This is a genomic window from Buttiauxella gaviniae, assembly GCF_040786275.1.
Taxonomy (GTDB): Bacteria; Pseudomonadota; Gammaproteobacteria; order Enterobacterales; family Enterobacteriaceae; genus Buttiauxella; species Buttiauxella gaviniae_A.
On record NZ_JBFMVT010000002.1, the window covers coordinates 2,303,085 to 2,418,427 of the forward strand.

At 52.7% G+C, this 115,343-nt stretch carries 97 protein-coding genes, 4 tRNA genes and 3 pseudogenes (1 of these 104 only partly in view); 66 read left to right on the forward strand and 38 right to left on the reverse strand.

What is annotated here, in order from left to right; translation table 11 throughout:
• The 4 genes from AB1E22_RS11275 to AB1E22_RS11290 form a co-directional block, all read left to right on the forward strand.
• Positions 1 to 1,042: the 3' portion of a dynamin family protein gene (locus AB1E22_RS11275; RefSeq protein WP_367595413.1), read on the forward strand. The gene continues 1,325 nt to the left of window position 1, outside the view; the window shows 1,042 of its 2,367 coding nt (coding positions 1,326-2,367); its start codon lies beyond the left edge, outside the window; its stop codon occupies positions 1,040 to 1,042.
• On the forward strand, positions 1,039 to 1,914 hold the full coding sequence (locus AB1E22_RS11280) for a diguanylate cyclase regulator RdcB family protein (protein ID WP_367595414.1): 876 nt from the start codon (positions 1,039 to 1,041) through the stop codon (positions 1,912 to 1,914). Before AB1E22_RS11275 ends, AB1E22_RS11280 begins: the two co-directional genes overlap by 4 nt.
• Positions 1,915 to 2,091: 177 nt before the next feature.
• Positions 2,092 to 3,759: a ShlB/FhaC/HecB family hemolysin secretion/activation protein gene (locus AB1E22_RS11285; RefSeq protein ID WP_437178413.1), complete on the forward strand. Its 1,668-nt coding sequence runs from the start codon at positions 2,092 to 2,094 to the stop codon at positions 3,757 to 3,759.
• Positions 3,760 to 3,770: 11 nt separating this feature from the next.
• The gene (locus tag AB1E22_RS11290) at positions 3,771 to 14,372 is read left to right on the forward strand and encodes a hemagglutinin repeat-containing protein (RefSeq protein WP_367595416.1); all 10,602 of its coding nucleotides are present in this window, start codon (positions 3,771 to 3,773) and stop codon (positions 14,370 to 14,372) included.
• A 281-nt stretch (positions 14,373 to 14,653) separates the two neighbouring features.
• Here the strand turns inward: AB1E22_RS11290 and AB1E22_RS21815 are convergent, their stop codons facing one another.
• Positions 14,654 to 14,944: a SymE family type I addiction module toxin gene (locus tag AB1E22_RS21815; protein ID WP_437178414.1), complete on the reverse strand. Its 291-nt coding sequence runs from the start codon at positions 14,942 to 14,944 to the stop codon at positions 14,654 to 14,656.
• Positions 14,945 to 15,085: 141 nt separating this feature from the next.
• Between AB1E22_RS21815 and AB1E22_RS11305 the strand changes: the two are divergent.
• From AB1E22_RS11305 to yghX, 4 genes and pseudogenes are all read left to right on the forward strand, one after another.
• Positions 15,086 to 17,215: pseudogene (locus AB1E22_RS11305) on the forward strand (hemagglutinin repeat-containing protein); the annotation flags it as partial.
• Entirely contained in the window at positions 17,212 to 17,598 is a 387-nt protein-coding gene (locus AB1E22_RS11310) for a contact-dependent growth inhibition system immunity protein (RefSeq protein WP_367595418.1), read from the forward strand. The pseudogene AB1E22_RS11305 and the gene AB1E22_RS11310, both read left to right, overlap by 4 nt.
• Positions 17,599 to 17,883: 285 nt before the next feature.
• Positions 17,884 to 18,762, forward strand: coding sequence for a DMT family transporter (locus tag AB1E22_RS11315; protein ID WP_367597365.1), 879 nt, complete (start codon positions 17,884 to 17,886; stop codon positions 18,760 to 18,762).
• A gap of 62 nt (positions 18,763 to 18,824) precedes the next feature.
• Positions 18,825 to 19,712, forward strand: a complete 888-nt coding sequence (gene yghX, locus AB1E22_RS11320; protein WP_367595419.1) for a YghX family hydrolase — start codon at positions 18,825 to 18,827, stop codon at positions 19,710 to 19,712.
• Between the two features lie 51 nt (positions 19,713 to 19,763).
• On the opposite strand, the gene yghU is transcribed toward yghX, so the two are convergent.
• Positions 19,764 to 20,630, reverse strand: a complete 867-nt coding sequence (gene yghU, locus AB1E22_RS11325; protein ID WP_367595420.1) for a glutathione-dependent disulfide-bond oxidoreductase — start codon at positions 20,628 to 20,630, stop codon at positions 19,764 to 19,766.
• 193 nt (positions 20,631 to 20,823) lie between these two features.
• On the opposite strand from yghU, the gene AB1E22_RS11330 reads away from it, so the two are divergent.
• The 7 genes from AB1E22_RS11330 to AB1E22_RS11360 all read left to right on the forward strand — a co-directional run bounded on the left by AB1E22_RS11330 (position 20,824) and on the right by AB1E22_RS11360 (position 27,483).
• Entirely contained in the window at positions 20,824 to 22,689 is a 1,866-nt protein-coding gene (locus tag AB1E22_RS11330) for a bifunctional sugar phosphate isomerase/epimerase/4-hydroxyphenylpyruvate dioxygenase family protein (protein WP_367595421.1), read from the forward strand.
• Between the two features lie 69 nt (positions 22,690 to 22,758).
• Complete coding sequence (locus tag AB1E22_RS11335; RefSeq protein ID WP_367595422.1) at positions 22,759 to 24,075, forward strand: MFS transporter; 1,317 nt, start codon at positions 22,759 to 22,761, stop codon at positions 24,073 to 24,075.
• 58 nt (positions 24,076 to 24,133) lie between these two features.
• The gene (locus AB1E22_RS11340; protein ID WP_367595423.1) at positions 24,134 to 24,970 is read left to right on the forward strand and encodes a shikimate dehydrogenase family protein; all 837 of its coding nucleotides are present in this window, start codon (positions 24,134 to 24,136) and stop codon (positions 24,968 to 24,970) included.
• 307 nt (positions 24,971 to 25,277) lie between these two features.
• Complete coding sequence (gene cspE, locus AB1E22_RS11345; RefSeq protein ID WP_034461105.1) at positions 25,278 to 25,490, forward strand: transcription antiterminator/RNA stability regulator CspE; 213 nt, start codon at positions 25,278 to 25,280, stop codon at positions 25,488 to 25,490.
• 182 nt (positions 25,491 to 25,672) lie between these two features.
• Positions 25,673 to 26,131 carry a GNAT family N-acetyltransferase gene (locus AB1E22_RS11350; protein WP_367595424.1) on the forward strand — a complete coding sequence of 153 codons (459 nt, stop codon included), beginning with the start codon at positions 25,673 to 25,675 and terminating at the stop codon, positions 26,129 to 26,131.
• A 121-nt stretch (positions 26,132 to 26,252) separates the two neighbouring features.
• Complete coding sequence (locus AB1E22_RS11355; protein WP_367595425.1) at positions 26,253 to 26,594, forward strand: DUF1971 domain-containing protein; 342 nt, start codon at positions 26,253 to 26,255, stop codon at positions 26,592 to 26,594.
• 247 nt (positions 26,595 to 26,841) lie between these two features.
• A complete protein-coding gene (locus AB1E22_RS11360; protein ID WP_367595426.1) occupies positions 26,842 to 27,483 on the forward strand; it encodes a deoxynucleoside kinase in 642 nt (213 codons plus the stop codon).
• A gap of 89 nt (positions 27,484 to 27,572) precedes the next feature.
• Here the strand turns inward: AB1E22_RS11360 and AB1E22_RS11365 are convergent.
• The 6 genes from AB1E22_RS11365 to aspA all read right to left on the reverse strand — a co-directional run bounded on the left by AB1E22_RS11365 (position 27,573) and on the right by aspA (position 33,344).
• Positions 27,573 to 27,648: transfer RNA gene (locus AB1E22_RS11365), tRNA-Phe, on the reverse strand.
• Positions 27,649 to 27,762: 114 nt separating this feature from the next.
• On the reverse strand, positions 27,763 to 28,338 hold the full coding sequence (locus tag AB1E22_RS11370; protein ID WP_367595427.1) for a transcriptional regulator: 576 nt from the start codon (positions 28,336 to 28,338) through the stop codon (positions 27,763 to 27,765).
• A gap of 46 nt (positions 28,339 to 28,384) precedes the next feature.
• The gene (locus AB1E22_RS11375) at positions 28,385 to 30,094 is read right to left on the reverse strand and encodes a protein-disulfide reductase DsbD (RefSeq protein ID WP_367595428.1); all 1,710 of its coding nucleotides are present in this window, start codon (positions 30,092 to 30,094) and stop codon (positions 28,385 to 28,387) included.
• Positions 30,070 to 30,393: a divalent cation tolerance protein CutA gene (cutA, locus tag AB1E22_RS11380; RefSeq protein ID WP_367595429.1), complete on the reverse strand. Its 324-nt coding sequence runs from the start codon at positions 30,391 to 30,393 to the stop codon at positions 30,070 to 30,072. The genes AB1E22_RS11375 and cutA overlap by 25 nt, the downstream gene beginning before the upstream one ends.
• Before the next feature lie 98 nt (positions 30,394 to 30,491).
• Entirely contained in the window at positions 30,492 to 31,793 is a 1,302-nt protein-coding gene (locus AB1E22_RS11385; protein ID WP_367595430.1) for an anaerobic C4-dicarboxylate transporter, read from the reverse strand.
• Positions 31,794 to 31,907: 114 nt separating this feature from the next.
• Positions 31,908 to 33,344 (reverse strand): aspartate ammonia-lyase, encoded by a 1,437-nt coding sequence (gene aspA, locus AB1E22_RS11390; protein ID WP_367595431.1) that lies wholly within the window; start codon positions 33,342 to 33,344, stop codon positions 31,908 to 31,910.
• A 339-nt stretch (positions 33,345 to 33,683) separates the two neighbouring features.
• Between aspA and AB1E22_RS11395 the strand changes: the two genes are divergently transcribed.
• The 4 genes from AB1E22_RS11395 to AB1E22_RS11410 all read left to right on the forward strand — a co-directional run bounded on the left by AB1E22_RS11395 (position 33,684) and on the right by AB1E22_RS11410 (position 36,795).
• Positions 33,684 to 34,169 (forward strand): FxsA family protein, encoded by a 486-nt coding sequence (locus tag AB1E22_RS11395; RefSeq protein ID WP_367595432.1) that lies wholly within the window; start codon positions 33,684 to 33,686, stop codon positions 34,167 to 34,169.
• Positions 34,170 to 34,307: 138 nt separating this feature from the next.
• The gene (locus tag AB1E22_RS11400; protein WP_034461121.1) at positions 34,308 to 34,601 is read left to right on the forward strand and encodes a co-chaperone GroES; all 294 of its coding nucleotides are present in this window, start codon (positions 34,308 to 34,310) and stop codon (positions 34,599 to 34,601) included.
• A 38-nt stretch (positions 34,602 to 34,639) separates the two neighbouring features.
• Positions 34,640 to 36,283: a chaperonin GroEL gene (gene groL, locus AB1E22_RS11405; protein WP_367595433.1), complete on the forward strand. Its 1,644-nt coding sequence runs from the start codon at positions 34,640 to 34,642 to the stop codon at positions 36,281 to 36,283.
• A 140-nt stretch (positions 36,284 to 36,423) separates the two neighbouring features.
• On the forward strand, positions 36,424 to 36,795 hold the full coding sequence (locus AB1E22_RS11410; protein ID WP_367597366.1) for a DUF4156 domain-containing protein: 372 nt from the start codon (positions 36,424 to 36,426) through the stop codon (positions 36,793 to 36,795).
• 92 nt (positions 36,796 to 36,887) lie between these two features.
• On the opposite strand, the gene epmB is transcribed toward AB1E22_RS11410, so the two are convergent.
• A complete protein-coding gene (epmB, locus tag AB1E22_RS11415) occupies positions 36,888 to 37,916 on the reverse strand; it encodes an EF-P beta-lysylation protein EpmB (RefSeq protein WP_367595434.1) in 1,029 nt (342 codons plus the stop codon).
• Between the two features lie 40 nt (positions 37,917 to 37,956).
• On the opposite strand from epmB, the gene efp reads away from it, so the two are divergent.
• From efp to ecnB, 3 genes are all read left to right on the forward strand, one after another.
• Entirely contained in the window at positions 37,957 to 38,523 is a 567-nt protein-coding gene (gene efp, locus AB1E22_RS11420) for an elongation factor P (protein ID WP_367595435.1), read from the forward strand.
• A 61-nt stretch (positions 38,524 to 38,584) separates the two neighbouring features.
• Positions 38,585 to 38,719 carry an entericidin A/B family lipoprotein gene (locus AB1E22_RS11425; protein WP_367595436.1) on the forward strand — a complete coding sequence of 45 codons (135 nt, stop codon included), beginning with the start codon at positions 38,585 to 38,587 and terminating at the stop codon, positions 38,717 to 38,719.
• 102 nt (positions 38,720 to 38,821) lie between these two features.
• On the forward strand, positions 38,822 to 38,968 hold the full coding sequence (gene ecnB / locus AB1E22_RS11430; protein WP_367595437.1) for a lipoprotein toxin entericidin B: 147 nt from the start codon (positions 38,822 to 38,824) through the stop codon (positions 38,966 to 38,968).
• Between the two features lie 49 nt (positions 38,969 to 39,017).
• Here ecnB and AB1E22_RS11435 read toward each other — a convergent pair whose 3' ends face one another.
• Positions 39,018 to 39,602 carry a response regulator transcription factor gene (locus AB1E22_RS11435; protein WP_367595438.1) on the reverse strand — a complete coding sequence of 195 codons (585 nt, stop codon included), beginning with the start codon at positions 39,600 to 39,602 and terminating at the stop codon, positions 39,018 to 39,020.
• A 270-nt stretch (positions 39,603 to 39,872) separates the two neighbouring features.
• Here AB1E22_RS11435 and sugE point away from each other — a divergent pair, with 270 nt between their 5' ends.
• Positions 39,873 to 40,190, forward strand: a complete 318-nt coding sequence (gene sugE / locus AB1E22_RS11440; protein WP_367595439.1) for a quaternary ammonium compound efflux SMR transporter SugE — start codon at positions 39,873 to 39,875, stop codon at positions 40,188 to 40,190.
• Here sugE and AB1E22_RS11445 read toward each other — a convergent pair.
• From AB1E22_RS11445 to frdA, 6 genes are all read right to left on the reverse strand, one after another.
• Positions 40,187 to 40,720 (reverse strand): lipocalin family protein, encoded by a 534-nt coding sequence (locus AB1E22_RS11445; RefSeq protein WP_367595440.1) that lies wholly within the window; start codon positions 40,718 to 40,720, stop codon positions 40,187 to 40,189. The genes sugE and AB1E22_RS11445 overlap by 4 nt on opposite strands.
• Before the next feature lie 100 nt (positions 40,721 to 40,820).
• Positions 40,821 to 41,972 (reverse strand): CMY2/MIR/ACT/EC family class C beta-lactamase, encoded by a 1,152-nt coding sequence (gene ampC, locus AB1E22_RS11450; RefSeq protein WP_367595441.1) that lies wholly within the window; start codon positions 41,970 to 41,972, stop codon positions 40,821 to 40,823.
• Positions 41,973 to 42,063: 91 nt separating this feature from the next.
• Positions 42,064 to 42,423 carry a fumarate reductase subunit FrdD gene (gene frdD / locus AB1E22_RS11455; protein ID WP_367595442.1) on the reverse strand — a complete coding sequence of 120 codons (360 nt, stop codon included), beginning with the start codon at positions 42,421 to 42,423 and terminating at the stop codon, positions 42,064 to 42,066.
• Between the two features lie 10 nt (positions 42,424 to 42,433).
• Entirely contained in the window at positions 42,434 to 42,829 is a 396-nt protein-coding gene (gene frdC / locus AB1E22_RS11460; protein ID WP_367595443.1) for a fumarate reductase subunit FrdC, read from the reverse strand.
• Positions 42,830 to 42,839: 10 nt separating this feature from the next.
• Positions 42,840 to 43,565, reverse strand: coding sequence for a succinate dehydrogenase/fumarate reductase iron-sulfur subunit (locus AB1E22_RS11465; protein WP_437178415.1), 726 nt, complete (start codon positions 43,563 to 43,565; stop codon positions 42,840 to 42,842).
• Between the two features lie 4 nt (positions 43,566 to 43,569).
• On the reverse strand, positions 43,570 to 45,363 hold the full coding sequence (gene frdA / locus AB1E22_RS11470; protein ID WP_367595445.1) for a fumarate reductase (quinol) flavoprotein subunit: 1,794 nt from the start codon (positions 45,361 to 45,363) through the stop codon (positions 43,570 to 43,572).
• Positions 45,364 to 45,693: 330 nt separating this feature from the next.
• Between frdA and epmA the strand changes: the two genes are divergently transcribed.
• Positions 45,694 to 46,671, forward strand: a complete 978-nt coding sequence (gene epmA, locus AB1E22_RS11475) for an elongation factor P--(R)-beta-lysine ligase (RefSeq protein WP_367595446.1) — start codon at positions 45,694 to 45,696, stop codon at positions 46,669 to 46,671.
• 106 nt (positions 46,672 to 46,777) lie between these two features.
• Here epmA and mscM read toward each other — a convergent pair whose 3' ends face one another.
• The 3 genes from mscM to rsgA form a co-directional block, all read right to left on the reverse strand.
• Positions 46,778 to 50,116 (reverse strand): miniconductance mechanosensitive channel MscM, encoded by a 3,339-nt coding sequence (mscM, locus tag AB1E22_RS11480; RefSeq protein WP_367595447.1) that lies wholly within the window; start codon positions 50,114 to 50,116, stop codon positions 46,778 to 46,780.
• Positions 50,117 to 50,175: 59 nt separating this feature from the next.
• Positions 50,176 to 51,141 carry an archaetidylserine decarboxylase gene (asd, locus tag AB1E22_RS11485; RefSeq protein ID WP_367595448.1) on the reverse strand — a complete coding sequence of 322 codons (966 nt, stop codon included), beginning with the start codon at positions 51,139 to 51,141 and terminating at the stop codon, positions 50,176 to 50,178.
• A gap of 79 nt (positions 51,142 to 51,220) precedes the next feature.
• The gene (gene rsgA / locus AB1E22_RS11490; protein ID WP_367595449.1) at positions 51,221 to 52,276 is read right to left on the reverse strand and encodes a small ribosomal subunit biogenesis GTPase RsgA; all 1,056 of its coding nucleotides are present in this window, start codon (positions 52,274 to 52,276) and stop codon (positions 51,221 to 51,223) included.
• 113 nt (positions 52,277 to 52,389) lie between these two features.
• Between rsgA and orn the strand changes: the two genes are divergently transcribed.
• The 4 genes from orn to AB1E22_RS11510 all read left to right on the forward strand — a co-directional run bounded on the left by orn (position 52,390) and on the right by AB1E22_RS11510 (position 53,581).
• A complete protein-coding gene (orn, locus tag AB1E22_RS11495) occupies positions 52,390 to 52,935 on the forward strand; it encodes an oligoribonuclease (protein WP_367595450.1) in 546 nt (181 codons plus the stop codon).
• Between the two features lie 226 nt (positions 52,936 to 53,161).
• A tRNA-Gly gene (locus tag AB1E22_RS11500) sits at positions 53,162 to 53,237 on the forward strand.
• Positions 53,238 to 53,393: 156 nt separating this feature from the next.
• Positions 53,394 to 53,469: transfer RNA gene (locus tag AB1E22_RS11505), tRNA-Gly, on the forward strand.
• Between the two features lie 36 nt (positions 53,470 to 53,505).
• A tRNA-Gly gene (locus AB1E22_RS11510) sits at positions 53,506 to 53,581 on the forward strand.
• A gap of 271 nt (positions 53,582 to 53,852) precedes the next feature.
• Here the strand turns inward: AB1E22_RS11510 and queG are convergent.
• Complete coding sequence (queG, locus tag AB1E22_RS11515; RefSeq protein ID WP_367595451.1) at positions 53,853 to 54,992, reverse strand: tRNA epoxyqueuosine(34) reductase QueG; 1,140 nt, start codon at positions 54,990 to 54,992, stop codon at positions 53,853 to 53,855.
• On the opposite strand from queG, the gene nnr reads away from it, so the two are divergent.
• The 15 genes from nnr to AB1E22_RS11590 all read left to right on the forward strand — a co-directional run bounded on the left by nnr (position 54,991) and on the right by AB1E22_RS11590 (position 72,590).
• Positions 54,991 to 56,517 carry a bifunctional ADP-dependent NAD(P)H-hydrate dehydratase/NAD(P)H-hydrate epimerase gene (nnr, locus tag AB1E22_RS11520; RefSeq protein ID WP_367595452.1) on the forward strand — a complete coding sequence of 509 codons (1,527 nt, stop codon included), beginning with the start codon at positions 54,991 to 54,993 and terminating at the stop codon, positions 56,515 to 56,517. The genes queG and nnr overlap by 2 nt on opposite strands.
• Positions 56,510 to 56,971: a tRNA (adenosine(37)-N6)-threonylcarbamoyltransferase complex ATPase subunit type 1 TsaE gene (tsaE, locus tag AB1E22_RS11525; RefSeq protein ID WP_367595453.1), complete on the forward strand. Its 462-nt coding sequence runs from the start codon at positions 56,510 to 56,512 to the stop codon at positions 56,969 to 56,971. The genes nnr and tsaE overlap by 8 nt, the downstream gene beginning before the upstream one ends.
• 13 nt (positions 56,972 to 56,984) lie before the next feature.
• Entirely contained in the window at positions 56,985 to 58,313 is a 1,329-nt protein-coding gene (amiB, locus tag AB1E22_RS11530; protein WP_367595454.1) for an N-acetylmuramoyl-L-alanine amidase AmiB, read from the forward strand.
• 9 nt (positions 58,314 to 58,322) lie between these two features.
• Positions 58,323 to 60,191 (forward strand): DNA mismatch repair endonuclease MutL, encoded by a 1,869-nt coding sequence (gene mutL, locus AB1E22_RS11535; protein ID WP_367595455.1) that lies wholly within the window; start codon positions 58,323 to 58,325, stop codon positions 60,189 to 60,191.
• Complete coding sequence (gene miaA, locus AB1E22_RS11540; RefSeq protein WP_367595456.1) at positions 60,184 to 61,131, forward strand: tRNA (adenosine(37)-N6)-dimethylallyltransferase MiaA; 948 nt, start codon at positions 60,184 to 60,186, stop codon at positions 61,129 to 61,131. Before mutL ends, miaA begins: the two co-directional genes overlap by 8 nt.
• Before the next feature lie 102 nt (positions 61,132 to 61,233).
• The gene (gene hfq / locus AB1E22_RS11545) at positions 61,234 to 61,542 is read left to right on the forward strand and encodes an RNA chaperone Hfq (RefSeq protein WP_034461169.1); all 309 of its coding nucleotides are present in this window, start codon (positions 61,234 to 61,236) and stop codon (positions 61,540 to 61,542) included.
• A 76-nt stretch (positions 61,543 to 61,618) separates the two neighbouring features.
• Positions 61,619 to 62,899 carry a ribosome rescue GTPase HflX gene (gene hflX, locus AB1E22_RS11550; RefSeq protein WP_367595457.1) on the forward strand — a complete coding sequence of 427 codons (1,281 nt, stop codon included), beginning with the start codon at positions 61,619 to 61,621 and terminating at the stop codon, positions 62,897 to 62,899.
• 74 nt (positions 62,900 to 62,973) lie between these two features.
• The gene (gene hflK / locus AB1E22_RS11555; RefSeq protein ID WP_367595458.1) at positions 62,974 to 64,236 is read left to right on the forward strand and encodes an FtsH protease activity modulator HflK; all 1,263 of its coding nucleotides are present in this window, start codon (positions 62,974 to 62,976) and stop codon (positions 64,234 to 64,236) included.
• A 2-nt stretch (positions 64,237 to 64,238) separates the two neighbouring features.
• Positions 64,239 to 65,243 carry a protease modulator HflC gene (hflC, locus tag AB1E22_RS11560; RefSeq protein WP_367595459.1) on the forward strand — a complete coding sequence of 335 codons (1,005 nt, stop codon included), beginning with the start codon at positions 64,239 to 64,241 and terminating at the stop codon, positions 65,241 to 65,243.
• 63 nt (positions 65,244 to 65,306) lie between these two features.
• Positions 65,307 to 65,504, forward strand: a complete 198-nt coding sequence (locus AB1E22_RS11565) for a DUF2065 domain-containing protein (RefSeq protein WP_367595461.1) — start codon at positions 65,307 to 65,309, stop codon at positions 65,502 to 65,504.
• Positions 65,505 to 65,606: 102 nt separating this feature from the next.
• A complete protein-coding gene (locus AB1E22_RS11570) occupies positions 65,607 to 66,905 on the forward strand; it encodes an adenylosuccinate synthase (protein WP_367595462.1) in 1,299 nt (432 codons plus the stop codon).
• 160 nt (positions 66,906 to 67,065) lie between these two features.
• Positions 67,066 to 67,491, forward strand: coding sequence for a nitric oxide-sensing transcriptional repressor NsrR (nsrR, locus tag AB1E22_RS11575; protein WP_367597367.1), 426 nt, complete (start codon positions 67,066 to 67,068; stop codon positions 67,489 to 67,491).
• Positions 67,492 to 67,530: 39 nt separating this feature from the next.
• The gene (gene rnr, locus AB1E22_RS11580) at positions 67,531 to 69,987 is read left to right on the forward strand and encodes a ribonuclease R (RefSeq protein ID WP_367595463.1); all 2,457 of its coding nucleotides are present in this window, start codon (positions 67,531 to 67,533) and stop codon (positions 69,985 to 69,987) included.
• A 133-nt stretch (positions 69,988 to 70,120) separates the two neighbouring features.
• Positions 70,121 to 70,852, forward strand: a complete 732-nt coding sequence (gene rlmB, locus AB1E22_RS11585) for a 23S rRNA (guanosine(2251)-2'-O)-methyltransferase RlmB (protein WP_367595464.1) — start codon at positions 70,121 to 70,123, stop codon at positions 70,850 to 70,852.
• Positions 70,853 to 70,955: 103 nt separating this feature from the next.
• Complete coding sequence (locus AB1E22_RS11590) at positions 70,956 to 72,590, forward strand: isovaleryl-CoA dehydrogenase (RefSeq protein WP_367595465.1); 1,635 nt, start codon at positions 70,956 to 70,958, stop codon at positions 72,588 to 72,590.
• A gap of 51 nt (positions 72,591 to 72,641) precedes the next feature.
• On the opposite strand, the gene AB1E22_RS11595 is transcribed toward AB1E22_RS11590, so the two are convergent.
• Together AB1E22_RS11595 and bsmA are read right to left on the reverse strand one after the other, a co-directional pair.
• Complete coding sequence (locus AB1E22_RS11595) at positions 72,642 to 72,917, reverse strand: DUF1471 domain-containing protein (protein WP_367595466.1); 276 nt, start codon at positions 72,915 to 72,917, stop codon at positions 72,642 to 72,644.
• A 153-nt stretch (positions 72,918 to 73,070) separates the two neighbouring features.
• Positions 73,071 to 73,400 (reverse strand): biofilm peroxide resistance protein BsmA, encoded by a 330-nt coding sequence (bsmA, locus tag AB1E22_RS11600; protein WP_367595467.1) that lies wholly within the window; start codon positions 73,398 to 73,400, stop codon positions 73,071 to 73,073.
• Between the two features lie 193 nt (positions 73,401 to 73,593).
• On the opposite strand from bsmA, the gene yjfP reads away from it, so the two are divergent.
• Entirely contained in the window at positions 73,594 to 74,319 is a 726-nt protein-coding gene (gene yjfP, locus AB1E22_RS11605; RefSeq protein ID WP_367595468.1) for an esterase, read from the forward strand.
• Between the two features lie 67 nt (positions 74,320 to 74,386).
• Positions 74,387 to 74,503, forward strand: a pseudogene (araD, locus tag AB1E22_RS11610) (L-ribulose-5-phosphate 4-epimerase); the annotation flags it as partial.
• A gap of 119 nt (positions 74,504 to 74,622) precedes the next feature.
• Here the strand turns inward: araD and AB1E22_RS11615 are convergent.
• Positions 74,623 to 74,898, reverse strand: coding sequence for a DUF1471 domain-containing protein (locus AB1E22_RS11615; RefSeq protein ID WP_367595469.1), 276 nt, complete (start codon positions 74,896 to 74,898; stop codon positions 74,623 to 74,625).
• Positions 74,899 to 75,256: 358 nt separating this feature from the next.
• On the opposite strand from AB1E22_RS11615, the gene rpsF reads away from it, so the two are divergent.
• From rpsF to rplI, 4 genes are read left to right on the forward strand one after another with little or no spacing between them, the layout of a single operon-like run.
• Positions 75,257 to 75,652: a 30S ribosomal protein S6 gene (gene rpsF / locus AB1E22_RS11620; protein WP_367595470.1), complete on the forward strand. Its 396-nt coding sequence runs from the start codon at positions 75,257 to 75,259 to the stop codon at positions 75,650 to 75,652.
• A 6-nt stretch (positions 75,653 to 75,658) separates the two neighbouring features.
• On the forward strand, positions 75,659 to 75,976 hold the full coding sequence (gene priB, locus AB1E22_RS11625; protein ID WP_367595471.1) for a primosomal replication protein N: 318 nt from the start codon (positions 75,659 to 75,661) through the stop codon (positions 75,974 to 75,976).
• A 4-nt stretch (positions 75,977 to 75,980) separates the two neighbouring features.
• Positions 75,981 to 76,208 carry a 30S ribosomal protein S18 gene (rpsR, locus tag AB1E22_RS11630; RefSeq protein ID WP_000135199.1) on the forward strand — a complete coding sequence of 76 codons (228 nt, stop codon included), beginning with the start codon at positions 75,981 to 75,983 and terminating at the stop codon, positions 76,206 to 76,208.
• 41 nt (positions 76,209 to 76,249) lie between these two features.
• Positions 76,250 to 76,702: a 50S ribosomal protein L9 gene (gene rplI, locus AB1E22_RS11635; RefSeq protein WP_120066420.1), complete on the forward strand. Its 453-nt coding sequence runs from the start codon at positions 76,250 to 76,252 to the stop codon at positions 76,700 to 76,702.
• A 191-nt stretch (positions 76,703 to 76,893) separates the two neighbouring features.
• Here rplI and AB1E22_RS11640 read toward each other — a convergent pair whose 3' ends face one another.
• Positions 76,894 to 77,496: a LysM-like peptidoglycan-binding domain-containing protein gene (locus tag AB1E22_RS11640; protein ID WP_367595473.1), complete on the reverse strand. Its 603-nt coding sequence runs from the start codon at positions 77,494 to 77,496 to the stop codon at positions 76,894 to 76,896.
• Between the two features lie 238 nt (positions 77,497 to 77,734).
• Between AB1E22_RS11640 and fklB the strand changes: the two genes are divergently transcribed.
• Entirely contained in the window at positions 77,735 to 78,355 is a 621-nt protein-coding gene (gene fklB, locus AB1E22_RS11645) for an FKBP-type peptidyl-prolyl cis-trans isomerase (RefSeq protein ID WP_367595474.1), read from the forward strand.
• Between the two features lie 292 nt (positions 78,356 to 78,647).
• Positions 78,648 to 80,060, forward strand: a complete 1,413-nt coding sequence (cycA, locus tag AB1E22_RS11650; RefSeq protein WP_367595475.1) for a D-serine/D-alanine/glycine transporter — start codon at positions 78,648 to 78,650, stop codon at positions 80,058 to 80,060.
• 50 nt (positions 80,061 to 80,110) lie between these two features.
• Here the strand turns inward: cycA and ytfE are convergent, their stop codons facing one another.
• The 4 genes from ytfE to AB1E22_RS11670 all read right to left on the reverse strand — a co-directional run bounded on the left by ytfE (position 80,111) and on the right by AB1E22_RS11670 (position 83,650).
• The gene (gene ytfE / locus AB1E22_RS11655; protein WP_367595476.1) at positions 80,111 to 80,773 is read right to left on the reverse strand and encodes an iron-sulfur cluster repair protein YtfE; all 663 of its coding nucleotides are present in this window, start codon (positions 80,771 to 80,773) and stop codon (positions 80,111 to 80,113) included.
• An 84-nt stretch (positions 80,774 to 80,857) separates the two neighbouring features.
• Positions 80,858 to 81,832 carry a DMT family transporter gene (locus tag AB1E22_RS11660; RefSeq protein ID WP_367595477.1) on the reverse strand — a complete coding sequence of 325 codons (975 nt, stop codon included), beginning with the start codon at positions 81,830 to 81,832 and terminating at the stop codon, positions 80,858 to 80,860.
• Between the two features lie 80 nt (positions 81,833 to 81,912).
• Positions 81,913 to 82,737: an AraC family transcriptional regulator gene (locus AB1E22_RS11665; protein ID WP_367595478.1), complete on the reverse strand. Its 825-nt coding sequence runs from the start codon at positions 82,735 to 82,737 to the stop codon at positions 81,913 to 81,915.
• A gap of 64 nt (positions 82,738 to 82,801) precedes the next feature.
• The gene (locus AB1E22_RS11670; protein WP_367595479.1) at positions 82,802 to 83,650 is read right to left on the reverse strand and encodes an SDR family oxidoreductase; all 849 of its coding nucleotides are present in this window, start codon (positions 83,648 to 83,650) and stop codon (positions 82,802 to 82,804) included.
• A gap of 91 nt (positions 83,651 to 83,741) precedes the next feature.
• On the opposite strand from AB1E22_RS11670, the gene AB1E22_RS11675 reads away from it, so the two are divergent.
• Positions 83,742 to 84,137 (forward strand): winged helix-turn-helix transcriptional regulator, encoded by a 396-nt coding sequence (locus AB1E22_RS11675; protein WP_437178383.1) that lies wholly within the window; start codon positions 83,742 to 83,744, stop codon positions 84,135 to 84,137.
• Between the two features lie 4 nt (positions 84,138 to 84,141).
• Here the strand turns inward: AB1E22_RS11675 and AB1E22_RS11680 are convergent, their stop codons facing one another.
• Complete coding sequence (locus AB1E22_RS11680) at positions 84,142 to 86,073, reverse strand: bifunctional 2',3'-cyclic-nucleotide 2'-phosphodiesterase/3'-nucleotidase (RefSeq protein WP_367595480.1); 1,932 nt, start codon at positions 86,071 to 86,073, stop codon at positions 84,142 to 84,144.
• A gap of 203 nt (positions 86,074 to 86,276) precedes the next feature.
• On the opposite strand from AB1E22_RS11680, the gene cysQ reads away from it, so the two are divergent.
• Positions 86,277 to 87,017, forward strand: a complete 741-nt coding sequence (gene cysQ, locus AB1E22_RS11685; protein WP_367595481.1) for a 3'(2'),5'-bisphosphate nucleotidase CysQ — start codon at positions 86,277 to 86,279, stop codon at positions 87,015 to 87,017.
• Positions 87,018 to 87,021: 4 nt separating this feature from the next.
• Here cysQ and AB1E22_RS11690 read toward each other — a convergent pair whose 3' ends face one another.
• Positions 87,022 to 87,579 carry a YtfJ family protein gene (locus AB1E22_RS11690; RefSeq protein ID WP_367595482.1) on the reverse strand — a complete coding sequence of 186 codons (558 nt, stop codon included), beginning with the start codon at positions 87,577 to 87,579 and terminating at the stop codon, positions 87,022 to 87,024.
• A gap of 338 nt (positions 87,580 to 87,917) precedes the next feature.
• On the opposite strand from AB1E22_RS11690, the gene AB1E22_RS11695 reads away from it, so the two are divergent.
• Positions 87,918 to 88,124 (forward strand): DUF1107 domain-containing protein, encoded by a 207-nt coding sequence (locus tag AB1E22_RS11695; RefSeq protein ID WP_121266826.1) that lies wholly within the window; start codon positions 87,918 to 87,920, stop codon positions 88,122 to 88,124.
• A gap of 185 nt (positions 88,125 to 88,309) precedes the next feature.
• On the opposite strand, the gene AB1E22_RS11700 is transcribed toward AB1E22_RS11695, so the two are convergent.
• The 6 genes from AB1E22_RS11700 to msrA form a co-directional block, all read right to left on the reverse strand.
• Entirely contained in the window at positions 88,310 to 89,647 is a 1,338-nt protein-coding gene (locus tag AB1E22_RS11700) for a hemolysin family protein (protein ID WP_367595484.1), read from the reverse strand.
• A gap of 255 nt (positions 89,648 to 89,902) precedes the next feature.
• On the reverse strand, positions 89,903 to 91,825 hold the full coding sequence (locus AB1E22_RS11705) for a heavy metal translocating P-type ATPase (RefSeq protein WP_367595485.1): 1,923 nt from the start codon (positions 91,823 to 91,825) through the stop codon (positions 89,903 to 89,905).
• Positions 91,822 to 92,883 carry an SPFH domain-containing protein gene (locus tag AB1E22_RS11710; RefSeq protein ID WP_367595486.1) on the reverse strand — a complete coding sequence of 354 codons (1,062 nt, stop codon included), beginning with the start codon at positions 92,881 to 92,883 and terminating at the stop codon, positions 91,822 to 91,824. Before AB1E22_RS11710 ends, AB1E22_RS11705 begins: the two co-directional genes overlap by 4 nt.
• Positions 92,876 to 93,859 carry a protease modulator HflC gene (gene hflC / locus AB1E22_RS11715; RefSeq protein ID WP_367595487.1) on the reverse strand — a complete coding sequence of 328 codons (984 nt, stop codon included), beginning with the start codon at positions 93,857 to 93,859 and terminating at the stop codon, positions 92,876 to 92,878. The genes AB1E22_RS11710 and hflC (AB1E22_RS11715) overlap by 8 nt, the downstream gene beginning before the upstream one ends.
• Positions 93,856 to 95,688, reverse strand: coding sequence for a protease modulator HflK (gene hflK, locus AB1E22_RS11720; protein WP_367595488.1), 1,833 nt, complete (start codon positions 95,686 to 95,688; stop codon positions 93,856 to 93,858). Before hflK (AB1E22_RS11720) ends, hflC (AB1E22_RS11715) begins: the two co-directional genes overlap by 4 nt.
• A gap of 333 nt (positions 95,689 to 96,021) precedes the next feature.
• A complete protein-coding gene (msrA, locus tag AB1E22_RS11725; protein WP_367595489.1) occupies positions 96,022 to 96,660 on the reverse strand; it encodes a peptide-methionine (S)-S-oxide reductase MsrA in 639 nt (212 codons plus the stop codon).
• A gap of 226 nt (positions 96,661 to 96,886) precedes the next feature.
• Here msrA and tamA point away from each other — a divergent pair, with 226 nt between their 5' ends.
• The 3 genes from tamA to AB1E22_RS11740 are packed head-to-tail and all read left to right on the forward strand — an operon-like array spanning position 96,887 to position 102,741.
• A complete protein-coding gene (tamA, locus tag AB1E22_RS11730) occupies positions 96,887 to 98,620 on the forward strand; it encodes an autotransporter assembly complex protein TamA (RefSeq protein ID WP_367595490.1) in 1,734 nt (577 codons plus the stop codon).
• Positions 98,617 to 102,393 carry an autotransporter assembly complex protein TamB gene (gene tamB / locus AB1E22_RS11735; RefSeq protein ID WP_367595491.1) on the forward strand — a complete coding sequence of 1,259 codons (3,777 nt, stop codon included), beginning with the start codon at positions 98,617 to 98,619 and terminating at the stop codon, positions 102,391 to 102,393. The genes tamA and tamB overlap by 4 nt, the downstream gene beginning before the upstream one ends.
• Before the next feature lie 3 nt (positions 102,394 to 102,396).
• Complete coding sequence (locus AB1E22_RS11740) at positions 102,397 to 102,741, forward strand: gamma-glutamylcyclotransferase family protein (RefSeq protein ID WP_367595492.1); 345 nt, start codon at positions 102,397 to 102,399, stop codon at positions 102,739 to 102,741.
• Between the two features lie 149 nt (positions 102,742 to 102,890).
• Here AB1E22_RS11740 and ppa read toward each other — a convergent pair whose 3' ends face one another.
• Positions 102,891 to 103,418, reverse strand: coding sequence for an inorganic diphosphatase (gene ppa / locus AB1E22_RS11745; protein ID WP_367595493.1), 528 nt, complete (start codon positions 103,416 to 103,418; stop codon positions 102,891 to 102,893).
• A gap of 294 nt (positions 103,419 to 103,712) precedes the next feature.
• On the opposite strand from ppa, the gene ytfQ reads away from it, so the two are divergent.
• From ytfQ to AB1E22_RS11790, 9 genes and pseudogenes are all read left to right on the forward strand, one after another.
• On the forward strand, positions 103,713 to 104,669 hold the full coding sequence (ytfQ, locus tag AB1E22_RS11750) for a galactofuranose ABC transporter, galactofuranose-binding protein YtfQ (RefSeq protein WP_064515782.1): 957 nt from the start codon (positions 103,713 to 103,715) through the stop codon (positions 104,667 to 104,669).
• 128 nt (positions 104,670 to 104,797) lie between these two features.
• Positions 104,798 to 106,297 (forward strand): galactofuranose ABC transporter, ATP-binding protein YtfR, encoded by a 1,500-nt coding sequence (gene ytfR, locus AB1E22_RS11755; RefSeq protein WP_367595494.1) that lies wholly within the window; start codon positions 104,798 to 104,800, stop codon positions 106,295 to 106,297.
• 10 nt (positions 106,298 to 106,307) lie between these two features.
• On the forward strand, positions 106,308 to 107,339 hold the full coding sequence (gene ytfT / locus AB1E22_RS11760) for a galactofuranose ABC transporter, ATP-binding protein YtfT (protein ID WP_367595495.1): 1,032 nt from the start codon (positions 106,308 to 106,310) through the stop codon (positions 107,337 to 107,339).
• Entirely contained in the window at positions 107,326 to 108,327 is a 1,002-nt protein-coding gene (yjfF, locus tag AB1E22_RS11765) for a galactofuranose ABC transporter, permease protein YjfF (RefSeq protein ID WP_367595496.1), read from the forward strand. The genes ytfT and yjfF overlap by 14 nt, the downstream gene beginning before the upstream one ends.
• An 86-nt stretch (positions 108,328 to 108,413) precedes the next feature.
• A pseudogene (locus AB1E22_RS11770) lies at positions 108,414 to 110,327 on the forward strand (PAAR domain-containing protein).
• The gene (locus AB1E22_RS11775; protein WP_367595497.1) at positions 110,324 to 111,004 is read left to right on the forward strand and encodes a DUF2931 family protein; all 681 of its coding nucleotides are present in this window, start codon (positions 110,324 to 110,326) and stop codon (positions 111,002 to 111,004) included. The pseudogene AB1E22_RS11770 and the gene AB1E22_RS11775 overlap by 4 nt, the downstream one beginning before the upstream one ends.
• Before the next feature lie 18 nt (positions 111,005 to 111,022).
• The gene (locus AB1E22_RS11780) at positions 111,023 to 111,721 is read left to right on the forward strand and encodes a DUF2931 family protein (RefSeq protein WP_367595498.1); all 699 of its coding nucleotides are present in this window, start codon (positions 111,023 to 111,025) and stop codon (positions 111,719 to 111,721) included.
• A gap of 18 nt (positions 111,722 to 111,739) precedes the next feature.
• Entirely contained in the window at positions 111,740 to 112,438 is a 699-nt protein-coding gene (locus AB1E22_RS11785; RefSeq protein WP_367595499.1) for a DUF2931 family protein, read from the forward strand.
• Between the two features lie 96 nt (positions 112,439 to 112,534).
• The gene (locus tag AB1E22_RS11790) at positions 112,535 to 114,088 is read left to right on the forward strand and encodes a methyl-accepting chemotaxis protein (RefSeq protein WP_367595500.1); all 1,554 of its coding nucleotides are present in this window, start codon (positions 112,535 to 112,537) and stop codon (positions 114,086 to 114,088) included.
• A 125-nt stretch (positions 114,089 to 114,213) separates the two neighbouring features.
• Here the strand turns inward: AB1E22_RS11790 and fbp are convergent, their stop codons facing one another.
• Positions 114,214 to 115,212: a class 1 fructose-bisphosphatase gene (fbp, locus tag AB1E22_RS11795; RefSeq protein ID WP_367595501.1), complete on the reverse strand. Its 999-nt coding sequence runs from the start codon at positions 115,210 to 115,212 to the stop codon at positions 114,214 to 114,216.
• Between the last annotated feature and the right edge of the window lie 131 nt (positions 115,213 to 115,343).

Sequence of the window (115,343 nt, forward strand, 5' to 3'; positions counted from 1 at the left end):
GGATTACCTGAATTTTCGCTGTCAGGGTTTGCATATCGCCAGCCAGCAGTTGCAGCAAAATATCGCTGCACTTGAAGGTGATATGAATCTGGCGGCAGCAAGCCAGGAGTCGGCAAACACCGTTGCGCGTAATAGCGTTAAGCAAGCCATTGCCGCGATGGGGGATTTTATCAGCCGTTATGAGCAACAAATTAACACCCACATTGAGGACTATTTTCTGCACGCGACGGTGCCTGAGAAACTCACTCGCCAGGGAATGTCGTTCGGGAACCCTCGCGGTGTCGATTTCGATACGCGCAATGAAACGCTCGCTTTTGATGACGAACCCTCGGCGCAAATTGCCCTGCATCGCATCCGCGCCTCATGCGAAATTATTCTCACCGCCGCGCAGGAGAAAATGACCGAGGAGCTCACTCACCTTTTCAGTTATCTGGAAATTGAGCTGGCGGAAACCCTGCGTAAAGCCTTAAAGCCGATTGAAACCCGCGTCGCGCAAGGGCTGACGCAGGCGGGGTTTCGCACCAACATCAGCCTGCCGGTGTTTCACGTCGGCCTATTAAACTTCAATGCGAATCAGGCCTTTAATGAGCTTATTGAAGAGCACGATATTCCGGTGGCGCAGTTACGGCGTCCGGCTGGCATGCGCGGAACGGTGGCCCGCTGGCTTAACAGCGATGAGTGGGGGTGGGAGGGTTACACGGTGATGCAAAGTCGCTATGTGATTTCTTTGCCGGACGTGCAAAACAAGCTGCGCCAGCACGTGGCGGATTTTCTGTTGCAGCTCAATCAAACCATGGCGGCGCAAATCGACATTTCAGTGAGCGAGGGGATGGCGGCCTTTTTTGCCGAGTTCTCCCAGGCGCTGGAAGCGATACGCCTGAATCTGCAACAAAGCCTGTTGGCTCGCCAGCAAAATGAAGAAGCAGTGACGGCTTTGCGCCAACAGCTTCAGCAGTGCGTACGCACCACGCGCTACATCCACGAAGACACCCGCCTGCTGCGGGATGATATTCAGACGCTTTTTACGGTAGAACAGCAATGAGCAGTGTATTACCAGGAACTCAAACTCGCGCTTTGGAATGTGTGGCGGAAAAATTTGTTGTCGATTTTGCCCGCAACAGCGGCGTCATGCGTGAACCGTGGCGCAGCCAGCAAAGCAAAGCGTATTACCAACGGCTGACCGATGAATTTATCGGCCAGAGCCAGCTACAAAAATGGGCGCTGGATGAAGCCCTTCTCGAAACCCCGGAAATCGTGCTGGCGATGCTCGGGCAGCTTTGTCAGCGCGTGGCGAAAAAACACCGCGCTATGGCAAAAGTTTATGAGAGCGTTTCAGCTATGGCGGCTGCTTCCGCCCGGGTCACGCATGATTCGGTGGAAATTCGCCAGCAACTGCAAAAGATTCAGCAGCAGCTTGCGCTGCGCGTCGGCAAACTGGAAACGCAATTGCAGGGAACCGATCTCACCCATTTGGGGATTGTGCACTGCGAGCAGGTTTTTGCGCGCTGGCAGGCCGGGCACTATGTGACGTTTTCCCCCGCCGGGCGCTGTTACGTCGCCTTGCAGGAGCTGTTCTGGGGTGCGTTTGGCGATGCGTTACGTTTCGGCAATGCGTTACAGGCCACGGAACTGGTCGAGCAGGCGCGCGCCCTGGCAATCAGCCAGCTAGCGCATGATGTCAACGCGTCCGTGCGTACGCGGCACTACTACTACGAGTGGCTGATGTTCCCTTCAACGCCGGACATGATGGAAAGTAAAGAGGCGCTGGCATGGCTGGGTGACGATTGCGACGGCGATCGGCAGCCGGTGAGCTTTGCGACGACTCAGACGCACCAGGGCGTTTCGCTCGGTATGCCGCGCATTTGCTCTGCAATGCGTTTGGGAAGTGCGATGGTCGATGAAATATTTATTTAAGCGTTACTACAATATAAATAGGTTGAGGTGTTTCTCGTAAAGTTGCCTCATATATCTTGAATATTATTAATGGGTGTGATGTCATTCGGCGCAATATAAATTTTCATTAAATAATATGTCGGCATGTAAATAATTACTGCTGACATATTCATCCATAGAATGGAACTTGTGTCTGCCATCAAATTACCCGTTTTTTCAGGGCTGGCGTTTATTCTGTCAGCCGCGCTATTTCCGGTGTTAGCGGCTCCTTTAAGCCCAGCCGACCGCAATGTTATTACGCAAGAGCAGCAAGAGTTATTACTTAAAAACCAACAGCAGCGTGACGAGCTACAGCGTAGCCTGACGCCTGTTGCACCCAGCCAACCCGCCCCAGCCAGCACCGCAGGCCCGTGTTTTAATATTCACCATGTTTATATTAATGGGGCGACGCTTATTACCCATAATAAGAGAAAAGAATTCGAATTAAGCTACGCCAATCAGTGTGTCGGTATGGATAAGATCAATCAGTTAATTAATGAAATATCGGATTGGTATATTCAGCAAGGTTATATAACCAGCCGGGCATTTATTACCGAGCAGGATTTGTCCCACGGCGAATTACAGATTGCGGTGCTTGAGGGGCGGCTGGAAAAAATTCACCTCGAAGGGGCATCGTCCCGCCAGCTTAAAATGGCGTTTCCGGGGCTTGAAGGCGGCATTCTTAACCTGCGCGACATCGAGCAGGGCATGGAGCAAATCAACCGGGTGCGCAGCCAGCCGGTGCAAATTGAAATTCTACCCAGCCAAAAGCCGGGCTACTCGGTCGTGAACCTTACGGCCACGCCAGAATTTCCCCTTAGCGCTTCAGTAAATTTCGATAACAGCGGTCAGAAAAGCACCGGCACCGGACAATTCAGCGGCTCACTCACGGGCAACAATCTGCTGGGGCTGGCAGACAGATGGCTGGTCAGCGGCGGGCGCAGCAGCGATTTTTCCTCGTCACACGACGCGCAAAACTTCCAGGCCGCCGTAAGCGTGCCCTACGGCTACAGCCTGTTTGATTACAGCTATAGCTGGAGCAATTACCTCAGCACTATCAAGAACAATGGTTTTAACTGGGCCTCAACCGGCGACAGCGTGACTCACCGTTTAACGGCTTCCCACGTCCTGTTCCGCAACGGCGACATTAAAACCGGCGCGTCAGTCGGCCTGACTCACCAGATCAGCAACAACTACCTCAACGATGCGAAGCTCGACAGCAGCAGCCGCAAACTCAGCAGCCTGCTGTTTGGCATCAATCACACGCAAAAAATCCTCGGCGGTATCGCCACGTTTAACCCGATGTTCAGCCACGGCGTGCCTTGGCTGGGGGCCGAAGACGACCACGGCAAAAACAGCTCACTGCCCAAAGCCGAATTTAAGAAGTGGAGTGGCAACGGCAGCTTCCAGCTCCCGGTCACTCAAGACATGTGGTGGCTAACCAGCGTGTATGGGCAGTGGTCACCGGACAGGCTCTACGGCAGCGAACGCCTGACCATCGGGGGTGAAAGCTCGGTACGCGGCTTCAAAGAGCAGTATCTCTCCGGCGACAACGGCGGCTACTGGCGCAACGAACTCAATTACACCCTGTTCACCCTGCCGTTTATCGGCCAGGTCAGCAGCGTTGTGGCGCTGGACGGCGGCTGGCTGCAAAAGGATGGCAAAGATCCGTGGGCCTCCGGCACCTTGTGGGGCGCGGCGGTGGGGCTGTCCAGCGCCAACCGCTATTACTCCAGCCAGTTTACCGTTGGCACGCCCGTGAAATATCCGGACTGGCTGGCACCTGACCACGTCAGCCTCTATTACCGCATCGCATTTGTGATTTAAGGGAAATGATTATGGAAAATCAACAACCGCCGGTTCACTTCGTCAAGCGCCAGCTCAGCTATCTCATCTGCATTCTGCTGGCCGGGCAGCCGGTCTTTCCGGCGTTTGCGGCACCCACGCCGGCGAACAACGCGACGCAGATGGATCAGGCCGGGAACGGCGTGCCGGTGGTGAACATCGCCACGCCGAACGGGGCGGGGATTTCCCATAACCAGTTCCAGGATTACAACGTTGGAAAAGAGGGGATAATCCTCAACAACGCCACCGGGCAGCTTAACCCGACGCAGCTTGGGGGGCTGATTCAGAACAACCCTAACCTGAAAGCAGGCCAGGAAGCGCGCGCCATCATCAACGAAGTGACGGGTGCAAACCGCTCACAGCTTCAGGGCTACACCGAAGTGGCGGGCAAAGCGGCGAACGTGATGGTCGCCAACCCCTACGGTATCACCTGTAACGGCTGCGGTTTTATCAACACCCCGAATGCGACGCTCACCACCGGCAAACCGGTGTTTGATGCGAGCGGCAATCTGCAACAACTGGACGTCACCAAAGGCAGCATCACCCTTGAAGGCCAGGGGCTGGACGGCAGCCAGACGGACGCGCTGTCGATTATTTCCCGCGCCACCGAAATTAACGCCGGTATTCATGCCAAAGATTTGAAAGTGATTGCCGGTGCCAACCGCGTCGGCGCTGACGGGCGTGTGACGGCGATAGCCGGAGAAGGTGCTGCCCCGGTTATCGCCGTGGATACCGGGGCACTCGGCTGCATGTATGCCAATCGTATTCACCTGGTTTCCAGCGACAAAGGCGTGGGCGTCAATCTCGGCAACCTGAACGCGCGGCAGGGGGATATCACGCTTGATGCGAACGGCAAACTGACGGTCAAAAATAGCCTCGCCAGCGGAAATTTAACCGCAAAAGGAGACAGTATTGCGCTCAGCGGCGAGCATAAGGCGGGCGGTGCGTTGTCTGTTTCTGGCGTGCGCGAAATTTCCATCAATGACGCCCAGCTTGCCAGCGATAGTGATATTTCCCTTAACAGCCAGGGCCAGATCAGCGTGGCGAACGGCAGTTTGACCGCCGCGAAAAACCTTTCGCTAGCTGCTCGTGATCTGGCTGTGGATCAGGCCAGCCGGGGCGATGCAGCACAAAATATTACCGCCACGCTAAGCGGAACCGGCACCACGCAAGGTCACTTCACCGCCGGGCAAAATCTGTCAGTGACGGGTAAAACGCTGACCAACAGCGGGCAACTGGCGGCAAACGGTGATGCGCAGATATCCCTCGACACCCTGACCAACAGCGGCACCCTGCAGACCGGCGGCCAGCTTGCGATTAATGCGAAACAGGCGGAGCTGAATGGCACGCAGGCGGCAAAAGGCGCGCTAAATATTTGGGCCGATTCACTCACCCACGGCGGTAAAAGCAACGCGGCAGCTATCACGCTGACGGGCAACCAGATCGCCAACTCCGGCATTCTGGTTGCACCAGCGCTTACGATTAATAGCGCCGCATTGACCAACAGCGGGTTACTTCAGGGAAACCAGGCGCTAAATCTCAGCGCCGACAGGCTGGATAACCGCTTTGGGGGCACGATCTACAGCGAACAAAATCTGGCGCTGAATATCCCTACGCTCATCAACGCCGGGCTGATTTCCAGCGACCGCGATCTCTTCCTCGGCGGGAACAGCCTGACCAACAGCGGTGAAATCAACGCCGCTAATCTTACGAGCCAAACCGCTACGCTCACCAACCAGGTCGGTGGCCTGCTGCTGGCCGACGAGCAGATGACGATCGGCGGGCAAACGCTGGATAACGCTGGGCAACTGGCGGCAAACCTACTGACGATCAATACCGACACCTTCGCTAACCGCAGTGTGATGCAGGGCGACGGCGGACTTGCCGTCACGGCGAAAAGCCTCGTAAGCCAGGGGCAAATGCTCAGTGGTGCAGAGCTGACCCTCAACGCTGACAGCCTGAACACCAGCGGGCTGATACAGGGCAAAACGCTTAACCTTGCCAGCGGCGAATGGATCAACACCGGCAATGTGCTGAGTGAACAGAACGCCACGATTAACGTGCGCCATAACCTGAGCAACCAGGGGAAAATCCTCGGTCAGCAGGGGGTGAAACTCACGGCGGGTGCGCTGGAGAACCGTGGCTGGCTGGCGGCAACCGTCGTCACTTTTCAGGGCGATCTCATCAACAGCGGCCTGATTCAGGGCAGCGATAGCCTGGTGCTCACGGGTAACAGCCTGAACAACCAGGAAACGGGTCAGTGGCTCACCGGCGGGGAGATGGCGCTTTCGGGTCAGACGCTGGCTAATCAGGGCGTAATCCAGGGAAATTCCCTGCAACTGAATACCGGGCAGTGGTCCAACAGCGGCAAAACCCAGGCGCTGGATGCCCTGACCGCCCACATCAGCGGCGCGTTCACCAACAGCGGCGCGGTATTAAGCCAGAACCAACTGACTCTGAACGCGGCAGATATCACTAACTCCGGCAGCCTGGCGGCCCAGGCGCTAAGCCTGATAACCGCCTCTCTGAACAACGACGGGCGCTTGCAGGGCAATACCTCTCTTGCGCTGGATGCCAGCAGCATCTCTAACCTCAGCCACGGGCAAATCGTTAGCGGCGGGGCGCTCAATCTCTCCCCTGGTAGCCTGGATAACACGGGCTTATTGCAGGTCAACGACGACTTCATCTTGAACGGGGAGCAGTTCTCCAACCGCGGGACGATTCTGGCGAATAACCTGCTATTTAATCTCAATGGCGCATTGACCAATGAACAAGAAGGCCAGCTCCTGGCGCGGCAGAATGCCTCGTTCACCAGCGGAACGCTGAATAACAGCGGGGTGCTGTACAGCCAGAGCTCGGTTGCCCTCCATGCCAATACTCTCAGCAACAGCGGCAAAATGATGGCGGATGACCTGACGCTTGAGGCGAATACGTTCACCAACAGCGGGCTGTGGCAGGGCATTAGCAACCTCAGTGCGACGGGCGAGGTGCTGAATATTTCAGCCACCGGACGTGTGCTGAGCGGAGGGGCGCTAAACCTGAATGCCGGGCAACTGACTACGGCGGGCACGGTGCAGGGCGGGCAGGCGAGCGTTACCGCGGATAGTTGGCAAAACAGCGGCTCGCTGCTTGGCACCGATAGCGTGAACGTTAACGTTTCCGGCGAGCTTTCTAACACCGGTGACCTGTTAAGCCAGGGAAAAACGCAGATTGATGCGCAGACGCTGACAAACAGCGGCTCGTTGCTCAGCGAAGGCAACATGGTGCTTACCAGCGCAACGCTGGATAACCGGGGTGCGCTACAGGGTAAAAACCTGGGGCTGCGCGGGGATAAAATCACCAATACCGGCACGATGATTGGGCTGGATTCCCTGACCCTGGAAAGCCGTTTGCTGATGGCCGCCCCACTGCTGGAACTGGTGAACGGCGGGCAGATACTGACGGGCGGAACACTCGCGGTTAACGGTGGCAGCCTCACAAACAGCGGCACCTGGCAGGGGCAAAATATCCTATTGAGTGCGCAGCAGCTACAAAATAGCGGCGCGATTCAGAGTGCGGATGCGCTGACGCTCACTCTTTCTGACAGGCTGAACTCAGATAGCAACAGCAAAATCACCGCCAACGGCAACGCGACACTTCAGGCGTTAAGCCTGACCAACGGCGGGCAGTGGCTGGCAAAAAATCTTACGCTAAAAGGTGATTCGCTAAATAACGCAGGTGACATAAGCGGCGTGGACGGGCTGACCGTGACGCTTACCGGAGCTTTCACTCAGCAGGCAGATAAAACCCTGCTCACCGCCGGAAAACTCACGCTTGATGCGGCCTCGGTGGATAACCAGGGGCGTATTCAGGCGGGCGATTTGACGGTTAATACCGGGCAGTTGGTTAACGGCGGGCGCTTACAGGGGGCGAACGCGCTGGCGCTAAATCTGACGGGGCGGCTAACTAACAGCGCCACGGGCAGCATCATCAGCCAGCAATCTCTGAACATCACCACGCCGGAGTTGTTCAACTACGGCCTGATTCAGAGCGGCACCTCGGCGCGTATCAACGCCGCACAATCTGCCCGTAACGAGGGCAGAACCCTTGCCGGGGGCGAACTCGTCTTTAACACCGCATCGCTTATCAACAACGGCTGGTTACAGGCGGGCCAATTAACGCTGAACGCCGCCACGGCGGTTAACGGCGGGACGCTGCTGGCGGAACAGCAGGGAACCTTTACCGGCAACAGCCTGACCAACAGCGGCACTGCGCAGGGTAACAATCTTGCGCTGAACTACCAGCAACTGACCAACGCAGGCACGGTGCTGGGGACATCCAGCCTGAATATCAGTGCCGGGCAGGTCAATCTCCAGGCCGCAGGCAAGCTGTTCAGCGGCGGCAATTTGCTGCTTACCAGCACCGGCTTCGACCAGCTCGGCCAGGTGGTGGCGCTGGGCGATTTAACCCTGAAGCTGACCCACGCCTTTACGGGCCAAAACGTGCTGGCAGCGGGTAACACGTTGAATGTTATCAGTGACGGTGCTGTCACCAACCAGAGCGTGATGCAGGGCCAGGCGGTGAACCTGACGGCAGGCGGCGCGCTGACCAACAACGGGCAAATCACCACTGGCAACGGCAGCAGCACACTTTCTGGCAGCAGCATCTCCATGAACGCCGCTGGTACCTTGCAGGCGGGCGGCGACGTGGCGCTCAACAGCCGTAGCAATATCACCGTAAATGGATTTACCGGTACCGCCGGCAGCCTGACGCTGAATGCCGTCGGGAATATTATGAACACCGCGCTGCTGTACGCCGGGAATAATATGTCCCTGTTAGCCAACAGCATCCGAAATAACCGCGGCGATATTCTGGCGGGTAATAATCTATGGATGCAGCGTGACGCGGCGGGAAATGCCAATGCGGAAGTGGTGAATACCTCCGGAAATATTGAGACGGTTAACGGCGATATCACAATTAAGACCGGGCATTTATTGAATGAGCGGGATGGGTTGGAGGTTACGCAAACTGAAAGCAGTCTGCCGCAATATTCATGGGTAACAGATATTGAAGCTCAAATACCGCTAAGTTACTTCAAAGCAGGTGAATACGGATATGTAATAAACAGCTGGGAATCAGGAGGCGGTAGCCCTGGTCACGGTGCAGCCCCAACAACGCACTATAGTTCGACACCTGTTCCATACCTTAATCAACAAGTTAAGGAATTTTCTACTGGGATATCGACAGTCACTGTGATGGCTAATGGTGGAGCTGCTCGTATTTCTGCGGGGCATGATATCGATCTGTATGCCGGGCATTTAGATAATCAAGCCAGTCTTCTTTTAGCGAATAATAATGTCACGCTTTCTGGCAATTATCTGAATAATCAGTCGTGGTTTTCTGGCAGTGAAATCCGCTACCAGACGTATCAGTATGGGTTTGGGTTAGACGAAGTGCCCATAGTGGAATCTACAGTTTCAAAAGGGGATATTACATCTAAATACATCGTTTATAGCGCCACAGGAGAAGCGCGTTATGAACGTGGCGAAGGTGAAATTTACCGCTCCGTAATCCAGGCGGGCGGTAACGTCGTTGCTAACTTTACCAACGACATCAGCAACACCACCACTACCGCAAACACCGGGGGCATCACTCCGACGATCGCTGCCCCAACCCTCAACACTCTGAGCAATCAGACCATTGATAGTGCGGTGCAAAAACAAAACCTTGCGGGTAACGACAGCGTCGCTATCAACTCTCCGGAGTGGAACGACCAACTCCAGAACGCGTTGCAGCAAATTAATGGCGGCAGCGGGCTGGACACGTCAGGCTCGCAGCTCAGTGGGCTGGATAATGCCAACCTCGGCGACGCCACAGCACTGAATAACGCCTCCGCGCAGGGCAGCAGCCTGAATACGTACCAGCCCCACGGCGTGGATACCAGCGCGTACCCGCTCCCTTCCGGGCAGAACGGCTATTTCGTCACCTCCACCGACCCGAACAGCCCGTACCTCATCACCACCAACCCCAAACTTGATGGCCTGGGCAAACTCGATCAAAGCCTGTTTGGTGATTTGTATGCGCTGATGGGTATGACGCCGGGCGAGGCTCCGCGTGAAACTAACGCCACCTACACCGACCAGAATAAATTCCTCGGCTCGTCGTACTTCCTTGAGCGCCTGAACCTGCACCCGGAATATGACTACCGCTTCCTCGGCGATGCGGCTTTCGACACCCGCTACGTCAGCAATTTCATTCTTAATCAGACCGGCAGCCGCTATATCAACGGCATCGGCTCGGATCTGGCGCAGATGCAGTACCTGATGGATAACGCGGCGAATGCCCAGCGCTCGCTGGGGCTTCAGTTTGGTATTGCCCTGACCCACGCGCAGATTGCGGCCCTCGACCAGAGCATCCTGTGGTGGGAAGCGGCGACGGTGAACGGCCAGACGGTGATGATCCCCAAAGTGTACCTGTCGGCAAAAGACGTGACGGTTAACAATGGCAGCGTAATTTCCGGCAATAACGTGCAGCTTGCGGGCGGCAACATCACCAACAGCGGCAGCACCATCGCGGCGCAAAATGGCCTGAGCATCGATAGCGCCAACAGCATCAGCAACCTCAACGCCGGGCTGATGCAGGCGGGCGGTGACCTGCAACTGAGCGCACTGGGCGATATCAACAACATCGGCTCGCAGATCGCGGGCAAAACCGTGGCACTGGAAAGCCTCGACGGCAATATCAACAACATCACGCTCACCGAGCAGTGGCAGGCGGGCGGCACCGGAAAATGGGGCCAGTCGGTCAGCTTCACCGACACGCTGAGCGGGCCGACGGCGGGTATTGTGGCGCTGGACTCCCTGAGCTTGTTCGCGGGCAACGACATCAATATCACCGATGCGAACGTGGCGGCGGGCGGTGACCTGGTGATGCAGGCGTGGGGTGATATCGCCATAACGGCGAACCAGATAACCGACGCGGACAGCCAGTCTGGCTTCCGGGGCAAAGACGCAACCAGCAGCAGTTCGGTGACGTACAACGGCAGCACGATATCGGCAGGCGGCAGTATCGGCATGCAGGCGGGCAATGACCTGACGGTTGAAGCAAGCCAGGTGAGTGCGGGAGAAAACGCGCTGCTGATTGCGGGCAACGATCTGAACCTGAACGCGGCTGAAACCCGCGAATCTTCCGGAAAAGGCAAAAGAGAAACCCACAGTACCGACAACGCCCGGAGCACTATCACGGCAGGCGACGACCTGACGCTGGTCGCAGGCCGGGATATCAACAGCCACGCGGCGGGCCTTGCGGCAGAAGGCGATGTGGCGATGCAGGCCGGGCGTGATGTGAACCTGCTGGCCGAAGAAACCACCGAAGGCGACAGCTACCGCGCGAAGAAAAAGGTCGAAATCAACGAATCGGTGCGCCAGGACAGCACGGAAATCGCCAGTGGCGGGGAGGCGACAATTGTGGCCGGGCGCGATGTGAACTCTGCGGCGGCACAGGTGACGGCGAACGGTGACATTGGGATTGCGGCAGGGCGCGACATCAACCTCTCCACTGCGACCGAGAGCGATTACCACTTCAAGGAAGAGACGAAGACTAAAAGCGGGTTCCTGAACAAAACCACGACGCACACGATTGAGGAGGACAGCGCGACCCGGGAAGCGGGCACGCTGCTGAGTGGCGATAATGTGACGCTGGCTGCCGGAAATAATCTTCTGGTGGAAGGCTCCGCGGTGGTGGGCGACGGGGATGTGTCGCTGAATGCGGGCAATAATATCGACATTATTGCGGCGACAGATACCGACTCAACCTACCGTTTTAAAGAGCAGAAAAAGAGTGGGCTGATGGGCAATGGTGGTATTGGCGTCACCATCGGTACGAATAAATCCCGCTATGAGATGAACGATGAGGGCACCACCCAGAGTCAGAGCTTCAGCACCATCGGGTCAACGGGCGGGGATGTCACCCTTAACGCGGGCGGGCAGGCGCACATTGGCGGCGCCGATATTATCGCTGGCAAAGATCTGAGCATCACGGGCGACAGTGTGCTGATTGAGCCGGGGCGTGACCGGCGCACGCACGATGAATCTTTCGAGCAGAAGAGCAGCGGGCTGACGATAGCGTTGTCCGGGGCGGCAGGCAGTGCGGTGAACGGCGCGGTTACTGCGGCGCAGTCAGCGAATGAAGAGAGCGACGACCGGCTGGCGGCCCTGAAAATTGCCCAGGCGGCGATGAACGGCGTGCAGGCAGACCAGGCGATGCAACTGGCAGAAGCGGGTGGGGAGAATGGCTCGACCGCGTTTGGCATCAGCGCCTCCATCGGGTCGCAGTCGTCCAAATCCAGCTCGCACAGCGAGCAGAACACGGCGACCGGTAGCACCTTAACCGCCGGAGATCACGTCTCAATAACCGCAACAGGCGGAGATATCACCGCCATTGGCAGCCAGATCAAGGCCGGGCTGGATGTGACGCTGGATGCGGCAAATGACATCAACCTGATTTCCTCGCAGAACACGCAACTGCTGGAAGGGGATAACGAAAGCCACGGCGGGTCGCTGGGCATCGGGATTGGTGTTGGTAACGGCGGGGCCGGGATCAATATCTCGGCCAGCGGCAACAGCTCGAGAGGCAACGAGTCCGGCAACGGCACCACGCAGAACGAAACCACGATAGATGCGGGCAACCGTGTGACTATCCACAGCGGGGACGACACCACGATTGCCGGTGCGCAGGTGAGCGGTAACAGCGTGGTGGCGGATATCGGCGGCGACCTGACCATCAGCAGCCTGCAGGACAGCGACCGTTACGACAGCAGCCAGAACAGCATCAGCGGCGGGGCGAGCTTCTCGTTCGGCACCATGACGGGGTCGGGAGGCATCAGTTTCAGTAAAGACAAGATGCACTCGGACTATGACAGCGTAATCGAGCAGAGCGGGATATTTGCCGGAGACGGCGGGTTCGACATCACGGTGGGCGGGCATACGCAGCTTGATGGCGGGGTGATAGCCAGCACGGGAACTGCCGATAAAAACAGCCTGGATACCGGCACGCTGGGGTTCAGTGATATCGGCAATAAGGCCGAGTACGACGTCAGCCACTCAGGGGCGGGTATCAGCACGGGCGGGAGCGTAGCGGAGAACTTTATCGGCAATATGGCGAACGGCCTGCCGGTCGTCGCGGGTGGAGGCGGGAGCGCGGAAGGGACGACGAAAGCCGCCATCAGCGCAGGCAGCATCACTATCAGGGATACAGAGAACAAGCAGCAGGACGTGGCAGACCTGAGCCGGGATGTGGAGCACGCGAACGGCAGCATCAGCCCGATATTCGACAAGGAGAAAGAGCAGAAGCGGCTGGAAATCGCGCAGAGCATCGGTGAAGTTGGCAGCCAGGCGATGGATATTGCGAGGACCGAAGGGCAAATCCAGGCAATAACTGCGGGTAAAGCGGAGCTTGAGGCGAAGGGGAAAAAAGCGCCTGCAAAAGATGCGCCGCAGAACGAATGGGCTGAGTACAACAAGGCGCTGACCGAAACGACCGGCTACAGGGATGCGCAGAAAAAATGGGGTACAGGGAGCGATATCCAGCAGGGGCTTCAGGCCGCGACGGCGGCACTGCAGGGGCTGGCAGGTGGTGATATTGCTGCTGCGATAGCCGGTGGCGCGGCACCGTATCTGGCGGAGCAAATTCATAACCTCAATCTGGATGAGGGCAGTCGTGCGGTCGCGCATGTGATATTGGGTGGGGTAATGGCAGAGTTGCAGAGTAAATCAGCGGCAGCGGGCGCGGCAGGAGCAGTAACGGGCGAGCTGATAGCGCAGCAGCTTTATCCAGGCAGAAAGCCGGAAGAGCTGACGGAGCAGGAGAAGCAGAAGGTGGTGGCGCTCTCGACGTTGGCAGCAGGGCTTGCAGGTGGACTGGTGGGTGACAGTACTGCGAGTGCTATTGCGGGGGCACAGGAGGGTAAGAACTCGGTATCTAATAACCTGTTTGGAGGTAATGAGGAAAGCCAGGCAGCCTTCATCCGTCAGCATGGTATTGATATGGCGACCTGTGAAATAGCACCTTCTTCGGCAAGCTGCCAGAAGGCACAGAATGAGGCGAGTGCAGTGGCAGGCGCAATGGCAACAGCGGGGCTGGTTTATTTGCCGGGTGGCATGCAGGTGACTGCGGGAATAGGTGGCACAGCGAACGCGGGGATCCAATACGCGATTAACGGAACAGTTAACCCGACGGATGTGCTGATAGCAACCTACGTTGGTGCGTTTACAGCAAATACAGGCTTTATTGGTACTGTTGGCTGGAATGCGGCTGGCGGTGCGACATCAAATTACCTGAAAGGGGATGATCCGCTGACGGGAGCAGGCTGGGGGGCTGCGGGTTCTGCGGTTGGTTATGGAATAGGTAATAAGATTGTTTTACCTGCTCTGGACAAAGTATTTAATCCAGCTTGGAAAAATTACGCATGGGTTGATATGGGTATGGGGATTAGCAAACCTTTACCACTATCTCCTGTTCCGGGAATGGCGGGTACTGCAACATCTTCATTTGCAACAGAAAGCACGGGGCAAGGAGTTCCCAAGTCTATAGACGAGCTAAATAAAGGTAGCAAGTGATGAAAATAAGCTTGCTCCGCTGGGCTCTCACGGCTTTGATCTTGGTCATAGCGATGACGATATGTACGCTTATCATCACTTCATTGAAGTATCTGATTTTATATTTTAAAACAGGCGTATTTAATGACTCGTTAGTTCAGATACTGTACCTCAGTATGAAAATCGGCTTATTTACTGGCGTATTAATAACTATCGGTATTTGGATCATGTACCGCTTTAATATTCGATAGTGAGTTGAATCCCGGCCAAGTTGCCGGGATTTTTTATCTGTCACTTAACCGTCAAATCCACTTACCCGCAGGCAGTTTTTTAGCCGTGATCACCTCGATAAACTCAAGGATCTGCTGTTGCTTGCGTGCCGAAAGTTTGGGGATCTTCCGCAGTGTCTGCATAATCTCCGGCTCTGGCGGCGGTGGGGGTAACGGCTCTTCGGCGGTCAGCACCAGACAACCAGGCATCATACGCACCTTCAGCGGTGTACCCGTCTTAAACCCCGCATCTTCCAGCCCGCTTCCTTTAAGGGTGATGGAAGTTACTTTGTTGTGTGTCTTCCAGTCGATGATGAATTTTATTACTCGTTACGATAGTCACTAATGTTTATTTAATTGCCAGGCGATAACCTGTCGTTGTTGCAGATCCTGAATCACGGCAGGGCGGTAGCATTTCTTATCTCTTTCGCACCGATCCAAAGTTCAACTTCCTGGGCGACGTTGCTGTCAATAACCGAAACAGGTGGAGATATCACCGCCATTGGCAGCCAGATTAAGGCCGGGCTGGATGTGACGCTGGATGCGGCGAACGATATCAACCTGATTTCCTCGCAGAACACGCAACTGCTGGAAGGGGATAACGAAAGCCACGGCGGGTCGCTGGGTGTCGGGATTGGTGTTGGTAACGGCGGTGCCGGGATCAATATCTCCGCCAGCGGCAACAGCTCAAGAGGCAACGAGTCCGGCAACGGCACCACGCAGAATGAAACCACGATAGATGCGGGCAACCGCGTGACTATCCACAGCGGGGACGACACCACGATTGCCGGTGCGCAGGTGAGCGGTAACAGCGTGGTGGCGGATATCGGCGGCGACCTGACCATCAGCAGCCTGCAGGACAGTGATTATTACGACAGCAGGCAGGACAGCATCAGCGGCGGGGCCAGTTTCTCGTTTGGCACCATGACGGGGTCGGGAGGCATCAGTTTCAGTAAAGACAAGATGCACTCGGACTATGACAGCGTAATCGAGCAGAGCGGGATATTTGCCGGAGACGGTGGTTTTGATATCACAGTGGGCGGTCATACGCAGCTTGATGGCGGGGTGATAGCCAGCACGGGAACGGCTGATAAAAACAGCCTGGATACCGGCACGCTGGGGTTCAGCGATATCGGCAATAAGGCGGAGTACGACGTCAGCCACTCAGGGGCGGGTATCAGCACGGGCGGGAGCATTGCGGAGAACTTTATCGGCAATATGGCGAACGGCCTGCCGGTCGTCGCGGGTGGAGACGGGAGCGCGGAAGGGACGACGAAAGCGGCCATAAGCGCAGGCAGCATCACTATCAGGGATACAGAAAACCAGCAGCAGGACGTGGCAGACCTGAGCCGGGATGTGGAGCACGCGAACGGCAGCATCAGCCCGATATTCGACAAGGAGAAAGAGCAGAAGCGGCTGGAGATCGCGCAGAGCATCGGTGAAGTTGGCAGCCAGGCGATGGATATTGTCCGGACCCGGGGCGATATCAAAGGGCTGGAAGCGGCGAAGGATAAACATCCGGGTATGAACGCAGATGAACTGCGCAAGACGCCGGAATATCAGGCTGAAATGAAGAAGTTCGGCACCGGTAGCGATATCCAGCAGGGGCTTCAGGCCGCGACGGCGGCACTGCAGGGGCTGGCAGGTGGTGATATTGCTGCTGCGATAGCCGGTGGCGCGGCACCGTATCTGGCGGAGCAGATCAAGAAACAGGTCGGTGAAGATAACATCGTTGCGAACACCATCGCTCACGCTGTTCTGGGCGGTGTGGTGGCAGAACTTCAGGGCCGCGACGCGGGAGCCGGTGCAGCAGGAGCGGCCACGGGTGAACTTATTGCGCGGCAGCTTTACCCTGGCGTGAAGCGTGAAGACCTGACGGAAGAGCAGAAGCAGAATATCTCCGCGCTGTCGACGATGGCTGCAGCCCTGGCAGGCGGGCTGGTCGGGGATGATACCGCGGGAACGATTGCGGGCGCACAGGCTGGCAGGAATGCGGTTGAGAATAACTCGCTGAATGGATGTACTCCGACAACTTGTGCCAACGGGGTAGATATCCTTCATGACGGTGGGAGTGTTATTGGTAACTCCGGAGGTGCAGCAGGTGGTGTTGCGGGAGCGGGTATCGGTGCAATAATTGCAGAGATGTTCGGCGATGATGACACAGAAGCCCAAAGTCAGCCGAATGCAGGGAAAGATCTGACAGATGCAGATAAGGCTGAACTGGGTGGAACGGGGTCTGGAACTGGAACGCCTCCACCACCAGAAAATGATCCTAAACAGCAGAATGAAAAACCTGTAGAAAAACTTAATCAGAAGCAAGAAAGTTCTATCAAGAAGATTGATAACACTATAAAAAATGCACTGAAGGATCATGATATAACAGGAACTCTCAAAGATATGGATGGTAATCCGGTACCTAAAGAGAATGGTGGATATTGGGATCATATGCAGGAAATGCAGAATACGCTCAGAGGATTAAGAAATAATGCGGATACGTTGAAAAACGTGAATAACCCTGAAGCTCAAGCTGCATATGGTAGGGCAACCGACGCCATTAATAAAATAGAATCAGCTTTGAAAGGGCATGGGATATGAGTACTTTTCGTAAATTGATAGGAAATATCAACGTAGCAAAGGAATCAAGTCAACAATCTCCGCTTGAACTATGGTTCGAGCGCGTCATCGATATACCAATCGAAGAGTTAGCTGTCGAAGATGTTTGCCGTGCTCTTCGACAGGAACTATGTGTTGATCACTTGATGCCGAGAGTGTTGGATATTCTGACTGAGGATCCGCTGGCTGGAGAGTATTATGATGGTGAACTCATAGCTGCTTTATCGACAATAAAAAGAGAGGACCTAAAAGATCACATAAGTATCTTTATCCAAATAAAGCAGCTTATAAATCAGCTAGGTTCTTCAGATATTAATGATGAATTAAATAAAGACATATTAAAAATCAATAAAATAGTAAGATAAAAGTATCCCGGCCCAAGTCGCCGGGATTTTTTTATCTGTCACTTAACCCTCAAATCCACTTCCCCACAGCCGGTTTTTAAGCCGTGATCATCTCCATAAACTCAAGGATCTGCTGCTGCTTGCGACCTGAAAGCTTACAGATCTTCCTCAGTATAATGGATGGCGCTATCGCTATTTTTCTGTATTAACGGATAATGGCCGATTCTGAAACGACAGTTTATTTTTGGTAGGGGAAGGGGCGTGAGCAATAACGTTTCGCTGTTTACTAATAAGAAATTTGCCTGGATGGGCGCCGCATTTTGTTGCCTGTTATGGGGAAGTGCCTATCCGGCAATTAAAAACGGTTATGAAATTTTTCAGATAGCCACGGATGACCTTCCGGGAAAAATAGTTTTTGCGGGTTATCGCTTTATTATTGCGGGCCTGCTGCTGCTGGCGTTTGCCCTTTTACAAGGTAAACCGATTGCTCGCTTATCGCGCCAGCAATATTCCCAACTGGCGGTATTGGGCGTGACGCAAACCGCGCTGCAATACATCTTCTTTTATATTGGCCTGGCTTACACCACGGGTGTGAAAGGCTCGATTATGAATGCCACCGGGACCTTTTTTAGCGTCTTGCTGGCGCACTTTATCTACCAAAACGACAAGCTCAGTATCAACAAAGTGATCGGTTGTGCGCTGGGTTTTGCCGGTGTGATGGTGGTGAACTTCAACAGCCAGTTGATGGACTTTAGCTTTAGCTGGATGGGCGATGGCTTTGTAGTGCTGGCGGCGTTTATTCTCTCTGCTGCGTCGCTTTACGGGAAACGCATTTCGCAAACCATAGACCCGACGATTATGACCGGCTGGCAACTTGCCATCGGCGGCGTGGTGCTGACGGTTGGCGGTTATGCCAGCGGCGGCACGTTGGCGTTTCATGGCTGGGAATCGGTGGCGATTCTCGGTTATCTGGCGCTGCTCTCTTCCGTGGCGTTTGCGCTCTGGAGCCTGCTGCTAAAACATAACCGCGTGGGGATGATTGCCCCGTTTAACTTCCTTATCCCGGTTTCGGGCGCGGTGCTGTCGGCCATCTTCTTGCAAGAGAGCATTCTTGAGTGGCGTTATGCCCTGGCGCTGGTGCTGGTGTGCTTTGGTATCTGGCGGGTTAACGTTATTCGCAGATAGTTTACAAAATCGTCAAATGCAGGCCATTATTTATCCATCTTTTACCGATAAAGGGCCTGCCAATGACCAGACTTACCGCAAAAGATTTCCCTCCTGAATTACTCGAATACTTCGATTTTTATGTGCACGGCAAAATCAGCAAGCGTGAATTTCTCGATCTGGCGGGGAAATTTGTCGTCGGTGGCCTTTCTGCGGTAGCCCTCGGCACGTTACTGACGCCGAATTACGCCTTCGCCACGCAGGTGGAATTTACCGACCCGGATATTGTGGCTGAATATATTGAATACCCTAGCCCACAAGGACATGGGCAGGTAAAAGCCTATATGGTGCGCCCTGCCAAAGCGGCGGGTAAAGTGCCAGGCGTGGTGGTGGTGCATGAAAACCGTGGGCTAAATCCGTACATTGAAGATGTGGCGCGGCGCGTGGCGAAAGCGGGATTTATCGCGCTGGCGCCGGATGGTCTCAGTTCGGTGGGGGGTTATCCCGGCAATGACGAAAAAGGCCGCGAGCTGCAATCCCAGGTTGATCCCACCAAACTGATGAATGATTTCTTCGCCGCGATTGAGTTTTTAATGCACCACGATGCAGTCACCGGAAAAGTGGGCATAACCGGTTTTTGCTACGGCGGAGGCGTGGCGAATGCCGCTGCAGTTGCGTATCCGGAATTAGCTGCCGCCGTGCCGTTCTACGGGCGTCAGCCAAAAGTGGAAGATGTGCCGCGAATTAAAGCACCTTTGCTGCTGCATTACGGCGAGCTGGATTCTCGTATCAATGAGGGCTGGCCCGCGTATGAAGCGGCGCTGAAAGCCAATCATAAAGTGTATGAAGGGTATGTTTATCCGGGCGTGAATCATGGGTTTCACAATGATTCGACCCCGCGCTATGACAAAGCGGCTGCGGAGCTGGCGTGGTCGCGGACTATCGACTGGTTCCGCAAATATTTGGTTTAAACGCCGGGAAATGGGGAAGCAGGGCTGCGGATCCACAGCCCTGTAGGATGACTAAGACTGACGTTTGTCCTCGGTGCGCAGTTCAAAATCAGATGCATCGTGGCGCTCGTGCAACTGCTCAGACGGCTCTCCAAATGTGCGATTCACGATGCGCCCGCGTTTCACCGCAGGGCGGTTTGCCACTTCATCGGCCCAACGCACGAAGTTTTTATATGACGCGATATCAAGGAACTCTGCCGCGTCATACAACCCACCTTTTGCCAGGCTGCCGTACCATGGCCAGATGGCGATATCCGCAATCGTATATTCTTCTCCGGCGATAAAACGATGCGTCGCCAGTTGCCTGTCGAGCACATCTAACTGGCGCTTGGCTTCCATGGTAAAGCGGTTGATCGCGTACTCAATTTTCATTGGCGCATAATTGTAGAAATGGCCAAAGCCGCCGCCGAGATAGGGCGCGGAGCCTTGCAGCCAGAACAGCCAGTTTAATGCTTCGGTGCGCGCCGCAATCTCTTTTGGCAGGAAATGCCCGAACTTCTCGGCGAGATAAAGCAGAATGGCGCCCGATTCAAATACGCGAATGGGTGGCGTTACCGAATGGTCCATCAACGCCGGAATTTTCGAGTTCGGGTTGACGTCCACAAAACCGCTTGAGAACTGATCCCCTTCACCAATACGAATCAGATGCGCGTCATATTCGGCCTCGCTTACGCCTAGCGCCAGCAGTTCCTCTAGCAGAATGGTGACCTTCTGCCCGTTAGGCGTGCCAAGAGAATAAAGCTGCAACGGGTGTTTGCCGATGGGCAGCGTGCGCTCGTGCGTCGGGCCTGCAATCGGACGGTTGATGTTTGAAAAGGTGCCGCTATCGCTTTTGTTCCACGTCCAAACCTTTGGAACCTGGTAGTTATTATCTGACATGTTGTGTCTGCCTTTTGGTTGCCTGGGAGTGACTGAAAAGTGTAACCCCACTTTGTTTTGTTCGGTAATCGCCCGCTATTTTTTTTAACTTCTGAACGTGTGATCTGCAGTGACAATTAATTAACTATAAATTTGCAATATGAACCAAATGATACAACATTAACCGACTTTCCCCGACAGACCAGGAGCTATCATGCAGCGTTCTATTGCAACCGTATCTATCTCTGGCACGTTGCCTGAAAAACTGGCCGCAATCTCGGCTGCTGGTTTTGACGGCGTAGAAATCTTCGAAAACGATCTGCTTTATTACCCGGGAACGCCTGCCGACGTACGGAAAATGGCGGCCGACCTGGGGCTGACGATCACGTTGTTCCAGCCGTTTCGCGACTTTGAAGGGGCTTCACGCCCGCAGTTTGCCAGCAACCTGGAACGTGCGCGGCGTAAATTTGCGCTGATGCACGAGCTGGGATGCAACACCATGTTGCTGTGTAGCAATGTGGCACCCGATTGTTCAGGAAATATTGATTTGCAGGTCAGCGATCTCGCGCATCTTGCGGAGCTGGCGCAACAAAATGAAATCACCGTCGGGTATGAAGCCCTGGCCTGGGGCACCCATGTGAACCGTTATCGCCAGGCGTGGGAGCGTGTGAAGCAGGTTAATAGCCCGGCGCTGGGGCTGGTGCTCGACAGCTTCCATGTGCTGTCACTTGGCGATCAACTGATTAATCTTGATGATATTCCGGTCGATAAAATCACCTTCCTGCAACTGGCCGATGCACCGCTGATGAAAATGGATGTGCTGGAATGGAGCCGTCATTTCCGCTGCTTCCCCGGCCAGGGCGAATTGCCGGTGGTGGAGTTCACCCGTTTGCTGACCGAGAAAGGCTACCATGGCCCGTGGTCGCTGGAGATTTTCAACGATAGCTTCCGCGCAACGCCAAATGCGCCGACGGCCAAAGACGGTTATCGCTCGCTGCTGTGGCTTGAGGAACAGACCTGGAAAAGTAATCCGCACATTGATGCGCAACTGTTCCATAGCGCGCCGCAGGCCGCTTACCAGGGCATTGAGTTTTTAGAGTTTGCTACCGATGCCAAAGACGCGGTGGCGTTAGGCGAAGCGCTCCAGCCGCTGGGCTTTGCGCAGGCGGGCGAGCATCGTTCAAAAGATGTTTCCCTTTGGCGTAACGGCGGCGTGAATGTGATTATCAATCACCAGGCGCACAGTTGGGCGGATGAGTTTCATCGTCGTCACGGCGTTTCGCTCTGCGCGATGGCCTGGCGTGTCAAAGGCGCGGCGAATGTTTTGCAGCGGGCGCAGGATTACGGCTACCCGATCTGGCATGAAGAGCATGGCCCAGACGAGCGGGCGCTGGCGGCGATTTGCGCCCCAGACGGGAGTTTGATCTATCTGATAGAAGCTCCGGAGCAGGGCGAAAGCGATATTTATCAGACGGATTTCAACCTTTCAGATACAGCCAATAGCGGCCAGCTTCGCGGGATTGATCACCTGGCGTTAGGGCTGGTGGAAGGCAGCCGCGATAACTGGATTATGTTTTTCCGCGCGGTGTTTGGCTTTGAGTTGGATAACGAATTGAGCGTGCCGGACCCGTACGGGTTGGTCAGAAGCCAGGTGATGCATAGCCCGTGTCATTCCATCCGCCTGCCGCTGAATATGTCGCACAGTCTGGATACGCAAATTGCCCGTTCGGTGGCGAGCTATCAGGGAACTGGCCTGCAACATGCGGCGTTTGCGTGTGATGATTTACCTGCGACGGTAGAAGGTTTGCGATCTAAAGGTTTGAAAGTCCTGCCCATTCCTGCCAATTATTATGAAGATTTGCTGGCACGTTACGGGGCAAACAACGCGCTGTTACAAGGGCTTGAGCGGCTGGACATTCTGTATGAACGTGACGCCCGCCAACAGGAGTTTTTGCACGTTTATACGCCACCTTTCCGCCCCGATCGTTTCTTCTTTGAACTGGTCGAGCGGCGTGGGGATTACCAACAGTATGGCGCAACCAATGCGGCGGTTCGCCTGGCTGCAATGCAAGTCCGTTAAAATAATAATGAACCGTAAGGTTCAATTTAAACACCTGTAACCTACAAACAACAGACCGAGGAATAAACCATGGCGAGTTATGGCCAGGGCGACATCGCCGCCCCGAAAGCTGGTGTTGTAAAACGATCCCGAACCCGATTGGTTATTCTGACCCTTCTGGCGATTGGGACGATGATTAACTACCTCGACCGCACGGTGTTAGGCATTGCTGCGCCGCAACTGAGCGCAGATCTCGGTATCGGCGCGGCAACCATGGGGATTGTGTTCTCGGCGTTCGCCTGGACTTACGCGGCGATGCAAATCCCCGGAGGCATTTTTCTCGATCGTTTCGGAAACAAAGTCACTTACGCCCTGGCGCTATTTTTCTGGTCGGCGTTTACTTTATTCCACGGTTTAACGATGGGCCTAAAAACCCTGCTGCTCTGCCGCTTAGGGTTGGGGATCAGTGAAGCGCCGTGCTTCCCGGTGAACAGTCGCGTGGTGGGCAAGTGGTTCCCGCAGCATGAACGTGCGCGTGCGACGGCGGTATATACCGTGGGGGAATACATCGGCCTGGCGGCGTTTGCCCCGCTGTTGTTCTTTATTATGGAGACGTTCGGCTGGCGCGCGCTGTTTATTACGGTTGGCGTGGTGGGGATTTTATTTGTGCTGGTGTGGTGGCGTTTTTACCACGAGCCGCACGAGTCAAAAACGGCTAATCAGCTTGAGCTGGAATATATCGGCCACGATCATAAAGAGGCCGAACCTGAGCCGAAGATGAACTTTAGCTGGGCGAACGTCGGCAAACTCGTAAAGTGCCGCCAGATCCTTGGCGCGGGTATTGGTCAATTTGCAGGGAACACGACGCTGGTCTTTTTCCTGACCTGGTTCCCGACTTATCTTGCAACCGAGCGCCATATGCCATGGCTGAAAGTGGGCTTCTTCGCTATTTTGCCGTTCCTCGCCGCTGCCGTGGGCGTGATGTTTGGTGGGTGGGTGTCTGACCAAATCCTCAAACGCACCGGCTCGGTGAACATCGCCCGTAAGCTGCCTATTATTTCTGGTTTGTTGATGGCGAGCCTGATTATCTCCGCAAACTGGATGCCGACCGATGCGCTGGTCATTACGGTGATGTCGGTGGCCTTCTTCGGGCAAGGCATGGTGGGCCTGGGTTGGACGCTGATTTCTGATATGGCACCAAAAAACCTGGCGGGCCTGACCGGTGGCTTGTTTAACTTTTGCTCAAATCTGGCCTCGATTATTACGCCGCTGATTATTGGTTTTATCGTCGCCGCAACGGGTAACTTCTTCTATGCGCTGGTGTACATCGGGGGCGCGGCACTGCTGGGCGTCTTCTCGTATGTCTTTATTCTTGGCGATATCAAACGTATTGAACTGGCCGATTAATTAATGATGCGCAACGGCGTCGCTAAAAATCTGCGACGCCGTCAAAGAGGTAGATGCAATGGAAATCAGTGGCAACACCCGTTTAATCGCTCATCTGGGCTACCCGACCACCACGTTTAAAGCGCCGATGATTTATAACCCCTGGTTTGAAGAACAAGGTATTGATCTCAAAGTGGTGCCGATGGGGGTGAAAGCTGAAGATTATGCGCAACTTATTCCTTCTTTATTTCGTCTGACCAATATTATTGGGGCGCTGGTGACCATGCCGCACAAAGTCTCGACGTGTGGATTAGTCCATAGTCTTAGCCCAACCGCGCAAATTGCCGGGGCCTGCAACGCTATTCGTCTTGAGCCAGATGGCAGCCTGCGCGGCGATATGTTTGATGGCGACGGTTTTGTGCGTGGCGTGTTGCGCAAGGGAATTTCGGTGCAAGGCGCCAGTGCGCTGGTTGTGGGCAGCGGTGGGGTTGGTTCCGCTATTGCCGCGTCTCTGGCTGCCGCCAGCGTCGATACATTGGCGCTGTTTGATAGCCGGGAGGCGAGCAGTGAAGCGCTGGCAAAACGGCTGCGGCAGCATTATCCGGCGCTCAATGTGCTGACGGGTTTGCGCAACCCCAAAGCGTTTTCAATCGTGGTGAACGCAACGCCGCTCGGCATGAATCCAGGAGATGAACTGCCGGTGGATGTGAACGCGATAACGCCGGGAAGTTTCGTGGGGGAAGTGGTGATGAAGGCCGAAATCACACCTTTTTTACGTGCAGCAATGGAAAGAGACTGCCAGATACAAGCTGGAACAGATATGTTATTTGAGATGATTCCTGCTTATATGGCGTTTTTTGGCCTGCCGGAAGCGACGCCTGAAGCGCTTCGTCGGGTGGCTAAAATCGATTACTAACAAATGGTTAACCTAATTAGCGGTGGGGGTAGGGGAGTGCTCTCTACCCCCTTCAAGCGAAGCGCTAAAACTGGGCGTTTTTAGCTCCAGACCTGTGGACGGCTAAAATAATCCTTGTCATTCATCGCCTAAGCATGAGTTAATACATCCATCGGTTTGACGTACAGACCTTTAAAGCAACTCAGTAAAGCAGTCCTTCAAGAGTCATCCCTGGATACCCTTTGTCGTGTGCTCCTCTACCGCTTCATAAAATCTGTAAAGCATACCAAATCGCCGTAAGGCACACTTAAATCAAAAGGTAATATTCATGTCTAACAAAATGACTGGTCTGGTAAAATGGTTCAACGCTGATAAAGGTTTCGGCTTCATCACTCCAGACGACGGTTCTAAAGACCTGTTCGTACACTTCTCTGCTATCCAGAACGATGGCTACAAATCTCTTGATGAAGGCCAGAAAGTTTCCTTCACCATCGAGAACGGCGCTAAAGGCCCAGCAGCTGGTAACGTAACTAGCCTGTAAGGTTAGCGTTAACTAAGCTAGAATTTTAAAACCCGCTTCGGCGGGTTTTTTCGTTTTTGCCAGTCCACTCCCTGCATTAGAAATTCCCGTCATAAGTAATCGTTATTGGACGATCGTTCGGTAGTCGGCTTTGATGTTGCAAATATGTTATTAATAATTAAAGCAACCTCTGGATACTGAAAATGTTCACCATCAAAATTGACGATCTTACCCATCCCGCCGTTCAGAACTTAGTGGCCTACCATATTTCCGGCATGCTGGAGCAATCTCCGCCAGAGAGCAGCCATGCACTGGATGTACAAAAGCTTTGTGACCCTGCCGTGACATTTTGGTCTGCATGGGAAGGGGAGCAGCTAGCCGGGATTGGCGCGCTGAAAATGTTGAATACAGAGCACGGTGAGCTGAAATCAATGCGCACTGCGACGGCGTTCCTGCGCCGTGGCGTGGCGAATCAGTTTTTAGTTCACATTCTGCACGTTGCCCGTGAAAGGGGTTTACAGCGCCTGAGCTTAGAAACAGGGACACAACCGGGATTTGCAGCCTGCCATCAACTCTATCGTAAGCACGGGTTTGTGGATTGCGAGCCGTTCGCTGATTATCAACCCGACCCGAATAGCCGTTTTATGACGCTGGTGTTGTAGAGGGGAGCGGCTATCCGGCGAAATTTATACGCTCATTGATAATGAGATTTATTATCAAAAACTCTTTACAGGCATAAATCAAAGATGTATTTTAAATGCATCTTTAGAGCCGGAGTCAATTATGAGCCATCACAGAATCCCTAAAAACTGGACGATTAAACGTTCAACCCCTTTCTTTACTAAAGAGAATGTTCCTGCTGCGCTCCTGAGCCATCACAACACCGCCGCCGGTATTTTCGGCCAGCTTTGTGTGATGGAAGGGACGGTTACCTATTACGGCTTCGCGAATGCAGAGTCGACAGAGCCAGAAGTGAAAGTCGTGATTAATGCAGGTAACTTCGCGACCAGCCCGCCGCAGTACTGGCACCGTATCGAGATGACCGACGACGCACAGTTCAATATCAATTTCTGGGCCGAACCGTCGTTCTCTGGTGATGAAGTTTACAGCGCTAGAAAAGCATAAACCCGATGCTCCCTTATTCATGATAGGGGAGCCCCTCCAAATAGTGTGAAATTATCATGATGAATTTCTTCAGGAAATTTTCAGCGCGTGTCGACTACGGTGAGCAGGAACTTTGCGGAGAGCAGCCCCTGCTGAACGTTGCTGAATATCAGGAATACCTTTCGTGCGAAGTGCCATTCTGCCCGAAGATGAACCAAGATCTGCTAGCTGATTCCTCATCAGGAAATTAATTCATAGAGATATTGCCATGAAGATTGTCGCTATTGAGGCGAATATTGCCGCAGGAAAAACCACTTTGCTGGATCCTTTGGCGGCCTCGTTATCAGAAAAAACAGGCATCAACTGGCATGTTTTAAAAGAACCTGTGGATGAAGACCCTGTATTTCTTGAACTGCTTCAGGTGTTTATTGAAAACCCAAATGATGCAGACGCAAGGGTAGCCTTTCAGCTCTACATAACCGCTTGTCGGCAGACTCTTTTAAAGGGTATTCCGGATGGTAACTACGTTATCGAACGTTCGCTATTTAGCGATATTGTGTTCTGCCATGTGAATTTCCTGATCACTGAACAGCCCTCGGCCAGGTACATGTCCTATTTCTATCAGATTAAGGAGTACCTGAAGAGTTATCCGAAGATCGATCTGGTGGTCTATATCGATCGGGACGCGGAGTCCTGCTTTAACGCCTGTATGGCGCGTGGGCGGGTCGGTGAGAACAAATATAAGCTGGAATATTTTGAAGACGTAAAAGCCTTCCATGACGCCTGTCTGCCGCAAATTACCCGTCAATATGGCTCTGAGCTGCTAACGCATCGGGTTGACTCGGGTTTTGCGTGCCCTGAGGAACTGGCGAGCGCAGTGGTGGAGAAATTACGTGAAAAGTGCCTGTAGTCAAAATCAGGCTTAGGTGAGGATTCTTGCTCGTGGTATTCGGTTTTCCAAAAGCAAAAAACCCGCCATAGGCGGGTTCTTCTAAATAGTGGTGCCCGGACTCGGAATCGAACCAAGGACACGGGGATTTTCAATCCCCTGCTCTACCGACTGAGCTATCCGGGCAACGGGGCGCATTAAACCGTAAAGGCCGTTAGGCGTCAACGGCTTTGAGATAAAAAAGCGGTTAAATGCGTTTAACTGTCTGCTTTTCATTCAGAATGGTGAAAAAACACCTCATCATGTCAGAGCGCCACCTTGTCGACACTGCGCAAATCGTAGGATGTCCTCGGCCAGTCTACGGGCGGTTTCGATGTCAGCCTGGCTGCGTTTAACCAGCAAACGGCTCAGGCAGCCCTCTAACACCAGCTCCATTTGATGCGCCACCATTGTTGGGTCATCTACTTCAAGCTGCGTCAGGAGTTCGTGAGTAAATTCCCAGGCCGCCTTTTTCTGTTGGTCAGCTAACTGATGAACAGGATGTGATGCATCCGGGTAAAACGTGCAGGCCGCAATAAACAGGCAGCCCGGATAACGCTGTTTGTTCACGCATTCGCTTAACGCCTCGTAGCGCTTCAGCACTTTTTGCTCAAGCGACAGTTCGTCGTTGAGCAGTAACTGACGTCGCCAGACGTCAATCTGTTGGCTCAAATAACGCAAGGCGTCGTACAGTAACGCTTCGCTGTCGGGCCAGAAATTCCTGATCTCTTTCACCGGATGGTCCGCTTCGGCTGCAACCATCTCAAGGGTAGTGCTGGCAATTCCCTCACGTTCAAGGACGTGTAGGGCGTGCTCTAGTACGTCTTCGCGTTGCACGGTTTTCTCCTCCGTCGTTCAACGGTTTGTCCCACATTAGTGTTGTTTACTGCGCTCGATTGCGCAAATGCGTACTGAAAGCCTCGGCATCCATAAAACCGGTCACGCGTGAATTGGGCTGTTCACGTCCAGTGCTATCAAAGAACACAATGGTTGGCAGGCCTAAAACCTGTAAATGCTTTAATAGCGCCGCGTCCTGCGCGTTGTTGGCGGTGACATCCGCCTGAAGCAAAACGGTGTTCGCTAACTGTTGCTGCACCTGAACATCGCTAAAGGTGTATTTCTCAAACTCTTTGCAGGCCACACACCAGTCGGCGTAGAAATCGAGCATCACCGGTTTGCCTTTTGCATTTGCGAGAGCCCGATCAAGCTGCTCAACGTTAGCAATTTTTGTGAAATTCAGATGCGCCAGTGTGGCGGCGGTGGTCGTGCCAAACGCCCAGTCCTGCAGCGGTTTTGCGCTGATTAAAGCCGCCCCGAGGAGGATTATCTGCACTACGCGCATCCATGATTTTGTCGCGTGCAGGCTGGTGATAAACGCCCAGCTAAAGAATGCCACGCCAAGTAATCCCCATAGTCGGATACCCCACGTATCTCCCAGTATGCGTTCCAGCAGGAATACCGGTAGGGCGAGGATCACAAAACCAAAAACGATTTTGACAGTTTCCATCCATGGGCCGCTTTTCGGCAGCAGGCGGTTGCCGAAAACGGTGATCAGCATCAGCGGCAGACCCATGCCTAACGCATAGAGATAGAGCGTACCGCCGCCCAGCCACATGTTTCCGCTTTGGGCGATATACAGCAGGATGGCACTCAGCGGGGCGGTGGTGCAGGGCGAACAGATCAGTCCCGCTAATGCGCCCATCGCAAAGACCCCCCCCGCAGAACCGCCTTGTTGGCGATTACTCATCAGCGTGAGACGCGTTTGCAGAGATGACGGGAGTTGTAGGGTAAACAGTCCAAACATCGATGCGGCTAGCACGACAAACAGCGCAGACAAGCCGATAAGCACATAAGGGTGTTGCAATGCAGCCTGGAATTGCAGCCCCGCCGCGGCGACGACAAGACCCAGTGCGGTGTAGGTAAGCGCCATTCCCTGCACGTAGACAAAAGTCAGGAGCAGGGCGCGGGCGGTGGATAAACGCTGTTTACCGCCAAGCACTATGCCGGAGATCAGCGGGTACATCGGCAGCACGCACGGCGTGAAGGCGATGCCAATCCCGAGCAGGAAAGCCCAAAGCGCTGTGAAAGGCAGTTGCGTGGGGGCGGAGTTTTCTGGGCCCCTCTCCTGGGGGAGAGGGCCAGGACGCGGGCCACCTTCCTCAATCGCAGCTACCTCACTCAACGGCACAACACGTGTTTCTGGCGGATAACAGAAACCGGCTTCAGCACAGCCCTGATACGTCACGCTAATCGTCGCGCCTTTTGCGGCGCGGTTTATCGCCACCGGCAGATTAAGCTGGCCCGTGTAGATCTCGGTCTTACCGTAGAACTCGTCCTCGTGCCAGGTCCCTTTCGGCAACGCAAGCGGAGCCAGTTCGGCCTGCGTCGCGTTGACTTTGATCTGCTGGCGATACAGGTAGTAACCCGGCTTTATCTGCCAGTTTAGGCTGAGCTGGTTTTCAGATTGCTGAAAATCGAAAGCAAATGCCTGATCGACGGGAACAAACTGTGATTTGCTCTGGTTATCGAACAGGCCTGCAAAAGCGTGTGAACTAAAAAGCGCAAAAATTAGCGCAAAGATGCGTAGAGCCATGAGAGGTATTCACTATCTCCGTGGGTAACTGGCAGAACCAGTAATTCAGGGGTTTGATAAGGATGATGCGATTTCAGGCACGCCAGCAGAGCTTCCTGATGGGCGATGTCGCTCTTGAGCAGCATCTGCACCTCATACTCCTGTTCCATTTTCCCTTCCCAGTAATAGAGCGATGTTGCACCGGGTAATAAGGTGACGCAGGCCGCGAGCTTTTCAGCCAGTACAAGGGCGGCAAGTTCCTGAGCGGTGGCTTCGTCTGGGGCGGTACAAAGGATGACAACAGCCTGTGTAGTCGGCATAGCTAACCTCGTATCTTGGGAAAGAGCGGTTGACTATAGCATGGGGAAAAGAGGGGTGGTGTTAAACGGGCCGCAGGGCGACCCGTGTTTTAAAAGATTTACAGAATCAGGCCACCGACAATGAAGCCGAGGATGACGCACAGCGTAATAGCGATCACGCCAGGAATTAAGAACGCATGGTTAAACACGTATTTGCCGATGCGCGTTGAGCCGGTGTCGTCCATTTCCACCGCCGCCAATAAAGTTGGATAGGTTGGCAGGACGAACAAGGCGGAAACCGCGGCGAAAGAGGCCACTGCTGTCAGCGGGGTAACGCCCAGCAACAGCGCAGCAGGCATCAGGGCTTTGGTGGTGGCAGCCTGGGAATAAAGCAGCGTGGCGGCGAAGAACAGCACCACCGCTAACAGCCACGGATAGCTTTGCAGCAAATCACCGGCAACGGCCTGAATATCCTGGATATGGTTTTTGACGAAGGTATCGCCCAGCCACGCCACGCCCAGCACGCAGATACAAGCGCTCATCCCGGATTTAAAGGTGCTGGCATTGAGGATTTCACCGGTGTCGATTTTACAGGTGATACAAATCAGCGTCGCGATGGTCAGCATGAACACCACAATCGCTTCGTTACGCGGCAGAACGGGGTTTTGAATCAGGCCCACGGTATCGCTGATGGCGGTAGCGTAGAACATCACCGCCACAATCCCGATCAGGAACAGCAGCACCGAACGTTTAGCATGAGGTTTCAACTCAAAAACCTGGCTGCCGCGCAGTTTCACTTCGCCTTTAGCAAGACGCTCCTGATAAACCGGATCGTCTTTCAGCTCACAGCCAAGGAAGTTGCACACTACGGCGGTCAGTAATACAGCGACTAATGTCACTGGAATACAGATGCTCAATAGCGTCAGGTAGCTGACGCCCATCGGTTCGAGGATGCCTGCGAAGAAGACGACGGCTGCAGAAATTGGCGAAGCGGTAATCGCGATTTGTGAAGCGACAACGGCGATAGAGAGAGGGCGTGAGGGGCGAATGCCTTGCTCTTTCGCAACTTCAGTAATGACCGGAAGCGTTGAGAAAGCGGTGTGACCCGTTCCCGCCAGAATGGTCATAAACCAGGTAACGAGCGGGGCGAGGAATGTGATGTATTTTGGGTGACGACGCAGCAGCTTTTCAGCCAGACTCACCAGATAGTCCATACCGCCCGCCACCTGCATGGCAGCAATGGCGGCGATAACGGCCATGATGATTTCAATAACGTCGAAGGGGATAGCGCCGGGCTTAACCTGGAAAATAAGCGTTAAAACCAACACACCGAAACCGCCAGCAAAGCCAATACCTATACCGCCTAGCCGGGCCCCAAGATATATCGCTAAAAGCACGATAACGAGTTCTGCTCCAAACATAATTGCCTTCCTTGTGTTTGATTATTTGAAAATTATTTGTTGTGTAATTGTTGTTCCCACAAATGAAAAAGGCACGTCCTGTTGGACGTGCCTTTTGTGAACTACCCGAAGAAATTACTGTTCGCTTTCATCGGTATAACGCTTCGCTTTATATACCGGATGCATCAGGTTGTTGATGGAGAAAATATCGTCCAGCTCCGCTTCCGTAAGCAGTCCACGCTCCAGCACCACTTCACGCACGCTTTTACCGGTTTCCGCACAAATCTTCCCGACGATATCGCCATTGTGGTGGCCAATGAACGGGTTCAGATAAGTCACGATACCAATCGAGTTGTAGACGTAGTTTTCGCACACTTCTTTATTTGCGGTGATACCGTTAATGCATTTTTCCAGCAGGTTGTAGCAGGCGTTGGTCAGGATGTGAATGGACTCGAACATTGCCTGCCCAATCACCGGCTCCATAACGTTCAACTGCAACTGACCCGCTTCGGAAGCCATGGTGACAGTGATGTCGTTCCCGATGACTTTGAAGCAAACCTGGTTAACCACTTCTGGAATTACCGGGTTCACTTTGGCAGGCATAATGGAAGAGCCCGCTTGCAGTTCTGGCAGATTGATTTCGTTCAGGCCAGAGCGTGGGCCGGAGGAGAGCAGACGAAGGTCATTACAGATCTTCGACATTTTCACCGCCAGGCGTTTGAGCGAGCTGTGCACCATGACGTAAGCGCCGCAGTCGGAGGTCGCTTCAATCAGGTCTTCAGCCGGAACGCATGGCAGGTTGCTGACTTCCGCCAGTTTCTGCACTGCCAGTTGCTGGTAGCCTTCAGGAGTATTCAGGCGGGTACCGATGGCGGTTGCGCCGAGGTTCACTTCCAGCAGCAGTTCTGCGGTGCGCAGCAGGTTACGTGTTTCTTCGTTCAGCAGCACGTTGAATGCGTGGAATTCCTGGCCCAGCGTCATTGGGACGGCATCTTGTAACTGAGTGCGGCCCATTTTCAAGATGTTTTCGAACTCAACGGCTTTGCGCTGGAAACCTTCGCCTAACTGATTGATGGCATCAATCAGTTTCACAATAGAGGCGTACACCGCGATGCGGAAACCGGTTGGATAGGCATCGTTGGTGGACTGGCACTTGTTCACATGGTCGTTTGGATTCAGGTACTGGTACTCACCTTTCTGGTGGCCCATCAGCTCAAGCCCAATGTTGGCGAGCACTTCGTTGGTGTTCATGTTGACGGAAGTACCGGCACCGCCCTGGTAAACGTCCACCGGGAATTGATCCATGCACTTGCCGTTATTTAGCACTTCATCACAGGCCTGAATAATGGTGTTAGCGATGCTTTTCGGAATGGTTTGCAACTCCTTGTTCGCCATTGCCGCCGCTTTCTTAACCATGACCATGCCACGAACAAATTCAGGTATGTCACTGATTTTGCTGTTACTGATGTAGAAGTTTTCAATCGCTCTCAGAGTATGAACACCATAATAGGCATCCGCTGGCACTTCCCTGGTACCCAACAAATCTTCTTCGATACGAATGTTATTTAACATGTGAACCTTCTTAATTAAAGCTGCCATTGATTGATCACTGCACGCACAGGATCTCTGGTTGTGCCATGAATAGACCGACGATTATGTCCATATTCGATCGTAATGCCGTGATGATATGCTGATGATAGCGAAAAGCAGTAATCTGGATCACTTATTAACATCCTTCTTACATAACAATTATTAATATGTGATGTTGATCAATTGTTGAAAATTTCCAAAAAAATAATGCGGCGCTTAGATTGATTTTTGGCTAAGGCGTCGCCATCTCTTTGGCTGTGCTTATCGCTAACTTATTCTTGCAAGTGCCTGAGGGGGCTTGCTCAACTATAGGAGTATACGGTGCGCTGGATACCGTTAATTGCCATTTTTCTTTATGTCTACATAGAGATTTCGTTATTTATTCAGGTTGCCCACGTGATGGGTGTTTTCCTGACGCTGGTGCTGGTGATATTCACCTCAGTTATTGGTATGTCACTGGTTCGTAACCAGGGCTTTAAGAATTTTATGCTGATGCAGCAGAAAATGGCTGTGGGTGAGAGCCCTGCCGCAGAGATGATTAAAAGCGTGTCACTGATCATCGCCGGTTTGTTGTTGCTGTTACCAGGTTTCTTCACTGATTTCCTCGGCCTGCTGTTGTTATTGCCACCGGTACAGAAACATCTGACATTAAAACTGATGCCGCATCTGCGTTTTTCACGCACCCCAGGCGGTGGTTTTAGCGCAGGTACGGGCGGCGGTTCAACCTTCGATGGCGAGTATCAACGTAAAGATGATGCGCCGAAGCAGCTCGACGACCGCGATAACGACGATCGTCACAATCGTTAAAAATCGAAATTTTTTTTGTTTTCCCCCCTTGAAGGGGGGAAGGCTCATCCCCATCTCTCAGGTCACCAGCCGATAACCCATTTCGGGCCGGCGTTACCTAAATAACTGATACTGACTTTCTCAAAGGAGAGCTATCACATGAGCATTCGTCCATTACATGACCGTGTCATCGTCAAACGTAAAGAAGTTGAATCTAAATCTGCGGGCGGCATCGTTCTGACCGGCAGCGCAGCTGGTAAATCAACTCGTGGCGAAATCATCGCTGTCGGTAAAGGCCGCATCCTGGAAAACGGTAACGTGCAACCGCTGGACGTGAAAGTTGGCGATATCGTGATTTTCAACGATGGCTACGGTGTTAAGTCTGAGAAGATCGACAATGAAGAAGTGTTGATCATGGCAGAAAGCGACATTCTGGCGATTGTTGAAGCGTAATCCACTAGCAAATTAAACGAATTTAAGGGAAAAGAACAATGGCAGCTAAAGACGTAAAATTCGGTAACGACGCTCGTGTGAAAATGCTGCGTGGCGTTAACGTACTGGCAGATGCAGTGAAAGTTACCCTCGGTCCTAAAGGCCGTAACGTAGTTCTGGATAAATCTTTCGGTGCACCGACTATCACTAAAGATGGTGTTTCTGTAGCACGTGAAATCGAACTGGAAGACAAGTTTGAGAACATGGGTGCGCAGATGGTTAAAGAAGTTGCCTCTAAAGCGAACGACGCTGCGGGCGACGGTACCACTACTGCAACCGTTCTGGCTCAGTCCATCATCACCGAAGGCCTGAAAGCTGTTGCTGCGGGTATGAACCCAATGGACCTGAAACGCGGTATCGATAAAGCTGTTATCGCCGCTGTTGAAGAGCTGAAAGCGTTGTCTGTTCCTTGCTCTGACTCTAAAGCCATCGCTCAGGTTGGTACTATCTCTGCTAACTCCGACGAAACCGTGGGTACTCTGATCGCTGAAGCGATGGAGAAAGTGGGCAAAGAAGGCGTTATCACCGTTGAAGAAGGCACCGGCCTGCAAGACGAGCTGGACGTTGTAGAAGGTATGCAGTTCGACCGTGGCTACCTGTCTCCTTACTTCATCAATAAGCCAGAAACCGGTTCAATCGAGCTGGAAAGCCCGTTCATTCTGCTGGCGGACAAAAAAATCTCCAACATCCGTGAAATGCTGCCAGTTCTGGAAGCCGTTGCGAAAGCGGGCAAACCACTGCTGATCATCGCTGAAGATGTTGAAGGCGAAGCGCTGGCTACTCTGGTTGTTAACACCATGCGTGGCATCGTGAAAGTGGCTGCTGTTAAAGCACCTGGCTTCGGCGACCGTCGTAAAGCTATGCTGCAAGATATCGCAACCCTGACTGGTGGTACCGTAATCTCTGAAGAGATCGGTATGGAGCTGGAAAAAGCGACACTGGAAGATCTGGGTACTGCTAAGCGTATCGTTATCAACAAAGACACCACAACCATCATCGATGGTACAGGTGAAGAAGCTGCAATCCAGGGCCGTGTGTCTCAGATTCGTCAGCAGATCGAAGAAGCAACTTCTGATTACGACCGTGAAAAACTGCAAGAGCGCGTAGCTAAACTGGCTGGCGGCGTTGCGGTAATCAAAGTCGGTGCGGCTACCGAAGTTGAAATGAAAGAGAAAAAAGCACGCGTTGAAGATGCCCTGCACGCTACCCGTGCTGCGGTTGAAGAAGGCGTGGTTGCCGGTGGTGGTGTTGCGCTGATTCGCGTAGCAAGCAAACTGTCTGAACTGCGTGGCCAGAACGAAGACCAGAACGTGGGTATCAAAGTTGCGCTGCGCGCGATGGAAGCTCCACTGCGTCAGATCGTTCTGAACTGCGGCGAAGAGCCATCTGTTGTTGCTAACAACGTGAAAGCGGGCGACGGTAACTACGGTTACAACGCAGCAACTGAAGAATACGGCAACATGATCGACATGGGTATCCTGGATCCAACCAAAGTGACTCGTTCTGCTCTGCAGTACGCGGCATCTGTGGCTGGCCTGATGATCACCACCGAGTGCATGGTTACCGACCTGCCAAAATCTGACGCTCCTGACTTAGGCGGCGCAGGTATGGGCGGCATGGGTGGCATGGGCGGCATGATGTAATTGCCCCAACACCTGGTGTGTTCATAACACCGTGTTAAAAAAACCCTCAGGCAGAAATGCCTGAGGGTTTTTTCTTTTGGGCCGCAGTCTGGTATAAGATCTCACCGGGCGATGACGGCCCGCTACTTTTCAAGACAGCATTGATAACGGGGAACAACATGCGCATTAAAGTTTCAGCAGGAATGGCTGTAGCAGCGCTGCTGCTGGCAGGATGTAGCACCAGCAATGATCTTTCTGCCGGTGGGCAGGGCGTCCGTTTTGTTGAGGATAAGCCTGGTAATGAATGTCAGTTGTTAGGAAATGCAACCGGTGAGCAAAGTAACTGGTTTTCCGGGCAGCAAGGCAGTGAAGGCGGTTCTATGCGTGGTGCGGCAAATGCGCTGCGTAATAACGCTGCGGCAATGGGCGGCAACGTGCTTTACGGCGTGAGCAGCCCGACTCAAAACCTGCTGTCGAGCTTTGCACCGACTGCCAGCAAAATGACTGGTCAGGTTTATAAGTGCCCGAATTGATCTAGCGGCGATTTATGATGTCGGGTGGCGCAGCGCTTACCCGACCTACTAAACCCTTCATTTATAGGGTGGATAAACTTAAGCCACTCGAATTAGCTTTGCCGCAGTTGCAAATCCAGCGGCGTTTTACTCGGCTCACCGCCAATCTCACGCGCCAGTTTAGGCACCATATAGCCCGAAATTAACGTCAGCAGTTCACGCATAATCATTCTGGCTTCGTCGTCACTCACCATGAAATGCGCGGCCCCCTGCACTTTATCCAGCACATGCAGGTAATACGGCATCACACCCGCATCGAACAAAGCATTGCTCAGGTCTGCGAGCGTCTGCGCATTGTCATTCACATGGCGTAGCAGAACGCTTTGATTAAGTAGCGTGACGCCCGCCTGCCGTAAATTCTTCATGGCTGCCCTGAACTCATCCCCAATCTCATTGGCATGGTTGATATGGTTCACCAGAATGACCTGCAACCGTGATTGCGTAAGGCGTTCAACCAGCGTATCGGTGATGCGCGCCGGGATCACAATCGGCAGTCGGCTGTGAATGCGTAAGCGCTTAATATGCGGGATAGCTTCCAGTTCGCCGATCAGCCAGTCGAGCTCATGATCTTTTGCCATCAGCGGATCGCCGCCGGAGAAAATGATCTCGTCCAGTTCAGGATGCTCACTGATATAGGCGATAGCTGCCTGCCAGTTGCGTTTATTACCCTGATTATCGGAATAGGGGAAATGGCGGCGGAAGCAATAGCGGCAGTTGACCGCACAGCCGCCTTTTACCAGCAACAATGCACGATTGCGGTACTTATGCAGCAAACCGGGCACCACGCTGTGCTGTTCCTCAAGAGGGTCGGTGCTAAAGCCGGGTGCGGCAATAAATTCCTCTCTGGAGGTTAAAACCTGGCGTAAGAGTGGGTCATTCGGATTGCCTTTTTCCATACGAGCGACAAAAGCTCGCGGTACGCGCAAGGCAAAAAGCCGACGAGCATCGCGCCCCGCCAACAACTCTTTATCAGCATCCAGATCTAAAATATGCAGCAGATCGTCCGGATCGGTTATAACATCGGCAAGTTGCGTTAACCAATCTTCTCTGCGGGGGGGATTTAGGGTTACAATGTGTGCCATTTTTTGGCTAAGCTACCAATTAACAATTTCAGAGGGCCTTATGGCGACTTATTCTAGCAACGATTTCCGTGCCGGTCTTAAAATCATGTTCGAAGGCGAACCTTACGCAGTCGAATCCAGCGAGTTCGTTAAACCAGGTAAAGGCCAGGCCTTTGCTCGCGTTAAAATGCGCCGCCTGCTGACAGGCACCCGTGTAGAGAAAACCTTCAAATCTACCGACTCCGCTGAAGGCGCAGACGTTATCGATATGAACCTGACTTACCTGTACAACGACGGTGAGTTCTACCACTTCATGAACAACGAAACTTTCGAGCAGCTTGCTGCTGACGAGAAAGCAATCGGCGATAACGCTAAATGGCTGCTGGATCAGGCCGAGTGTATCGTAACCCTGTGGAATGGTCGTCCAATCGCCATTCAGCCACCAAACTTCGTAGAGCTGGAAATCGTTGAAACGGATCCAGGTCTGAAAGGTGATACTGCTGGTACCGGCGGTAAACCTGCAAAACTGTCTACTGGTGCTGTGGTTAAAGTGCCATTGTTCGTTCAGATTGGCGAAGTGATCAAAGTTGACACGCGTTCTGGCGAATACGTTTCTCGCGTTAAGTAATACGTGAAGATGGGTGGTGGAGCGCCTGGCGTTTCACCGCCGCTTGTTAAAGGCAGGGAAAATGAGCCGTCTGACTAAAATCTTATTCGTCATCACGCTGCTGACCACGTTCCTGACGGGCTGTAACGCAACCCGTGGCTTTGGCGAAGACTTACAGCATCTCGGCGGCGCAATTGAGCGCGCAGCAAACAAGTAATCTCCAACACTCCTAAAAATCTGCTTTTTCCTTCAGCCTGCCATTTTTTGTCTATGCTTTAACTGCTATACACAAACAATATGGTCAAAAAAGGAAACGGTCATGATTAAGAAAACTATTGCAGCGTTTTTCTCTCTCGTAGTGCTTTCATCGTTACTGACAGCGTGTAATACCACTAAAGGCGTGGGTGAAGATATTTCAAGTGGTGGTAATGCCATTTCTGGTGCGGCAACAAAAGCCCAGAATTAATGTGTTACTGACGGTACGGTATCACTGCCGTACCGTTATTTTCTTGCCGTTATTGATGCTGTTCTATAAATAACGAAAATCGATTATTTACACCCAGCTTCATGCGGATATTCCGCTTATAGGTATATACCGTTTTGGTACTGATGCCCATTATCCTCGCAATGAAATCATTATTGGCCTCATCGGTCCATAATTTTAATATTCGCTCTTCACGTAACGTCAATAAAGGTGATGTAGACGGACACTCCATGTTAAACGGTGGACGGGCGCTGAGTTGTTTCTGGATGGCTGTCAGAAGCTCAGGTAACGGAACCGATTTGCTATATATAAAACCCGAGCCTCGCGACAGGCAATATTGCTCAATTTTTTCGTGGCGTATGCTGTTTAATAGCATCAGGCGAATTGACGCCCCACATGCTGAGTAAATAGAAGATAGCTGTTGGATATTATGTAAAGAGTTGGCGAAACTGGTAAAGTCGGCAATAACAAGATTCGGTCGCCATTGTATTATTTTCTCGCGAGCCAAAAGTAAATTGTCAGTTTCACAAATAGAAAATGCCGAATTGCAGCTAAGCCATTTTTTGAAACCCTGCCGAGTATAATGGCAGCGGTCCACTAACAATATCTTATGCATACTTACCGTTCGCGTGACTCACTATGACAGCCTTTTCTGTATGTTTGTGAGTACGCATAATATGAAGAAAATGGGTGATATGAAGTGCGGATTTACGAGTTGATCAGTAGCCATTTCCTGGCTTAATTACCTCGACTCCGCTTGCAAGGGCAGCAAAACGAGGCTGGCATTTGTGAGCTGGATTGCTAAAATAACGCCTTCACAAGCCTTATGGGACGACCCGTAAGCGCGTCTACACTTCCGGGGACGGCCCCATAACTGGAGCTGTATATGGCCTGGTTTATTCTTTTTATCGCTGGTTTATTAGAAGTTGTCTGGGCCGTTGGCCTGAAATATACCCACGGTTTTACTCGACTGTGGCCAAGCGTCATGACGGTGGTGGCGATGGTGGTTAGCATCGTGTTGCTGTCATGGTCAATGAAAACGCTGCCTACCGGTACTGCCTATGCTGTCTGGACGGGAATTGGCGCTGTGGGGGCTGCAACGACCGGTATTTTACTCCTGGGCGAATCGGCAAGCCTGGCCCGCATCGCGAGCCTGGCATTGATTGTCATCGGTATTATTGGTCTGAAGATCAGCACTCATTAAGATGTGGGCTGTTTAATCCACAGTAGTTTTTCAACCGGGAAGCCCTGTCGTGTGGCGACGTCCAGCATGTGCTGTTTGACTTCAGGGCTGATGGTTGGGGTACGTGAAAGTATCCACAGATAATCTTTATTCGGCCCGCATACCAGTGCGTGCCGATAATCTTTATCAATCGCTATCACGTTATAGCCCCCGTAAAACGGCCCAAAGAACGAGACTTTAAGCGACGCGCGACTTGGGTCGCCCGTGAAGTAAGCCTTGCCGACACTTTGCTGCCACATCTGCCTGTCAGGGTTAAACCCTCTGTTTATCACACGAATTCCGCCGTCATCCCTGGTGCTATAGGTGGCGGTGACTTGCTCGAGCCCCTTTTCAAATCTATGGTCAAGGCGAGCAATTTCATACCACTTGCCGAGATACCGTTTAGCATCAAAATTATTCACCACCGTAGTGCCCGGCGGCGGAGTGGGGGTGCTACAGGAGACAACGGCAAACGCAACTGCAATGGTGGTTAAAATCGGCCAGATGCGCATAGCAAAATCCTTATTAGTTTTTTGCTAAGTGTAGATTGTGGCGGAAAAAATGCGTGGAATGGCTGGAAATAAAAAGGCCTGCCAGGCAGGCCTGTCTGGATTACTGCAATGTTTCGAGGATTTTGTATCCTGCTTTTACTCGTTCGGGGTTGGGGTAGCTTTTATTTGCCAGCATCACGATGCCGAGTTGTTGCTCAGGAATAAAGGCCACATAAGCCCCAAAACCGCCGGTAGAGCCGGTTTTGTGAACCCAGGATGCCTTAACCGCAGGAACGGCAGGCTCTATGGCGACTGCTTTTTGCGGGGCGAGAGCCACTTTATTATCGCTACCATTAATCAGCGTTTTGGCATCAACCGGCCAGGTGTGCATCTCCCAACCTAAGCCCTGATACATGCTGCCAATTTGCCAGTAGCGTGATTGCGCGAGTTCAATGCCTTGCTGCAACGTTTTGTCGGCGACCTGGTCAGGTTTCATATTGGCCTGCACCCAGCTCGCCATGTCTTCAATCGTGGTTTTCACACCATAAGCTTCTGCGTCCAGAATGCCAGGTGAAACGTGCACGGCCCTGCCGTTACGGTAACCCCATGCGTAATGGTTTTGTTCCGCTGCGGGCACTTTTATCCAGGTATGCGAAAGGTTCAGAGGCTGGAATACACGTCTCGACATCGCCTCTTCAAAGCTCAACCCGGACGGTTTCACTGCCAGCGCGCCGAAAAGCCCGATGCTGGCGTTGGCATACAAACGCGTAGTGCCCGGTGCCCATTGTGGCTGCCAGGTCTGGTAAAAGTGCAGCAGGGACGCCTGGCTTGTGACCTCATCTGGCACCTGCAACGGTAATCCTCCAGCAGTGTAAGTAGCCAGTTGCAGCAAAGTAATCTCTTTCCACTGCTTGCCGGTTAAAGCAGGCCAGTACTTCGTTGCCGGGTCGCTCAGTTTAATTTCACCGCGAGCAACAATATCGCCGCCGAGAACGCCGGTAAAAGTCTTACTGACAGAGCCGAGCTCAAACAGTGTCTCTTTCGTCACCGGGACATTTTGGTTGATATCCGCCTGGCCGTAAGTGAAGTAATACGGTTTCCCCTGATAGATAACGGCGACAGCCATACCCGGAATGCTTTGTTCTTTGAGTAGCGGGGCGATGACACTATCGACAGTTTGTGCGATTTGTTCTTCGTTAAGGGTTTTCGGGGCGGCAAACGTAGAGCAAGAAGCTGTAAGTATCAGCATGCAGCAAAGTGATTTTTTTATCATTGGGACTCCTCCTTAACGTGCCACTTTAGCTCTGGCCACTCCAAATAAAAAGGCCTGCACATCGGCAGGCCTTGTATGGGACGTAGCGTAATTAGAGAGTGATCACACCGATAAAGGTCACAACGCTCAGAATTGCCGCAAGACCATAGAACACCCACTTGCCGGATGGCACATGGATTTTCAGGTCGTGCATCGCATGGTGGATACGGTGCAGCCCACACCACAGCGGCAGGACAATCATCAGGAAGATGAACAGGCGGCCAATCAAACTCTGGGAAAACGCCAGCACGCGGTCATAGCCCAGCGCGTCGCCAGGGAAAAGACCCAGCGGCAGCATAATGCCCACCAGCAGGACGATAACCGGTGCGATTATCGCGCCCCACATGCCGCCTGCGCCAAACAGACCCCAGAATACCGGCTCGTCGGAGCGTTTTGGATTTGGATTAATCATGACGTCCCCCTTACCAGAACAGTGCAACAAACAGAATGATAACCGTGGCGACAGCCGTCACCGCCCACAATCCTTTAATCACTGGCTCTGGCCCCATTTTTTCATCTTTGATGATGATATTGGCGGCCTTAGGTGCCAGTTCAAACCAGGTTTTTGTATGCAGTAACGCGGCTGCAAGCGTGATCAAATTGAGGATAATCACGATGGGATTTTGTAGAAAAGCGACAAATCCCGCCCAGCTTTCCGGGCCGCTTTTCAAAGAGAAAAGGCCGCAGATAAGCAAGATACTGAACCAAACGGTTGGCACCGCGGTTCCTTCACGAATCATATAAAAACGGTAGAAGCCCAGCTTTTGCCACCAGGTTGGGGTCATCGTCCGTACATATGGCTTACGTTTCGTCGTCATTTCGCACTCCTTAGCGTGGTTTCAGGGTGGCGATCAAAAAGTCTTTCGAGCTTTCGACTTTACCCTGCTGGATGGCAGCCGCCGGATCGACGTGTTTTGGGCACACTTCGGAGCAGAAGCCCACGAAAGTACAGCTCCACACGCCGTTCTGGCCGTTTAGCTGCGCCATACGCTGTTTCTTGCCATGGTCGCGGCTATCCAGGTTATAACGGTGCGCAAGCGTGATTGCCGCCGGGCCGATGAACTCAGGATTCAAACCAAACTGCGGGCACGCGGCGTAACACAGGCCACAGTTGATACAACCTGAGAACTGATGGTATTTCGCCATCTGCGCAGGCGTTTGGGTATTTGGCCCCTGGTCTGGCGTACGCGGATTGCCGATAATGTACGGCTTAATCGCTTCCAGACTTTCGATAAAGTGAGTCATATCGACCACTAAATCGCGTTCGATAGGGAAGTTTGCCAGCGCCTCAACCTTCATGCCCTGGGTGTATTCGCGCAGGAAAGTTTTACAGGCAAGTTTTGGCACGCGGTTGACCATCATGCCGCAAGAGCCACAGATAGCCATACGGCAAGACCAGCGGTAGCTCAGATCGGGTGCCAGATTGTCTTTGATGTAACCCAGCGCATCCAGCAGCGAGGTTTGCTCATCATAAGGCACTTCGTAGATTGCATTGTGCGGCTCGCTGTCCGTTTCCGGGTTGTAGCGCACCACTTCAATCTTCAGAGTCTTCATCGCATCAGCCATTCGTCATCTCCTTCTTTTTGTCGGCTGCTTCTGATTCCGCACCGTAGACGCGTTTAGCCGGTGGCAACGTAGTGATTTTCACATCACTGTATTCCAGACGCGTGGTTCCATTGGCGTCACGGAAAGCGAGAGTATGTTTCAGGAAGTTCACATCATCACGCTCGGTACAGCCTTCGTCCAGACGCTGGTGAGCGCCACGAGACTCTTTACGTGCCATTGCGGAGTGCGCCATACATTCTGCCACGTTCAGGCCATGGCCCAGCTCAATGGTGTAGAGCAAATCGGTATTGAACACGCTGGATGTGTCAGTGATGCGAACACGTTTGAAGCGCTCTTGCAGCTCAGACAGCTTATCAATGGTTTTCTGCATTAGCTCTGGCGTGCGATAAATACCGCAGCCTTCTTCCATCGAAAGGCCCATTTCATCGCGGATCTTCGACCAGTTTTCAGAGCCTTCCTGATTAACCAGTTTCTTGAGACGAGTTTCGATATCCGCCACTTGCGCATTTAATGCAGCGTCATTGGCTGGCTGCGCTTCGTTCGCACGACGCATCGCGCTTTCACCGGCCAGGCGACCAAACACGACCAGCTCAGCAAGGGAGTTCGAACCCAGACGGTTCGCGCCATGCAGGCCTACGGAAGAACATTCGCCGACGGCAAACAGCCCTTTAATACGGCTTTCGCACTGGCTGTCCGTTTCGATACCGCCCATGGTGTAGTGCGCGGTAGGGCGCACTGGAATCGGCTCTTTAACCGGGTCCACACCGACATAGGCTTTTGCCAGCTCGCAGATAAACGGCAGGCGCTCGAGAAGTTTTTTCTCACCCAGGTGACGCAGATCGAGATAAACCACATCGCCACGCGGTGTAGGAACGGTGCGGCCTGCTCGCCATTCGTGCCAGAAGGCCTGGGACACTTTGTCTCGTGGACCGAGTTCCATATATTTGTTACGCGGCTCGCCCAGCGGGGTTTCAGGCCCCATACCGTAATCTTGCAGATAGCGATAACCGTCTTTGTTGACCAGAATACCGCCTTCACCGCGGCAGCCTTCCGTCATCAAAATGCCGGAACCAGGTAGGCCGGTTGGGTGATACTGCACAAATTCCATGTCGCGTAGCGGTACGCCGTGGCTTAACGCCATCCCCATACCATCGCCAGTCACGATGCCGCCGTTGGTGTTGTAGCGATAGACGCGGCCCGCGCCGCCGGTTGCCATGACAACCGCATTGGCACGGATCTGCACCAGCGTGCCTTCCATCATATTCATGGCGACCAAACCGCGTGCTTCGCCGTCGTCCACCAGAATGTCGAGCACGAAATGTTCATCAAAACGCTGGATTTGCGGGAACTGCAATGACGTCTGGAACAGGGTATGGAGCATATGGAAGCCGGTTTTATCTGCGGCAAACCAGGTACGCTCAATCTTCATGCCACCAAAGCGGCGAACGTTTACGGAACCGTCCGGGCGGCGGCTCCAGGGGCAGCCCCACTGCTCAAGCTGCGTCATTTCTGTTGGGCAATGGTGTACGAAATAGTCGACAACGTCCTGTTCGCACAACCAGTCGCCACCGGAAACGGTGTCATTAAAGTGGTATTCGAAACTGTCGTGATCCTGCGCAACGGCGGCAGAACCGCCTTCAGCGGCCACGGTGTGGCTACGCATAGGATAGACTTTGGAGATCAGAGCGATTTTGGCTTGTGGATTGGCTTGCGCTGCCGCGATGGCTGCTCGTAAGCCCGCTCCGCCAGCGCCAATTATGGCAAGATCGGCTTGAAAGGTTTGCACGACATTCCTCCAGATTTTTAGTTATTTCGCATAGCTAATTTAACCAAAGGTAGTTTACCGATACGGCGCCAGCTATAGCGAAAGGGTTACCCCTGCTCCTTTGTGGGTAGCGGATTATAGCCCCTGGCATTTTGAGGAAATTTGACGTGTTCGATTTTTTTGCTGTTCAGTTCAGCAATTAATTAATTTTGGTGATGAGTTACGTCACGAAATTCAGATTATTAGGGCTTATGCGAGGTAAATGGCGATGAAAATTTACTGCGCAAAATTTGTCTCCCTAATGCGATGCGGGTAGACTTCTCGGCCTTGTTTGAATACGGAGACTCCACCATGAGCGAAACGGCCACCTGGCAGCCGAGCGCATCCATCCCCAACCTGTTGAAACGCGCCGCGATCATGGCGGTTATTCGGCGTTTTTTTGCCGACCGCGGTGTACTGGAGGTGGAAACACCCTGCATGAGCCAGGCAACGGTAACGGACATCAACCTGTTCCCGTTTGAAACCCGTTTTGTTGGCCCAGGCCACGCTCAGGGCGTCAATTTGTACTTGATGACCAGCCCGGAATATCACATGAAACGCCTGCTGGCGGCGGGCATTGGCCCGGTATTCCAGCTGTGCCGCAGCTTCCGTAATGAAGAAATGGGGCGCCACCATAATCCAGAGTTCACCATGCTGGAGTGGTATCGTCCGCATTACGACATGTACCGTCTGATGAACGAAGTGGATGATTTGCTGCAACAGGTTCTGGAAACCGACGCCGCAGAAACGCTTTCCTATCAGCAGGCGTTCCAGCGCCACCTGGACATAGATCCGCTTTCTGCGGACAAAACTCAGTTGCGTGAAGTGGCGAAAAAACTTGATTTAAGCAACATTGCCGACCAGGAAGAAGACCGCGACACCTTGCTGCAACTGCTTTTCAGCATGGGCGTGGAGCCGCACATCGGCAAAGAAAAACCGACCTTTGTTTACCACTTCCCGGCAAGCCAGGCGGCACTTGCGCAAATTAGCACCGAAGATCACCGAGTGGCGGAGCGTTTCGAGGTTTATTTCCGTGGTATTGAGCTGGCGAATGGTTTCCATGAGTTAACCGATGCGCGTGAACAGCAGCAGCGTTTCGAGCAGGATAACCGTAAACGTGCCGCGCGTGGTTTACCGCAGCAGCCGATCGACGTGAATTTGTTGGAAGCGCTGAAAGCCGGTTTACCGGATTGCTCGGGTGTGGCGTTAGGCGTGGATCGTTTGATTATGCTGGCGCTGAAGGCTGAGAGTCTGGCTGATGTGTTGGCGTTTTCTGTGGATCGGGCTTAGTTCGGAAAGCTAACACGACCCCCTCCCAACCTCCCCCTTGCCAGGTGGTGGAGTTAATGCTCCCTCCCCTGGAAAGGGGAGGGCTGGGGTGGGGTCCGAACCCCGCTTACAAGCTCCCCGGTGTCCTGCCCGCTTTACCTGAAGACATTACCGTCTTACTGCTACGCTGCCCGCCCAGACTATCCAGGCGCATCTGGAACGGTGGGAACGGCAACTCAATATCGTGTTCGCGGAATCCTTGCAGAATCAACTGATGTATTTCATGGCGCAGCGGCATACGGTGGCCCATCTCCGCGGCATAAATACGCAGTTCAAAGATTTGAATCCCCGCCTGTAAATCCACCAGGAAGGCTTCTGGCGCCGGGTTATCTATCACCAGAGAACAACGTTCCGCCGCCTGCAACAAGACTTTCGTTACTTCTTCGCTGTTGGCATCCGACGGCGCTGGCACGGTTAACACCACGCGCGTAACGGAGTCTGAAAGCGACCAGTTGATAAACTGTTCGGTGATAAATGCCTTGTTCGGCACGATGATCTCTTTGCGGTCCCAGTCGCTGATGGTAGTGGCGCGCGTATTAATTTTGGTGACGCTGCCGGTGAGATCGCGGATTGTCACGGTGTCGCCAATACGAATCGGTTTTTCAAACAGAATAATCAGGCCAGAGATAAAGTTGGCGAAGATTTCCTGTAAGCCAAAACCTAAACCGACACCGAGCGCGGCTACCAGCCACTGCAATTTTGACCACTCAATCCCAATCATCGAGAAGCCGACCAGGGTACCCACGAGTAACAGAAGATATTTGGTTACGGTTGTGATCGCGTATCCCGTGCCTGGGGCTAAATCCAGGTGCTGTAACAGCGCCAGTTCGAGCAGGGCGGGGAGATTACGCACCAGTTGCATGGTGATAATCAGCACCAGAATGGCAATCAGCACCGCGCCGAGGGTAATCGGCTCCAGGCTTTCAACGCCTTGTACGGTTGAAGTCACATCCCAGAGCGTGATGTTCTCAAGGAAGCCAAACGCAGAGTGAATTTCTGACCACAGCACGATGACCGACAGTAGCGCAATCAGCATCAGGATCGAACGCACCAGACGCAGTGACTGCACGCTGATGGTATCCAGATCGATTTCCGGCTCTTCAATAGTTTCAGCCGATCCTTCCGTGCTATGGCTGTGAGCGGTTTCTTCTTCGCCGCGGGCTCGCTGGGCGAGGATTTCAGCCCGACGATGTTTAGCGCGATCGAACGCCAGGCGGCGACGCTGAATCAGCATCCAGCGGCGGAAGATGTGATAAACCACCAGCAGCAGGAACCAGATGGCGACTGATGTTTCAAGCCTCGCCAACAGCGCTTGCGATGTTGCCAGGTAGCCGACGGACGCTGCCAGAATAGCAAGCAGCGGAGCGGCGAGCAGCAGGTTCCACAGCATGGTGTTAGCGATGTTTTCGCTATTGCCTTGTTTATCGAGATACAGCGGAATCCCCGCTCGTTTTAGGCTTAATGTTACCAGCGCCATCGCGCCGCAAATCAGCATAAAGCACAGCCGCCCCAGCGAGCCGGAGAACTCCCGATCGTTGAGATTATCGAACATAATCAACGCCATAATCAGCGGTACGATCAGCCCAATACTCATCATGTAATAACGCATCGCCCGGGCAACGCGTTGCTGCGGCCAGCCAAAGTGCACGATGAACAAGCCGGTAGGACGGGCAAATGTGGCGCAAATCATTACGGCCCAGAGCAGCGGAACCGTGGCGGTGACGCCATCGCCAATTGCCACCGCGAGGGGGTAAGGCCAGGCGGATTGTAGCCCGAAGCCCAGCGTCGCCCACAGTACCGGCAGAGGTACTGCCACCAGAATCGACCAGAAAACGGTGCGCAGCGTTAAGCTGAAATGATCCTGAGTCACTTTGCCCACCTTCGCGCTCGAGCGTTCAAGGAAGGCGGTGAAATGGCGACGGGAGCTGATACTGAAGCCCACGAGTATTAACGCAGCAAACAGCGGCAGCAGTGTTTCCTTACTGGTCAGCATCATGATGGTGGCGCTGCCGAGCTGGCTGAAGGTATCCATCGACACCAGGCGACGCAAATCCTGCACGATTTCAACCGGCCACGCGATGCCGATTGGGCTGACATCGGAGGTCCAGAACAGATAACGGTGCGTCGCTTCGTTCACCTCTTTGAGGGCGTCCTCAAGCTGGCTGTTAGCCACTTTCAGCTTGGTAAGCTCGAGAATGAGGTTGTCGCCGCCTTGCAGCAGGGAATTTAGCAGCTCGCGTTGGGTTCGCAGTTGCGCATCCAGAATACGATTCTGCTCGCTGGTGAGTTCCTGCCCATCAGCCTGACGAATCTGGCGAAGCTGCTGTTGTTTGTTCAGTAGGTCTTCGTAATGCAGACGCTGTACGCGTAACTGGCCGAGTTCAGTATCCAACTGCTGCGGTTTAGGCATTTCCGGCAGGCGGGAGACTTGGGCGCGTAACGCTTCGCCCAGAACATTCGAGACACCAAGCCATTGAGACTGTTCGCGTAAAGTGTTGAGCGCCTGACGAACTTGTAACGTCTGGGTGGAAGCCTGGCGCTGCTGTGAAGCCACTAAATCCATACGTTGAGCTTGCTGATTCAACGCCTGGGATAATTCACGGTTGTTTTTAAACTGGTCAACGATACCAGCTGGCAAATTTGAGCTGCTTTCTGCCAGTAACTCGGTACTTTCCAGGGCTTTTTCAGCTTCACGTTGGCGCTGGTTATTAAGCTGGTTACGCAGCGCCTGAAGATAGGCATCCAACTGCGCGCTCTGTTTTTGGGCTAGCTCAGCCCGTAGGCGAGCGAGTTCCTGGCGGTTGCTGGCGGACAATTGCGCCAGTTCCAGTTCATCGACCAACGCTTTCAGACGCGAAGATTCGGCCTGCAAAGAGAGATTTTGCGCCTGTGTTAGCGGTGTACTAGTGGCAGGAAGTGTTCCGATCCGGCGTTCAACATCATTTAACTGGCGGCGAGCGTCGGTTTGCTGTTGCGGGAGCTGGCTGAGCGAGTCGGTGATTTCTCGGGTGCGTTCCTGCTCTTGCTGCGCCAGGCGGCTTTTATCCAGTAACTGACTGCTAACCTGCAGAATTTCTTGGTTTAACGCATCGGTGGTCATGGTTTCCGGCACTTTTGGCGGCTCATCACGCAGATTGTTAATCTGCCGACGCAAAGTGTCAGAGAGTTTAGGGAAGTTATCTATAACTTGCTGATATTGTGTGGCTCGTTCCAGGGAGACTTTGCGTTCATCAAGCGCATTGAGGGCGGCCTGAAGTGCTTCAACGGTTTCAGCACTGCCGGGTTTATCTTTTGCAGATTTGGCTTGTTCAAGTTCCTGGGAAATTTGTTTGGCGTCGGGGGCCGTAGCGGCAAAGGCACCAAAGCTTAGGCACCAGGCCATCAAGAAAGTGATTATCAGGCGCACGTCAGTACCTATAAGTGAACCAGCCCTCACAGCATTGCCGCCAGGGCTGGGAATAGCGATTAACTTTCGGGTTTGTTCTCGACCTGCGGGCTGGTTTCAAGCTCAGCAGGCACTTGCACTTCCGGAATCTCACTCACCGGTATTTCAGGTTCGCTTTTGAATTCGGTGGAGATAGCCAGCGGCTCGCCAATTTTCGTGGCTGACAGGCTTTGTAACTGTTCAGCCAGATTTACTTTGCCCGGTGCAAATAAGTTGATGACCGTCGAGCCCAGTTTAAAGCGACCCATTTCCTGGCCTTTTAACAGCGCCACAGAACCTTCGCTTTCACCCGCAGGCCACGTCCAGCGTTTGATGACGCCTTCACGCGGTGGCGTGATGGTGCCCGCCCAAACGGTTTCGATGCTACCGACGATAGTCGCGCCTACGAGAATTTGCGCCATCGGGCCAAATTCGGTATCGAACAGGCAGATAACGCGCTCATTTCGGGCAAACAAATTTGGCACGTTTTGCGCCGTTAAATGGTTTACGGAGAACAGATCGCCCGGCACATAAATCATTTCGCGCAAGATACCGTTACACGGCATGTGTACGCGGTGGTAATCACGTGGTGACAGATAAGTGGTAACGAAGCTGCCGTTACGGAACAAATCGGCCATTAAGTAGTTACCGGCGAGCAACGCTTCCAGGCTGTAGTTATGGCCTTTTGCCTGCAAGATTTTGTCTTCGTCGATTGGGCCTAACTGGCTAACCACGCCGTCTGCTGGCATAACCAACACATTCGGATCGGTATTCACCGGGCGAACATCGTCGCGCAGCGGGCGCACAAAGAATTCGTTGAAGGTGCGGTAGCTGGCGGTGTCTGGCTTCTGAGCTTCCTTCATGTCGACTTTGTAGTATTTGACGAACAAGTCGATAACCAGTTTGGTCAACCAGCCAGCTCGTTTGCTTGCACCCCAGCCTGCCAGGCGAGTCAACCACAGTTTAGGCAGGATGTATTGGAGCGAAAGTTTAAAGTTGTCTAACAAGATAGCCTCCTGGCTAAGTACCCATTTAAGCGGGCATACACAAAAAGGAGCGCGATTTTAGCGATGCCCAGCTTAATTGTCAGCGGTCAGTATCGGAAAAGGTTTTACGCGATTTTACCTCGGACATACTTTCAAGTATGCGATGGTAGTTGTCGAAACGCGTTTCCGCGATTTCCCCACGTTCAACGGCTTCACGCAGGGCGCAGCCTGGGTCGTTGGTATGGCTGCAGTCACGGTATTTGCAACGGCCTAAATAGTCGTGGAATTCAGTGAATCCATGAGTGACTTGATCCGGCTCTAAGTGCCACAAACCAAATTCACGCACTCCAGGGGAGTCAATAACATCGCCGCCGCCAGGGAAGTGATACAGACGTGAAGCAGTGGTGGTGTGTTGGCCCAGGCCTGAGTTGTCAGACACATCGTTAACCAGAATCTGAACTTCTTTAAAACCGAGAAGGTTGTTCAACAGGCTGGATTTACCTACGCCTGACTGGCCGGCAAAAATACTGACGCGCCCGACCAATGCCTCTTCAAGTTCTTTAAGGCCTTCGACTTTATGACTGGAAACCAGCAGCACGCGGTAACCAATCTTGCGGTAGATATCCATCTGTTCATTAACGAACTTCAGGCCTTCTTCGTCTAGCAGATCGGTTTTGTTCAGTACCAGAAGCGGCTCAACGTCGAGGGTTTCGCACGCGACCAGATAACGGTCGATAATGTTCAATGACAGTTCAGGTAAAATTGCGGAAACCACGATGATTTGATCGATATTCGCCGCAATCGGTTTTACGCCGTCATAGAAATCAGGGCGTGTCAGGACGGTAGTGCGCTCGTGCACGGCATCAACAATGCCTTTTATGGTTACGCCAGCCGCAGCTTCTTTCGCGGGACGCCAGACTACGTTATCGCCGGTGACCAGCGAACGAATGGTGCGGCGAATGTTGCAGCGGTGAATTTCGCCGCCGGGGGCTTCGATATCGGCATGCTGGCCGAAACGGCTAATGACGCGGCCATCGCGCGGTTCGCCAAACTGAGAGTCGTCGGGATCGGCTTTCTCCACAGTCTGTTTAAGCCGACGCTGGTGGTTTGCTGAAACCCGGCGCTGCTGTCCTTTGGAGAGTTTATTTTTGCTCAATCTTACTGGCTCCTGGTCGCCCGTAATGGGCAAAACCTCTATGATACACACTATTTTATACGAATTAACCCATCGTCAAGGGTGGGCTACGCACAAGAAGGGTGGAAAATAGCATGAGTGGAAATGAAAACAATCTGATTTGGATTGATTTAGAAATGACCGGCCTGGACCCCGAGCGGGATCGCATAATTGAAATCGCCACTCTGGTTACTGACGCCAATTTGAATATTCTCGCCGAGGGGCCAACTATCGCAGTTCATCAGTCTGATGAACAACTGGCGCTGATGGACGACTGGAATGTGCGTACCCATACAGGCAGCGGCCTGGTTGAGCGCGTTAAAGCCAGCCAAATGGATGACCGCGCGGCTGAACTTGCGACCATTGAGTTTTTGAAGCAGTGGGTTCCTGAGGGGACGTCACCTATTTGTGGCAACAGTATTGGCCAGGATCGTCGTTTCCTGTTCAAGTATATGCCAGAACTGGAAGCTTACTTCCATTACCGCTATCTGGATGTCAGCACGCTGAAAGAGTTGGCGCGCCGTTGGAAACCGGAAATTTTGCCTAACTTTAAAAAGCAGGGTACCCACCAGGCGATGGACGATATCCGCGAATCGGTGGCAGAGCTGGCATTTTACCGCGAGAATTTCATTAAACTTTAAGTTCGAAACGCCCTCATCCCCACTTTTTTCATCAGGTGAAGATAAAAAGTAAATGACGGTGGGTGAGGGAATTTTAACCGTTTTGGGTGTGAATTAATCATTTTGTCGTTTAAATCACCATTCAAACTTAATTTTTGAAAAAAATGGTTTGAGGGGCTTGCGACTAAAACGATTTCTCGTATAATGCGCCTCCCGTACCGATGCAGAATTTGCAGCGTTACACAGAGCGGGAATAGCTCAGTTGGTAGAGCACGACCTTGCCAAGGTCGGGGTCGCGAGTTCGAGTCTCGTTTCCCGCTCCAAAATTTGATTTGGCTTTTAGCCAGCACCACCAAATTCGATGGTTTTCGAGTTGCAGCAAGGCAGCAACTGAGCGAATCCTTAGAAGCTTACTTGAGTAAGTGACTAAGGTGAGCGAAAGCAGCTAACGCAGCAGCGGCTTGAAAGACGAAGAATATGCGGGAATAGCTCAGTTGGTAGAGCACGACCTTGCCAAGGTCGGGGTCGCGAGTTCGAGTCTCGTTTCCCGCTCCAAAATTTGATTGGCTTTTACAGCCACGCACCACCCAAGCGGGAATAGCTCAGTTGGTAGAGCACGACCTTGCCAAGGTCGGGGTCGCGAGTTCGAGTCTCGTTTCCCGCTCCAAATTTCTTATCTCCAGTACAAATTATCCACAACGCCAGGTCGCGTTGGCGGTGGTTTTTACGTTCCTCATAAATTCTTGTAAACAGAGTTATCCACAGCTTACGTCTATTCCCTTAGATCGCTAATTATTTCTTAAATATTACACGAATATTTTAACTGATTGATTAATAGCGTTTTTTAAATATTTAAAAATGTTAGCTCATCCGCTTGCAGAATTTTTTTCGCTGCCAGTACAACGTGTTCAAATTTTTATTCACATCCTGTGGACATATCACGCATCACGTTTTAATCCCTTTTCAATGACGCGAACCAGACGCTGCTTTTGCGGTAACTGAACGTCAACGGCATCCTCGCTTCTTCTGCTTATTTGTTGCGCAATCGCCCAGTCAATGTGTTCATCGAGAAGTGGGTGCTCACCTTTTCGCTGTTGCAACGCATTCAGAATCACTTCATCCCAGGGAGCATTGCCCATCGCCACGGCAATATTTCGCAGCCAGCGCAGATGACCGATACGGCGAATCGCTGAGCCTTCCGTTATGCGTAGGAAATAGGCTTCGTCCCAGCCAAAAAGCTCAGCCAGAGGTGGGGCATGCAGCGCACGACGCGGGCTAAAGTCATCTTCAACGGTCAATTGAGAAAAACGGTTCCACGGGCAAATGAGTTGGCAGTCGTCGCAGCCGTAGATCCGGTTGCCAATTAACGGCCTGAATTCCTCTGGGATCGCGCCTTCAAGCTCAATAGTGAGATAAGAAATGCAGCGTCTGGCATCGACGGTGTAAGGCTCAACAATCGCGCCAGTTGGGCAAATCGTCATGCACGCCACACAGCGCCCACACTTTTCCTCAAGGGGTTTATCGATGGGAAGTGGAATATCGACCAACAATTCGCCTAAGAAAAAGAATGAGCCCGCTTCCTCATTCAGGATAAGTGAGTGCTTACCTGTCCAGCCAAGCCCGGCTTTCTCGGCCAAAGGGCGCTCAAGAATCGGCGCAGAATCCACAAAAGGTCTAAAATTCAGCGTGGAGCAGTGGGACTGGATCATTTCACCCAGTTTTTTCAGCCGATTACGCAGGAGCTTGTGGTAGTCGCGGCCAAGGGCGTAGCGGCTGATATAACCAATTTTGGGATTTTTGAGCGTCGAGGCAAAACCTGCGTTAGCGGGGAGATAGTTCATCCGCACGCTAATGACCCGCAAAGTGCCTGGGAGCAATTCATGAGGCCGGGCACGCATCATGCCATGACGAGCCATCCAGTCCATCTCGCCGTGGTATTGTTTATCCAGCCACATTTGGAGCGCGGGTTCACTGGCAGTGAGATCGGTATCGGTAATTCCCACCTGCTGGAATCCGAGTTCGGTACCCCACTGTTTTATGTTTTGCGCTAATTGATTGAGATCGAGGGGCTGTGACATGACGGACCTGAGCCTAAAAATAACCGCCAAAAGTATACCACATTCAGTCTGGTCAGCAGACTGGCTACGTACAGCAGAAAAGCAGGCGGCAGATGATTTAGGGTTAACGCTGTATGAGTTGATGCAACGCGCGGGGGCTGCGGCATTTAATCTCGCGCGTGAACTCTATCCGCAAAGTCAGCATTGGTTGGTAGCCTGCGGGCACGGCAACAACGGTGGCGATGGTTATGTTGTCGCAAGGCTCGCTCAGGCAGTGGGGATTCAGGTCACCTTGCTGGCGCTTGAAAGTAATAAACCCTTACCAGAAGAGGCTGCCTGTGCGCGTGATGCGTGGCTGGATGCGGCCGGTGTGATTCATGCTCCGGAACATACCTGGCCTAATGATATCGATCTGGTGATTGACGCTGTGCTGGGGATCGGCCTTAACAACGCACCACGCGATACCGCCGCGCAATTGATTGAAAAATGTAATCAGCATGCAGCGCCTGTTATTGCGCTGGATATTCCCTCAGGCCTGCTGGCTGAAACGGGAGTAACGCCCGGCGCTGTGATCAACGCTTCTCATACCCTCACGTTTATTACTCTTAAACCGGGCTTGCTGACCGGAAAAGCGCGCGATGTGGTAGGTGAATTGCATTTTCATGCGCTCGGTCTTGAAGCCTGGTTGCAAGGGCAGACGGCGCCCATTACGCGTGTAGATAGTGCGCAGTTGGCGAGCTGGTTGCCGCCACGGAAAGCGACATCGCACAAAGGTAATAATGGGCGGCTGGTGTTAATCGGCGGCGACCACGGTACAGCGGGTGCGATTCGTATGGCGGGGGAGGCTGCCTTGCGCGCGGGTGCGGGTTTAGTCAGGGTTTTGACTCGTGCGGAGAACGTTGCGCCGCTGCTGACTGCCCGGCCTGAATTAATGGTTCAGGAGCTATCGCCACAATCTCTGGATGACTCTCTTGAATGGGCTGATGTTGTGGTCATTGGCCCCGGTCTTGGGCAGCAAGAATGGGGTAAAAAAGCCCTACAAAAAGTAGAGAACAGCCGTAAACCGATGCTATGGGATGCCGATGCGCTCAACCTTCTGGCAATCAACCCCGATAAGCGTCAGAATCGCGTTATTACCCCGCATCCCGGCGAAGCCGCCCGGCTGTTAAATTGCTCCGTATCACAAATTGAGAGTGACCGCTTACTTTCTGCTGACCGCCTTGTAAAACGTTATGGCGGAATTGTGGTCTTAAAAGGTGCCTGTACGGTGGTTGCCAGTCAAAATGGCGAATGTGCGCTTATTGATGTGGGAAATGCCGGAATGGGCAGCGGAGGGATGGGGGATGTGCTATCCGGAATCATCGGAGCATTGCTGGCACAGAAGTTAACCCCGTATGATGCAGCATGCGCTGGCTGCGTTGCTCATGGAGCCGCCGCTGATGTGCTGGCTCGACGTTTCGGTACGCGTGGCATGTTAGCGAGCGATTTATTATCGACGTTGTACCTTTTTGTTAACCCGGATTTGAATAGCAAAGAAAATGATTAATCGAGTTATCGCATTACCTGATGAAGCCGCGACCTTAGAACTGGGCGCTCGTCTGGCACAAGCTTGTGCAGGTGCAACCGTCATTCATCTGTACGGTGATCTGGGGGCCGGGAAAACGACGTTTAGCCGGGGTTTTGTGCAGGCGCTGGGCCATAAAGGGAACGTCAAAAGCCCAACGTATACGTTAGTTGAGCCGTATGATCTTGGCGATTTTAAGGTGTATCACTTTGATCTCTATCGCCTTGCCGATCCAGAAGAACTCGAATTTATGGGAATTCGTGACTATTTCACCAATGACGCAATCAGTCTGGTGGAATGGCCGCAAAAAGGTCAGGGTGTGCTCCCGGAACCGGATGTCGAAATCCACCTAAGTTACCAGGCTTTCGGTCGTGAAGCGTGCCTGAAAGCAGTTTCCTCATCTGGTGAGTCGTTACTGGCGCGTTTTGCCAAATAACAAGGATGACGGGATGATCTCTCGCGTGAAAAGTTGGTTGATGGCGGTTTGTCTGTTGGTGCTGACGGCACAGGCAGGCGCCGCGAATTTAGCGGATATTCAGGTCTCGAATGGTGATTCTCAGGCGCGGATCACCTTTAGTTTTATTGGCGATCCGGAATATGCGTTTTCCCAGGATGATAAAAAAAGCGTTGCTCTGGATATCAAACAAACCGGTGTAATCAACGGGTTACCTCTGCTTTTTAGTGGCAATAATCTGGTGAAAAGCATCCGTTCCGGGCAGCCTAAAGATAGCGACTCTTTACGCCTGGTGGTGGATCTCACCGGGCCGGGTAAAACTCGCGCCGTAAAACAGCAGAACGGGGCAAACTATACGGTAGTGTTCACAATTAACGCCGATGTACCGCCGCCACCACCGCCGCCGGTTGTGGCTAAGCGTGTAGAAGCGCCGCCAATTTCTCGCCCCTCAGAACCGGCAAAAAATCCATTTAATCCGCAAACTGTGACGGGCGTAATCAGCTCGAACACCGCGATGCATCCTGCGCGTACTAAACGCGCTGCTGTTCAGTCTGATACTGTGGTTGTGGCGATTGATGCAGGCCACGGTGGTCAGGACCCTGGTGCGATTGGCCCTGGCGGCACCAAAGAGAAAAACGTCACGATTTCCATTGCCCGTAAACTTCGCTCATTGCTTAATGACGACCCAATGTTTAAAGGTGTGCTGACCCGTGATGGCGACTATTTCATTTCTGTAATGGGCCGTTCGGACGTGGCGCGTAAGCAGAACGCTAATCTTCTGGTTTCGATTCATGCGGATGCGGCACCAAATCGTGATGCGACCGGTGCATCGGTCTGGGTGTTATCAAATCGCCGGGCGAATAGCGAAATGGCGGGCTGGCTGGAGCAGCACGAGAAACAGTCCGAGCTGCTCGGCGGTGCGGGAGATGTGCTGGCAAATAGCCAGGCCGATCCGTATCTCAGCCAGGCGGTGCTGGATTTGCAATTCGGCCATTCCCAACGCGTCGGGTATGATGTGGCAACCAAAATGTTATCTCAGTTAGGCCAGGTGGGTTCGCTGCATAAACGCCGCCCTGAGCATGCAAGCCTGGGGGTGTTACGTTCGCCGGATATTCCTTCTGTATTGGTGGAAACGGGCTTTATCAGTAACAACTCGGAAGAGCGATTGCTGGGTAGCGAGGATTATCAGGAAAAAATTGCTCAGGCCATTTATCAAGGATTGAGAGATTATTTCCAGACGCATCCGCTACAATCAGCGCCGGAAGCTGCCCAGACTGCACGTTCGCAAGGCGTGGGTCTTGATCAGGTCGCCATTACTCAATAAGGAGATTTCATGCCGATTCAGGTTCTGCCGCCGCAACTTGCCAACCAGATTGCTGCTGGCGAAGTGGTAGAGCGCCCCGCATCGGTGGTGAAAGAACTGGTTGAAAACAGTCTGGATGCAGGGGCGACGCGAATTGATATTGATATCGAACGTGGCGGCGCGAAGCTCATCCGCATTCGTGACAACGGCTGTGGTATCAAAAAAGACGAACTCGCCTTAGCGCTGGCGCGTCACGCTACCAGTAAGATTGCTACGCTTGATGACCTTGAGGCGATAATTAGCCTCGGTTTTCGAGGGGAAGCATTAGCGAGTATTAGCTCGGTCGCCCGTCTGACATTAACCTCACGCACCGCAGAACAAAGCGAGGCGTGGCAGGCCTATGCCGAAGGGCGCGAACAAGCTGTAACGGTGAAACCCGCGGCGCATCCTGTCGGTACCACGCTTGAAGTGCTGGATCTGTTTTACAACACGCCAGCCCGGCGCAAATTTATGCGCACCGAGAAAACCGAATTTAACCACATTGATGAAATCGTCAGACGCATTGCGCTGGCGCGCTTTGATGTGTCGATAAACCTCACTCATAACGGCAAAGTTATTCGCCAGTATCGTGCGGTCGCGGAAGGTGCGCCTCGTGAGCGCCGCCTTGGGGCCATTTGCGGTACGCCTTTTCTTGAACAAGCTCTGGCAATCGAATGGCAACATGGCGATCTTTCACTGCGTGGTTGGGTGGCAGAGCCCTCAGCTACCACCTCGGCGCTGGCAGAAATTCAATACTGCTATGTGAATGGGCGTATGATGCGCGACCGCCTGATAAACCACGCTATTCGCCAGGCCTGTGAAGATAAGCTCGGGGCCGATCAACAGCCCGCGTTTGTGCTCTACCTTGAAATCGATCCGCATCAGGTTGATGTAAATGTGCACCCCGCCAAACATGAAGTGCGTTTTCATCAGTCGCGGCTGGTGCATGATTTTATCTATCAGGGTGTGGTGAGCGTGTTGCAGGAGCAGGCGGAAAATCGCTTGCCGCTGGAAGAAACGGCTCCAGAGCCGCAGCAACGCTGGCAGCCGGAAAACCGTGTCGCGTCGGGGCGTAATCAGTTCTCAACGCCTGCACCGGCAACGTCGCCTCGTGAGTCATCCCCCCGCCCATCAGGCGATCATAGGGGTAGTAGCGCCGGTAAAAGTACTCCGCTATGGCCGCATGCCGCCCCCGGTTTCCAGAAAAAAGAAGGGGCGCTGTACCGCGAGCTCTTAAATACGCCTGTTTCCACGGTGAAAAATCGCGTTGAGGAACCCGAGCCTTACGTTGCGTTGGATGCTCATGCGCAAAGTTTTGGCCGTGTGCTGACGGTGCTTGCGCCAGACATAGCGCTACTTGAACGTGAGGGCAAAATCATGCTGCTTTCGCTGACCGTGGCTGAACGCTGGTTGAAAATAGCCCAGCTTGTTCCTGGGTCTGAAGGCGCTTGCGCGCAACCGCTGTTAATCCCCGTGCGATTGAAAGTCACAAAAGAAGAGCATGATGTTCTGTTACGCCATCAGGCGCTTTTGCAGGAAATGGGCATCGAATTTGCCGTGGAGTCACGTCAAATAACAATTCGCACGGTACCTTTACCTTTGCGTAAACAAAATTTACAAATCTTGATTCACGAACTGCCAGGATACTTGGCGCAACAGACAGAGGTTAGCGCCACGCAAATTGCTCAATGGTTTGCTCGTCAAATGGACGGCAGCCATGAACAATGGAACCCGTCGCAGGCAATTGCCCTGTTGGCTGACGTGGAGCGCCTTTGTCCGCAGCTGGTGAAATCACCACCTGGCGGTTTGTTACAACCTGTTGATTTACAATTGGCGATGAACGCCCTGAAACATGACTGAAGTTAAGCAAAGCCTGCCACAGGCAATTTTTCTGATGGGGCCTACGGCCTCTGGTAAGACAGCGTTAGCCATTAATTTGCGTAAAACGTTGCCGGTAGAGTTGATAAGCGTCGATTCGGCCCTTATCTATCAAGGGATGGACATCGGTACAGCGAAGCCCACGGCGCAAGAACAGGCCCAGGCACCGCATCGGTTACTCGATATTCTCGACCCGGCACAGGCTTATTCCGCCGCAGATTTCCGGCGTGATGCGCTAGCTGAAATGGCAGAGATCACCGCCGCCGGTCGTATCCCCTTGTTAGTTGGGGGAACGATGCTCTACTTCAAGGCATTGTTAGAAGGTTTATCGCCGTTGCCATCTGCCGATCCCGAGGTTCGGGACCGGATAGAAAAACAGGCCGCAGAGCAAGGATGGGAAGCGTTGCATCGCGAGTTAGCCCTGGTTGATCCGGTGGCCGCTGCACGTATTCATCCAAATGATCCGCAAAGGCTTTCCCGGGCACTGGAAGTTTTTTTCATTTCGGGTAAAACTTTAACGGAACTGACGCAAACGTCAGGAGAAGCTCTGCCTTACCAGGTGCATCAGTTCGCCATCGCCCCGGCGAGCCGTGAACTGCTCCATCAACGAATTGAGCAGCGTTTTCATCAGATGTTAGCTTCTGGATTTGAAGCTGAAGTGCGGGCTCTTTTTGCTCGCGGTGATTTGCATACGGATATGCCTTCCATTCGTTGTGTGGGTTACCGGCAGATGTGGTCTTATCTGGCGGGTGAAATTCCGCATGATGAAATGGTTTATCGTGGTATTTGCGCGACGAGACAATTGGCTAAGCGACAAATGACCTGGTTGCGAGGTTGGGAAGGGGTTCACTGGTTAGACAGTGATAATCCGTCTCAGTCTTACAACGATGTAGTACAGGTAGTTAGTGCGAAGCATCAATGAATGTGTACAATTGAATCGTTATGGTGCGCAGTATTTTACGCAGTTTTTCAGAGCCTCAGGGTTCTTGAGTTACAAACAACAAGCATATAAGGAAAAGATAGAATGGCTAAGGGGCAATCATTACAAGATCCGTTCTTGAACGCACTGCGTCGCGAACGTGTTCCAGTTTCTATTTATTTGGTGAATGGTATTAAGCTGCAAGGTCAGATTGAGTCTTTTGATCAGTTCGTGATCCTGTTGAAAAACACGGTCAGCCAGATGGTCTATAAGCACGCGATTTCAACTGTTGTTCCGTCTCGTCCGGTATCTCATCACAGCAATAACACCGGTACTAGCGGTTCTGGCAGCTACCACCATGGTGGAAGTGCGCAAGGTTCTGCGCCACAACAAGATAACGAAGACGCTGAATAAGGCGTAACGTTGTTTTTCCAAGCCGGGGAACCAGGGATGCTGGGTTCCCCGCTGGTCTTTTTGAGAGGTTATACGCTTGTTTGACCGTTATGATGCCGGTGAGCAGGCGGTGCTGGTACACATCTATTTTTCGCAAGACAAAGACATGGAAGATCTGGAGGAGTTTGAATCTCTGGTCTCTTCAGCCGGTGTCGAAGCATTGCAGGTGGTTACTGGTAGCCGTAAAGCTCCTCACCCGAAGTATTTTGTTGGTGAAGGTAAGGCAATTGAAATTGCCGATGCAGTGAAAGCCACTGGGGCATCGGTCATTTTATTTGATCATGCGTTGTCTCCAGCTCAGGAGCGTAACCTCGAAGCGCTGTGTGAATGTCGTGTCGTCGACAGAACCGGCTTGATTTTAGATATTTTTGCTCAACGTGCGCGCACCCATGAAGGTAAGTTGCAGGTTGAACTGGCTCAGTTACGTCACATGGCAACTCGCCTGGTGCGCGGCTGGACCCACCTGGAGCGTCAGGGCGGAGGGATAGGTTCACGAGGCCCTGGGGAAACTCAGCTCGAAACCGACCGCCGTTTACTACGCAATCGGATTATGCAGATCCTTGGTCGCTTAGAACGAGTCGAAAAACAGCGTGAACAAGGGCGAAGATCGCGTGCCAAGGCGGATATCCCAACCGTTTCTCTGGTGGGCTATACCAACGCCGGTAAATCCACTCTGTTTAACCAGATAACAGCGGCTGATGTTTATGCTGCGGATAAGCTGTTCGCCACACTGGATCCTACGTTGCGCCGTATTGACGTGACGGATGTGGGCGAAACAATACTGGCCGATACAGTAGGTTTTATTCGTCACCTGCCACACGATTTAGTGGCGGCGTTTAAAGCAACCTTGCAGGAAACGCGTCAGGCGACACTGTTGTTACATGTCATTGATGCGAGCGACCTCAGGATTCAGGAAAACATTGCCGCGGTGGATACCGTTCTCGAAGAGATTGAGGCTAATGAAATCCCTACGCTTTTGGTGATGAATAAGATAGATATGTTGGATGATTTCGTTCCACGTATAGATCGAGATGATGAAAATAGGCCGATACGGGTCTGGCTTTCTGCCCAGACCGGTGACGGCGTGCCACTGCTTTTCCAGGCTTTGACAGAACGTTTATCTGGTGAAATTGCACAGCATACGTTGTGCTTGCCTCCCCAGGCAGGGCGACTGAGAAGCCGTTTTTATCAGCTTCAGGCAATAGAAAAAGAGTGGATGGAGGAAGACGGCAGTGTTGGCTTACAAATTCGTATGCCTATTGTTGACTGGCGTCGCCTCTGTAAACAAGAACCGGCACTCGCTGACTACATTGTTTAGCCAGTCAAGGGAATGTCCTGAAGACTTTTTCCCCTTCGGGGGATATCACCGCACAACAAATATGGAGCATAAACATGGCGTGGAATCAGCCCGGTAATAACGGACAGGACCGCGACCCGTGGGGAAGCAGCAAACCTGGCGGCGACTCTGGGGGTAACAAAGGAGGGCGGGATCAGGGGCCACCTGATCTGGATGATATCTTCCGGAAGTTAAGCAAAAAACTCGGTGGCCTTGGCGGCGGTAAAAGCGGTGGCAGTGGTTCCGGTGGGGGTTCTTCACAACTTCCGCGTCCACACATCGGTGGCCGCATGATCGGCATCGTTGCCGCGGTCGCTGTCGTTATTTGGGCTGCAACCGGGTTCTATACCATTAAAGAAGCTGAACGTGGTGTGGTAACGCGTTTTGGTCAATTCAGCCATTTGGTTGAGCCGGGCCTGAACTGGAAACCGACATTCATTGATAGCGTCAGAGCGGTAAACGTTGAAGCAGTTCGCGAATTGGCGGCTTCCGGTGTGATGCTAACGTCCGACGAGAACGTGGTTCGCGTCGAGATGAACGTGCAGTATCGCGTTACCGATCCGCGCCGTTATCTGTTTAGCGTAACCAGCGCGGACGACAGCCTGCGTCAGGCAACCGACAGCGCATTGCGTGGTGTTATTGGTAAATACACCATGGATAAGATCCTCACCGAGGGTCGTACCATTATTCGTAATGATACTCAGCGCGAACTGGAAGAAACCATTCGTCCATACAATATGGGTATCACCCTGCTGGACGTCAACTTCCAGGCCGCTCGTCCGCCGGAAGAGGTGAAAGCGGCGTTTGATGATGCGATTTCTGCCCGTGAAAACGAACAGCAATACATCCGTGAAGCAGAAGCGTACACCAACGAAGTTCAGCCACGTGCTAACGGTCAGGCGCAGCGTATTCTCGAAGAAGCTCGTGCTTATAAAACACAGACCGTGTTAGAAGCGCAGGGTGAAGTCGCTCGATTTGCAAGGTTGTTGCCGGAATACAAAGCTGCACCGGAAATTACCCGTGAGCGTCTGTATATCGAAACCATGGAAAAAGTGCTTAGCCATACTCGTAAAGTTCTGGTTAATGACAAGGGTGGCAACCTGATGGTTCTGCCTCTGGATCAGATGCTGAAAGGTGGCTCACAGCCTGCGGCAAAGAGTGACAGCAGCGGTGCGAACAACTTGTTGCGCCTGCCTCCGTCATCCAACTCAAACGCAGGTAGCGCCAGCACACCGTCCTCTTCTAGTCAGGGCGATATCATGGACCAGCGCCGCGTGAACGCGCAGCGCACTGATAACCAGCGCGTAGGGAGTGAATAACGATGCGTAAGTCAGTCATTGCATTAATTATCATCGTGCTGGTGGTGCTGTTTACCTCGGTCTTCGTGGTACAGGAAGGCGAGCGCGGGATTACATTACGCTTCGGTAAAGTGCTGCGTGATGATGAAAACAAGCCGGTGGTCTACGAGCCAGGTCTGCATTTCAAAGTACCGTTTATCGAGTCGGTTAAAACCCTTGATGCGCGTATTCAGACTATGGACAACCAGGCCGATCGCTTTGTCACTAAAGAGAAGAAAGACCTGATCGTTGACTCCTACATCAAATGGCGTATCAGCGACTTCAGCCGCTACTACCTGGCAACCGGTGGTGGTGACGTTTCTCAGGCAGAAGTGCTGTTAAAACGTAAATTCAGTGACCGTCTGCGTTCTGAAATTGGTCGTCTGGATGTGAAAGACATCGTGACCGATTCTCGTGGCCGCCTGACGCTGGATGTGCGTGATGCGCTGAACTCCGGTTCTGCGGGCACTGACGATGAAGTGGCAACGCCTGCTGCAGATGATGCAATTGCATCAGCAGCGGCACGTGTAACTCAGGAAACCAACGGCAAAGTGCCAGTGGTGAACCCGAACAGTATGGCGGCTTTGGGTATCGAAGTGGTCGATGTGCGTATCAAGCAGATCAACCTGCCCGCTGAAGTTTCAGAAGCTATCTACAACCGTATGCGTGCGGAGCGTGAAGCAGTTGCTCGTCGCCACCGTTCACAGGGTCAGGAAGAAGCTGAGAAGCTGCGTGCAACCGCTGACTATGAAGTGACGCGTACTCTGGCAGAAGCTGAGCGCCAGGGCCGTATTAGCCGTGGTGAAGGTGATGCTGAAGCGGCCAAACTGTTTGCCGATGCATTCAGCCAGGATCCAGACTTCTACGCCTTTATTCGTAGCCTGCGTGCGTATGAAGCAAGCTTCCAGACAGGCCAGGATGTAATGGTGTTAAGCCCGGATAGCGATTTCTTCCGCTACATGAAAACACCTGCTAACAGTTCACGTTAATTTTAGTGAGTGACTCAAGAGCCGGTCTGACCGGCTCTTTTTTTATTTGTGTCAGGGATATTTATGAATTCGACTATCTGGATGGCATTAGCGTTAGTTTTAGTGCTTGAGGGACTCGGTCCGGTGCTTTATCCACGGATGTGGCGACGCATGATTGCGGCTTTAACCCAGTTACCGGATAACACGCTGCGTCGTTTTGGCGGCGGTCTAGTGGTTGCAGGCGTAGTAATCTACTACATGTTGAGTCGAACCGGTGGCTGATCAACATTGAGGTGGATGATTACCATTTTGTATACTAAAAGGGCTGATCATCGAGGAAACCGATGGTAGAATCCTTTTTTAAGCAAACGGTGATTTTGAAAAATGGGTAACAACGTCGTCGTACTGGGCACCCAATGGGGTGACGAAGGTAAAGGAAAGATCGTCGATCTTCTGACTGAACGGGCTAAATATGTTGTGCGCTACCAGGGCGGTCACAACGCAGGCCATACTCTCGTAATCAACGGTGAAAAAACCGTTCTTCATCTTATTCCATCAGGTATTCTGCGTGAAAACGTTACCAGCATCATCGGTAATGGCGTCGTGCTGTCTCCTGCTGCACTGATGAAAGAGATGAAAGAGCTGGAAGACCGTGGGATTCCGGTACGTGAGCGCCTGCTGTTATCTGAAGCATGTCCGCTGATCCTTGATTATCACATCGCGCTGGATGTGGCTCGTGAGAAAGCGCGTGGTGCTAAAGCTATCGGGACCACCGGTCGTGGTATCGGCCCTGCGTATGAAGACAAAGTGGCCCGTCGTGGCCTGCGCGTTGGCGACCTGTTCGACAAAGCCACCTTTGCCGACAAACTGAAAGAAGTTCTGGAATACCATAACTTCCAACTGGTTAACTTCTACAAAGTTGAAGCGGTTGATTACCAGAAAGTCCTGGACGATGTCATGGCTGTTGCTGACATCCTGACCAGCATGGTAGTTGATGTGTCCGATCTGCTGGATCAGGCACGTAAGCGCGGCGACTTCATCATGTTCGAAGGTGCTCAAGGCACACTGCTGGACATCGACCACGGTACCTATCCGTACGTGACCTCTTCCAACACCACCGCGGGTGGCGTGGCAACAGGTTCCGGCATCGGTCCACGTTATGTTGATTACGTTCTGGGTATCATCAAAGCGTACTCTACTCGCGTTGGCGCAGGTCCGTTCCCAACTGAACTGTTCGATGACATCGGCGAGTTCCTGTGCAAACAAGGTAACGAGTTCGGTGCGACCACCGGTCGTCGTCGTCGTACAGGCTGGTTGGATATCGTTGCTGTGCGTCGTGCAGTGCAGATCAACTCCCTGTCAGGTTTCTGCCTGACCAAGCTGGACGTACTGGACGGCTTGAAAGAAGTTAAACTGTGCGTGGGCTACCGTCTGCCAGATGGCCGTGAAGTGACTACCACTCCAATGGCTGCTGACGACTGGGAAGGCATCGAGCCAATCTACGAAACCATGCCAGGCTGGTCAGAAACCACCTTTGGCGTGAAAGAGCGTAGTGGTTTGCCACAGGCAGCACTGAACTACATCAAACGTATTGAAGAACTGACTGAAGTACCTGTAGATATTATTTCTACCGGCCCAGACCGTTCTGAAACCATGATTCTGCGCGATCCGTTCGACGCATAATTGTGTTATGGGGCGTGCTCTGCACGTCCCAATTGTTCTATCCTGCCGCTTTATCTACCTTCCCCGTTAAATAAATTAGCTGGCAACCATATGGCTGGTTTATCATCAATATATCGCCCTGATGGCGAAAAGCGTTTTCCCTCCCACCCAAGAGGTTGATGTGCAGTTAACGAGTTTTACTGATTACGGTTTACGTGCTTTGATTTACATGGCGTCTTTGCCAGAAGGAAAGATGACTAGCATTTCTGAAGTCACAGAGGTGTACGGTGTTTCACGTAATCATATGGTGAAAATCATCAATCAACTCAGCCGTGCTGGCTTTGTGACGGCAGTGCGCGGCAAAAACGGTGGCATTCGCCTCGGCAAACCGGCAGAAATAATCCGTGTCGGTGATGTGGTGCGTGAGCTGGAGCCGCTTTCTTTGGTGAACTGTAGCAGTGAGTTTTGTCATATTACCCCCGCATGTCGCCTGAAACAGGCACTGGCCCAGGCGGTGCAAAGCTTTCTAACAGAGCTCGATAAGCACACGCTGGCCGATTTGGTAGATCAAAACCAACCGCTCTACAAATTATTGCTGGTGGAGTAAATCACGATTTCCTCAGCAAATGACAACGGAGGAACCGCAATGTCAAAAGATCCTTTTCAGGAACGAGAAGCCGAAAAATACGAAAACCCGATCCCAAGCCGGGAATTTATACTCGCTCATCTCTCCAAACGTGAAAAACCAGCCAATCGTGACGAACTGGCTGAAGAACTGAATATTACCGGTGAAGAACAACTTGAAGCGCTGCGTCGCCGTTTGCGAGCCATGGAACGCGATGGACAGTTGGTCTTTACCCGCCGCCAGTGTTACGCCCTGCCAGAACGTCTTGATTTGCTAAAAGGTAAAGTGATTGGCCATCGCGATGGCTTTGGATTCTTGCGCGTCGAAGGACGTAAAGACGATCTCTACCTTTCATCCGAGCAGATGAAAATGTGTATGCACGGCGATATCGTGCTGGCGCAACCGCTCGGCGCTGACCGCAAAGGTCGTCGTGAAGCGCGTATTGTACGCGTGCTGGAGCCGAGAACCGGGCAAATCGTCGGTCGCTACTTTACTGATGCTGGCATTGGTTTTGTGGTGCCGGACGACAGCCGCCTGAGCTTTGATATTCTTATCCCGCCAGAAGAGCTGATGGGCGCGCGCATGGGCTTTGTGGTGGTGGTTGAACTCACCCAACGTCCAACTCGTCGCACCAAAGCGGTAGGTAAAATCGTTGAAGTGCTGGGCGATAACATGGGGACTGGCATGGCAGTTGATATGGCGGTGCGCACCCATGAAATCCCTTATGTCTGGCCGCCAGAAGTTGAAGCTCAGGTCGCTAAACTTAAAGAAGAAGTGCCGGAAGAGGCCAAAGTGGGCCGTGTGGATCTGCGCGACCTGCCGCTCGTCACCATTGATGGCGAAGATGCCCGTGACTTCGATGATGCCGTATTCTGTGAGAAAAAACGCGGCGGCGGCTGGCGCTTGTGGGTGGCAATTGCCGACGTAAGTTATTACGTTCGCCCACCAACGGCGCTGGACAAAGAAGCCCGCAACCGTGGCACCTCTGTTTACTTCCCGTCGCAGGTTATTCCGATGCTGCCGGAAGTACTCTCCAACGGCTTGTGCTCACTGAATCCACAGGTTGACCGTCTGTGTATGGTCTGTGAAATGACCATCTCTTCGACTGGCCGCCTGACGGGTTCGAAATTCTACGAAGCGGTGATGAGCTCCCATGCACGTCTGACCTACACCAAAGTGTGGCATATGTTGCAGGGCGATCAGGAGCTGCGTGAGCAGTACGCACCGCTGGTTAAGCACATCGAAGAGCTGCATAACCTCTATAAAGTGCTGGATGTTTCCCGTGCGCAACGCGGCGGCATCTCGTTTGAAAGCGAAGAAGCGAAGTTTATCTTCAACGCCGAGCGTCGTATTGAGCGTGTTGAACAAACCGTACGTAACGATGCGCATAAGCTCATCGAAGAGTGCATGATCCTCGCTAACATCTCAGCCGCTCGCTTTGTTGAAAAACATAATGAACCGTCGCTGTTCCGCGATCACGACAGGCCGAGCAACGATGCGATTACCGCATTCCGCACCGTGCTTGCCGAGCTGGGCCTTGAACTGCCAGGCGGGCAAAAACCAGAGCCACGCGACTATGCGGAATTGCTGAGTTCGATTGCCGATCGTCCGGATCATGAAATGCTGCAAACGATGCTGCTACGTTCCATGAAACAGGCGGTTTACGATCCAGAAAACCGGGGGCACTTTGGCCTTGCGCTGCAATCTTACGCGCACTTTACCTCGCCAATTCGTCGTTACCCGGACTTGCTGCTGCACCGTGCGATTAAGTATCTGCTGGCTAAAGAGCAGGGGCACACAGGTAATAGTACCGAGTCTGGCGGCTGGCACTATGACATGGAAGAGATGCTGCAACTTGGTCAGCACTGTTCTATGGCGGAACGCCGCGCCGATGAAGCGACACGCGATGTCGCTGACTGGCTGAAATGCGACTTTATGCAGGATCAGGTCGGTCAGACATTTAGCGGTATCATCGCAAGCGTTACCGGCTTCGGCTTCTTTGTCCGTCTGACGGATCTGTTCATCGATGGCCTGGTGCACGTTTCTTCCCTTGATAACGACTACTACCGTTTCGACCAGGTTGGGCAGCGCCTGATTGGCGAATCCGGTGGGCAGACCTATCGTCTGGGTGACCGCGTAGAAGTGCGTGTTGAAGCGGTTCATATGGACGAGCGTAAAATTGATTTTGCTCTACTTTCCAGTACCCGCGTCCCTCGCGGTGCGGGTAAAACTGAAAAAGACAGAGCGAAAAAAGGCGCTAACGGCAACGGTCCAAAACGTCGTCAGGGCGGCAAACGCGTAAACTTCGAGCCGGACAGTGCTTTCCGTAAAGAGAAAGGTGCTGCGAAGCCTAAGAAAGCGAACGTCGATAAGACTGAGAAGAAGAAGGAGAAGAAAGCAAAAACTCCTTCTGATAAAACGCGTAAAATAGCGGCTGCCACGAAGGCCAAACGCGCGGCGAAGAAGCAGCCGAGCTAGCTTTGAAAGGGTGGATGGCACGTCGTTTATCCACCCTACCACTGCTTTTCGTAGGTCGGATTAGCGTGAGCGACATCCAACATTTACGAGCAAATCAACACAGGCGCATCAGCGTCTGAAACGAGTGACATCAATGAGTGAAATGATTTACGGCATCCATGCCGTTCAGGCGCTACTGGATAACGCCCCCCAGCGTTTTCAGGAAGTGTTTATTCTTAAAGGCCGTGAAGACAAACGTCTGATGCCTTTAATTCATGCGCTGGAAGCCCAGGGCGTGCCTGTGCAAATGGCAAATCGCCAATGGCTGGATGAGAAATCTGAAGGCGCTGTGCATCAGGGCATTATTGCCCGCGTGAAGCCAGGCCGTCAGTATCAGGAAAATGATATTCCTGATCTGCTTGCCAGCATCGAGCAGCCTTTCTTGCTGATTCTGGATGGCGTTACCGATCCACACAACCTCGGTGCGTGCCTGCGAAGTGCTGATGCTGCCGGTGTTCATGCGGTTATCGTCCCGAAAGATCGCTCTGCGCAATTGAATGCGACGGCGAAGAAAGTTGCCTGTGGCGCTGCTGAAAACGTCCCGCTTATCCGTGTGACCAACCTGGCGCGTACTATGCGTGTGTTGCAGGAAGCGAATGTTTGGATCGTGGGTACCGCGGGCGAAGCGGATCACAACTTGTACCAGAGCAAAATGACTGGCCCAATGGCGCTGGTCATGGGTGCTGAAGGTGAAGGTATGCGTCGCCTGACGCGTGAGCATTGTGATGAGCTCATCAGTATCCCTATGGCCGGGACGGTTTCTTCATTGAACGTCTCCGTCGCGACCGGAATCTGCCTGTTCGAAGCTGTGCGTCAACGCAGTTAATCTTCCGTGGGGTGCTTTCGCACCCCGCTTTGTGATCCCCCTCCATGCATAACTTTCGTCACCGTCCATACTAATGGCATTGCCATAAATGGGAGGGATTACAATGCGCTGGCAAACTCATACCATTTTTAACCAACCGATACCCCTCAACAACAGTAACCTTTTTCTCTCTGATATCTCATTAACCGAGGCGGTTGCCCGTGAAGGCGCTGGCTGGGATGCAGAGCTTTTAGCGAGTATCGGCCAGCAACTGGGTTCCGCTGAATCGCTTGAACTCGGGCGGCTGGCAAATGTGAATCCACCGGAATTACTTCGCTATGACTCCAGCGGTGAAAGGCTGGATGACGTGCGTTTTTATCCGGCCTGGCATTTACTGATGCAGGGCCTGTGCGCAAACAGAGTGCACAATTTGCCCTGGCAGGAAGATGCGCGTCAGGGCTCTTTTGTTGCCCGGGCCGCCCGCTTTGTTCTGCATGCGCAGGTCGAGGCGGGAACGTTATGCCCGATAACCATGACATTCGGTGCCATTCCACTTTTGCAAAAACACCTGCCTAAAGAGTTTCAGCCATGGTTAAAGCCCTTACTCAGCGATCGTTATGACGCACATCTTTTGCCAGGTGCTCAAAAACGTGGCCTATTGATTGGCATGGGGATGACGGAGAAACAAGGGGGCTCCGATGTCCTGAGTAACACTACTCGTGCAGAGGCCATCGACAAACGGGGCCCCGGAGAGATGTATCGCTTAGTCGGCCACAAATGGTTTTTCTCCGTTCCACAAAGCGATGCACATTTGGTTCTTGCCCAGGCCAAAGGTGGGCTTTCTTGTTTCTTTCTGCCGCGATTTTTACCCGATGGTCAGCGTAATCAGGTTCGTTTCGAGCGCCTGAAGGACAAACTCGGAAACCGCTCTAACGCCAGCAGTGAAGTTGAGTTTTGTGATGCTGCGGCCTGGCTGATTGGTGAAGAAGGCGAGGGCGTGCGCTCCATACTGAAAATGGGCGGATATACTCGCTTTGACTGCGCGCTTGGCAGCCACGGCCTGATGCGCCGTGCGCTCTCGGTCGCGTTATATCACGCGCATCAAAGACAAGCCTTCGGGAAAAACCTGATTGATTTACCGCTTATGCGCCAGGTGCTTGGGCGTATGGCTTTGCAACTTGAAGGCCAGACGGCATTTCTGTTCCGTCTTGCCCGAGCCTGGGAATCACCCGGTAATCCGCATGAATTGGCCTACAGCCGCCTGTTTACTCCCGCCGCTAAATTTAGCGTCTGTAAATCGGGTATTCCGTTTGTCGCTGAGGCGATGGAAGTCCTCGGGGGAATCGGTTATTGCGAAGACAGCGAGCTGCCGCGAATCTACCGTGAAATCCCGGTGAATAGTATTTGGGAAGGCTCGGGCAATATCATGAGTCTGGATGTTATGCGCGTGCTGGTTAAACAGCCTGGCGCAATGGAAATGCTGCACGCTGAATTTGATGAAGTGAAAGGGCAAAACCGGCATTTCGACCGTAGCTGGCGGCAACTGCAACAGCGGCTACATAAACCGCAAGAGGAGTGGGGCCGTGAAATCACGCGGATGCTTGTGCTTCTTGCGACGGGCGCGCAGGTTCTGCAGCATCTTTCTCCGCCATCTGGTGAAGCATGGTGCCGAATGATGCTGGATTCGCGAGGGGAAACTATTTTACCTGATCAGGTATTGATTGATGTACTACTGCGGGCAACGGGGCGGGCGGGGTAAAAACATAAAAGCCAGCGCCATAAGAGGGGATTAAAATGGCCGCTGGCTTAATTATGCATAAATAATGGCTTGTACGCGCCAGCCTTCGGCGAGCTGGTTTTCCTGCATTTTGATGATGCGATAGTACGATGCACCATGTTCATCTGCCTTTAAGGCGATGACTTTTTCTACGTCTTGCACGCTACCGGCAATACCGTTTACGGAAATCATGCCGATTTCATTCAAACCCGTCACACAATCTGCAGCAACATCTTCCGCTGATTGCGCAGATGTTGTGATAAGCCCCACGGACAGCAGTAATGAGGTTAAGGCAAAAGATCGTTTCATAGTCAGTTCCTTTAATACTTACCCTAAATCAGTAGGGCATTCCTTCGCGTAGATGAACTCCGGGCCTGTCCGTTGACTGGAGTTCATTGTGCATAACAAACGATCAAGTGGCGCAAAGCTGTGTAAATATCAATAAATAAACACGGCGCTAAATTACTTGCGGTACAAAATAGCCTGGGCGTACCACTGACCTGGCACCACCGTCTCATCGTTTAATACGATGACGTAGTAATCCGCTTTTGCAGCAACTGCCTTCTCTTTTAACGCTGTCTCCGTATCCATTGGGGAGCCATGTTCAAGAGCTGTTACCGTCCCTATTTTGGTTAAACCCTGCGTTTGGAAACGCTGAATTTCTTGAGGGTATGCGGTTACCGGAGGTGCGGGTTGCGGTGTGCCTTGTAACACGCTACAGGCACTCAGCGTGGTCGCAAGTAACAAAGCTGATAGCAGTCGCATGATCGTTTCTCGTCTCTTAATAGCCATAGTGTAGCCCCGGTTTTTGTGTGGGAAGAGGGAATGTTCCCATTCTGTTAGCTTCCCCGCGCTTTTTAATCACTTTCGAATGAAAATCGCTAAGCAGATCTCATTGTGAAAATAATCACAGTCCGTCAATGGCTTGCCATCCCGTGAATGCTGACATACAAAGGATGTACCACCATGATACGGAGTGAACCTCATGATAGAAATGTACACCGAACAACTGGCAGGCATTGAAATTCTGCATGCTGTGCCTGCCGGGCAAAAAGACAGCACACTTCCGATGGTGTTTTTCTATCACGGTTTTACATCATCGAAATTGGTTTACAGTTACTTTGCCGTGGCTCTTGCTCAGGCTGGAATGCGTGTAATTATGCCCGACGCCGAACAGCACGGTGCCCGCTTTGATGGCGATGAAACGGCACGCCTTTATCAATTCTGGTCAATCCTGAAACAAAACATTGATGAGTTTTCAGCGCTTCGCCAGACATTATCTGAACGCTATCCCGTCGATGAACAACGCGTTGCCGTGGGCGGTGCCTCAATGGGCGGCATGACTGCATTGGGAATTATGGCGCGTTACCCGCAAGTGCGCTGTGTGACATGCCTGATGGGATCGGGATACTTCATGTCGCTTGGGCAATCACTGTTTCCGCCGCGAATGGCAGAGCTCGAGTCGCTTAAAGCGCTCGCTGATTACGACATAAGTCATCAGTTGGAAAACATCGGTAACCGGCCACTTATGCTGTGGCACGGCGAGGAAGATGATGTGGTTCCGGCGGCTGAAACGTGGCGCTTACAACAGGCTCTGATTGAGAGAGGGCTGGATAAACAAATGGTCTGCTTACGGGAACCTGGGGTAAAACACCGCATTACCCCGACAGCACTTGATGCGACCAGCCGCTTCTTTAGCGAGCATCTTTAATCACACCAGAACGACTTGCACACCCTGAGCTTCGAGCTGTCAACTAACACTGCCAGTTTGCCCACTACGCCCGGCATGGATTGCTCGCGGAATTAATCCGCTTTTACAACCCATTGATGCGTACCTGATGAATAAGCATTTCCAGCGTAAACATGGCCTGGATGCTTACTACGGACAGCGCTGATAGGTATTGAGTGCCATAAAAAAAGCCCCCGCAAGCGGGGGCAAGTCAAACGTTGGCTTTCTATGTCGTTGTGGTATTCCTGGTGTTAACGCTTTACTTCATTACCTCACTGCATACTGTTACCGATAGATCTCAGCGCTGACATGCATATTGCCGTTGCTACCTGGCTCTCTCATCAGTATCGAATGGTAGTACTTTGCGCCGTGTTGATCCGCGTCGTCATTAATCGCGACTTCGGCCTCTTGTTCGGTAGCAAAATTATGATTGATGTAAATCACCCCTAAGCTCATCACATCATCCATATTTTTTGCCTGATGACTGTTAATTTTAATAGCGGCTGCCGCATTCGAGCACAGCAAAAATGCAGCGACAAAGGCTAATGCGAGAGTTTTCATAATCCGCTCCACTACAACTTAATGTGTCGGTTATGGTCGTCGCTCCTGTTAATAAATAGTGGCGGCCTATGACAACAAGTGTAACCCCTTATAATTGGATAAAAAGCGACCATTTCTGATGATGTTGGTCAAAATTTTTAGGTGATTAGGACCAATGCCAAAGATTTCATTCAGTTAGCTTATTACTCAAAATTAGCCTTCATGCAAAAGAATTAATTTCCAGATAACCTTGAGTTTGTTGGGCTGCGCTTGTATGATTACGCGTCAATTTTTCAGCCGCCTTATAAACACGTTCCTTGCTTCCATGGGCCGCGGCTGACCCTGACAGGAGGCTGAATAATCCGTAAGGAGCAATTCGATGCGTCATTACGAAATCGTTTTTATGGTCCATCCTGACCAGAGCGAACAGGTTCCGGGTATGATCGAACGTTACACTACTGCAATCACTGCAGCAGAAGGTACGATCCACCGTCTGGAAGACTGGGGCCGCCGTCAACTGGCTTACCCGATCAACAAACTGCACAAAGCACACTACGTTCTGCTGAACGTTGAAGCTCCGCAGGAAGTGATCGATGAGCTGGAAACTAACTTCCGCTTCAACGACGCCGTTATCCGTAGCATGGTTATGCGCGTTAAAAACGCAGTAACTGAAGCTTCACCAATGGTTAAAGCTAAAGACGAACGTCGTGATCGTCGCGATGATTTCGCTAGCGAAACTGCTGATGATGCAGATGCTGGGGATTCTGAAGAGTAATTTCCAATGACGGCCAACCGCCTGGTGTTGTCTGGCACAGTGTGCAAGACGCCTCTTCGCAAGGTCAGCCCGTCAGGAATTCCTCATTGCCAGTTCGTGCTTGAGCACCGTTCTGTGCAGGAGGAAGCCGGTTTAAATCGGCAGGCCTGGTGCCGTATGCCAGTTATTATTAGCGGGCACGCTCACTCAGCCATTACTCAAAGTATAACGGTCGGCACGGTGCTCACGGTTCAAGGTTTCATTAGTTGCCATCAGGCAAAAAATGGTCTGAACAAAGTGGTATTGCATGCCGAGCAGATTGAATTGATAGATTCTGGAGACTAGCCAAATGGCACGTTATTTCCGTCGTCGCAAGTTCTGCCGTTTCACAGCGGAAGGCGTTCAAGAGATCGATTATAAAGATATCGCAACGCTGAAAAACTACATCACCGAAAGCGGTAAGATTGTCCCAAGCCGTATCACCGGTACCCGTGCAAAATATCAGCGTCAGCTGGCTCGCGCTATCAAACGCGCTCGCTACCTGTCCCTGCTGCCGTACACTGATCGTCATCAGTAATCGGTCACGGTCCATTAATACGACTTTGAGAGGATAAGGTAATGCAAGTTATTCTGCTTGATAAAGTAGCAAACCTGGGTAGCCTGGGTGATCAGGTTAACGTTAAAGCGGGTTATGCTCGTAACTTCCTGGTACCACAGGGCAAAGCTGTTCCTGCTACCAAGAAAAACGTTGAATTCTTCGAAGCACGCCGTGCAGAACTGGAAGCTAAATTGGCTGACGTTCTGGCTGCTGCTGAAGCTCGCGCTGCGAAGATCAACGCACTCGAAACTGTTACTATCGCGTCTAAAGCTGGCGACGAAGGTAAACTGTTCGGTTCCATCGGTACTCGCGACATCGCTGACGCTGTAACTGCAGCTGGCGTTGAAGTGGCTAAGAGCGAAGTTCGTTTACCGAACGGCGTTCTGCGTACCGCTGGTGAGCACGAAGTGGACTTCCAGGTTCACAGCGAAGTATTCGCTAAACTGACTGTAAACGTTGTTGCTGAAGCGTAATTTACGCTGAAGTAGTTACGTTAAAACGCCGGCCCAGTGCCGGCGTTTTGCATTTACTCGTCATACTTCAAGCTGCAGGGGCGTTGGCTGCACTCCCTCACCTCAGTCACTTACTGAAGTAAGCTCCTGAGGATTCACTCCCTTGCCGCCTACCTGCAACTCGAATTATTTAGAGTAAACAGAGTTAAAAGCTAACGCGCACGCACGAAACTGCCATCCGGCTGGCGGGTAAACAGCACCTGCTGATCGTTACCGATGTCTATTGTCAGCCCCGTCACTACACCATTCGCATTCTGACGAACCTGCACCATTTGGCCGGTTTGCAACGTACTCAGCGGTTTATTGCTGCCTTCTACCTGCGCCATTGAATAGACGTCTGCTGGCGGTAAATTATGATCGCGGAATAGCTGCGCCATAGTTTGCCCGGATTCTACGCGGTAAGAGCGCCATTGCCCTTCAATATCATTATTAGCATGTGGTACGGGGGCCTGATCCTGGGGTTGTTCTTCTTCAACGCGAGAAGGTTCAACAGGCGTGGCAGGAGCGGTATAAACCGGCGGATTAACCAGTTCGGCGCGCATCGGTGATTGCGACTCTATGGAGAGCTGCGCGTCACGAGCAACAGGGCGAGCGGATTGGTCTGCCGTTGGCCACAGGAAACAGATGATGATGACCAGGGCGGCAATAATTATCCCGCGGCGGTGCATGACCGGCAGTGGGTCCATTAGCCGGAAATGATCGGGTGCATGCCAAATCCGCGCAAGCCAAGGTTTAACAGCGAATCGCATCGGCAACCCTCCTCATTTTCATACAAGATGCTCTATACATTTACCCACTCCATTATAGAACGCTAACTATTTGATGCACTGAACAATCCCGCTTTACGTGAAGCTAAACCGTAATTTAACGCTCATTCAAACCATTGTTCCTGTTTCGTCTGCATTTGTCACCTTTGCCGCTTTTGCATTTTACCCGATGGAATGACGCTGCTATGCTGCACGCTTGCTTTTAAATACCATTCAAGGAAAACCCATGACGACCCCTTCTTTTGACAGCGTCGAAGCGCAAGCAAGTTACGGTATTGGTTTACAGGTAGGTCAACAACTGAGTGAATCTGGTCTGCAAGGCCTGCTGCCAGAAGCGTTGGTGGCGGGCCTGCGTGATGCGCTTGAAGGGAATGCTCCGGCAGTTCCGGTTGATGTGGTTCATCGCGCTCTGCGTGAAGTTCACGAACGTGCTGATGCCGTTCGCCAGGAACGCCAGAAAGAAATGGCAGTAGAAGGGCAGAAATACCTGGAAGAAAACAGCAGCAAAGAAGGCGTGAACAGCACCGAATCTGGTTTGCAATTCCGCGTTCTGACGCAAGGCACTGGCCCAATCCCGGCTCGTAAAGATCACGTTCGCGTGCACTATACCGGCAAACTGATCGATGGCACCGTGTTCGATAGCTCCGTGCAACGTGGCGAACCAGCAGAGTTCCCGGTAAGCGGTGTTATCGCAGGCTGGATTGAAGCGCTGACTCTGATGCCGGTTGGCTCGAAGTGGGAACTGACTATCCCTCATAACCTGGCTTACGGCGAGCGTGGCGCTGGCGCGTCCATCCCTCCGTACAGCACGTTGGTTTTCGAAGTTGAACTGCTGGAAATTCTGTAAGCGTTCAAACGACCCCGCTTCTGCGGGGTTTTTATTTGGTCGTTAACAATTAAAGCGTGATTTAATCTGGCAAATACCCCATTCCAAAGTGTTTGTGTGAGGTGTCTCACTATTAATTGGTGATTTTGCACTCAAAATAAACACAAAATTAACAAATCCATTCATTGTTAGTATTCATGCCGCTAATTCTTCCCTACTATCTTTGAGTTCCCCGGAACAACATCACATCCTCACTATTTTAATAAAGGCCGGTAGAGCCTCAACGCAAAAGACAGGAACAGGAAAACACAACATGGTCGATCAGATTAAAGTTGCAGACGAAGCTGACGCTCCGGCTGAACAGTCGCTACGGCGAAATTTAACCAACCGCCACATTCAGCTTATTGCCATCGGCGGGGCTATTGGTACCGGCCTGTTTATGGGCTCGGGTAAAACGATTAGCCTCGCGGGGCCGTCCATTATTTTCGTCTACATGATTATTGGCTTTATGCTGTTCTTCGTGATGCGAGCGATGGGCGAACTGCTGCTTTCAAACCTCGAATACAAATCTTTCAGCGATTTTGCAGCAGACTTGCTCGGCCCATGGGCGGGCTATTTTACCGGCTGGACATACTGGTTCTGCTGGGTCGTCACCGGTATGGCTGACGTAGTGGCGATAACCTCCTACGCGCAATTCTGGTTCCCCGGGCTTTCGGATTGGGTGGCATCGCTTGCTGTCATCGTGGTGCTGCTGGGTCTGAATCTTGCCACCGTGAAGATGTTCGGTGAGATGGAGTTCTGGTTTGCGATGATCAAAATCGTCGCCATCGTCGGTTTGATTGTTATCGGCCTGGTCATGATTCTGACGAACTTCCATTCGCCATCAGGCGTTGAAGCCTCGCTCAACAACCTGTGGAACGATGGCGGCTGGTTCCCGAAAGGCCTTAGCGGCTTCTTTGCGGGCTTCCAGATAGCGGTGTTTGCGTTTGTCGGTGTGGAGCTGGTGGGAACGACTGCCGCCGAAACGAAAGATCCGGAAAAATCCCTGCCGCGTGCAATTAACTCAATTCCTATCCGTATCATCATGTTTTATGTGTTCGCGCTGATAGTGATTATGTCGGTCACGCCGTGGCGTTCGGTCGTACCGGATAAGAGCCCATTCGTGGAATTGTTTGTGCTGGTGGGGCTGCCAGCGGCGGCGAGTATCATCAACTTTGTGGTGCTGACTTCAGCGGCTTCCTCGGCAAACAGCGGCGTATTCTCTACCAGCCGTATGCTGTTTGGCCTGGCACAGGATGGCGCGGCCCCGAAAGCGTTCGGCAAACTCTCGAAGAACGCAGTTCCAGCGAAGGGTTTAACCTTCTCCTGTATCTGCCTGTTGGGCGGCGTGGTGATGCTTTACGTTAATCCAGACGTGATTACGGCCTTCACCATGATCACCACCGTATCAGCAATTCTGTTTATGTTTGTCTGGACGATTATTCTTTGCTCGTACCTGGTGTACCGCAAGCAGCGTCCGGAGCTGCATCAGAAATCGATCTACAAAATGCCGCTCGGTAAATTGATGTGCTGGGTCTGCATGGCGTTCTTCGTGTTTGTGATTGCGTTGCTGACGCTGGAACAAGATACCCGCCAGGCGCTGATGGTGACGCCATTGTGGTTTGTGGTGTTAGGTGTGTGCTGGATGTTTATCGGTAAGAAGCGTATTGCGGCAATGCGGAAGTAATTTTTGCTCTCACCCCGGCCCTCAGTGAGAGGGCCGGGGTGAGGCTGGTTTTATTCTCCAGACAACGCGCGTGGGAACAGCACGTTATTCTCGAGACTGATGTGTTCCATCAGATCGTCAATCAGCTCATTAATCCCGTTATACATCGCTTTCCAGGTTGTGCACGCTTCAGGCGGTGGCGTCACGTTATTGGTCGTGTGTTTGATCACGTCTACCAATTCGCCCGCGTCGTCATGCTCACTTTCCATCACACTGATCGGGCCGTTCGCCTGAGAACCCATACCCTGTTTAATCATCGGGAACAGGATTTGCTCTTCTTTCATCATGTGGCTGCCCAGCTCTTGATGCAGCATGGTCAGATATTTCGCTAAACCTTTCGGTACGTTTGGTTTATCCGCATGCACACGTTCAACTTTGGTTGCCTGAAGGATCAGTTCTGGCAGCTGTTCGCGGTGGCGGTCATGATAACGCACGATGATATGGTCGATAATTTCAGCTAACGGCACGGTACGCCACTCTTTCTCGATTGGCTCTTCAGCAAGCTTTGCAAGCTCAGCTTCAATCGCGTCCAGATCCAACTCTTTACGCGTCGCGGCACGCACAAGCGTCTGCTTCCCGCCGCAGCAGTAATCGAGATCCAATTTACGGAACAGCGCAGATGCGCGTGGAATAGTTAAAGCCAGTTCACCTAAAGGTTGATCGCGGAAAGCCATGAGCCAATACCTCGTTGTCGATAATATAAGATGTATATTAAATGCATCTTTAAACCGATGCTATGACTATTTCGAGGTAAAGCACTATTGATCAACTGCGACAGGAACCTCAGCAAGCGTGTTTTTCTGCGGCTTCGTGAGGACGGCTAACACCACGCCAACGACCAGGCAAATAATGCCCAATAACGTCAGCAGCGGCGGCCAGCTATGGCGCAGCATAAAGGTATAAGCCAGCCCCGCCAGGGTTTCGAACACGATTAGCGGGCCGACGATAACGGTCGGCAAACGCTGGCTGGCAATGTTCCAGCACAGTGCTCCCAGCCATGAACAAAACAGCGCGATAGCTAACATCAGCGTTAAAAACACCTCCGGGCGCGGGCCAAACGGCAGAGTGAAATCCATGTTAGTTCGGGACATCCAAAGGCAGACGGCGATATAACCCAGCAGAGAAAAGGGCAGAATGACCAGCCCCTGCGCCGTCGCCCACATCAGCGGATTTTTATCGGGATTTTCCCGCAGCCAGCGAGCATTACGCAGCGCATACCAAGCCCAGCAAGCGACGGAGATAAAAGCCAGCCCAATGCCGCTAACATAGCGCCACCAGCTAAATTCAAACTCTCCGCTATGTAATTCGGCGGTATTCACCATCACCAGACCCAGCGCGATAATCACCAGGGCGGGTGCCAGCCGACGCCACGGCAGTTTGCCGTCCCGCTTGCTGTAAAGCAGATTGGCGAATACCGGAATCACCACCGGAAGGGTGCCGATAATCATGGTGGAAATTGGGGCACCGGTGCGTTGAATCGCACTTGCGAGGCACACGTAATAAATGAGATTACCGACGGTGGAGAGTTTAAGAGCGGTGAACCAGTCCGCACGGCACAACTGGCGCAGGCGCTGCCGCCCAAGCCAGGCGAGGGGGAGCGCAATTAAGCCCAGCGCCAGGTAGCGCCCGGTTGACTGCATCGCGGCCGGATAATCCGGAACAATCAGCGGCCCAACGAAAATCAATCCCCACATCAACCCTGCAAGCAGGGCGTACAACACACCAGTTAACATTCTCTTCGTCTTCCACTTATCTCTTTAGATCGAGTGTAGGCGTGGCGAGATTAAAAATATTGTACCAGCTTGCTGTATCGCTAACGGGCGACCTGCTTCTGGTAACGAACGGGCGTGATGCCATAGCGTTGGGAAAAGGCGCGGGTCAGGTGAGCTTGATCGGTTAATCCGCTGGCAATCGCAACCTGGGCTGCGGGCATACCGTTGGTCAGAAACTGCTTGGCTCGCCACAGGCGAATCGCCATCAGCATTTGGTGGGGTGTGACGTGGAAATGCGCTTTGAACATGCGCTGAAAGTGATACGGGCTGAGTGAAACCACGGCGGCAAGATCGTCAAGCGTAACCGGGTGCATATAGTTGTCGTGCAGATAGTCCCGAATCCGCTCAAAACGATGCGTAGATCCCTGTGGGCCGGAAGGTAAATGGCGGGCGTAGGGCCGAAAAGTATCGATGAGATTAAGTAGCAGACCTTGCTGAGCGAGGGAATCACTCTCACGCCATAGCCCGTTAATCAGTTGCGAAATGCGGCCTGCGCGCAGGGGATCGTGATTGACAACTTCACTGAACGACCAGTTTCGCGACCCGGTAACCGTTTCAAGAATTTCCGGTTCGAGATAAATCATTCGGTACTGCCAGCCCTCTTCGGTGGCGGCTTCTCCGGTATGCAGCTCGTCGGGATTCATCAGAACCAGAGAATCTCTCCCCGCGACATACTGCGCGCCACGATAGCGAAAACGCTCCGCACCCCAGGTTACCGTACCGATGCCAAACGCTTCGTGAGTGTGCGGCTCGAAGGCGTAACGCGAAATGTGGGCGTGATACAGCTCAACGCCGGGCAACTGCGGCAAATGCCGGAATTGAGCGCTGTCTTTCTCATCGTTGAACTGGTCAGGTACGCCTTGCACGTTTTCTCTCCGTCAGGACATCCCATTAGTATAGGGATGTCCATGTTTAACGGAAAGTTAACATTTAAAGCGCCGCGCGGATGCTCTCTTCAAGCGTGGTGGTTGGGCGGCCAATCAGAGTGCTTAACTGGCGGCTGTCATCAAACAGGCCACCTTTAGATGCGCCTGCGTCAGAGTTTGCCAGCAGCGCCGCCAGGCCTTCCGGCAAACCCGCACCCAGCAAGGCCGCTTTAAAATCGGCTTCTGGCAGATTCTGATACACCACGGTTTTGCCGCTCTGCTTTGTCAGCTCTTCGGTAAGCTCTGTCAGCGTCCAGCCGTGGTCGCCCGCTAGCTCATAAACTTTGCCTGCCTGGTTATCCAGCGTCATCACTTTAGCCGCAGCCGCTGCATAATCAGCACGCGTTGCAGAGGCAATTTTGCCGTTGCCTGCGCTACCAATAAACGTACCATGTTGCAGGGCTGGCGGAATGCTGGCGAGATAGTTTTCGGTGTACCAGCCGTTGCGCAGCAGCACAAACGGAATGCCTGATTCTTTGAGCATTTGTTCGGTCGCGATGTGTTCATCAGCCAGGCCCAGTGGAGAAGAATCCGCATGCAGCAGGCTGGTGTAGGCAATCAGTTTTACGCCCACTTCTTTCGCCGCCTCAATCACATTGCGATGCTGAACGGCACGTTTCCCCACTTCGCTTGAAGAGATCAGCAACAGCTTTTCTACACCCGCCAGCGCTTGCACCAGGGCGGTTTTATCTTCATAACTGGCAGCCCGAACCTGAACGCCGCGGTCAGCAAACGCCTGGATTTTCGCTGGGTTACGCACAATAGCCACCAGTTGGTCAGCTGCGACAGTTTTCAATAGATCTTCAACAACGAGTTGGCCCAGTTGGCCGGAAACACCGGTAATAGCGATCATGGTAAATCTCCTTTGGGGGTTCTGGTTAAGTTGTGTCACACTATCACTTTCACTAACTTTTAGTAAGTACGCACAAAAAGGTAAGTATGAAATGAGTGAAATTGAAACGCGTGCGCCGTCGTTAACCGAGCAGATGCGCAACGGCAATTTGTTCGCCGAACAGTGCCCATCGCGGGATGTGTTAAAACATGTCACCAGTCGCTGGGGCGTATTGATTCTTGTGGCGTTGCAGGGCGGGACGCATCGCTTCAGCGATTTGCGCCGCAAGATGGGCGGAGTAAGTGAAAAAATGCTCGCGCAAACGCTGCAATGGTTAGAAGCCGATGGTTTTGTGAATCGAAAATCGTACCCGGTTGTGCCGCCGCATGTGGAATACAGTTTGACGCCGCTGGGTGAAGAAGTAAGCGAGAAAGTCGCCGCGTTAGCCGACTGGATTGAAGGGAATTTGCCGAAGGTTATGGCGTCCCGAAATGAACGGGACGCCTGAGAGATTACTGACTCAAATCCAACTGATAAATCGCAAAGCCGATTTCATCGCTGCCGACGTTTTTCATCGGATATTGGCCTTTCTCTTTGATAAAGGCCGCCGCTTTTTCACCCGGTGAGGTTTCAAAGCGAATATCTAACGGCTGATTGCTGTGAATCGGGGCCAGGCGCCAGTTGTTATCGGCGGCAGGGTGAATCTCCTTGCTTGCGGTGATCCAGTTAGCCAGCACAGAACGGTTTTCGTCTGGTGAAGCGAAAGCAATGTGGCTATCGCCGGTCCCGGCAAATTTGCCGCCGTAAGCGCGATAGTTATTGGTCGCCACCAGGAAAGTCGCGTTTGGATCGATTGGCTTACCTTTAAACGTCAGCGCCTTAATACGCTCGGCTTTCGGGTTCACCATCTGGCACTCACCGTCATAACGCGCCGGTTGTGACACATCAATCTGGTAATCCACGCCGTCGATCACATCAAAGTTATAGGTACGGAAACCGTCCCAGTTAATCAGCGACTGCGGTTTAGTGCTGTTCACATCAATCTGATTAAACTGCCCGGCGGAACATTCCAGCCACTCTTTGACCTCTTTGCCCGTGGCTTTCACCACTACCAGCGTATTCGGGTAAAGATACAAATCGGCGGCATTACGGAAGGTTAACTGGCCTTTTTCCACTTCCACAAAACTTGCTGGATCGTTCTTACGGCCACCAACCTTAAATGGCGCGGCAGCGGAAAGCACCGGCAGATTCGCCAGATCCGGATCGCCCTGAATATATTTTTCGACGTAAGCGGTTTGGGCGTTATTCACCACCTGCACGGTGGGGTCGTCCTGCACCAGTGCCAGGTAGCTGTACATATTGTCGGAAGATTTGCCGATTGGCTTGCTGACGAACTCGCGCGTGGCGTCGTGATCGTGCTTCAGCACTTTCACAATCCCTGCATCCTCAGACACCAGCGCTTTCTTCGCAACGCTATCGTAAATAGGGCGCGCTTCCGCTTTGCTGCTGGTGACTTTCCATGCGCCGCTGTCGTTATTGAGTACCAAATCGACCACGCCAAGATGATCACCCCACATGCCCGGCATCACCGCCGGGATCCCGTTTAGGGTACCTTTTTCGAGATCGACCCCTTTGATATTGGCAAAATCTTTACCGGGGAAAACTGCATGCGCGTGGCCAAACAGAATGGCATCCACGCCCGGAACTTCGCTGAGGTAATAAACCGAGTTTTCCGCCATGGCGTGATATGGGTCGCTGGAAAGACCGGAGTGGGCGATAACCACCACTAAATCGGCCCCCTGTTTGCGCATCTCAGGCACATAATGACGGGCAGTTTCAGTAATATCCGTTACCGTGACTTTGCCTTCAAGATTGGTTTTATCCCACGTCATAATCTGTGGCGGAACAAAGCCGATGTACCCGATGCGTAGCGTCTGCGCTTTGCCATCTTTATCTTTAACGGCCGTCTCTTTAATCACGTAAGGGGTAAAGAGCGGTTTATTGGTTTTGGCATCAATAACGTTGGCATTCACATACGGGAATTTCGCGCCGGACAGCGCCATATGAAGGTAATCGAGACCGTAGTTAAATTCATGGTTACCCAGGTTGCCGACCGCATAATTCAGCGTATTCAGGGCTTTATAAACCGGATGAATATCGCCTTTTTTCAGCCCTTTTGCCGCCATGTAATCGCCAAGTGGGCTACCCTGAATCAGGTCTCCGTTATCCACCAGCACGCTGTTTACCGTCTCAGCGCGCGCGGCATTAATTAAACTTGCCGTACGTACCAGCCCGAACTTCTCCGTTGGGGTATCTTTGTAATAATCGAAATCCATCATATTGCTATGAAGATCGGTCGTTTCCAGGATACGCAGATCAACGGTTGCCGCATGAAGGCTGGTAGTAACCAGCATGGCAACAAGCGTTGCACTAAACTTAATCATAAACAAAGGTCCTTTTTAGAGATTCGCCACAGAAGGTAATGTATATAAACGTTGTTGCTTACAAAAATGTGAAGTCTGCCAGAAACTTGAACCGTTAAACCGGAATTGCTTCACAGTTAGCGCATTAAGACGCAATGAGATATAAGTAAAACAATAGGTTATTCGCGCGGTGCAGCGTGCGGCCACACAACATGAGGTGGAGAATGTTAGACAAAATTTGCCAGTTAGCACTTGAGGCGGGAGCCGCCATCATGCAGGTCTATGACGGGGAAAAACCGCTAGATGCGACCCAAAAAGCCGATGATTCACCGGTCACCGCGGCCGACCTTGCCGCGCATGGCATTATCCTGAAAGGGCTGCAGGCGCTCACGCCGGATATTCCGGTGCTTTCGGAAGAAGACCCGCAGTCCTGGGAAACGCGTCAAAGCTGGGGGCGTTACTGGCTGGTTGATCCGCTGGATGGCACCAAAGAGTTCCTGAAGCGTAACGGGGAATTCACCGTTAACATCGCACTTATCGAAAATGGCAAAGCGGTGCTGGGCGTGGTTTATGCACCTGTTCTGAACGTGATGTACAGCGCGGCAGAAGGCAAAGCCTGGAAAGAAGAAAACGGTGTGCGCAACCAGATTCACGTGCGCGATGCGCGTCCGCCGCTGGTGGTGATTAGCCGCTCGCATGGCGATGACGAACTGAAAGAATATCTACACCAGTTGGGCGAACACCAAACCACATCCATCGGTTCGTCCCTGAAATTCTGCCTGGTGGCAGAAGGCCAGGCGCAGCTTTATCCGCGCTTTGGGCCAACCAATATCTGGGATACCGCGGCAGGCCACGCCGTTGCGGCAGCGGCAGGTGCGCACGTGCATGACTGGCAGGGCAAGCCTCTCGACTATACCCCACGCGAATCATTCTTAAACCCAGGCTTCCGGGTCTCTATTTACTAAGCAACTATTTACTGAGTAATTCTTGCAGCAGGCGCATAACCTGCTGCACCTCTTCCTGCGTCAATGAGCCATCTTTGGCAAACTGAACGCGACCCTGTTTATCCAGCACGACAACCGCCGAACTGCCGGTTTCCAACTGCCAGGATTTTTGCGCCACGCCGTTACTGTCGACGATAATTTGCGACCACGGATACTGCGTTTTATTGCTCTCAAGGCTGCTGCGGACAAACATTCCGGTGCCCACTATCGCATCATCGGTATTCACGATGGTGGTTGTCTGGTAGCGATCATGCGGGAGTTTGGCTGCTTTTATCGCTTCAATCAGACCGGCATTTTTCTCTTTTGCACTGGTACGCCCGGCAATATGTTGCAGCACTCGCACTTTTCCCACCAACTGCGCACTATTCCAGTTTTTATAGCTAAACTTATCATTGTCGAGCATCAACTCACCTTTATCCGTAATGCCGATCGGTGAGACTCGCTGATTTTTCTCAAAGTTATGTGCCGATACTGCCAGGGGCAGTAACAGTAAAGCTGCTGCAAGGGTAGTGCGAAGGGACATGATGACTCCTTATCTTTTTTATGACTAAAAATTGCAGGTGATCCGACCACTTGTCGTGATGATTTAAGCATATGTGCTGAATAGCTTTCTGTCCCGCAACGACAATGCCAGTTTGCGAGTAACCGCACATATCCCCGTAATTCGAAGGCTTAAACTAAGTTCTGTTAACATTTGAAAAGAATATTCTGAGAAATTGTAATTTAACCGTAAATAAGATTGTGCAAACTAGGTGTCGGTTTGCATATGGACTATAGTTTCCAGGCACCAAATTTTTCGCCTCGTTTTGTCGGACCAAATGTGGAACCGCAGGGGCGTTAACACTGCAGGAGAGAAAAAGAATGAAAATTTTCCAACGGTACAACCCGCTTCAGGTGGCGAAGTACGTGAAAATCCTGTTCCGTGGACGGTTGTACATCAAGGACGTTGGCGCTTTTGAATTTGATAAGGGCAAGATTCTTATCCCAAAAGTGAAAGATAAGCAGCATCTATCTGTTATGTCTGAAGTAAACCGCCAGGTTTTGCGTATGCAGGCGGAAATGGCTTAAATACCCGTCATACTTCAAGCCGCAGGTGCGTTGGCGCGTTCTCTCACTCCAGTCACATAATGGATTATGATCCTGGAGATCCGTGACCCTCACCGCCTTCCTGCAACTCGAATTATTTAGGGTATTAAATCGAAGTACCAAAAACGGCACCCGAGGGTGCCGTTAGTGTTTCTGGCGTTTAAGAACTACGCCGCAGATTGTTCTTCAGCATCCGGCAGTTTTGGCGTCAGCGGCGTCGGTTTATTGTCGATACGCGTCACCAGCAACTGATCGATGCGGTAGTTATCAATATCCACCACTTCAAACTTATAGCCGGAGAACTTCACCGAATCGGTGCGTTTCGGGATTTTTCGCAGCATAAACATCATAAAACCGCCGATGGTTTCGTAATTGCCCGACTGCGGAAATTCGTCGATATCCAGCACGCGCATCACATCGTCAATCGGCGTACCGCCTTCAACCAGCCACGAGTTCTCGTCACGCGCAACGATCTGCTCTTCCATCCCCTGACCTACCAGGTCGCCCATCAGTGTGGTCATCACATCATTAAGCGTGATGATACCCACGACCAACGCGTACTCGTTCATGATCACCGCGAAATCTTCACCGGCGGTTTTGAAACTTTCCAGCGCTTCGGAAAGCGTCAGCGTGTCCGGCACAATCAGCGTATTACGCAGATGCACACCGCTGTTGAGCGCCATGCTCTGATTGCCCAGCACGCGGTTCAGCAGCTCTTTGGAATCGACGTAGCCGACGATGTGGTCGATATCGCCATTACACACCAGGAATTTTGAGTGCGGATGCTCGGCGATTTTGTTTTTCAGGCTTTGCTCATCTTCGTGCAAATCAAACCAGATGATGTTTTCGCGCGAGGTCATGGACGACGGTACGGTACGCGATTCCAGCTCAAATACGTTTTCAATCAGCTCATGTTCCTGCTTACGCAACACACCCGCCAGCGCACCGGCTTCAAACACCGCGTACACATCATCAGATGTGATGTCGTCTTTGCGCACCATCGGCAATTTGAAAATGCGGAAAATCACGTTGGCCAGGCCGTTGAAGAACCACACCAGCGGACGGAAGATAAACAGGCAGAAGCGCATCGGGTTGATGATTCGCAAAGCAACTGATTCAGGCGAAATCATACCGATGCGTTTCGGAGTGAGGTCTGCAAACAGAATGAACAGGCTGGTGACCAGGGTAAACGAAATAATAAAGCTCAATTGGTCAGCCATTTCGGGTGAGAAGAAGCGTTCCAGGAGCATCTTAAATGCCGGGGAAAACGCCGCATCACCAACGATACCGCCGAGAATGGCCACCGCGTTCAGGCCAATCTGCACCACGGTAAAGAACATGCCAGGGCTTTCCTGCATTTTCAGTACGCGTTGCGCGTTAACATTACCCTCATCAGCCAAAAGCTTGAGTTTGATTTTGCGGGACGCAGCCAGCGAGATCTCCGAAATCGAGAAGAACGCACTGACGGAAATAAGAAGAAGTATTAATAAAATACTGTTTAACATAGTTTATCCGGCTTAGAGCCAGAGCCTCGGAAGGGTAGTTGAAAATCTTAGGGTTGATACGTTTTGACTGCTGCCCCGTGGAGGTTGGGCCAGCAATTTCAACGGGTAGTATAGCGTAAGGGCGTATGGGGCTGCCAGAGGGTAGAATTTTGAAGACAAGGCGAAGTAAAAACCGCTTTTGTAGGGTGGATAAGCGCCAGCGTCATCCACCGATTTATACCGTTCTTGAAGAGATAATGTCAGGTGGCGCTGCGCTTACCTGATCGACAAAAGAGGTTTACTCTCCCCCAACTTCTCCTCAAACCTCAACAAACGCCCGGCATTACCCAGCACCAGGAGCGTGCTCAGATTATGCAAGAGTGCGGCGATTACCGCACCTGATGCTCCGAGCCAGCCAAATGCGGCGGCGATAACGATCGCCAGCGTCCAACCGAGGCCAATAAACACATTCATTTGTAACGTACGGCGGCAGCGGCGGCTTAAACGCACGCAGGTTCCCAGGCGGCGTAGATCTCCGCCAATCAACACGATATCGGCGGATGCCATGGCGATATCCGAGCCACCTGTGCCCATCGCAATCCCGACGACGCCTGCTTTGATGGCCAGTGAATCGTTGATGCCGTCACCCACCACCATTGGCCGGTAGCCTTTGTCGATTTGCGCGCTGACCTCATGCAATTTATCGGCGGGGAGCGCCCCGGCAATCACATCGTTAATACCGACCTTTTGCGCGATACGCTGCGCGACGACCTGGCGGTCGCCGGTCAATAACAATTGTTGGTTAAGCCCCAGCTCACGCAGCTCTGCCATCGCACTGGCCGCTTCGTCACGCAGACTATCGGCCAGCAAAATCCAGCCACGGAAACGGCCAGCCAGCACCAGGCCAACAATCGGCCCGTCATGGGCGGGCTCTTCCGGTAAATCTGCGACCTGCGTTTTCAATAGCTCGTACCTGCCAAGAAACGCTTCACCTGCGGCAGTCGTCGCGGAAACGCCGAGCCCTTGATGTTCATGCACATTTTCAAGCTGCGGCCATTCGCTTTGCGGGGCGATGTTAACCAGCGCGCAACTGACCGGGTGGTTACTGGTTGCCCCCAGGCTTGCCGCCAGCGCAGACAACGCTTCCTGGGATTCACCTTCTTCTGGCTGCAATTCATGGAGTTGCAGTTTTCCGTGGGTGAGTGTGCCGGTTTTATCGATGATCACCGCGTTCAGCTCAGCTAATTCTTCGAGGAAGGCCGCTCCGCGAATCAAAATACCGTGGCGGGCGGCAACCGTCAGGCCCGCAATCGATGTGGCAGGCGCGGAAAGCACCAGCGCACACGGGCAAGCGGCAACCAAAACCGCGAGCATCGCCTGGTCGTTTTGCGTTAAAAACCAGGTGCTGGCTGCAATCAGCAAGACCAGCAGGAGATAACGCGCCGCATGGCGTTCAAGCAGACGGGTGATCGGCGGGCTGGCTTGTTCCGCGCTTTGCATCAGCGCCACAACGCGCCCAAGCGTTGAAGTTTCTCCGGTATGGGTGACTTCAATCCGCAAACGGCCATCGAGATTAATGGCTCCGGCATACACGTTCATGCCGGGCTTCACTTCAACCGGCACGGACTCACCGGTGATCGGCGCGGTATCGAGACTTGCCTCGCCTTCCAGCACGCGTCCATCAGCGGGCAGACGGTCGCCCGCACGCACTTCCACGATGTCGCCCGCCACCAGCTCATGGTTGTCGATATCATGCAGATTGCCGTCCGCATCAAAACGCCGCGCCCGGCTGCGGGTCAGTTTGCTCAGAGATTCAATGGCTTCTTGCGAGCCAATCACGCTACGCTCTTCAAGAATATGCCCGACGATCATAATTAGCGGCAGCAGTGCGGCTGTCAGCAAATCGCCCGTTGCCCATGCACCAAGCAACGCCAGGGCGATCAGTTGATCGGTAATGCCGTGCAGGCTTGGGTAGCGCAGGCTGTAAAAGGCATGGCGCAAGACGGGGATGCCCACCATCAATGATGCGGCGCCCAGCAAAATATCGGCTACGGCGACCTGCTCGGGTGCCAGGCCGCGCCACAACAAACCCAGGATGAGCGTGCCGCCGGAAACTAACGCGAGGATCAACTGGCGAGCAATCTGCCGCTGTTCCTGGTGAGACAACGCGCCGCCGGGGTTAACAGAGTGAGTGGTCATGGTTTAGAAGGTTCCTTTGAGCTATTTTGCCCAGCCGCTTGCAGGATCAAATTCGCATCATCCTGCGGAGAGACGGAAATAACAGATTCGGCCTGCGAAAGTATCGCCGCAATGCGTTCACGATAGACGCGTGCTAACAGGTCGGGATCGTGAGGGCTGTTCGCCAGGCGGTTAACCATCGCCGTATCAGACTGCGCTTTCGCCACTCTTTCACGCGCCTGCGCCTGGGCGGTCTGGCGAAGTTGGTCGGCAAGCTGAGTCGATTTCTGGCGAATCAGTGAGGCGTCGGTATTCGCCGTAGCGATAGCCTGCGACGCCTGTTGGCTGGCGGTCAGAACCGCATTGAAAGCGGTGACCGTCGTTGCGGGCAACGTGGACTGCACGGTGATGCGCTCAAGAGTAATCCCCAGGTCGCTGCCGGACTGCGCAAGGCGTTGCAGATTGTGTTCGATATTGTGCTGCACATCGGCCCGCAGGCGCTCGCGCTGTTGGGCGACATTCAAATCGCTGCTCACCATTTCCGGACGCGCAACCAGAATGGTATCGAGATCACGCGAGGCGCACACTGCAATGGCTGCACGCTCAACCAGGCGGTCAAGCGCGGGCATCACATGCTCACCTTGCAACACGTAAGACATCGGCGTGACGACGCGATAAAACACGCTGATGTCCAGTTGCACCACGCCCGCGTCACCGGTAAGCAAATAACCGGAACCCGCCAGCGCATCGCTGCTGTCGTCGTCTCGCATATCCGCATGGAGCGCATCCGGGGAGCGCAGCAGGGCGGTAACGTGATGTTCAATCACCCGGTCTGGGGCAGGCACCATCACGACATCATCGATCGGTTTTGGCCACGTCAGCAATAAACCCGGCTCAACAACCCGCTGCTGCGCGCCAAAGTGGAGCACCACGGCACGGCTATCCGCAGGAATTTGACGGACGTTAGAGAACAGCCAGGCCGCTGCGGCCAGTAATGTCAGGCCGTAAAGGGCATAAAAAGCGAGGCGTATCGACTGTGTCCACGGGCCCGCAGATTTTTGGATCTGATGGTCACTCATGGGTTTTATCCAGTTTTGGCCCTTCCACCAGAAGACGGAACGGGGCCGCATCGGTACGCAACACCAGGCGAGTGCTGGAGTTCACCACGCCGCTGAGGGCATCAAGCTGGCGCAGCAGGCTGTAAAGCTGCGGTGAGCTGGCATACGCCTTGCCATAAATCTCCGCGGCCTGCGCCTGAGATTGCGCTTCGATGTCGGCGGCCTGAACCTCTGCCTGCGCTTCCACGATGCGGGCGTCGCGTTCGGCGGCGGAACGAATCTCTGCGGCGGCGCGCTTGCCTTCCGCCGTGCGTTCGGTAGCGATGGTTTCACGCTCGGCGCGCATCCGGTCCACCGTGGCGTTAAGCGTCACGGCGGGTAACGTCAGGCGCTCGGTGCCTACCTGCACTAAGCGGATGCCGTAGCTTTCCAATAAAGGCTGGCTGATTTGCGCCTGTAAATGAGCTTCAAACTGGTTTAGCTGCACCTGTTTGCTGTCGGTATTAACCAGTTGAGAAAGCGCAAAACTGCTGGCGGTGGTTTCCAGCGCGGAGCCGAGATAGGTGCGGATTTGCCGCGCGGCTTCATCAGGCTGATTTTGTACCGCACGCATAAAACGCTGCACGTGCTCCGGTGTGTTATCGACCTGCCAGACGGCAAATGACTGCACGATGATACGCAGGCCATCGCGCGTGCCAACATCCTGGAGGCCGCTCGACGTGGTGCGCAGGCGTAAATCTACCGGGGTCGACATTTCAAACGGAGCAGGCAATCGCCAGGTAAGCCCGGGATTGAGCAGCACGCGAACAGGGTTCCCAAAACGGGTGATGATCAGCGATTCGCCGGAGCGCACCTGTACCAGGCTTGCGGCTGCTGCCAGAATAACCACCAATAATCCCGCGCCCGCAATACGCTTCCATGCCTTGGTTTTTGGCGCGTCAGCGTGATGAGTGTGGTGGCAACCGCTGCTGCAACCATGATGATGTGAATGGCTCAACGGGAAGACTCCTGTGTAGGTTTAGCGGGCGCTTCGTTTAATGAGGGAAACTCGCGCAGGTCGATTGTTGGCGGCGTGTTGGCACCAATACGGTGGTCGATAATTAATAGCGGCGTGTGGCTAAGCGTCTGATGCAGTTGGTTAAACCACAGTTCATCGACAAATACCTGGCCGGATTGCGCAACCGCCTGTTTCTGTGCGGCAAAACGCACCGCCGTTGACTGTGCTTTGCTGGTCACATCGGTGGCGTTCATTTGCGCCTGATTCTGGCGCGCGGTGGCATGGGTTTGTGCGGTGGCGGCAAGCTGCGCGGCATTCCCGCGCTCGCGGGAAATCAGCGCCTGCGCAGAAATTTGCGCGGCCTGCACGCCGTGAAACGCATTCGCTGCACCTGCCGGAGGGTGAATCGCCTCAACCACGGTGGAAAGCAGTTCTACGCCGCTATTCAGACTATCGAGTTTTTGCTGCACCGCGCGGTTAATCTGGCGAGCTAATTCATTGCGCTGTTCACTCAGCAACTGCTCAAGCGTGAGCGAAGAGAACTGATGCACCAACACCTGATTTGCGGTGGTGCGAATCAGTTCGGGCAGATTAGTGCTGTGATAAGTTGCCGCTAGCGCCGCGTTATCGGTTAAGCCGATGCGCCACATAAAACGCACATCGCTATTAATAATCTGCAGGCTTTGCTGGCTATCGCTTTGGCTGGCAATAATCTGGGCCTTATCAAAGCTATGAATGGCATCCCATAAACGGTCGGCGCTGGATGGCGCGTTGCCTTCGGCACCGGCCAGCGGTTCAGCGGGGGTATCAGATTCTTCGCCCGCCGCTAACTCATGTACCTGGCCGTTTTCGATGAGTATCACCTGCCCGAAAGGCCACGGCAGCCCGTAATGTAGGCCAGATGGCAGAACCGCAACCGGCTTGCCAAAGCGTTCGTAAATCCCACGTTGAGTGGTAGAAACTTGCTGCATTCCCGTCAGCAGCCACCCGCAAATCAGCATCACCGTCAGCACCGGTAAAAACGCTCGGCGCAAAACGGTGAAAGCCCAGAGCTGGCGCAAATCAATGCCAAAATGGTGGTGCAACTCGTGCTGTAAAAAGAGCAGCGGGCGAGGGGGCCAAACGAGCTGGGCCGCCAGTTGGCTTTTGGCAAGAAACGCAGGTTCAGCGTTTTCATCCTTCGGCGGCGTAAACAGCGAAAAGAGCCCGCGCAGCAGGAACTCAATCCCCACCAGCACTACAAGAACCGCAGGAAGATTGACCAGTAATGCGAGGTTTGCGGTCGGGAAAATCAACCCAGGTAACGTCAGGAATTGCACCGCGAGCGTCAGACGGACTATCGGCGCAATGAATTTGGCTTCCGGCCAGGCTTCATTGACGATGGCTGCGAGGTGACGCTCAGCCACCAGCGTGGCAAACATCGCTAACGCAATTACGCCTACCGCAAACCAGCGCAGGTTGCCTTCATCCAGCGTAAGAAACCGCGTTCCCCAACCCGCCAGCGCAACAAACAACACGAACGCCGCCATTGAAGCGAGCCAGATTCCATCGCTCTTTAGCACAGCGTTGATGCGATTGAAATTGATGGGAATCAGCGCGGCCAATCGTTGGTAAATGGTCGGCGGTTCCGTTTCTACGGCGGCTTCTTCAGGTTTTAACGAGGGGGAAAATTGCTCTGCACGCCACTGGCAAATGCGCTGGGCATTATACAAAGAGACGGCGAGTAAAATGAGGGCCGCGCCGTTGCTGCTTAATAGTGACGACCAGCGCGATAACGGCTCGAAAATACTGACAATCAGCGCCACAACAAGCATGAGAAAAATTAGCACGCTTATTCCGAACACTAATCTTGCCGTAAGCATGGCTTGCGCTGGAGCTAAAGAGTAACGAGCCTGAGAAATTAACGGCGAGCGTTCCGCGGGTTCAGTGTGTTGAGAGGGCTGCATGGACCATTACTTTTAGGCGCACGAAGTCTGCGTCAATGGGAGTGAATTGTTATCATATAACATATCACAGCCAAGAATTATCCGTAAACGGAGCGTGGGTAACCGTTTGTACAGTTTTGGATGATAAGGAAGGTTTGTTGGGTAGATTCGCCTGAGCGGCATCCACCCTTGAGGTCGGTGATGTCGGATGTCGTTTATGCTAATCCGACAGACAATTTAGCTTTGTGGTGGCAAACACACGCCAATCCCGCCGATACCGCAGTAGCCGTACGGATTTTTGTGCAGATACTGCTGGTGGTCGTCCTCGGCGTAATAAAACGGCCCGGCGTTGGCGATTTCGGTTGTCACTTTGCGGTCATCCCCTGCGAGCGCCATCGCTTCCTGGAAACGCGCAAAGCTTGCGCGTGCGGCGGCATCTTGTTCCGGTGTCAGAGGGTAAATCGCCGAGCGGTATTGCGTCCCCACATCACCGCCCTGGCGCATGCCCTGCGCGGGGTCGTGATTTTCCCAGAACACTTGCAGCAACTGTTCGTAACTCACGACTTGCGGGTCATACACCACGCGCACGGCTTCGGTGTGACCGGTCATTCCGCTGCACACTTCACGATAGGTTGGATTGGGCGTAAAGCCCCCGGCGTAACCGGCGGCGGTGCTGTAAACACCAGGCAATCTCCAGAACATTCGTTCAACGCCCCAGAAACAACCCATCGCAAAATAAGCGATTTCCATGCCGTCTGGTACATTAGTCATTGAATGTTCGTTAACCGCGTGCAAGGTTGCGATTGGCATCGGGGTGTTGCGGCCAGGCAGCGCTTCAGACTGTGTTACGGGATGGGTTTTCTCAAATAATTTCATCAGTCATGCTCTCCCGATAGTGGCAAAATTTATCAACAACCGTCGTGCGGTTGTAACCAGGCGTGTTATTGCAGACAATAACTACGCTCAATGAGACTACAGTACATATAAGAATTATTTGGGTTATTGTGCAGTTTTCAACCCCAATTGTTGGGGTTTTGTTAAGCCTAAGTGCGGCGATAACGTTTCCTTCCAGGGGTGGGAACAAGGATATTCAGGAGAAAACGTGCCACGAATCCGTATTATTTGCTCGGCCTGTCTGTGCCTGGTGAGTGCGTGGGCCAACGCGGCCAACGTACGTTTACAGGTTGAAGGGTTAAGCGGTGAACTACAAAAAAACGTTCGCGCACAGCTTTCAACCATCCAGAGTGATGAAGTGACGCCGGACAGGCGTTTCCGCGCACGTGTGGATGACGCCATCCGTAATGGATTGAAAGCGCTCGGTTATTACGAGCCCACCATTGATTTTGACCTGCGGCCACCGCCAGCCAAGGGGCGTCAGGTTTTGATTGCCAAAGTTGATCCCGGCCCGCCGGTGCTGATTGGCGGCACCAACGTGATTTTGCGCGGCGGTGCGCGTGACGATAAAGATTACATCGCTTTATTGAGCGAACGCCCGAAGATCGGCACGATACTTAATCATCACGATTATGACGGTTTCAAAAAAGATCTCTCCAACGTGGCCATTCGCAAAGGCTACTTCGACAGTGAATTTCTTAAAAGCCAGCTCGGCGTTTCGCTTGAGCGCCGCCAGGCCTTCTGGGATATCGATTACAACAGCGGCGAGCGCTACCGTTTCGGTGCCGTGACCTTTGAAGGTTCGCAAATTCGTGAAGAATATCTGCAAAACCTCGTGCCGTTTAAGCAGGGCGATTATTACCAGTCGAAGGATCTCGCTGAGTTAAACCGCCGAATATCGGCCACAGGGTGGTTTAACTCCGTCGTAGTCGCCCCAGAATTTGATAAAGCACGCAAAACGAAAATTTTGCCATTACACGGCGTGGTTTCGCCGCGTACCGAAAACACCATCGAAACGGGCGTGGGTTACTCCACCGATGTGGGGCCACGCGTCAAAGCGACGTGGAAAAAGCCGTGGATGAACTCCTACGGCCACAGCCTGACCAGCAGCGCCAGTATTTCAGCGCCTGAACAAGTTCTTGATTTCAGCTATAAAATGCCGCTGCTGAAAAACCCGCTGGAACAATATTATTTGGTGCAGGGTGGTTTCAAACGCACCGATCTGAACGATACCAAATCCGATTCCAGCACCCTTGCGGTGTCGCGCTATTGGGATTTATCCAGCGGCTGGCAGCATGCTATCAACCTGCGCTGGAGCCTCGACCACTTTACCCAGGCAGACGTGACCAACACCACGATGCTGCTTTACCCAGGCGTAAGCCTTAACCGCACCCGTTCACGCGGCGGCCTGATGCCGACCTGGGGTGATTCACAGCGCTATTCCATTGACTGGTCTGATACCACCTGGGGCTCAGATGTCGACTTCGGCGTCTTTCAGGCGCAGCAAGTCTGGATTCGTACCTTGCAGCAAAGCCACCGCTTCGTCGTACGCGGCAATGTGGGCTGGATTGAAACCAATAACTTCGACAAAGTGCCACCCGATCTGCGCTTCTTCGCCGGTGGCGACCGCAGTATTCGCGGCTATTCCTACAAATCCATCTCTCCTGAAAACGACAAAGGCGAGCTGACCGGTGCCTCAAAAATGCTCACCGGATCGCTGGAATATCAATACAACGTTACCGGCAAATGGTGGGGGGCGGTGTTTGTGGATTCCGGGGAAGCGGTCAATGATATCAAACAGAGTAATTACAAAACTGGCGCGGGCGTAGGCGTGCGCTGGCAGTCTCCGGTTGGGCCAATTAAGCTCGATTTTGCCGTCCCGGTGGCGGATAAAGACGAGCACGGTTTACAGTTTTACATCGGTTTGGGGCCTGAACTATGAGTCACTGGAAGAAAATAAGCCTCGCGGTGTTGGTTGTTGTGCTGCTGCTAATTGGCGCGGTGGGCTTCCTGGTGGGGACCACCAGCGGGCTACACGTATTATTTAACGCCGCTAATCGCTGGGTGCCGGGGCTGGATATTGGCAGTGTAACCGGCGGCTGGCGCAATCTGACCCTCAAAGGTTTGCGCTATGAGCAGCCGGGCGTGGATGTGACCGCGGGGGAAATTAATCTTGCGGTGAAACTGGGCTGCCTGCGCGACAGCAGCCTGTGCGTAAATAATCTCTCCCTTAAAGATGTCGACGTTGTTGTTGATACCAAAAAAATGCCACCGGCGGCGCAGGTTGAGGAAGAGGATACCGGCCCGTTAAATCTCACCACGCCATACCCGATCACGCTAAGCCGCGTGGCGCTTAACAACGTCAATATCAAAATCGATAACACCACCGTTTCGGTGATGGAATTTACCTCTGGCCTGAACTGGCAAGAACGCAATCTGACGGTAACCCCGACTAATCTTGAAGGTTTGCTGATTGCGCTGCCGAAAGTCGCCAAAGTGGCGCAGGAAGAGGTGGTTGAGCCGAAAATTCAGAACCCGCAGCCGGAAGAGTTACCGCTGGGCGAAACGCTCAAACAGTTGTTTGAAAAGCCGGTCTTGCCGGAAATGACCGATGTGCATTTGCCGCTGAACCTGAATATTCAGGAGTTTCGCGGCTCGCAGCTTCGCCTGACGGGGGATACCGACCTGCTGGTCAGCAGCCTGTTGCTGAAAGTCAGCAGCATCGACGGGTCGCTCAAGCTGGACGCGCTGGACGTGGATTCCTCCCAAGGGCTGGTGAATGCGACCGGGAGCGCGGAACTGCGCGACAAATGGCCGGTGGATTTAACCCTCAATACCACGCTGAACATCGACCCGATTAAAGGCGAAAAGGTGAAGATGAAGATTGGCGGGGAGCTGCGGGACGTGCTGAAAGTCGGCATGAATCTTTCAGGCCCGGTCGATATGGAAATCACCGCGCAAACACAGCTTGCCGAAGCCGGTTTGCCGCTGAATCTCGATGTGGTCAGTAAGCAGCTTTACTGGCCGTTTACCGGCAAAAAAGAGTATCAGGCAGACAATCTGAAGCTGAAATTCAGCGGCAAAATGACGGACTACAAACTGTCGTTCCGCACTGACGTGAAGGGGGAGCAAATTCCACCGGCTACGATCACCCTCGACGGCAAAGGCAATGAGCAACAGCTTAATCTCGATAAACTCCGCGTGGCGGCGCTGCAGGGGAATACCGACCTGAAAGCGGTGCTTGACTGGAGCAAGGCGATTAGCTGGCGCGGCGAGCTGAAACTCGACGGCATCAATACTGCGAAGCAGTTCCCGGATTGGCCTGCCAAACTCGACGGCCTGGTGAAAACCAGCGGCAGTTTGTATGGCGGCACCTGGCAAGTGGATGTGCCTGAGCTAAAACTCGCCGGTAACGTCAAAAATAATAAAGTGAATGTCGAAGGGAAACTCAACGGCAACAGCTATATGCAGTGGAAAATCCCTGGTTTGCATATCGAACTGGGGCGCAATAGCGCGGATGTAAAAGGCGAGCTGGGGCAGAAAGATCTGGCGTTGGATGCCACCATCGATGCACCTAATCTCGACAATGCTTTACCCGGCCTTGGCGGTACGGCGAAAGGGACGATTAAAGTACGCGGCGATGTCAAAGCCCCGCAATTGCTCGCGGATCTCACGGCCAGCAACCTTCGCTGGCAGGAACTTTCCGTTGCGCGTGTGCTGCTCAAAGGGGACGTGAAATCCACCGATCAAATTGCTGGCAATCTGGATCTGCGCGTGGAGCGAGTTTCCCAGCCGGGCGTGAATATCAACCTGGTTACGCTTGCGGCGAAAGGCTCTGAAAAACAGCATCAGTTGCAGCTACGCATCCAGGGCGAGCCGGTTTCCGGGCAGCTTGATTTGAGCGGCAGTTTTGACCGGGCGGAAGAGCGCTGGCGCGGCAACCTGACGAATACACGCTTTGAAACGCCGGTCGGCCCGTGGTCGCTTAACCGCGCGTTGGCGCTGGATTACCGCAACAAAGAGCAGAAAATTAATATCGGTGCCCACTGCTGGACGAACCCAAATGCCGAGCTTTGCGTTCCGCAGCCGATTGATGCGGGCGCGAAAGGGCGCGCGCTGGTAAATCTGAACCGTTTTGATTTGGCGATGCTTAAACCGTTTATGCCAGCGGATACCCAGGCCGTGGGCACATTCACGGGGCGAGCGGATGTCAGTTGGGATAGCGAATCTGGCGGATTGCCGCAGGGTACCGTTACGCTGCAGGGTAACGGCGTCAAAGTGACGCAGGTCGTGAATGATAGCCCGCTGCTGGTAGCGTTCGACACCCTGAATCTGAACGCGGAACTTAAAAATAACCGGGCGCAGCTTGGCTGGCTGGTTCGCGTTGCGCAAAACGGCCAGCTTGACGGGCAGATTCAAATTACCGATCCACAAGGCCGCCGTAATCTCGCCGGCAATGTGAATATGCGTAATTTTGATTTGGCTATCGCCAACGCCGTTTTCTCTCGCGGGGAAAAAGCCGCCGGTAAACTCAACGCCAATTTGCGCCTGGCGGGCAATGCGGAAAGGCCGCAGCTCTTCGGGCAATTGCAGCTTAACGGCGTGGATATTGACGGCAACTTTATGCCGTTTGATATGCAGCCGAGCCAGCTTGCGATGAACTTTAATGGTATGAACTCTACGCTTGCGGGAACGGTGCGCACCAAACAGGGCGATATTGCCCTGAGCGGTGATGCTGACTGGACGCAAATCGACAACTGGCGCGCGCGCGTCGCGGCAAAAGGCAGCAAGGTGCGGATTACCGTGCCGCCGATGGTGCGCCTCGACGTTTCGCCAGACGTTGAATTTGTCGCCACGCCGAGCCTGTTCACACTGGATGGCAGCGTCGACATCCCCTGGGCGCGCATCGTAGTGCACGATGTGCCAGAAAGCGCGGTGGGCGTCTCCAGCGATGAAGTGATGCTGGATAAAGACCTGAAGCCTGTGAAACCGCAAACCGCAGCCATTCCGATCAACAGCAATCTTGTGATTCACGTCGGGAATAACGTGCGTCTGGATGCGTTTGGTCTGAAAGCGCGCCTGAACGGCGATTTGAAAATGGTGCAGGACCGTCAGGGATTGGGTCTGAACGGGCAAATTAATATTCCTGAAGGGCGCTTCCATGCGTACGGGCAAGACCTGATTGTGCGCAAAGGTGTGCTGCTGTTCTCGGGCCCGCCGGATCAACCGCTGTTAAATATCGAAGCGATTCGTAACCCGGAAGCGACCGAAAACGACGTCATTGCCGGTGTTCGCGTCACAGGATCCGCCGATGAGCCAAAAGCTGAGATATTTTCAGACCCGGCGATGTCGCAGCAAGAAGCCTTGTCCTACCTGCTTCGCGGCCAGGGTTTAGACAATACTGGGGACGATAGTAACGCCATGACGTCAATGCTTGTTGGTCTGGGGGTTGCACAAAGTGGTCAGGTTGTGGGTAAAATCGGCGAGACGTTTGGCGTAAGCAATCTGGCGCTTGATACCGCAGGGGTGGGGGATTCCTCACAAGTGGTGGTTAGTGGCTATGTACTGCCGGGTCTCCAGGTGAAATATGGTGTGGGTATTTTTGACTCATTGGCGACACTAACCCTGCGTTATCGCCTGATGCCTAAGCTGTATCTGGAAGCGGTGTCTGGGATCGATCAGGCACTTGATCTGCTTTATCAGTTTGAGTTTTGAGCAATGCGAATATTTGTTTACGGCAGTCTACGACGCAAGCAAGGAAACAGTCACTGGATGACCAACGCCCAGTGGCTTGGGGAGCATCATGTCGAAAATTATGCACTTTACAGCCTCGGCCATTATCCGGGAGTCGTAGCCGGTGAAGGTTCCGTGGTGGGTGAAGTGTATCGCATCGATGCTTCTACACTCTCTGAATTGGATGCTTTGCGCACCAAAGGCGGCGAGTACAAACGCCAGCTTATTCAGACTCCTTATGGCAGTGCATGGATGTACGTCTATCAACGGCCGGTCGATGGGTTAACCCGCATCGAAAGTGGAAACTGGCTGGATAAAGAAAAGTACTAGTCTCTTTGAAAACATCGTCAGGTGGCGGCTTGCCCGCCCTACGAGCTTGGTTTCGTAGGGCGGATAAGCGCAAGCGCCATCTACCGTGATTCATAAAAAAAAACACCGCCAGTTGGCGGTGTTTTCAAATACATCGGCGGTAAGAAGAATTACTTCTTAGCACGCTCGAAGGAAGCAACGATTTCAGCTTTAGCAGCTTCGGCGTTATCCCAACCTTCAACTTTAACCCATTTGCCTTTTTCGAGTGCTTTGTACTGCTCGAAGAAGTGGGAGATCTGCGCTTTTAGCAGTTCTGGCAGGTCGTTCACATCTTTGATGTGATCGTATTCTTTGCTCAGTTTGGTGTGCGGAACCGCAACCAATTTCGCATCTTCACCCGCTTCGTCAGTCATTTTCAGCACGCCAACTGGACGGCAGCGAATAACAGAACCTGGTTGCAGTGGGTATGGCGTTGGGACCAGAACGTCAACCGGGTCACCGTCTAAAGACAGGGTGTGGTTGATGTAACCGTAGTTGCACGGATAGAACATGGCAGTAGACATGAAACGGTCAACGAACAGCGCGCCGGTGTCCTTATCAATTTCATATTTGATAGGGTCAGCGTTTGCTGGGATTTCGATAACAACGTAGATGTCTTCTGGCAGATCTTTGCCCGCAGGGACGTTGAGTAAGCTCATGTCTTTTTCCTTTAAACTGGTGTCATTCAAGTGCCGGGTATTATAGCCAACTGCATTAAAAAGTCTTTTCCTCATTTCATCACTCTTTTCCGGCAGCGCGCTTTTTCAGAGCCCTCCGACAACGTAATTATCCATAAACATAGCCGTATTCTTTATAAAACTGTGTAAGCGGTTACAGGCCCGGAGATGACTTGTTTGAATTGTGATGTAACTCATTCTGTTACCCCATACGTCGACTATAGTTTTTTTCGAAGGCTAGTTTTCACCCAATAATAACCCTACGAGGATGTCCCTATGTGGAAGCGCTTACTTTTGGTCTCAGCTGTCTCCGCAGCCATGTCGTCTATGGCAATAGCAGCTCCGTTAACGGTCGGATTTTCTCAGGTAGGTTCTGAATCCGGCTGGCGTGCAGCAGAAACCTCGGTTGCGAAGAGCGAAGCCGAGAAACGCGGCATTACGTTGAAAATTGCCGATGGCCAACAAAAACAAGAAAACCAGATTAAAGCCGTACGTTCATTCATCGCTCAGGGCGTAGACGCTATCTTTATCGCGCCAATCGTCGCTACGGGCTGGGAGCCAGTATTACAAGAAGCAAAAGAGGCAAAAATCCCGGTATTCCTACTCGACCGTAATATCGATGTGAAAGACAAATCGCTGTATATGACGGTGGTGACCGCCAACAACGTGCTGGAAGGCCAGTTGATCGGCGAGTGGCTGCTTAAAGAACTCAATGGCAAGCAGTGTAACGTGGTGGAACTGCAGGGCACCGTGGGTGCGAGCGTGGCAATCGACCGTAAGAAAGGGTTTGCTGACGCCATCTCTAAAGCGTCCAACGTGAAAATTATTCGCTCCCAGTCCGGCGACTTTACCCGCAGTAAAGGGAAAGAAGTCATGGAGAGCTTCATCAAAGCCGAGAACAACGGCAAAAATATCTGCATGGTTTACGCGCACAACGATGACATGGTGATCGGTGCGATTCAGGCCATTAAAGAAGCGGGCCTCAAGCCGGGCAAAGATATTCTGACCGGTTCTATCGATGGCGTGCCGGATATCTACAAAGCAATGATCGATGGCGAAGCTAACGCAAGCGTTGAGCTGACGCCAAATATGGCAGGCCCGGCGTTCGACGCGCTTGAGAAGTTCAAGAAAGACGGCACCATGCCTGAAAAAGTGACCATTACCAAGTCCACGCTGTATCTCCCGGACACCGCGAAAGAAGAGCTCGAGAAGAAGAAATCGATGGGGTATTGATGGTTAGCATGTGCGCGTAGGGCGGATAAGCGTAGCGCCATCCGCCATCTGTGAATCATGTCAGGTGGCGAAAGCGGGTGGATGGCGCTGCCGCTTATCCACCCTACAATTTCGGTGGGAGTGCGTTAATGAACACAAACAATCAGGAAATTCTGCGCACGGAAGGCTTATCGAAACATTTCCCCGGCGTCAAAGCGCTCGACAAAGTGGACTTCAGCCTGAATCGCGGCGAAATCATGGCGCTGCTCGGTGAAAATGGTGCAGGGAAATCAACGCTTATCAAAGCCCTGACCGGCGTTTATCAGCGCGATAGCGGCAATATTTATCTCGAAGGCGAACTTATTTCGCCAAAGAACACCGCCCACGCTCAACAGCTCGGCATTGGCACCGTCTACCAGGAAGTAAACCTCCTGCCGAATATGTCGGTGGCGGATAACCTGTTTATAGGCCGCGAGCCGCGCCGCTTTGGTTTTTTACAACGCAAAGAGATGGAAAAGCGCGCCACCCGGCTAATGGAATCCTACGGTTTTTCGCTGGATGTCGCCGAGCCGCTTAACCGTTATTCCGTGGCGATGCAGCAAATTGTGGCTATTTGCCGGGCCATCGATCTCTCCGCCAAAGTGCTAATCCTCGATGAGCCTACCGCCAGCCTCGACACCAAAGAAGTCGAAATGCTTTTCACGCTGATGCGCCAGTTGCGCGATCAGGGCGTCAGCCTGATCTTCGTCACCCATTTTCTCGATCAGGTTTATGAAGTCACCGATCGGATCACCGTTCTGCGCAACGGCGCGTTTGTCGGTACGCGCAACACGAAAGATCTCCCGCAGATCGAACTGGTCAAAATGATGCTTGGGCGCGAGCTGGAAACCAACGCCCTGCACCGCGCGGGCCGTACTTTACTGAGCGATAAACCCGTTGCGGCATTTAAAGATTTTGGCAAAAAAGGGGTGATCAATCCGTTCGATCTGGAAGTGCGTCCGGGGGAGATCGTCGGCCTTGCGGGTCTACTGGGATCCGGCCGCACCGAAACCGCCGAAGTCATTTTTGGAATCAAGCCTGCCGATCAGGGCAGCGCGTGGATCAAAGGCAAACAGCAGTCTCTGCGATCGCCGCATAAAGTCTCGTCGCTTGGCATTGGTTTCTGCCCGGAAGATCGTAAAACCGACGGGATAATCGCTGCCGCGTCGGTACGCGAAAATATCATCCTCGCCTTGCAGGCCCAGCGCGGCTGGCTGCGCCCGATTCCTAAGCGCGAGCAGTATCAAATCGCCGATCGTTTTATCCGCCAGTTGGGCATCCGCACGCCAGGCCCGGATCAGCCGATTGAATTTCTCTCCGGTGGCAATCAGCAAAAAGTCCTGCTTTCACGCTGGCTGCTGACCAAGCCGCAGTTCTTGATCCTCGATGAACCTACGCGTGGGATCGACGTTGGCGCGCACGCCGAAATTATCCGCCTGATCGAAACGCTCTGTGCAGATGGCCTGGCGCTGCTGGTTATCTCATCCGAACTGGAAGAGTTAGTGGGTTACGCGGATCGCGTGGTGATCATGCGTGACAGGCAGCAGGTGGCGGAGATCCCGCTGGCTGAACTTTCCGTATCGGCAATTATGAATGCCATTGCGGCATAAGGAGTAACACGTGATGTCTCGTTCATTGCCGCAAGAGGATGTGCCGAAACCTAAGCGCACTTTCCGCTGGCCGCCGGGTATTCCGCAACTGGTCGCGCTGGTGCTGGTGCTGCTGGTGGATAGCCTGGTCGCCAACCATTTCTTTGATATTGTGGTGCAAAATGGGCGGCTGTTTGGCAGCCCGATAGACATTCTTAACCGTGCGGCACCGGTCGCATTATTGGCGATTGGGATGACGCTGGTGATTGCCACCGGCGGGATCGATCTTTCCGTCGGTGCGGTGATGGCGATTGCCGGAGCCACGGCGGCAACGCTCACCGTTGACGGGCACAGCCTGACGGTGGTGATCCTGGCATGCTTGGGCGTGGGAGTTCTGGCGGGATTGTGGAACGGGATATTGGTTGCGATCCTGAAAATTCAGCCGTTTGTCGCCACGCTGATCCTGATGGTCGCCGGGCGCGGAGTGGCGCAGTTGATCACCGCCGGGCAAATCGTCACTTTTAACTCGCCGAATCTCTCTTATCTCGGCAGCGGCTCGCTGTTTTTCTTCCCGACGCCGGTGATTATCGTGCTGGCAACGCTTGTGGTCTTCTGGCTATTTACCCGCAAAACGGCGCTTGGCCTGTTTATCGAATCGGTTGGGATAAATATTCGTGCGGCAAAAAATGCCGGGGTGAATACGCGCCTCGTTGTGATGCTGACTTACATGTTAAGCGGCCTGTGCGCGGCGATTGCCGGGATTATTGTTACCGCGGATATTCGCGGGGCCGATGCTAATAACGCCGGATTGTGGCTGGAGCTGGACGCGATTCTGGCGGTGGTGATCGGCGGCGGTTCGCTGATGGGCGGGCGTTTTAACATCGCACTTTCGGTGATTGGCGCGCTGATTATCCAGGGAATGAACACCGGTATTCTGCTTTCCGGTTTCCCACCCGAGCTTAACCAGGTGGTGAAGGCGGTGGTGGTGATGTGCGTGCTGATTGTTCAGTCACCGCGTTTTATTGCTTTGCTCAAAGGACTCCACCGCCATGATCAAACGTAACCTGCCGTTGATGATTACCCTGGCGGTATTTGTGCTGGGGTATCTGTACTGCCTGACGCAATTTCCCGGTTTTGCGTCAACGCGTGTGATTTGCAACATTCTGACGGACAACGCCTTTCTCGGCATTATTGCCGTTGGTATGACTTTTGTGATCCTCTCTGGGGGCATCGATCTTTCCGTCGGATCGGTGATCGCTTTTACCGGCGTTTTCCTTGCCAAAGCGATCGGCTTCTGGGGATTATCGCCGCTGGTCGCCTTCCCGTTGGTGCTGGCGATGGGCTGCGCGTTTGGCGCGTTTATGGGGCTGTTAATCGATGCGCTCAAAATCCCGGCCTTTATTATCACGCTTGCCGGAATGTTCTTTCTGCGCGGGGTGAGTTACCTGGTTTCGGAAGAGTCGATTCCTATTGATCACCCGATTTACGCCACGCTTTCAAACCTTGCCTGGCGCATTCCCGGCGGCGGGCGTTTAAGCGCTATGGGGCTGCTGATGCTCGCCGTGGTCGTGATCGGTATTTTCCTGGCGCACCGCACCCGTTTTGGTAACCAGGTTTACGCGATTGGCGGTAACGCAACCTCGGCAAACCTGATGGGGATTTCAACGCGCAGCACCACAGTGCGCATTTATATGCTCTCAACTGGGCTTGCAACACTCGCCGGCATTGTCTTTTCGGTCTACACCTCCGCCGGTTACGCGCTGGCGGGAATGGGCGTTGAGCTGGATGCGATTGCCTCGGTGGTGATCGGCGGTACGTTACTAAGCGGAGGCGTGGGTACCGTTCTCGGCACGCTGTTTGGCGTGGCAATTCAGGGGCTTATCCAGACGTATATCAACTTCGACGGCACGCTCAGTTCGTGGTGGACGAAAATCGCCATCGGCATTCTGCTGTTTATCTTTATTGCCCTCCAGCGCGGCCTGACGGTGCTGTGGGAAAACCGCCAAAGCTCGCCGGTGAAGCGGATTAAGGTGACGAACACAAGATCCTAAAATGTCCTGAAACGATGATTTAAGTTAAGTCAGATATGTGGTTAATATGAGCACCTTATTAACCACATAAATTAAACGGATTTAATATGGCTAAAGGATACTTTCTTCATATTGGGGATAAAACCACGTGCGGGGGAGAAATTTGCACGGGCAGCGCGACATTACATTTTCAGGGTATGGGTGCTGCACGAGCAGGAGATATTGTTACCTGCGGTAAATTTCCTGGCAAATTCGAAATTGTGGGAGGATTACCAAAGAGACGTAATGGCGGGCAACTATTAGCCGGAACATTACACAGTGTAAGTTCCTGCCCTTGCCGGGCAACATTTATTCCCTCGATTGAAAATGGTTACGAAAAGCGGGCGGTTATTCTTCAGGACACAGACGCATTATTTGGGGAGAGTACAGTTAGTGATGACGAGCCTGAACAATATGCCCAATCAGCCAGACGTCATAAACAATCACAGCATTCAGAACAACCCGCCAGCGAAGATAACGTTGCTCCACAATCCCCAACCCCCGGTAAAAAGAAACGAGAAATTACCCTGACAATTGGCGTGTTCTTTGATGGCACGGGGAATAACTCCATTAACGTGCAGAATATGTTGAAGGCTTGTTCCGGGGAACATTTCAACCTGAACAGTGCGGATGCGCAGTCTATTCTGGCTAAAAGTGCCGAAAGAAATATGGGCGTTTCCGGTATTGGTTTGGGTAGCTATATTGGGTATTACACGAATATTCACTGGTTGAATACTTTGTATAAACAAACTTTTTCTACTGAAAGTGAATATGTACAACGAGCTATGTACATCGAAGGTATTGGGACTGAGGCTGGAAAAGCTGACAGTATGATAGGTAAAGGACTCGGTATTTCCGATACAGGAGTGATAGCCAGGACCGATAAGGCTGTAGAGCAAATAGTTTCGGCTATTGGCGTCGCCAAAGACAACTTGTCGGAAAATATTGTTATTAAATTCCTTCAGTTCGATATTTTCGGCTTCAGCCGTGGGGCGGCGGCGGCCCGCCATTTCGCGAATCGCATACACGCTGAAGACAATGCGGTGATTAAGGCCATCCGTCAGGGAATGGGGGAAATAGAATATCGAGGCGCACCGTCAGGAAAAATTCGCTTTATTGGTATCTTCGATACCGTTGCGGCTATCGGCACGCCAGCAAACGGCCTCAACCCCCATAGTGCAGATACCGGGGATGTTAATATCATTTTGCGTCCGGGTATTGCGGAAAAAGTCTTCCACATCACCGCACAAAATGAGTGTCGTTTTAATTTCGCCCTTAATAGCGTTCAGCCTGCATGGCCAGAACTGGCGCTGCCCGGTGCTCATTCCGATATTGGTGGGGGGTATCTGCCTCTGGAGCAGGAAAACCTCTATTTGACACGTCCTGAGGCCGAAACCGTCCCGTTCAATCAACCCGGCCAGGAAACTCGGGTTTATCGCCAGGCAATGGCGCAACAGGCTCAACTTGCAAATACATCGGCTATTGCTCCAGTCGTGCGCACCAATAAAGTTACTGGCGAAACCTGGTACGACGACAGAATGCCACAGGATCGCTACGGTAACTTTTAGAAGCGCAGTTTTGCAGCCCTGGTTATGCGCAAGCGCATAGTGAAGAATGACTGGTCGAAGGTTGTGCTGCGGGTGATGCTGGATGCTGCGCAGGAGGCGGGAGTTTTGTTTGATCCCATTCGTGATACAAATAAGGAATTGCAACTCCCACCAGAACTTCTCCCCTATTGCAGCCAGGCACTCTCCATCGGAAAACGCGCTCGTACAGGGAAAACCATGTCCGGTTTTACCACCGATGAAATAGACCTGATAGCCAAGGAATATATTCACTGTTCGGCAAACTGGAATGCGGTCGAGGTGGATGAGAAAGGCCAAATGAGCGGTGGAACGTCAGTTGCGGAAATTATTTTCACCGATCGTCCCGATGAAGAAGGGCGACGTACGGTATACAACATGGACGGTAAAAAAGTATGAATATTAAAAAAATATTAGCTCTGTCACTCCTGCTGGCACTGGCGGGATGTCAGGCAGAAAAAACATCGCAAGACTGTTGTTCATCCCTGGCAGCGAAGGGGGACTGGACGCTGCCTTATGGGGAGTGGCAATTCGATTTCTTCACCCCGAAGCTCCTACCAGCGGTAGTTACTCACGCTCGGATAATTGATACAGCCGGATATTTGTACACTTTCAATACACTTGATAGCACCCAGGATGATCCAAATGTTGTTGGCGCATGGAATAACAATACACGAACCACTTCTTTGCACTTCAATAAAGCCAGGCAGCCGCCACAATATATGATCTTCTGCTGGGATTCGATCATTGATAAAAAAAGCTATGAAACGAGTCTGTTTTTCCCTGAATCGGTGTGGAGAAAAATGAGGATTTCCACAGGTAAAGATATGTTCGGCAATATAGCGTGGTATGACACGATACTGTTTGGTCTGGCACCTGAAGGTAAGGTCAGAGTGTGGTTGCAGAACAGTGCCGGAGGTGAAAATTATCCGGTTCCCGTGGAGAAATTAAAAACGGTGTCCGGCGATCGGATGACCGTCTGTAAGGGAATAACACAAAGTGATTTTTCTTATGGCTATGATCAGGACATAAAAGACTTCATCAAAGGAAAAACCTACCCGTACGGTGCCTGGTGAGCGGGTTTGGATTTATCCATGGAGGGTAAAAATATGAGAGTTAATACCATTCTGAGTCTGTCATTTCTGCTGGTACTGGTGGGATGTCAGGCAGAAAAAACATCGCAAGACTGTTGTTCTTCTCCTGTAGCGAAGGGAGACTGGACGCTGCCTTATGGCGAGTGGGAGTTTGCATTTATGACTCCCAACGCCCTTCCCGCAACGGTGACGCGCGTAGGTATCATTGATACTGCGGGTTATCTCTATGACATGCGCACACTGGATGGGACTCATGATGATCCTGATAGCATTGGTACATGGAGCAAACTTGTTCGAAGTGGATCGGTATATTTCAATAAAGCTAAGCAGCCGCCGCAATATATGATTTTCTGCTGGGATTCGATCATCGATAAAAAAAGCTATGAAACGAGTCTGTTTTTCCCGGAATCGGTGTGGAGAAAAATGATGACCCCGGCGGAGTATAAGTCTCGTTCAGGCAAAACTGTCTGGTATAAAACGATGTTGTTTGGCCTGGCCCCTGAAGGAAAAGTCAGGGTCTGGCTACAGGATGTAGGCGATCATCCAAATTACCCGGTTCCCGTGGAGAAGTTAAAAACGGTGTCCGGCGATCTGATGACCGTCTGCAAGGGAATGAGTAAGCATCCTGAAGGGTATGAATACTACGGGGAAACCCCTGACTTCATCAAAGGAAAAACCTACCCGTACGGCGCCTGGTGAGTGGGTTTGGATTTATCCATGGAGGGTAAAAATATGAGAGTTACTACCATTCTGAGTCTGTCATTCCTGCTGGCACTGGCAGGATGTCAGGCAGAAAAAACATCGCAAGACTGTTGTTCATCCCTGGCAGCGAAGGGGGACTGGACGCTGCCTTATGGGGAGTGGGAGTTTGCATTTATGACTCCCAACGCCCTTCCCGCGACGGTGACGCGCGTAGGTATCATTGATACTGCGGGTTATCTCTATGACATGCGCACCCTGGATGGAACTCATGACGATCCTGATAGTGTTGGTACCTGGAGTAAGCTTGTTCGAAGTGGATCGGTATATTTCAATAAAGCCAGGCAGCCGCCGCAATATATGATTTTCTGCTGGGATTCGATCATCGATAAAAAAAGCTATGAAACGAGTCTATTTTTCCCGGAGCCAGTGTGGAGAAAAATGATGACCCCGGCGGAGTATAAGTCTCGTTCAGGCAAAACTGTCTGGTATAAAACGATGTTGTTTGGTCTGGCCCCTGAAGGAAAAGTCAGGGTCTGGCTACAGGATGTAGGCGATCATCCAAATTACCCGGTTCCCGTGGAGAAATTAAAAACGGTGTCCGGCGATCGGATGACCGTCTGCAAGGGAATAACACAAAGTGATTTTTCTTATGGCTATGATCAGGACATAAAAGACTTCATTAAAGGAAAAACCTACCCGTACGGCGCCTGGTGAGTGGATATTTTTAACGTCGCAACTATTTAAAACTGACTAAACTTTCCCCGGCGGCAGTCGATAACAATTAATCGTTCTGTCACCGGGAAAAGAGCAATGTTGAGAAATTTGTCTATTCGCACGGGGCTGCTGACGTTATTGGCAGTCATGACCTTCCTGTTGTTAGTTGTCAGCGGCATGGGTATTTACGCTCTGCAACAAAGCTCTATTTCACTCAAGAATATCAATCGCTTGCAGGGCGAACAGATGGTGCGCTTGTCTGATGGTTATGTTTCGTTATTGCGTGCGCGTAACGGAGCGGGGCAGGCCGTTCGGCAGATGGAAATTGGGATGATGGAAGATGCGACTAAATCAACCGATTATGTCGCAAGCGACGTTGCAGCAGCGCAGCAGCAGCTAAAAGAGTTTATCGACAGCGGCGTGGACGATGAAGAAGGGAATCGACTCATTCAGAACCTTTCGCAAAGCTATGCGGAATACCTCGCAAAAGGCATCAACCCGATGCTGGCCGCGCTCAACAAACAAAGCCCCGATGATTATTATGATTTGCTGGAGCATGTGCTGATCCCGCAGGCCCAGAAGTTTGATACAGATGTAGATATTTTCAAACAGTGGGGCGAGCAGCGCGGCAACAACGAAGTTGAAGCGGTGCAACGGCATAAGACTCTCGTCCTGACGTTTATCATTATCGCCGCCTTGCTTACCGCCGGAATTATTGTGCTGGTATGGCTGGCACTGCGTCATTTACTGCTTAAACCGCTCAATCAGTCGATTGAGCAACTGGAGTTTGTCGCCAAAGGTGATTTAACCCAGCCGTTGCCACCTGCAGGCAATAATGAGTTTGGTCGCCTGGCCGCGGCCATTACGGTGATGCGCGATTCGCTAATGGAATCCGTGAGCCGTGTGCGTGATGCCAGCTCGCAAATTGATACGGGCAGCCGCGAACTGGCGGCAGGCAACCAGAATCTGGCCCAGCGCACCGAATCAACAGCGACATCCCTTGAGCAAACCGCTGCCAGCATGGAGCAGATTACGGCGACGGTGAAACAGAACGCCGACAACGCAGAGCAGGCACATAAACTGGCAAAAGATGTCTCCGAAACCGCCGATCGCGGCAGCGAAATGGTGTGCTACGTAATTGAAAAGATGCGCGATATTTCAAGCAGTTCTGACAGAATTGCAGACATCCTGAGCGTGATTGACGGCATTGCGTTCCAGACCAATATCCTGGCGCTGAATGCCTCGGTTGAAGCCGCTCGCGCCGGTGAGCAAGGGCGCGGTTTTGCGGTAGTTGCGGGTGAAGTTCGCACGTTAGCGAGCCGCAGTGCAGATGCGGCAAAAGAGATACGCACCCTGATTTCAGATTCGCAAAATCACGTCGGTGAAGGCCGCGAACTGGCGCAGCAGGCTGGAGAAACGATGGATGAAATTGCCGAAGAGGTGATGCGTATGACACGCCTGGTGCGCGAAATTGCCAGTGCTTCTAACGAACAAAGTAGCGGAATTGAACAGGTGAATATCGCTGTCAGCCAGATGGATGAGGCGGCGCAGCAAAATGCGGCGTTGGTCCAGGAATCTACCGCGGCAACCCGTTCGCTGGAAGAGCAGTCGCAGCAGTTAGTCGCGGCGATGGCGACGTTCAGGTGCTAATGGGTTAAAACCATCCTTATAACGACCCTCCTTGTCAGGAGAGGGCGAAATCGGACCCCCTCCCAGCCTCCCCCTTACCAGGGGGAGGAGCTAAAGCCCTTTGCAGGGAGAGGGTGAGGGCAAATTTAAGCGTCCGGATACTCACGGATAAAACGCTCTACATCATCAACCATATGCTCGTTTCCGACAAAGAACGGGCGGCGTTGGTGCAGGGTTTCCGGAATAATATCCAGAATACGTTCTTTACCGTCACTTGCTTTGCCACCGGCTTGTTCAGCAAGGAACGCCATCGGGTTACCTTCATACAGCAAACGCAGCTTCCCTTGCGGGTGGCTTGCGGTGCTTGGGTAGAGATAAATCCCGCCTTTCAGCAAGTTGCGGTGGAAGTCTGCAACCAGAGAGCCGATGTAGCGTGAGGTATAAGGGCGCTGCGTTTTGGCATCTTCTTCCTGGCAGAACTTAATATACTTTTTCACACCCTGCGGGAAACGGATGTAGTTCCCTTCGTTGATGGAATAGGTATTGCCCGTTTCCGGGAAGCGCATACGCTCCTGGCACAGGCAGAAAACGCCGAGTGACGGATCGTAGGTGAAGGCATGAACGCCGCAACCGGTGGTGTAAACCAGCATGGTTGAGGAGCCGTAAACCACATATCCCGCCGCCACTTGCTTATTCCCCGGCTGGAGAAAATCGGCTTCGGTGACTGGCGTACCCACCGGCGTAATACGGCGATAGATAGAGAAAATTGTACCGACTGACACGTTAACGTCGATGTTAGATGAACCATCTAGCGGGTCCATCAGCACCACATATTTGGCATGTTCCGCGCCTTCAAAAACAACAATCTCATCTTCTTCTTCGGAAGCCACACCCGCCACAATCCCTCGGGCTTTCAGTGCTGCTTTCAGTTTTTCGTTTGCGAACAGATCAAGTTTTTGCTGCACCTCGCCCTGAATGTTTTCCGCGCCGCTGGCACCTAAAATATCAACCAGACCGGCTTTGTTGATATCGCGGTGGATGATTTTTGCGCCGAGCTTTATTGCCGACAGTAAGGCAGTCAGTTCACCAGTGGCGTGCGAGAACTCATGCTGCTTTTCGACAATAAATTCACCTAACGTTTTCATAACACTTTCCCTGCATCTGTTAATTAAATGAAGCGATTGCAACAATCCTAACAAAGATTCAAATAGTAGCGTACTGGTGAATCGCGCCAGCAAATTACGGAATTAACTTAAATGCGATTTGCGAGCACTCA

Excerpts from the sequence above, each read along its gene's own strand:
- AB1E22_RS11280 (WP_367595414.1), top strand. The coding sequence starts at position 1,039 with ATGAGCAGTGTATTACCAGGAACTCAAACTCGCGCTTTGGAATGTGTG.
- AB1E22_RS11290 (WP_367595416.1), top strand. The coding sequence starts at position 3,771 with ATGGAAAATCAACAACCGCCGGTTCACTTCGTCAAGCGCCAGCTCAGC.
- AB1E22_RS11310 (WP_367595418.1), top strand. The coding sequence starts at position 17,212 with ATGAGTACTTTTCGTAAATTGATAGGAAATATCAACGTAGCAAAGGAA.
- AB1E22_RS11315 (WP_367597365.1), top strand. The coding sequence starts at position 17,884 with ATGGGCGCCGCATTTTGTTGCCTGTTATGGGGAAGTGCCTATCCGGCA.
- yghX (WP_367595419.1), top strand. The coding sequence starts at position 18,825 with ATGACCAGACTTACCGCAAAAGATTTCCCTCCTGAATTACTCGAATAC.
- yghU (WP_367595420.1), bottom strand. The coding sequence starts at position 20,630 with ATGTCAGATAATAACTACCAGGTTCCAAAGGTTTGGACGTGGAACAAA.
- AB1E22_RS11330 (WP_367595421.1), top strand. The coding sequence starts at position 20,824 with ATGCAGCGTTCTATTGCAACCGTATCTATCTCTGGCACGTTGCCTGAA.
- AB1E22_RS11335 (WP_367595422.1), top strand. The coding sequence starts at position 22,759 with ATGGCGAGTTATGGCCAGGGCGACATCGCCGCCCCGAAAGCTGGTGTT.
- AB1E22_RS11340 (WP_367595423.1), top strand. The coding sequence starts at position 24,134 with ATGGAAATCAGTGGCAACACCCGTTTAATCGCTCATCTGGGCTACCCG.
- cspE (WP_034461105.1), top strand. The coding sequence starts at position 25,278 with ATGTCTAACAAAATGACTGGTCTGGTAAAATGGTTCAACGCTGATAAA.
- AB1E22_RS11350 (WP_367595424.1), top strand. The coding sequence starts at position 25,673 with ATGTTCACCATCAAAATTGACGATCTTACCCATCCCGCCGTTCAGAAC.
- AB1E22_RS11355 (WP_367595425.1), top strand. The coding sequence starts at position 26,253 with ATGAGCCATCACAGAATCCCTAAAAACTGGACGATTAAACGTTCAACC.
- AB1E22_RS11360 (WP_367595426.1), top strand. The coding sequence starts at position 26,842 with ATGAAGATTGTCGCTATTGAGGCGAATATTGCCGCAGGAAAAACCACT.
- AB1E22_RS11375 (WP_367595428.1), bottom strand. The coding sequence starts at position 30,094 with ATGGCTCTACGCATCTTTGCGCTAATTTTTGCGCTTTTTAGTTCACAC.
- cutA (WP_367595429.1), bottom strand. The coding sequence starts at position 30,393 with ATGCCGACTACACAGGCTGTTGTCATCCTTTGTACCGCCCCAGACGAA.
- AB1E22_RS11385 (WP_367595430.1), bottom strand. The coding sequence starts at position 31,793 with ATGTTTGGAGCAGAACTCGTTATCGTGCTTTTAGCGATATATCTTGGG.
- aspA (WP_367595431.1), bottom strand. The coding sequence starts at position 33,344 with ATGTTAAATAACATTCGTATCGAAGAAGATTTGTTGGGTACCAGGGAA.
- AB1E22_RS11400 (WP_034461121.1), top strand. The coding sequence starts at position 34,308 with ATGAGCATTCGTCCATTACATGACCGTGTCATCGTCAAACGTAAAGAA.
- groL (WP_367595433.1), top strand. The coding sequence starts at position 34,640 with ATGGCAGCTAAAGACGTAAAATTCGGTAACGACGCTCGTGTGAAAATG.
- epmB (WP_367595434.1), bottom strand. The coding sequence starts at position 37,916 with ATGGCACACATTGTAACCCTAAATCCCCCCCGCAGAGAAGATTGGTTA.
- efp (WP_367595435.1), top strand. The coding sequence starts at position 37,957 with ATGGCGACTTATTCTAGCAACGATTTCCGTGCCGGTCTTAAAATCATG.
- AB1E22_RS11425 (WP_367595436.1), top strand. The coding sequence starts at position 38,585 with ATGAGCCGTCTGACTAAAATCTTATTCGTCATCACGCTGCTGACCACG.
- ecnB (WP_367595437.1), top strand. The coding sequence starts at position 38,822 with ATGATTAAGAAAACTATTGCAGCGTTTTTCTCTCTCGTAGTGCTTTCA.
- AB1E22_RS11435 (WP_367595438.1), bottom strand. The coding sequence starts at position 39,602 with ATGCATAAGATATTGTTAGTGGACCGCTGCCATTATACTCGGCAGGGT.
- sugE (WP_367595439.1), top strand. The coding sequence starts at position 39,873 with ATGGCCTGGTTTATTCTTTTTATCGCTGGTTTATTAGAAGTTGTCTGG.
- AB1E22_RS11445 (WP_367595440.1), bottom strand. The coding sequence starts at position 40,720 with ATGCGCATCTGGCCGATTTTAACCACCATTGCAGTTGCGTTTGCCGTT.
- ampC (WP_367595441.1), bottom strand. The coding sequence starts at position 41,972 with ATGATAAAAAAATCACTTTGCTGCATGCTGATACTTACAGCTTCTTGC.
- frdD (WP_367595442.1), bottom strand. The coding sequence starts at position 42,423 with ATGATTAATCCAAATCCAAAACGCTCCGACGAGCCGGTATTCTGGGGT.
- frdC (WP_367595443.1), bottom strand. The coding sequence starts at position 42,829 with ATGACGACGAAACGTAAGCCATATGTACGGACGATGACCCCAACCTGG.
- AB1E22_RS11465 (WP_437178415.1), bottom strand. The coding sequence starts at position 43,565 with ATGAAGACTCTGAAGATTGAAGTGGTGCGCTACAACCCGGAAACGGAC.
- epmA (WP_367595446.1), top strand. The coding sequence starts at position 45,694 with ATGAGCGAAACGGCCACCTGGCAGCCGAGCGCATCCATCCCCAACCTG.
- orn (WP_367595450.1), top strand. The coding sequence starts at position 52,390 with ATGAGTGGAAATGAAAACAATCTGATTTGGATTGATTTAGAAATGACC.
- nnr (WP_367595452.1), top strand. The coding sequence starts at position 54,991 with ATGACGGACCTGAGCCTAAAAATAACCGCCAAAAGTATACCACATTCA.
- queG (WP_367595451.1), bottom strand. The coding sequence starts at position 54,992 with ATGTCACAGCCCCTCGATCTCAATCAATTAGCGCAAAACATAAAACAG.
- tsaE (WP_367595453.1), top strand. The coding sequence starts at position 56,510 with ATGATTAATCGAGTTATCGCATTACCTGATGAAGCCGCGACCTTAGAA.
- amiB (WP_367595454.1), top strand. The coding sequence starts at position 56,985 with ATGATCTCTCGCGTGAAAAGTTGGTTGATGGCGGTTTGTCTGTTGGTG.
- mutL (WP_367595455.1), top strand. The coding sequence starts at position 58,323 with ATGCCGATTCAGGTTCTGCCGCCGCAACTTGCCAACCAGATTGCTGCT.
- miaA (WP_367595456.1), top strand. The coding sequence starts at position 60,184 with ATGACTGAAGTTAAGCAAAGCCTGCCACAGGCAATTTTTCTGATGGGG.
- hfq (WP_034461169.1), top strand. The coding sequence starts at position 61,234 with ATGGCTAAGGGGCAATCATTACAAGATCCGTTCTTGAACGCACTGCGT.
- hflK (WP_367595458.1), top strand. The coding sequence starts at position 62,974 with ATGGCGTGGAATCAGCCCGGTAATAACGGACAGGACCGCGACCCGTGG.
- hflC (WP_367595459.1), top strand. The coding sequence starts at position 64,239 with ATGCGTAAGTCAGTCATTGCATTAATTATCATCGTGCTGGTGGTGCTG.
- AB1E22_RS11565 (WP_367595461.1), top strand. The coding sequence starts at position 65,307 with ATGAATTCGACTATCTGGATGGCATTAGCGTTAGTTTTAGTGCTTGAG.
- AB1E22_RS11570 (WP_367595462.1), top strand. The coding sequence starts at position 65,607 with ATGGGTAACAACGTCGTCGTACTGGGCACCCAATGGGGTGACGAAGGT.
- rnr (WP_367595463.1), top strand. The coding sequence starts at position 67,531 with ATGTCAAAAGATCCTTTTCAGGAACGAGAAGCCGAAAAATACGAAAAC.
- rlmB (WP_367595464.1), top strand. The coding sequence starts at position 70,121 with ATGAGTGAAATGATTTACGGCATCCATGCCGTTCAGGCGCTACTGGAT.
- AB1E22_RS11590 (WP_367595465.1), top strand. The coding sequence starts at position 70,956 with ATGCGCTGGCAAACTCATACCATTTTTAACCAACCGATACCCCTCAAC.
- AB1E22_RS11595 (WP_367595466.1), bottom strand. The coding sequence starts at position 72,917 with ATGAAACGATCTTTTGCCTTAACCTCATTACTGCTGTCCGTGGGGCTT.
- bsmA (WP_367595467.1), bottom strand. The coding sequence starts at position 73,400 with ATGGCTATTAAGAGACGAGAAACGATCATGCGACTGCTATCAGCTTTG.
- yjfP (WP_367595468.1), top strand. The coding sequence starts at position 73,594 with ATGATAGAAATGTACACCGAACAACTGGCAGGCATTGAAATTCTGCAT.
- AB1E22_RS11615 (WP_367595469.1), bottom strand. The coding sequence starts at position 74,898 with ATGAAAACTCTCGCATTAGCCTTTGTCGCTGCATTTTTGCTGTGCTCG.
- rpsF (WP_367595470.1), top strand. The coding sequence starts at position 75,257 with ATGCGTCATTACGAAATCGTTTTTATGGTCCATCCTGACCAGAGCGAA.
- priB (WP_367595471.1), top strand. The coding sequence starts at position 75,659 with ATGACGGCCAACCGCCTGGTGTTGTCTGGCACAGTGTGCAAGACGCCT.
- rpsR (WP_000135199.1), top strand. The coding sequence starts at position 75,981 with ATGGCACGTTATTTCCGTCGTCGCAAGTTCTGCCGTTTCACAGCGGAA.
- rplI (WP_120066420.1), top strand. The coding sequence starts at position 76,250 with ATGCAAGTTATTCTGCTTGATAAAGTAGCAAACCTGGGTAGCCTGGGT.
- fklB (WP_367595474.1), top strand. The coding sequence starts at position 77,735 with ATGACGACCCCTTCTTTTGACAGCGTCGAAGCGCAAGCAAGTTACGGT.
- cycA (WP_367595475.1), top strand. The coding sequence starts at position 78,648 with ATGGTCGATCAGATTAAAGTTGCAGACGAAGCTGACGCTCCGGCTGAA.
- ytfE (WP_367595476.1), bottom strand. The coding sequence starts at position 80,773 with ATGGCTTTCCGCGATCAACCTTTAGGTGAACTGGCTTTAACTATTCCA.
- AB1E22_RS11660 (WP_367595477.1), bottom strand. The coding sequence starts at position 81,832 with ATGTTAACTGGTGTGTTGTACGCCCTGCTTGCAGGGTTGATGTGGGGA.
- AB1E22_RS11670 (WP_367595479.1), bottom strand. The coding sequence starts at position 83,650 with ATGATCGCTATTACCGGTGTTTCCGGCCAACTGGGCCAACTCGTTGTT.
- AB1E22_RS11675 (WP_437178383.1), top strand. The coding sequence starts at position 83,742 with ATGAGTGAAATTGAAACGCGTGCGCCGTCGTTAACCGAGCAGATGCGC.
- AB1E22_RS11680 (WP_367595480.1), bottom strand. The coding sequence starts at position 86,073 with ATGATTAAGTTTAGTGCAACGCTTGTTGCCATGCTGGTTACTACCAGC.
- cysQ (WP_367595481.1), top strand. The coding sequence starts at position 86,277 with ATGTTAGACAAAATTTGCCAGTTAGCACTTGAGGCGGGAGCCGCCATC.
- AB1E22_RS11690 (WP_367595482.1), bottom strand. The coding sequence starts at position 87,579 with ATGTCCCTTCGCACTACCCTTGCAGCAGCTTTACTGTTACTGCCCCTG.
- AB1E22_RS11695 (WP_121266826.1), top strand. The coding sequence starts at position 87,918 with ATGAAAATTTTCCAACGGTACAACCCGCTTCAGGTGGCGAAGTACGTG.
- AB1E22_RS11700 (WP_367595484.1), bottom strand. The coding sequence starts at position 89,647 with ATGTTAAACAGTATTTTATTAATACTTCTTCTTATTTCCGTCAGTGCG.
- AB1E22_RS11705 (WP_367595485.1), bottom strand. The coding sequence starts at position 91,825 with ATGACCACTCACTCTGTTAACCCCGGCGGCGCGTTGTCTCACCAGGAA.
- AB1E22_RS11710 (WP_367595486.1), bottom strand. The coding sequence starts at position 92,883 with ATGAGTGACCATCAGATCCAAAAATCTGCGGGCCCGTGGACACAGTCG.
- msrA (WP_367595489.1), bottom strand. The coding sequence starts at position 96,660 with ATGAAATTATTTGAGAAAACCCATCCCGTAACACAGTCTGAAGCGCTG.
- tamB (WP_367595491.1), top strand. The coding sequence starts at position 98,617 with ATGAGTCACTGGAAGAAAATAAGCCTCGCGGTGTTGGTTGTTGTGCTG.
- AB1E22_RS11740 (WP_367595492.1), top strand. The coding sequence starts at position 102,397 with ATGCGAATATTTGTTTACGGCAGTCTACGACGCAAGCAAGGAAACAGT.
- ppa (WP_367595493.1), bottom strand. The coding sequence starts at position 103,418 with ATGAGCTTACTCAACGTCCCTGCGGGCAAAGATCTGCCAGAAGACATC.
- ytfQ (WP_064515782.1), top strand. The coding sequence starts at position 103,713 with ATGTGGAAGCGCTTACTTTTGGTCTCAGCTGTCTCCGCAGCCATGTCG.
- ytfR (WP_367595494.1), top strand. The coding sequence starts at position 104,798 with ATGAACACAAACAATCAGGAAATTCTGCGCACGGAAGGCTTATCGAAA.
- yjfF (WP_367595496.1), top strand. The coding sequence starts at position 107,326 with ATGATCAAACGTAACCTGCCGTTGATGATTACCCTGGCGGTATTTGTG.
- AB1E22_RS11775 (WP_367595497.1), top strand. The coding sequence starts at position 110,324 with ATGAATATTAAAAAAATATTAGCTCTGTCACTCCTGCTGGCACTGGCG.
- AB1E22_RS11780 (WP_367595498.1), top strand. The coding sequence starts at position 111,023 with ATGGAGGGTAAAAATATGAGAGTTAATACCATTCTGAGTCTGTCATTT.
- AB1E22_RS11785 (WP_367595499.1), top strand. The coding sequence starts at position 111,740 with ATGGAGGGTAAAAATATGAGAGTTACTACCATTCTGAGTCTGTCATTC.
- AB1E22_RS11790 (WP_367595500.1), top strand. The coding sequence starts at position 112,535 with ATGTTGAGAAATTTGTCTATTCGCACGGGGCTGCTGACGTTATTGGCA.
- fbp (WP_367595501.1), bottom strand. The coding sequence starts at position 115,212 with ATGAAAACGTTAGGTGAATTTATTGTCGAAAAGCAGCATGAGTTCTCG.